This window comes from Paraflavitalea sp. CAU 1676, assembly GCF_029223285.1.
Lineage (GTDB): Bacteria > Bacteroidota > Bacteroidia > Chitinophagales > Chitinophagaceae > Paraflavitalea.
In genome coordinates this window covers 115,343-230,685 of sequence record NZ_JARHUJ010000005.1, presented here as the reverse complement: position 1 = coordinate 230,685, position 115,343 = coordinate 115,343, and the positions used below count along the sequence as shown (strand labels likewise).

87 protein-coding genes, 1 other RNA gene and 1 pseudogene (2 of these 89 running past the window's edge) are annotated in these 115,343 nt (G+C 50.4%); 42 read left to right on the top strand and 47 right to left on the bottom strand.

The genetic code is table 11. The annotated features are described in order from the left end of the window. The 3 genes from P2H89_RS17395 to P2H89_RS17385 all read left to right on the top strand — a co-directional run. On the top strand, positions 1–572 hold the 3' portion of the coding sequence (locus P2H89_RS17395) for a threonine synthase (protein ID WP_275829147.1). 604 nt of this gene lie to the left of the window's left edge; 572 of the gene's 1,176 nt are visible here — the last part of the coding sequence; the start codon falls outside the window, past its left edge; the stop codon is at positions 570–572. Between the two features lie 155 nt (positions 573–727). After that, positions 728–1,321 (top strand): methyltransferase domain-containing protein, encoded by a 594-nt coding sequence (locus tag P2H89_RS17390; RefSeq protein ID WP_275829145.1) that lies wholly within the window; start codon positions 728–730, stop codon positions 1,319–1,321. A gap of 198 nt (positions 1,322–1,519) precedes the next feature. After that, on the top strand, positions 1,520–3,019 hold the full coding sequence (locus P2H89_RS17385) for a hypothetical protein (RefSeq protein WP_275829143.1): 1,500 nt from the start codon (positions 1,520–1,522) through the stop codon (positions 3,017–3,019). A gap of 247 nt (positions 3,020–3,266) precedes the next feature. On the opposite strand, the pseudogene P2H89_RS17380 reads toward P2H89_RS17385, so the two are convergent. The 7 genes and pseudogenes from P2H89_RS17380 to P2H89_RS17350 form a co-directional block, all read right to left on the bottom strand. Next, positions 3,267–3,356 (bottom strand): annotated as a pseudogene (locus P2H89_RS17380) (acyl carrier protein); the annotation flags it as partial. A 23-nt stretch (positions 3,357–3,379) separates the two neighbouring features. Further along, positions 3,380–5,131, bottom strand: a complete 1,752-nt coding sequence (locus P2H89_RS17375; protein ID WP_275829142.1) for a sodium:solute symporter — start codon at positions 5,129–5,131, stop codon at positions 3,380–3,382. Then, positions 5,128–5,265, bottom strand: coding sequence for a hypothetical protein (locus P2H89_RS17370; RefSeq protein WP_275829140.1), 138 nt, complete (start codon positions 5,263–5,265; stop codon positions 5,128–5,130). Before P2H89_RS17370 ends, P2H89_RS17375 begins: the two co-directional genes overlap by 4 nt. Before the next feature lie 3 nt (positions 5,266–5,268). Beyond that, on the bottom strand, positions 5,269–5,430 hold the full coding sequence (locus tag P2H89_RS17365) for a hypothetical protein (protein WP_275829138.1): 162 nt from the start codon (positions 5,428–5,430) through the stop codon (positions 5,269–5,271). Then, positions 5,431–7,953 carry a PIG-L family deacetylase gene (locus P2H89_RS17360; RefSeq protein ID WP_275829136.1) on the bottom strand — a complete coding sequence of 841 codons (2,523 nt, stop codon included), beginning with the start codon at positions 7,951–7,953 and terminating at the stop codon, positions 5,431–5,433. 84 nt (positions 7,954–8,037) lie between these two features. Then, positions 8,038–10,563 (bottom strand): M14 metallopeptidase family protein, encoded by a 2,526-nt coding sequence (locus tag P2H89_RS17355; RefSeq protein WP_275829134.1) that lies wholly within the window; start codon positions 10,561–10,563, stop codon positions 8,038–8,040. Positions 10,564–10,670: 107 nt separating this feature from the next. After that, on the bottom strand, positions 10,671–13,754 hold the full coding sequence (locus tag P2H89_RS17350) for a TonB-dependent receptor (RefSeq protein ID WP_275829132.1): 3,084 nt from the start codon (positions 13,752–13,754) through the stop codon (positions 10,671–10,673). Positions 13,755–13,874: 120 nt separating this feature from the next. Between P2H89_RS17350 and ggt the strand changes: the two genes are divergently transcribed. The 3 genes from ggt (at position 13,875) to P2H89_RS17335 (ending at position 21,362) form a co-directional block, all read left to right on the top strand. Then, positions 13,875–15,590 (top strand): gamma-glutamyltransferase, encoded by a 1,716-nt coding sequence (gene ggt, locus P2H89_RS17345; protein ID WP_275829130.1) that lies wholly within the window; start codon positions 13,875–13,877, stop codon positions 15,588–15,590. 104 nt (positions 15,591–15,694) lie between these two features. Continuing rightward, a complete protein-coding gene (locus P2H89_RS17340) occupies positions 15,695–16,258 on the top strand; it encodes a DUF1572 family protein (RefSeq protein WP_275829128.1) in 564 nt (187 codons plus the stop codon). A 247-nt stretch (positions 16,259–16,505) separates the two neighbouring features. Beyond that, the gene (locus tag P2H89_RS17335) at positions 16,506–21,362 is read left to right on the top strand and encodes a translocation/assembly module TamB domain-containing protein (RefSeq protein ID WP_275829126.1); all 4,857 of its coding nucleotides are present in this window, start codon (positions 16,506–16,508) and stop codon (positions 21,360–21,362) included. A gap of 143 nt (positions 21,363–21,505) precedes the next feature. Here P2H89_RS17335 and P2H89_RS17330 read toward each other — a convergent pair whose 3' ends face one another. Continuing rightward, complete coding sequence (locus P2H89_RS17330; RefSeq protein WP_275829124.1) at positions 21,506–22,708, bottom strand: bifunctional 3,4-dihydroxy-2-butanone-4-phosphate synthase/GTP cyclohydrolase II; 1,203 nt, start codon at positions 22,706–22,708, stop codon at positions 21,506–21,508. A 621-nt stretch (positions 22,709–23,329) separates the two neighbouring features. On the opposite strand from P2H89_RS17330, the gene P2H89_RS17325 reads away from it, so the two are divergent. Then, on the top strand, positions 23,330–26,644 hold the full coding sequence (locus P2H89_RS17325) for a carboxypeptidase regulatory-like domain-containing protein (protein ID WP_275829122.1): 3,315 nt from the start codon (positions 23,330–23,332) through the stop codon (positions 26,642–26,644). Between the two features lie 79 nt (positions 26,645–26,723). Here P2H89_RS17325 and P2H89_RS17320 read toward each other — a convergent pair whose 3' ends face one another. Beyond that, positions 26,724–27,548 (bottom strand): alpha/beta hydrolase-fold protein, encoded by an 825-nt coding sequence (locus P2H89_RS17320; protein WP_275829120.1) that lies wholly within the window; start codon positions 27,546–27,548, stop codon positions 26,724–26,726. 338 nt (positions 27,549–27,886) lie between these two features. On the opposite strand from P2H89_RS17320, the gene P2H89_RS17315 reads away from it, so the two are divergent. The 4 genes from P2H89_RS17315 (at position 27,887) to P2H89_RS17300 (ending at position 33,463) form a co-directional block, all read left to right on the top strand. Then, complete coding sequence (locus P2H89_RS17315; RefSeq protein WP_275829118.1) at positions 27,887–28,840, top strand: hypothetical protein; 954 nt, start codon at positions 27,887–27,889, stop codon at positions 28,838–28,840. A gap of 32 nt (positions 28,841–28,872) precedes the next feature. Continuing rightward, positions 28,873–29,985, top strand: coding sequence for a carboxylate-amine ligase (locus P2H89_RS17310; protein ID WP_275829116.1), 1,113 nt, complete (start codon positions 28,873–28,875; stop codon positions 29,983–29,985). Positions 29,986–30,102: 117 nt separating this feature from the next. Next, complete coding sequence (locus P2H89_RS17305) at positions 30,103–31,752, top strand: amidase (RefSeq protein WP_275829114.1); 1,650 nt, start codon at positions 30,103–30,105, stop codon at positions 31,750–31,752. Positions 31,753–31,834: 82 nt separating this feature from the next. After that, on the top strand, positions 31,835–33,463 hold the full coding sequence (locus P2H89_RS17300; RefSeq protein ID WP_275829112.1) for an amidohydrolase: 1,629 nt from the start codon (positions 31,835–31,837) through the stop codon (positions 33,461–33,463). On the opposite strand, the gene P2H89_RS17295 is transcribed toward P2H89_RS17300, so the two are convergent. After that, positions 33,464–34,735: an ectonucleotide pyrophosphatase/phosphodiesterase gene (locus P2H89_RS17295; protein ID WP_275829110.1), complete on the bottom strand. Its 1,272-nt coding sequence runs from the start codon at positions 34,733–34,735 to the stop codon at positions 33,464–33,466. A 111-nt stretch (positions 34,736–34,846) separates the two neighbouring features. Between P2H89_RS17295 and P2H89_RS17290 the strand changes: the two genes are divergently transcribed. From P2H89_RS17290 to P2H89_RS17270, 5 genes are all read left to right on the top strand, one after another. Further along, positions 34,847–35,509, top strand: a complete 663-nt coding sequence (locus P2H89_RS17290; RefSeq protein WP_275829108.1) for an SGNH/GDSL hydrolase family protein — start codon at positions 34,847–34,849, stop codon at positions 35,507–35,509. 135 nt (positions 35,510–35,644) lie between these two features. Next, positions 35,645–36,517 carry a homoserine O-succinyltransferase gene (locus P2H89_RS17285; RefSeq protein ID WP_275829106.1) on the top strand — a complete coding sequence of 291 codons (873 nt, stop codon included), beginning with the start codon at positions 35,645–35,647 and terminating at the stop codon, positions 36,515–36,517. A gap of 99 nt (positions 36,518–36,616) precedes the next feature. Then, positions 36,617–37,810: a hypothetical protein gene (locus tag P2H89_RS17280; protein WP_275829104.1), complete on the top strand. Its 1,194-nt coding sequence runs from the start codon at positions 36,617–36,619 to the stop codon at positions 37,808–37,810. 40 nt (positions 37,811–37,850) lie between these two features. Continuing rightward, positions 37,851–38,288: an RDD family protein gene (locus P2H89_RS17275; protein ID WP_275829102.1), complete on the top strand. Its 438-nt coding sequence runs from the start codon at positions 37,851–37,853 to the stop codon at positions 38,286–38,288. A gap of 11 nt (positions 38,289–38,299) precedes the next feature. Further along, positions 38,300–38,617 carry a cupin domain-containing protein gene (locus P2H89_RS17270; protein ID WP_275829100.1) on the top strand — a complete coding sequence of 106 codons (318 nt, stop codon included), beginning with the start codon at positions 38,300–38,302 and terminating at the stop codon, positions 38,615–38,617. A 60-nt stretch (positions 38,618–38,677) separates the two neighbouring features. Here the strand turns inward: P2H89_RS17270 and P2H89_RS17265 are convergent, their stop codons facing one another. Both P2H89_RS17265 and P2H89_RS17260 read right to left on the bottom strand, forming a co-directional pair. Beyond that, on the bottom strand, positions 38,678–39,265 hold the full coding sequence (locus P2H89_RS17265; protein ID WP_275829098.1) for a hypothetical protein: 588 nt from the start codon (positions 39,263–39,265) through the stop codon (positions 38,678–38,680). Positions 39,266–39,470: 205 nt separating this feature from the next. Then, a complete protein-coding gene (locus P2H89_RS17260; protein ID WP_275829096.1) occupies positions 39,471–40,466 on the bottom strand; it encodes a glyceraldehyde 3-phosphate dehydrogenase NAD-binding domain-containing protein in 996 nt (331 codons plus the stop codon). A gap of 632 nt (positions 40,467–41,098) precedes the next feature. Here P2H89_RS17260 and P2H89_RS17255 point away from each other — a divergent pair. Continuing rightward, entirely contained in the window at positions 41,099–41,365 is a 267-nt protein-coding gene (locus P2H89_RS17255) for a hypothetical protein (protein WP_275829094.1), read from the top strand. 305 nt (positions 41,366–41,670) lie between these two features. Then, positions 41,671–42,576, top strand: a complete 906-nt coding sequence (locus tag P2H89_RS17250; RefSeq protein ID WP_275829092.1) for a transglutaminase family protein — start codon at positions 41,671–41,673, stop codon at positions 42,574–42,576. Between the two features lie 103 nt (positions 42,577–42,679). On the opposite strand, the gene P2H89_RS17245 is transcribed toward P2H89_RS17250, so the two are convergent. After that, on the bottom strand, positions 42,680–43,384 hold the full coding sequence (locus P2H89_RS17245; RefSeq protein ID WP_275829090.1) for a hypothetical protein: 705 nt from the start codon (positions 43,382–43,384) through the stop codon (positions 42,680–42,682). A gap of 360 nt (positions 43,385–43,744) precedes the next feature. Between P2H89_RS17245 and P2H89_RS17240 the strand changes: the two genes are divergently transcribed. Continuing rightward, positions 43,745–45,205 (top strand): aminopeptidase P family protein, encoded by a 1,461-nt coding sequence (locus P2H89_RS17240; protein WP_275829088.1) that lies wholly within the window; start codon positions 43,745–43,747, stop codon positions 45,203–45,205. 1,092 nt (positions 45,206–46,297) lie between these two features. Beyond that, positions 46,298–47,359, top strand: coding sequence for an oxidoreductase (locus P2H89_RS17235; protein ID WP_275829086.1), 1,062 nt, complete (start codon positions 46,298–46,300; stop codon positions 47,357–47,359). 44 nt (positions 47,360–47,403) lie between these two features. Here the strand turns inward: P2H89_RS17235 and P2H89_RS17230 are convergent, their stop codons facing one another. Further along, the gene (locus P2H89_RS17230; protein ID WP_275829084.1) at positions 47,404–47,733 is read right to left on the bottom strand and encodes a DMT family protein; all 330 of its coding nucleotides are present in this window, start codon (positions 47,731–47,733) and stop codon (positions 47,404–47,406) included. A gap of 72 nt (positions 47,734–47,805) precedes the next feature. Here P2H89_RS17230 and P2H89_RS17225 point away from each other — a divergent pair, with 72 nt between their 5' ends. Then, entirely contained in the window at positions 47,806–48,342 is a 537-nt protein-coding gene (locus P2H89_RS17225; protein WP_275829082.1) for a ferritin, read from the top strand. A 165-nt stretch (positions 48,343–48,507) separates the two neighbouring features. Here P2H89_RS17225 and P2H89_RS17220 read toward each other — a convergent pair whose 3' ends face one another. The 4 genes from P2H89_RS17220 to smc all read right to left on the bottom strand — a co-directional run bounded on the left by P2H89_RS17220 (position 48,508) and on the right by smc (position 56,355). Then, positions 48,508–49,176 (bottom strand): hypothetical protein, encoded by a 669-nt coding sequence (locus P2H89_RS17220; protein WP_275829080.1) that lies wholly within the window; start codon positions 49,174–49,176, stop codon positions 48,508–48,510. An 18-nt stretch (positions 49,177–49,194) separates the two neighbouring features. Further along, positions 49,195–51,405, bottom strand: coding sequence for a hypothetical protein (locus tag P2H89_RS17215; protein ID WP_275829076.1), 2,211 nt, complete (start codon positions 51,403–51,405; stop codon positions 49,195–49,197). 37 nt (positions 51,406–51,442) lie between these two features. Then, on the bottom strand, positions 51,443–52,645 hold the full coding sequence (locus P2H89_RS17210) for a hypothetical protein (protein ID WP_275829074.1): 1,203 nt from the start codon (positions 52,643–52,645) through the stop codon (positions 51,443–51,445). 188 nt (positions 52,646–52,833) lie between these two features. Beyond that, positions 52,834–56,355 carry a chromosome segregation protein SMC gene (gene smc / locus P2H89_RS17205; RefSeq protein WP_275829072.1) on the bottom strand — a complete coding sequence of 1,174 codons (3,522 nt, stop codon included), beginning with the start codon at positions 56,353–56,355 and terminating at the stop codon, positions 52,834–52,836. Between the two features lie 312 nt (positions 56,356–56,667). On the opposite strand from smc, the gene P2H89_RS17200 reads away from it, so the two are divergent. Both P2H89_RS17200 and P2H89_RS17195 read left to right on the top strand, forming a co-directional pair. Next, entirely contained in the window at positions 56,668–57,258 is a 591-nt protein-coding gene (locus P2H89_RS17200) for a hypothetical protein (protein ID WP_275829070.1), read from the top strand. 146 nt (positions 57,259–57,404) lie between these two features. Next, a complete protein-coding gene (locus tag P2H89_RS17195; RefSeq protein WP_275829068.1) occupies positions 57,405–58,028 on the top strand; it encodes an NUDIX hydrolase in 624 nt (207 codons plus the stop codon). A 208-nt stretch (positions 58,029–58,236) separates the two neighbouring features. Here P2H89_RS17195 and P2H89_RS17190 read toward each other — a convergent pair whose 3' ends face one another. Beyond that, a complete protein-coding gene (locus P2H89_RS17190) occupies positions 58,237–59,112 on the bottom strand; it encodes a methylated-DNA--[protein]-cysteine S-methyltransferase (protein ID WP_275829066.1) in 876 nt (291 codons plus the stop codon). A gap of 137 nt (positions 59,113–59,249) precedes the next feature. Here P2H89_RS17190 and P2H89_RS17185 point away from each other — a divergent pair, with 137 nt between their 5' ends. Further along, the gene (locus P2H89_RS17185) at positions 59,250–59,714 is read left to right on the top strand and encodes a hypothetical protein (RefSeq protein ID WP_275829064.1); all 465 of its coding nucleotides are present in this window, start codon (positions 59,250–59,252) and stop codon (positions 59,712–59,714) included. A 32-nt stretch (positions 59,715–59,746) separates the two neighbouring features. Here the strand turns inward: P2H89_RS17185 and P2H89_RS17180 are convergent, their stop codons facing one another. From P2H89_RS17180 to P2H89_RS17160, 5 genes are all read right to left on the bottom strand, one after another. Continuing rightward, a complete protein-coding gene (locus P2H89_RS17180) occupies positions 59,747–60,313 on the bottom strand; it encodes an N-acetylmuramoyl-L-alanine amidase (protein WP_275829061.1) in 567 nt (188 codons plus the stop codon). Positions 60,314–60,374: 61 nt separating this feature from the next. Beyond that, complete coding sequence (locus tag P2H89_RS17175) at positions 60,375–60,953, bottom strand: hypothetical protein (protein ID WP_275829059.1); 579 nt, start codon at positions 60,951–60,953, stop codon at positions 60,375–60,377. An 825-nt stretch (positions 60,954–61,778) separates the two neighbouring features. Beyond that, positions 61,779–62,456 (bottom strand): fructose-6-phosphate aldolase, encoded by a 678-nt coding sequence (gene fsa, locus P2H89_RS17170; protein WP_275829057.1) that lies wholly within the window; start codon positions 62,454–62,456, stop codon positions 61,779–61,781. Between the two features lie 120 nt (positions 62,457–62,576). After that, positions 62,577–62,676: signal recognition particle sRNA small type (gene ffs / locus P2H89_RS17165), an RNA gene on the bottom strand. A 159-nt stretch (positions 62,677–62,835) separates the two neighbouring features. Further along, on the bottom strand, positions 62,836–64,116 hold the full coding sequence (locus P2H89_RS17160) for a DUF5103 domain-containing protein (RefSeq protein ID WP_275829055.1): 1,281 nt from the start codon (positions 64,114–64,116) through the stop codon (positions 62,836–62,838). 145 nt (positions 64,117–64,261) lie between these two features. On the opposite strand from P2H89_RS17160, the gene P2H89_RS17155 reads away from it, so the two are divergent. After that, complete coding sequence (locus P2H89_RS17155) at positions 64,262–65,491, top strand: FtsX-like permease family protein (protein WP_275829053.1); 1,230 nt, start codon at positions 64,262–64,264, stop codon at positions 65,489–65,491. An 8-nt stretch (positions 65,492–65,499) separates the two neighbouring features. On the opposite strand, the gene P2H89_RS17150 is transcribed toward P2H89_RS17155, so the two are convergent. Then, complete coding sequence (locus tag P2H89_RS17150; RefSeq protein ID WP_275829051.1) at positions 65,500–66,234, bottom strand: RNA methyltransferase; 735 nt, start codon at positions 66,232–66,234, stop codon at positions 65,500–65,502. Positions 66,235–66,345: 111 nt separating this feature from the next. Between P2H89_RS17150 and P2H89_RS17145 the strand changes: the two genes are divergently transcribed. Then, positions 66,346–68,691 (top strand): BamA/TamA family outer membrane protein, encoded by a 2,346-nt coding sequence (locus tag P2H89_RS17145; protein WP_275829049.1) that lies wholly within the window; start codon positions 66,346–66,348, stop codon positions 68,689–68,691. Between the two features lie 58 nt (positions 68,692–68,749). On the opposite strand, the gene truB is transcribed toward P2H89_RS17145, so the two are convergent. Genes truB through P2H89_RS17115 form a run of 6 tightly spaced genes read right to left on the bottom strand, consistent with a single transcriptional unit; the run spans position 68,750 to position 74,918 of the window. After that, positions 68,750–69,448 carry a tRNA pseudouridine(55) synthase TruB gene (gene truB / locus P2H89_RS17140; protein WP_275829047.1) on the bottom strand — a complete coding sequence of 233 codons (699 nt, stop codon included), beginning with the start codon at positions 69,446–69,448 and terminating at the stop codon, positions 68,750–68,752. A gap of 45 nt (positions 69,449–69,493) precedes the next feature. Then, positions 69,494–70,840 (bottom strand): DUF58 domain-containing protein, encoded by a 1,347-nt coding sequence (locus tag P2H89_RS17135; RefSeq protein ID WP_275829046.1) that lies wholly within the window; start codon positions 70,838–70,840, stop codon positions 69,494–69,496. A gap of 40 nt (positions 70,841–70,880) precedes the next feature. Then, positions 70,881–71,858: a MoxR family ATPase gene (locus P2H89_RS17130; protein WP_275829044.1), complete on the bottom strand. Its 978-nt coding sequence runs from the start codon at positions 71,856–71,858 to the stop codon at positions 70,881–70,883. Between the two features lie 26 nt (positions 71,859–71,884). Continuing rightward, positions 71,885–73,132: a hypothetical protein gene (locus tag P2H89_RS17125; RefSeq protein ID WP_275829042.1), complete on the bottom strand. Its 1,248-nt coding sequence runs from the start codon at positions 73,130–73,132 to the stop codon at positions 71,885–71,887. Then, complete coding sequence (locus P2H89_RS17120) at positions 73,129–73,950, bottom strand: hypothetical protein (protein ID WP_275829040.1); 822 nt, start codon at positions 73,948–73,950, stop codon at positions 73,129–73,131. The genes P2H89_RS17125 and P2H89_RS17120 overlap by 4 nt, the downstream gene beginning before the upstream one ends. A gap of 8 nt (positions 73,951–73,958) precedes the next feature. Beyond that, the gene (locus P2H89_RS17115) at positions 73,959–74,918 is read right to left on the bottom strand and encodes a stage II sporulation protein M (RefSeq protein WP_275829038.1); all 960 of its coding nucleotides are present in this window, start codon (positions 74,916–74,918) and stop codon (positions 73,959–73,961) included. Between the two features lie 223 nt (positions 74,919–75,141). Here P2H89_RS17115 and P2H89_RS17110 point away from each other — a divergent pair, with 223 nt between their 5' ends. Further along, complete coding sequence (locus tag P2H89_RS17110) at positions 75,142–75,894, top strand: RDD family protein (RefSeq protein ID WP_275829036.1); 753 nt, start codon at positions 75,142–75,144, stop codon at positions 75,892–75,894. A gap of 65 nt (positions 75,895–75,959) precedes the next feature. Here P2H89_RS17110 and P2H89_RS17105 read toward each other — a convergent pair whose 3' ends face one another. The 8 genes from P2H89_RS17105 to P2H89_RS17070 form a co-directional block, all read right to left on the bottom strand. Beyond that, positions 75,960–76,388: a hypothetical protein gene (locus tag P2H89_RS17105; protein ID WP_275829034.1), complete on the bottom strand. Its 429-nt coding sequence runs from the start codon at positions 76,386–76,388 to the stop codon at positions 75,960–75,962. 18 nt (positions 76,389–76,406) lie between these two features. Next, a complete protein-coding gene (locus tag P2H89_RS17100) occupies positions 76,407–76,850 on the bottom strand; it encodes a hypothetical protein (protein WP_275829032.1) in 444 nt (147 codons plus the stop codon). 42 nt (positions 76,851–76,892) lie between these two features. Next, the gene (locus P2H89_RS17095) at positions 76,893–77,351 is read right to left on the bottom strand and encodes a hypothetical protein (RefSeq protein WP_275829030.1); all 459 of its coding nucleotides are present in this window, start codon (positions 77,349–77,351) and stop codon (positions 76,893–76,895) included. Between the two features lie 103 nt (positions 77,352–77,454). Further along, positions 77,455–78,252 carry a class I SAM-dependent methyltransferase gene (locus P2H89_RS17090; protein ID WP_275829028.1) on the bottom strand — a complete coding sequence of 266 codons (798 nt, stop codon included), beginning with the start codon at positions 78,250–78,252 and terminating at the stop codon, positions 77,455–77,457. A gap of 33 nt (positions 78,253–78,285) precedes the next feature. Continuing rightward, entirely contained in the window at positions 78,286–78,777 is a 492-nt protein-coding gene (locus P2H89_RS17085; protein ID WP_275829026.1) for a dihydrofolate reductase, read from the bottom strand. A 10-nt stretch (positions 78,778–78,787) separates the two neighbouring features. Next, entirely contained in the window at positions 78,788–79,600 is an 813-nt protein-coding gene (locus P2H89_RS17080) for a thymidylate synthase (protein WP_275829024.1), read from the bottom strand. A gap of 119 nt (positions 79,601–79,719) precedes the next feature. Further along, on the bottom strand, positions 79,720–80,451 hold the full coding sequence (locus P2H89_RS17075) for a hypothetical protein (protein ID WP_275829022.1): 732 nt from the start codon (positions 80,449–80,451) through the stop codon (positions 79,720–79,722). 158 nt (positions 80,452–80,609) lie between these two features. Then, on the bottom strand, positions 80,610–81,947 hold the full coding sequence (locus tag P2H89_RS17070) for a hypothetical protein (RefSeq protein ID WP_275829020.1): 1,338 nt from the start codon (positions 81,945–81,947) through the stop codon (positions 80,610–80,612). Positions 81,948–82,417: 470 nt separating this feature from the next. Between P2H89_RS17070 and P2H89_RS17065 the strand changes: the two genes are divergently transcribed. The 3 genes from P2H89_RS17065 (at position 82,418) to P2H89_RS17055 (ending at position 84,192) form a co-directional block, all read left to right on the top strand. After that, positions 82,418–82,696, top strand: a complete 279-nt coding sequence (locus P2H89_RS17065; protein ID WP_275829019.1) for a hypothetical protein — start codon at positions 82,418–82,420, stop codon at positions 82,694–82,696. A gap of 100 nt (positions 82,697–82,796) precedes the next feature. Further along, positions 82,797–83,174, top strand: coding sequence for a DUF692 family multinuclear iron-containing protein (locus tag P2H89_RS17060; protein ID WP_275829017.1), 378 nt, complete (start codon positions 82,797–82,799; stop codon positions 83,172–83,174). A gap of 226 nt (positions 83,175–83,400) precedes the next feature. Beyond that, positions 83,401–84,192 (top strand): glycosyltransferase family 2 protein, encoded by a 792-nt coding sequence (locus P2H89_RS17055; RefSeq protein ID WP_275829015.1) that lies wholly within the window; start codon positions 83,401–83,403, stop codon positions 84,190–84,192. A 13-nt stretch (positions 84,193–84,205) separates the two neighbouring features. Here the strand turns inward: P2H89_RS17055 and P2H89_RS17050 are convergent, their stop codons facing one another. The 3 genes from P2H89_RS17050 to P2H89_RS17040 all read right to left on the bottom strand — a co-directional run bounded on the left by P2H89_RS17050 (position 84,206) and on the right by P2H89_RS17040 (position 87,204). Next, positions 84,206–85,594: a hypothetical protein gene (locus P2H89_RS17050; protein WP_275829013.1), complete on the bottom strand. Its 1,389-nt coding sequence runs from the start codon at positions 85,592–85,594 to the stop codon at positions 84,206–84,208. Continuing rightward, positions 85,591–86,073, bottom strand: coding sequence for a hypothetical protein (locus tag P2H89_RS17045; protein ID WP_275829011.1), 483 nt, complete (start codon positions 86,071–86,073; stop codon positions 85,591–85,593). The genes P2H89_RS17050 and P2H89_RS17045 overlap by 4 nt, the downstream gene beginning before the upstream one ends. Positions 86,074–86,214: 141 nt before the next feature. Continuing rightward, positions 86,215–87,204: a helix-turn-helix domain-containing protein gene (locus tag P2H89_RS17040; RefSeq protein WP_275829009.1), complete on the bottom strand. Its 990-nt coding sequence runs from the start codon at positions 87,202–87,204 to the stop codon at positions 86,215–86,217. Between the two features lie 225 nt (positions 87,205–87,429). On the opposite strand from P2H89_RS17040, the gene P2H89_RS17035 reads away from it, so the two are divergent. The 12 genes from P2H89_RS17035 to P2H89_RS16980 all read left to right on the top strand — a co-directional run bounded on the left by P2H89_RS17035 (position 87,430) and on the right by P2H89_RS16980 (position 107,543). Next, positions 87,430–88,596, top strand: coding sequence for a hypothetical protein (locus tag P2H89_RS17035; RefSeq protein WP_275829007.1), 1,167 nt, complete (start codon positions 87,430–87,432; stop codon positions 88,594–88,596). Positions 88,597–88,803: 207 nt separating this feature from the next. Then, positions 88,804–90,804, top strand: a complete 2,001-nt coding sequence (locus tag P2H89_RS17030) for a transglutaminase domain-containing protein (RefSeq protein ID WP_275829005.1) — start codon at positions 88,804–88,806, stop codon at positions 90,802–90,804. Positions 90,805–90,812: 8 nt separating this feature from the next. Next, entirely contained in the window at positions 90,813–93,038 is a 2,226-nt protein-coding gene (locus P2H89_RS17025; RefSeq protein ID WP_275829003.1) for a hypothetical protein, read from the top strand. 11 nt (positions 93,039–93,049) lie between these two features. Next, positions 93,050–93,715, top strand: a complete 666-nt coding sequence (locus tag P2H89_RS17020) for a hypothetical protein (protein WP_275829001.1) — start codon at positions 93,050–93,052, stop codon at positions 93,713–93,715. A gap of 148 nt (positions 93,716–93,863) precedes the next feature. Next, entirely contained in the window at positions 93,864–94,406 is a 543-nt protein-coding gene (locus P2H89_RS17015) for a sigma-70 family RNA polymerase sigma factor (protein ID WP_275828999.1), read from the top strand. A gap of 33 nt (positions 94,407–94,439) precedes the next feature. Then, positions 94,440–95,594 (top strand): FecR domain-containing protein, encoded by a 1,155-nt coding sequence (locus tag P2H89_RS17010; RefSeq protein ID WP_275828997.1) that lies wholly within the window; start codon positions 94,440–94,442, stop codon positions 95,592–95,594. 103 nt (positions 95,595–95,697) lie between these two features. Next, entirely contained in the window at positions 95,698–99,132 is a 3,435-nt protein-coding gene (locus P2H89_RS17005) for a TonB-dependent receptor (protein WP_275828995.1), read from the top strand. 20 nt (positions 99,133–99,152) lie between these two features. Further along, a complete protein-coding gene (locus P2H89_RS17000; RefSeq protein ID WP_275828993.1) occupies positions 99,153–101,033 on the top strand; it encodes a RagB/SusD family nutrient uptake outer membrane protein in 1,881 nt (626 codons plus the stop codon). A gap of 23 nt (positions 101,034–101,056) precedes the next feature. Further along, on the top strand, positions 101,057–102,364 hold the full coding sequence (locus P2H89_RS16995; protein WP_275828992.1) for an SBBP repeat-containing protein: 1,308 nt from the start codon (positions 101,057–101,059) through the stop codon (positions 102,362–102,364). Positions 102,365–102,374: 10 nt separating this feature from the next. Next, positions 102,375–103,925: a right-handed parallel beta-helix repeat-containing protein gene (locus P2H89_RS16990; protein ID WP_275828990.1), complete on the top strand. Its 1,551-nt coding sequence runs from the start codon at positions 102,375–102,377 to the stop codon at positions 103,923–103,925. 40 nt (positions 103,926–103,965) lie between these two features. After that, a complete protein-coding gene (locus tag P2H89_RS16985) occupies positions 103,966–105,405 on the top strand; it encodes a Gfo/Idh/MocA family oxidoreductase (RefSeq protein WP_275828988.1) in 1,440 nt (479 codons plus the stop codon). Between the two features lie 8 nt (positions 105,406–105,413). After that, positions 105,414–107,543, top strand: a complete 2,130-nt coding sequence (locus P2H89_RS16980) for an alpha-N-acetylglucosaminidase (RefSeq protein ID WP_275828985.1) — start codon at positions 105,414–105,416, stop codon at positions 107,541–107,543. A gap of 208 nt (positions 107,544–107,751) precedes the next feature. On the opposite strand, the gene P2H89_RS16975 is transcribed toward P2H89_RS16980, so the two are convergent. The 5 genes in view from P2H89_RS16975 to P2H89_RS16955 are tightly spaced (at most 46 nt apart) and all read right to left on the bottom strand, a layout consistent with a single transcriptional unit that may run on beyond the window. Continuing rightward, the gene (locus P2H89_RS16975; protein WP_275828984.1) at positions 107,752–108,624 is read right to left on the bottom strand and encodes a hypothetical protein; all 873 of its coding nucleotides are present in this window, start codon (positions 108,622–108,624) and stop codon (positions 107,752–107,754) included. A 46-nt stretch (positions 108,625–108,670) separates the two neighbouring features. After that, positions 108,671–110,350: a RagB/SusD family nutrient uptake outer membrane protein gene (locus tag P2H89_RS16970; RefSeq protein ID WP_275828982.1), complete on the bottom strand. Its 1,680-nt coding sequence runs from the start codon at positions 110,348–110,350 to the stop codon at positions 108,671–108,673. 24 nt (positions 110,351–110,374) lie between these two features. Beyond that, positions 110,375–113,224 (bottom strand): SusC/RagA family TonB-linked outer membrane protein, encoded by a 2,850-nt coding sequence (locus tag P2H89_RS16965; RefSeq protein WP_275828980.1) that lies wholly within the window; start codon positions 113,222–113,224, stop codon positions 110,375–110,377. A gap of 33 nt (positions 113,225–113,257) precedes the next feature. Beyond that, a complete protein-coding gene (locus P2H89_RS16960) occupies positions 113,258–115,183 on the bottom strand; it encodes a RagB/SusD family nutrient uptake outer membrane protein (protein ID WP_275828978.1) in 1,926 nt (641 codons plus the stop codon). Between the two features lie 25 nt (positions 115,184–115,208). Further along, positions 115,209–115,343 carry the 3' end of a TonB-dependent receptor gene (locus P2H89_RS16955; protein ID WP_275828976.1) on the bottom strand. The gene runs 3,186 nt beyond the window's last position, so only the last 135 of its 3,321 coding nucleotides appear in the window; its start codon lies off the right edge, out of view; the stop codon is at positions 115,209–115,211.

Genomic DNA, 115,343 nt, shown 5'->3' with positions numbered 1-115,343 from the left:
GCTTCGACATATCTACCCTCAAAGAACCCTGGCGGCTGGAAGGCAAAAAGACCATGGGATATGAGATCGCAGAACAAATGAACTGGACCTTGCCCAATGTGATCCTCTACCCAACAGGCGGAGGCACAGGCCTGATAGGCATGTGGAAGGCCTTTGAGGAGATGGAACGCATGGGGTGGATCGGATCGCATCGTCCACGGATGATCGCCGTACAGGCAGCCACCTGCCAACCTATCGTACATACCTGGCAGGGGGTACAGCCCAATTGCCGCAAGTATGTGGGCCGCCCTTCCATCGCGAACGGACTGGCAGTACCCAATCCATTTGCAGAGAACATGATCCTGCGCGTACTACGCGAATCGAAAGGCACAGCCATCGCTATACAAGATAACGATATGATCGCCGCGGTAAAGGAAGTAGCGCGCATGGAAGGCCTGGTAATGGCGCCGGAAGGTGGCGCTATCTGGGAGGCATTGCTGGAGTTGATCGCACAGGGTACCATACACCGTGAAGAAAAAATATTGCTGTTGAATACAGGATCGGGCTACAAATACCTCGAAAATATTTGCTGAAGCCGGTGTGCAGCCACCATCACCGGCAGAACGGATGTTTGCCATAAGGCTGCATCAGCAGCGCACCGTTCATGGACGATGTTTGATTATGGATGTTTTATGTTAAAGGTAGGCCTCCGTGGGAACGGGGGCCTTTTTTATGCTACATTTAAGTCATGAACGACGAGCTTACCAAACATGAATACTGGGATGAGCTTTATAATACGAAGCAAACTGCCTGGGATATCGGCTATCCTTCCACACCGTTGAAAGAGTACATCGATCAGTTGACGGATAAAAGCATTTCCATCCTCATTCCGGGCTGCGGGCACGGCTATGAAGCCGAGTACCTGCTGCAACAGGGATTTACGAAGGTAACTGTGGCCGACCTCTCTCCGGTGCTCACGGCACGGCTGGCAGACAAGCTCAGCGATTACAATGGCCAACAACTCACCATCATCACCGGCGACTTCTTCGCACTCACGGGTCAATACGATCTCATACTGGAGCAAACCTTCTTTTGCGCCCTGCCTCCCGAACTGCGGCCCAACTATGTACAACAAATGCACAAGCTGTTGAAACCCGGCGGTAAACTGGCGGGTGTATTGTTTGACCGATCCTTCGAAGGAGGCCCTCCTTTCGGCGGTAGCCGGGCAGCATATGAGCCCTTGTTTAGCCCGACGTTTAACTTGCGGGTGCTGGCGCCCTGTTACAATTCTATCAAACCCCGGTCGGGCGTAGAATTGTTTATCATCGCACAAAAAGATTGAGTAACACCACTTCCTTTCAGTTCACTTCTCATTAAAGGACAGCAAAGATCAGCAAGGATTGACTGCGCGTACTTCCCGGGCGCCAGCCCTATCGGCATCCCTGCACCCCCACGTACCAATATAACCGCTTTGCAAGCATACACGTTGGCATAAATGGTTAAAATTTACTTTCTTTGCTGCCTAAATACCAATACGCCTATGCGCAAGTTCGCTTTATCATTCATTATTACCGCCTCTTTTTGGCTTCAACCAGACCACCTGTTCGCACAATCTGTCAACGTCAGGGAATCTACTGTCCTCGCAGACTACCTGTATGAAATTTTTAAGCCGGTGAATGGAACAACCGTATCCATCTTCTACGATAGGGCATTTGAATATTACATGGAACAACCCTTTGTAACCGGCTACGACAATAACATGAAGGAAGTCTACTCCCACCCTATCGAAGAACTGAAAAAAAGAAAATACCTCGGAGCTATCGAGTTCAACAATAAAATCCAGGTATTTTGTGCCAACAAGAAGGAAATTTACGCTTATCCCTTTAACCCGGCTACCGGAAAGGGTGAGGCACAACCAGCACCTGTTTTTACTGCCTCCAAAAAGCCAGAAAAATTCTACAAGGGCTTTTCTCCGGACAGCAGCTCCTCTTTCGTTGCAACAAGGCTTAAAGCCAACCAACAAGTGTTCGAGGGTGTAATAATGGACAACAAATTTAATACACGTACAAAATTCTCTATCCAACTCGACAGACGAGTTCCTTTTGTTAAAAATACCACATTCGTATTGTCGCAGAATGGCTCACTTTACATGATTAATAAGATCAGTGTCAGCCCACAAAAAGATCTTTACAAACCCTTTCTATATATAGTATCCGAGGTAAAAGCGGATGGAAACGTAACAACAACCTATATCGACGATCTCCCCGAAGGCAGAATATCTAATATTGTTTGGGCCAGTGATAGCAATGGACTGAGTTTTACCGGCTTGTTGTCCAAAACAGTCAATGAAGCCTTTCAATATGTGATTTCCGGGAAGTTTAACGGCTCGACCCAAAAAATTACGGGCATTAAAGAGTCACCTTTGGGAACTGCTCCTTTTTGGTCAACTGCAACCGGGGAATTTCTGCTGGAAATGAAACAGCGCGGGATATCAGCCAATGTTGATTTGATAACCCATTTCACCTTATCCGATGGCAGCTTATTGCTCATCTTGCAAACAACAGAAGATAATGGAATGTTTTTTGCCAGCGGCAATTACCATCCTCTTACTAACACAGGGAGTATTTACATCACCAAAATCAGTCCCAATAATGAGTTAACCTGGATGCAGGCTATTCCCAGTAAACAACATGAACAATCGTACCCACTCTATAGCGGAGCGCTTCCTGTTCTGAAAGACGGAAAGGATCTGTATATATTCTACCACGACTATATTCAGCATACGAGCGATAAACCCGAAACCACTTTTAAGGATCTTGGCCTGCTCTCATCATGGCCCTCAACCCAATTAGCCGTATTTCAGATCAATGAAAACGGGGGTATCAAAAGGGCCAGGATCAACAATTATACACCAGACGACCTCCGGTTTGCTCCGCGCAAGTCATATGTAATCTTCAACGGCACGGGGATATTTACATTATATCATCATCGCAACGTTGGCCGGTCCAAAGTAAAGTTGGCCCAGTTTTCAATTAATTAACCCCTCCACATGCATCGCCAAATTGTGGAACTACCACGATTTGGCGATTGCTTTTTAGTCTCTTCGCCCATGAACCTCAATCCAACCCAAGATCATTGGTGATACTTTTTTCGGGAGATACATCTTCGGGGTCAAGGCCGGCAAAATCGACAATGATCGTATTGATGGTCGCTTCCACCTCCGCTCTCAACATCAGTGCCTTAGCGGGGTCACGTTGCAGGTGCTGCCAGACTGCCTCATGAAAGTCACCCACCGTGATTATGTTTTCAGCTTCCTGATCGGGAATAGAGATCCCGAAGTGCTTTTCAACGGTCATCAGCAATTCTACAGTATCGAGGCCCATGGTAGAAGAATTTGTTGTTATTTCGCCGGCACTTCAGCCGGCGCTGCAGAAGCGGCCACTGTAGCCCGCTTACAAAATGGCTGGATCATTAAGCTCAGCAGGATCACTGCCACCGCACCGATCACATTCAGCCACAGGAAGGAAACGATCTTCATAAAATAAACCGTCAGCACCACTACCTCAGCGAGGGCCGCTGCAAAGAATACCGCATGGCCACCCACCCGTTTGACCCAGAAGGCCACCAGGAAGATGCCGAGGATTGGACCATAGAACAAGGAACCAAGGATGTTTACGGCCTCGATCAAACTATTACCCAGGTTATAAGCAAACTGCGCCATGATGATGCACACGATACCCCATATTACGGTATACCGCTTCGACCATTTGTACTCGATCAACGGAGTCATCGGTTGCGGCGAAAGCCGCTTGTGAAAATCCATCATGGTACAGGAAGCCAGTGAGTTCAAAGCTGGTGCAATACTACCCCAGGCAGCCAGGAAGATGATCGCAATGATCAGGCCCACCAGTCCATTTGGCAGCGTATCACCCACAAAACGCAGGAATATGTAATTGGTATCATTGCCTTCACTGCCGGGATTGGCCAGTTTGATGATCGACTTCACCGAATCGCGCTGGTGCCGGGCTGCCTTCTCATGCAGGTCCAGCTCCTGCCGGTATTTGTCGATGCCCGCCTGATCTTCAGCCTTCAACGCAGCTGCCAGGCCGGTGATCGCGGTTGCTTTCTGCTCCTGCAATACATGGTACTGCTGCTCTGCCTCATTGTAGAGCTTGGCATACTTGCCAGACTTCGCATTCCGCTCTTCTGCGAGGTTGAAATAAGCCGGTGTCTTATGAAATTGATAAAAGGAGAATATAAATATCCCGATCAGGAGAATACCAAACTGCAACGGAACCTTCACTACGCCATTCAGCAACAAACCCAATTTGCTTTCGCCTTCACTGCGGGCAGTGAGGTAACGGCCAACCTGACTTTGATCGGTTCCAAAATAACTCAACGTAAGGAAGAAGCCGCCGATCAATCCGCTCCAGATATTAAAGCGGTCTTTCCAGTCGAAGCCCTGATCAGTAAACCCGGTCGTTATCACATTCATCTTGCCCGACTTTCCACCAATGTGCAACGCCTCAGCCACACCGATACCATCGGGCAACAAATGGATGGCCCACCAGGCGGCCGCAAACATAGCGGCATAAATGATCACAAACTGCAATTGCTGCGTATAAGCAACCGCCCTCGCTCCCCCACTGGTCGTATAGATCAGTAATAAACCACCCATAAATATATTGGTGATCGTAATATCCCAACCCAGCATGCTGTGCAGCACCAGGGCCGGCGCTATGATACTGATGCCGGTACTCAGACTGCGCGACAACATGAACAACAGCGAAGTGATCATGCGGGTCTTTATATCAAAACGCTGCTCGAGGTACTCATAAGCAGTATATACTTTCAGCCGGCGGAAGATGGGTACAAAAGCCACACACACCACGATCATCGCCAGCGGTAATCCAAAATAATACTGCACAAAACGCATCCCGTCGGTATAGGCTTGTCCCGGCGCCGTGAGGAAGGTAACTGCGCTAGCCTGCGTACCCATGATGCTCAGCATCACCACCCACCAGGGCATCTGCCGGTTGCTCAGGAAGTACCCCTCCACGTTCTTGGACGAACGGCTTTTGTATATCCCATACAGGATGATACACAACAGCGTTGCTACCAGTACGAACCAGTCTAACGGGGAAAAGTTCATGCGTAATGTTTGGTAAACAAATAAAACAATATGACCTGCAGCGCGAGCAATACGATCACGAACCAGTACCACTGGCGCCATTGCCTGAATACAGGCACTTTATCATCGTTGTTGGCAGACATATTGTTGGGCAATCGTTAATTTTTTCTTTTTGACAGGATCATCAGCACCATCAGCCCGGCAACGGCGCCAATAGCAAATCCCACGGTAGCTTTTTTGATCAGGCGGCCAATGATGAGACCAACCAGTATGGCAACGATCAAAGCTATTTGTCCTTTACCTCTCGAAGGTGCGCTCATTTAGAATCCTTTCTTTTTATTCAACGCAATGATATTGGCGAGCAGGCGATAGGCCCCGGGCACGCCGGCAGGCAATTCCCGGAAAAACACCAGGCCGGTATACACGAACTTGCCCTTGCCATAATCGGCCACGATCAAACTATTGTTCAAAGGCTGCTCATTTGGGTCGGCCATCGACAATATAGGCTTATAGGCCGAATCCAGTCCATCGGGGAAATAAATGCCCCGTTCCTGTATCCAGCCGTCAAAATCCTTTTCTGTGATCTTATTAGGGAAATTCAACACCGGATGATCGGGCAGCAGAAAACTCACTTTTGCCTTTTCATCGGTGATGCGGTTGCGGGAGATCGTAAATGGATAAGGTCCCATGCGGCTCTTCACCGTGCTGATGAGGTTATTCGTATTGTACTGAACGATCAGGTTGCCACCATTCTTCACATACTCCATCAGCACATCGTATTTGGTGAACATGAAGTCATGCACATTGTAGGCACGAATGCCGGTGATCACAGCATCCAACTGCTTCAACATAGTAGCGTTGATGTCTTTCTCCTTCAGCAACACCACCTCATACCCCATCTGTTCCAGGGCCGCCGGCACTTTATCACCCGCGCCTTCGATATAACCGATCCGCTTGCCGGCTGTCTTAAGATCGATGTTCAACACTTTCACCGCATCCTGGTAGAAGTAATGAATGGGCGGAATATGATCATAATTGATCGCTGTCATATTCAACCACACAGGCTGCTCTTCCTTGCCGTTGTGCATCTCCACGAACGCCTGCACATTGTCCTGCTCCAGCCCCTTGAGCATACCATTGTTGATACTGAAATAATATGGTTTACTAAGGCCTTTCACAACGTTGAAGCTGGTATCGGTGATGGTAGAATTATCATACTTCAACCGCTTGCTTACCTTGGCAATATAATTGTTGAAATTCTTGTTGGCTGTAACCCGCATCATGATATCCTGTGATGCCTTTTCGTTTCTGCGGAAAATGACGATACCGGGATCGGTGGTCACCGTAGCAGCAGGCACCACCAGCAGCGGCCGATACAACTCACCCTTCACCGGATCGGTGAATTTGTATTGAACCGGTTTTACGATCGTGAAGCTGGCACCTTCTACTGTAAGTTCAAAACTAGCCTGGTAAGAAGGAACACTTTCCGGACGGCCGATCAGTGCCTGATCGTTCACTGTAAAAGAACCTTCTGTCATTTTGTGCTGCAGCCAATAGGGTTGCGTAACCAGCTTATTGGCAAACACGTAAATAGGCTTTGAAAATATCAGGTTGGTATTCGCTGCCAGATCTTTGTTGAAGGTGGAATCGAAGGCTTCTACCGTCACCTTCACCAGCCGTGCATTGACACCCGAACGGTTATTGGCCACTACATTTACCCGCAAGGTATCACCCTGCACCACAAACTCCGAAGTAGCGGCCACCTCGAGGAATAAACCGCTGCAGCGCTCGATGAGTTGTTGCACTTCGGCCAGTTTCTGCGTGCGCCAGTAACTTTCGGGCAAGGCAGCAATGCTTTTGTGCAGCTCTACCAGGGCAGGCACCGAACGTGCAGGTTGCGCCAATGAATAATTATTGATCAGGGCATCGATCTTCGACTCGATCGTTCCATTGCCTGCTACTTTCGACCAGCTCACATTGATATCATCCATGATATCCGCTTTCGCGGCATCTCCTTCTACCGGTGTAAAGAATTCAAACGCCACTCCCCTGCTCGCCGGCACACCGAAGCCCTGGCTCTTGTGCTGACTACGGCTCTCGGCAGCGATCTCCCCATACCCTTTCCCCAACACACTGTTATAACCACCTACATCGATCTTCAACTGATCGTTCGAAGTGGTATTGTTGCCGCCGAAATTGAAGGTATTCCACATGATGCGCTTCGCCTGCCATGGTTTTACGCCCTGGGTAAATTGCTCGGCAAAGGCTTTGGGATCGGCAGCCGCCCGGAACGCTTCATGCGCCAGTACGGCCGAGCCCGAATGGTGTCCATGACCAGCCCGCGCATCTTCGGGAAAACGGGTAATGATGACATCGGGTTGAAACTTACGGATCACCCATACCACGTCGCCCAGTATTTTATCCTTCCCCCAGGTAGCCAAAGCCTCATCGGTGCTCTTGCTGAAGCCGAAATCGAAAGCACGGCTGAAGAACTGTTCGGCCCCATCGATGCGGCGCGCCGCCAGCAGTTCCTGCGTACGGATCAAGCCGAGGTCGATGCCCTGCTCATCACCGATCAGGTTCTGCCCGCCATCACCTCTCGTGAGTGACAGGTAACCGGTCCGGTACAAACGGTCTTTGGAAAGATAGGCTAGCAAACGGGTATTCTCATCGTCGGGGTGAGCGGCGATATACAACACCGAACCCAGCACCTTGAGCTTCTTTAACTGGAGATAAATATCTGCGGAAGAATAGGTAGCAGGTGTTTGAGCTGTGAGCGACAGCACCTGGAGAGAAAGCAGTAAAGAGAACAATGTGCGTTTAGCGTAAAAAATACCCATCATAAGAGATTAGTGCGACAAAATAAGTAAAAGAGGGGCAGCTTACTGCCCCACTGGTCCAATTTTAACGATTTGACTTGGAAAAGCTTATTGCCCTACGAGGAACACCGCATTGCAAAACAAGAGTTTGCCACTTTCCCAGAAGTTCCTGAACAGCGGATTATCGGCCAGGAACACGATACTGCCCCTGCCATTATCCTGTACCCCGAATAAGACGCCATCTTTCAGCTTTTCTTTCAGCTTCGAACCCACAAAACCTGCTACCTGGTTGTCTTTCTTGAGTACGCCCACATTCCAGCTGCCATCTTTGAAGAATTCATAGATATTATCATCCTGCTTCAGGGTATAATAAAAATTATCGTAGCCGAATGCCAGCGGATGCGAATTATCCATCTCTACTTTAAAAATAGAACCAGGGTTGAACCCGGGTAGAAAATCACGTTCCCGGTTCTCATAGCGTCTCAGCATGGTGTAATCATCCTTTTTATCATCTTTCTTATCGTCCTTCTTCTCTTCTTTTTGTTTGATGCCCCATTCCGCACGGGCCAGCTGCGCCACGGCACCTTCCAGTGCAATCAGTTTACCCCCGTTATTGACCCATTCCTTCAGGTTCTCGTTCTGCGTTTTGTCGCCGAGGAATTTATAGAACCCATCCGGTAAGATCAGCACGTCGGTATTCTTTAAAACCTGTCCATTCAGTTCGCCCGACCATACCACACTGATGGGATAACCAAGATCCTTCTCGAAGAAATGCCATATTTCACCCATACCCAGTGAGGATACACCTTCTCCTGCCATCAGTGTCACTTTGGGCGCATGCAGCATATGTACTTTGTTTGAACCGAGATCGAATCCTTTATCAACAAAGCCCGATTCAACAGCATGCACACTCACTTTCGCATTGCCCGCAGCGGTGGACACCAGTTGGTGCAGCTTATCACCCAGGCCCGCATTGCTGGTGCGTACGATCAGCAAGGTGCCTTTCTCGAACGACTGACCGCCGGCGGTAAATGGCTGTTCGGAAAAACGCACTTTCACATTCTTCTGCATCAACTCTGCCAGGAAGCGTGCACTGCTCACACCATTCCAGCGTACTGCATAAGCCAGTTTGGCCGACGCGGGCGATGCCACGGTAATGGCAGGTGCTTCTTTGGTCGTATTGGAGATATAAGAACCCATGCCGTAGGTCGTGAGGCCATATACGTAAGGCATCGACCAGGCAGTAATGTCGTAAGTAGCGGAATCGGATAGCTTGGAAGATCTTTCAAACAACACATCGACCAGATTGGCATTGGGTTGATTGGCGTTGATCACGATATCGCCCGAAACCGTTTTGAAACTTTCCGATTTGCCGGTGAAGTAATTCAACCCGCTGAAGCCCGCTGCATTTACATAATTCCATTCAATCTGGTTGCGGTCGAGCATCTTTTGCAGGCGGTTGATGCGATCGCTGCCATCGCTCTTCACCACATAGGCCTTAAAATCGCCGGGCGGATTGCTGCGTGCTTTATCATAGTACTTCTTAAATTCCTGCACCAGCTTACCCGCATTTTGCGAGCTTACTTCAATGGTAGCCATGCCGGTGGTGAAATGATGATATAAACGATCCCACAACGTCAGCGTATCACCGTCGTTGTTGATCACGGCGGCGCCGCCGCGGCTGTGGCCACCCTGCTCATAGGTCATGCCGATGGCGCCGCGGTAAATTGGATAAGTATCGCCATAGCTAGGATAGAAAAGGTCGAAGCGTTCTTTGGTAAAGAACAGCCAGCCATTATCATCAAAGTATTTGGCATTGTTCTTACCGATCAACACCTGGAATTCACGTTGCCAGGGCGTGATCACTTCATGGAAGGGTTCGGCCGCCGGCGCAAAATAATAAGGGTCGTTATAACCCTGCTCGTGGTAATCGACATGGATCTGCGGCAACCATTGGTTGTATTTGGCGATGCGCTGCTGGCTCTCTACCTGTGTTTGCCAGGCCCAGTCGCGGTTGAGATCGAAGTAATAGTGATTGGAACGTCCGCCGGGCCAGGGCTCGCTGTGCTCGCGGGTAAAGGGCTGCGCATTGGCAGTAACACCCACCACACTGTTGAACCAGTTCACATAGCGGTCGCGGCCATCGGGGTTGATACAGGGATCGATGAGTATCACGGTATTCTTCAACCATTCCTTTGTTTTGGCATTGGAAGGGTTCACCAGTTCGTAGATGGTGAGCATGGCAGCTTCGGAAGAAGAGGTTTCATTGCCATGCACGTTATAACTTAACCATACAATGGCAGGTCCACGCTCGTCGGCAGCAGCCTTGTCATTCGTGGTGCCGGCCAGGCGCAGGTTATTGAGGCGAATTTGCTCCAGCCTGTTAAGGTTTTCGGGAAGCGCCACTGCAGCTAGCAGCAACGGGCGCCCTTCATTGGTGCGGCCATATTCTTCCAGCTTCACCATCGAAGAAGCGGTTGCAGCTATCTCTTTAAAATAATTCACCACATTGTAGTGCGGAGTATAACGGGAACCGAGTTTGTACCCCAGGAATTGTTCGGGCGATTTTATCTGTGCAGATCCAGGCAGTGTAACAGAGACGAGGAGCCATAATAAGGCCAGGGCTTTCTTCATGATATGTCGGTATAAACCATGAAAATAAGGAAGAAAACACAAAAAAGGCATCCCCATGTGCAGGATGCCGTTGAGATTTCTCATGTGACTGTATACTGAGAATGGAATTACTTTTTGGTTGATGCCCCTTTGAACGCTTTACCCAGCTCCAGCAACTCTACATTCAATCGGGCAAAAAGAAAGCGACCGTTAAAACCGAACTGGTTGGCCGTAAACAGGAAGCGTCCCCTGTTCGACGCATCGCGTGATGCATTGTACCCGCCGGTCGTTTTGTTGGCCCCCGTAGTTACGGGTGTAGCGTAATAGGCGGAAGGTTCGTTGCGCGGATCGATAAAGATCCTGTCGGGGTAAACATCAAACAGGTTGTTGGCCCCCACGGCAATCGAAAGTCCCTTCACCACTTTGAAGGTTACCACCAGATCGGTCGTCCATTTGGCGTCGAAGGTCTGGTCGGTCCCCAATCCAACATCATTGAAATAAGCCCCCGTAACCGGGTTCTTAGAGGCAGGATCAACGTTGTGAATATACTCAACTTTTCCAAACCTCACCGCACGCAGCAAAAAATTCCAGCGCGAAACTTCATAACCAAAAGTGATGTTGATCTTACTGCGTGGTTGCGCCACCTCGATGCGTGACTGCTGCTGCCGATCGAACAAACCTGTACTTAAGTCATTGGCTGGGTTGGCGTTGGGATTTCCCCAGCTCGGATTTACTTTTGGATCATCGATCACAGAATTCGTGTTTAAACCACCCACAACCTTATTCTCATTAAAATTTGCAGCAAGCGATGCGGTGGCATTTCCCTTTCCAATTTTGAAGCGTTCGGTAACGACTATATCGATGCCTTTCGTTTCAGTATTGATGGCATTGGTCCAGAACTGGAGGGCGTTGACCGAGGCCGGTACATTGTTCGCTTTCATGATCGAATCGACGATCGAGTTGGTTCTTGAAAATTGGGTCGACAGCACAATGCGGTCATCGATCTTGATGAAATAAGCATCGACCGTAAAAGTGAGGTGGTTGCCTACCTTCCCTACTACACCTGCGCTGAAACTGGTGGAGGTCTCCGGTTTCAGTTCCTGTATGCCGAAGGCATTGCGCACTACGGGATTGTAGTTGTTGGCGGTGAGTGCCTGCGAAGGCAATCCGCCTACGAACTGCGTAGATGTGTTCTGGAAATAGCGCTGGTGCAGTGAAGGCGCGCGGAAGCCGGTACTTACCGATGCCCGCAGGGCGAAGTTGCGATTGATATCATAGCGCGCCGTGATCTTACCGCTCAGGTTATCGTAATTGGCCTGAAACTCTTTATAGGTCTCGTAGCGGCCCGCAATACCAATGAGGAAATTAGCTGTTTGGTATTCAGCATCGGCATACAAAGCATAAATATTGCGGTGGGCCGTGGTGGAATCGGAAGGACGGAAACCGGGGAATACCTGTGCGCCGGGTACGGCCGGGCCGCCCGGTGGTGTATAGGTAAACGTGGTACCCGGATAAGGAGGAATGGGTTCGGGTTGAAAACGACGCCCACTCACAGAAGTATCCTGCCAGGAATTGAATTCGCCGGGACGGATCAGGTAGCGCTCATAACGGTATTCACCGCCTGCGGCAAAATTGATCGATTTGCCTACATCCAGCGCAAACTGCCGGCTGAGATCCACATTCACCGTATTCTGCAGGAAAGACAGTTTACCGGCATAGAACTGCGTCTGCACGTTATTGGATGCAGGCAGCGAAGCGTTGCCGGTGTTTTCTATATCGTATTCGATGGTGTTTTGTCCAAGCGTATTGCTGATGTCGAGCGTCCACTCACCCAGCTCGGATTTCAACCCCGCGATGACTGAATAATCGTTGATGGTAGTATGTATCTGCGGCAGAAACCCGTCCAGGTAATACCGCTGGCCATTGCCGATCACAGGTTGCTGGCTCCAGCTATTGGGGTTGCGGCTGAAACCACTGGCAGCGCCGGTGCGGTGGGATGCGCCCGCCGTGAGGTAAGCATTCATGGCAGCGCCCAGCGGAAGGCCGCCATTGAGAAAACCGCTGAGGTTGTTGGCCGAACTGTTGCCCGCAACAATATTGCGGCGGTCATATTTTCGACCATCAGCAAATGTTTTATCCTGGTCGATGAGCCAACGATAATAATCGTTGGCCGTAACACCCGGCGGTATCGCAGCTGCTGGCGGCAGTGAACCGGCATTTCCATAATAGATGAGGGGAATATTATCGAGCCCGCTGCGGTTACTGCCATCCCGCTTCAGCCATTGGCCGCTCAGGTTTAGGTAGGCTCCATTCTTCCAGCCCATGCCGGCGCTGATGTCTACCTGCCGGTTGAGGCCATCGTTGATGTTTACATCGCCATTGTAGGGCATAGAAGTAACGTTCTCTCCTACCATACCCGAGAGCGATATACCCCGGAAGCTTTTTTTCAGTACGATATTGATGACGCCGGCAATGGCATCCGATCCATATTGAGCCGCTGCGCCATCGCGCAATACTTCGATGCGTTCGATGGCGGCAACAGGGATGGTATTGAGATCGGTGCCCACCGAACCGCGCCCTACCGTTCCATTGATGTTGACCAACGCCGTGGTGTGGCGGCGCTTGCCATTCACCAACACCAGGGTTTGATCGGGCCCGAGACCACGTAAACCCGCCGGATCGATATGATCGGTACCATCGGAAATGGTTTGGCGTGCACTCTGAAAGGATGGGGCAGCATACGTGAGCAGCTGGGTAACATCGACCTGCGCAAACTGCTTGATCTCGCGGGTATTGATCACATCTACCGGTACAGGCGTAGAGAGTTTACTACGCGCCGCCCGCGCACGGGAACCTACCACGACCACACTGGCACTGAGGTCGATCACTTCTTTCAGGTCGATGTCTTTGTCGATGGTGCGTCCGGCTTCTGCCACCACTGCCGCTTCCTGCGAGCCGCGGCCTATATAACTGGCCACAAGGGTGTAGCTGCCGGGAGAAACACGCAAGCTATACCGGCCTGCAGCATCGGTAACAGTGCCTTGCTGCTTACCCTGCACTACGACGGAGGCGCCTACGAGGGGCTGACCATTCTCGTCTTTGACAGTACCGCGAATAATACTGGTGGGTTCTTGGGAGAAGGAACAAAGGAAGGTAAACAGGAAGAATGAAAAAAGGGTTACCCTCCGCAGTGGATAATTGAATTTTCTCATAAGCTTGATCCGGTTTGTTGGTTAAGAGTGGCCCCACGGCCCGCCCTGATGTTGTTACCTAAGTTAAAATTTTTTATTGAGATAGCTTTGGTATTTTTACCCCCAACCCAACAGCTTTTCATGATCAAAATCAACACTTATATATTACTGGTAGCAGCACTGGCGGCATCCTGTTCAGGTAACCGAAAGGTTATAAGCAGCAAGCATGTCAATCCGTATCAATACACGATCAATAAAAAAGTGACCGGCACCCATGCAGCCGTCGTATCGGCGCATCCGCTGGCCAGCGAAGCGGGCCTCGCCATCATGAAGATGGGCGGCAATGCGATCGACGCCGCTATCACTACCCAGCTGGCGCTGGCCGTCGTATACCCTGCAGCCGGCAATATCGGCGGCGGCGGGTTCCTCGTAGCACACCTCTCCGGCGGCAAGAACCTTACCCTCGACTACCGCGAAAAAGCACCCGGCAAAGCGACCCGGGATATGTATCTTGATAAAGATGGCAATGCCATCACCAGCCTCAGTGTGAATGGGCACCTCGCAGCCGGCGTACCCGGCACGGTGGCCGGCTTGTTCGCCGCCGCGCCACATGGCAAACTGCCCTTCAAAAAACTCATACAGCCTGCCATCGACCTGGCGGAGTTTGGTTATGTGATCACGGCCGATGAAGCGGCCGACCTCAACCGCAGCCGCGAAGCTTTCGTCAAATACAATACCGTAACACCCGCCTTTGTAAAAGCAACACCCTGGAAAGCCGGCGACACCCTCGTGCAGAAAGACCTGGCCAATACCCTCAAGCGCATACGCGACAAAGGAAAGGCGGGTTTTTATGAAGGAGAAACAGCCAGGCTTATCGTAGAAGAAATGCAGCGCGGAAAGGGCATCATCAGTTACGAAGACCTGAAGAATTATGCAGCGAGCGACCGGCAGCCTTCGGTATTCGACTACAAAGGCTACACCATCGTTACCATGCCCCTGCCCAGCAGCGGCGGCGTACTGTTGCCGCAAATGATGAAGATGATCGAAGACAAGCCCATCAAAAGTTACGGATTCCAAACCTTGCAATCGGTGCAACTGATGACGGAAGTAGAACGCCGTGCCTATGCCGACCGCGCAAAATTCCTGGGCGATGTAGATTTCTTCAAAGTACCGGTGAAGACGCTTACCAGCGATGCGTATGCCAAAGAAAGGATGAGGGACTACGACCCTGCCAAAGCCGGCACCAGCGCAGCCGTACAGGCAGGCATTGTTCCCGAAAGCGAAGAAACAACGCATCTCAGCGTTTATGACCACGAAGGCAATGCCGTATCGGTCACTACTACCCTCAATGGTGGTTATGGCAGCAAGACGGTCGTAGGCGGCGCCGGTTTCTTCCTTAACAATGAGATGGACGACTTCAGCGTAAAGCCCGGCGTACCCAATATGTACGGAGCAGTAGGCGGCGACGCCAATGCCATTGTACCGGGCAAGCGCATGTTGAGTTCCATGACGCCTACAGTAGTATTGAAAGATGGTAAACCTTATATCGTGGCCGGCACACCGGGTGGCACCACCATCACCACCTCGGTATTCCAGACACTGGTCAACATACTCGAGTTTGGCATGAATGCCGATGACGCGGTAAACAAGCCCAAATTCCACCACCAGTGGCTGCCCGACGAGATCATGGTAGAGAAGGATTTCCCGCAAGACGTACGTGAGCAATTGCAAAAGATGGGATATAAAGTAACGGTGCGTAATGCGATCGGTCGCACGGAAGTGATCCGCATATTGCCCAACGGCAGCTTCGAAGCCGTGGGTGACAAGCGGGGCGATGATCACGCTGCCGGCTATTAAAACGTTGTGGCGGGTGCGGCGGAGCAGGTTTACCATTTTTTTGGAGAATGCTCCCCCGCCGCACCCGCCGCTTCTTCCTACATTTGTGGACAAACATTGTAGCCATGCAAGCATCTGTAGGGACCACCTTTTTATCGAGCGCCATCAAGCGCCTCCGCTACTATAAATCGCTCGGCGAACGCACCTTCGAACAACTCGAAGAAAAAGACTTTCTCTTTCAACCCAATCCCGCTTCCAACAGCATCGCCGTGATTATCCAACACCTGCATGGCAATATGCTCAGCCGGTGGACAAACTTCCTCACCGAAGACGGCGAAAAACCATGGCGCCAGCGGGATGAAGAATTTGGTGTGATCTCCCACACGAAAATTCAATTGCTTGACAAATGGGAAGAAGGATGGGCCTGCTTCCTGGGCGCGCTCGAGTCCCTCACCGAAGCCGACCTGCTCAAGACCATCACCATTCGCCAGGAACCGCTCATCGTCATCGACGCCATCAACCGGCAGCTCTCCCACTATCCTTATCATGTGGGCCAGATCGTCTATATCGGCCGTATGATCAAAGACCAGCAATGGAAAAGCCTCTCCATTGAGCCCGGCAAATCGGCCGACTACAATGCCGGCGAAGGCATCAAGGACCCGGCGAATGTGAACTGGGGTAAGCAGTAAAGCGGGAGAAAGCTTATCAGCCTGACGACCCCGAACCGAAAGCATTCCCAAAGGGGGAAAACAGGTAAACACCGTACGCCGCCGGGCCCACTGTGGGTTGGGTGTGGATTGTTAACCCGGTCCGAAAGCCGATATTTACCAATTCATTTCAATTCGTTGGTACTGAATTTGCTCAGCAATGGGGAATACCTAATTTTACAACCCGAATACATACTTCCTGAGAAAGTTTTGGAAAATATCCCGGACCGTGTTGCTGGTGCTGATCGCCCTGATCTTGCTGGCATGGATGGCCATCCAAACTACTCCCGTACAGAACTGGTTGGTACACCAGGTCACCAAACGCCTCTCGAAAGACCTCAATACGACCGTTGAGATCAAGCATGTCGACTTCGCCCTGTTTAATAAAATGATGCTGGAAGGCACGCTGGTCAAAGACCGCCAGCAGGACACCCTCCTGTACGCCGGCGCCGTGAAAGTGAATATCACCGACTGGTTCTTCTTCAAAGACCGCATCGAGCTTAAATACATCGGCCTGCAGGATGCCGTGATCCACCTGCAAAGGCAGGATTCCATTTGGAACTACCGTTTCCTGGCCGATTATTTCGGTGGCGGCCCCAAAGACACCCTTACCAAAAAGAGCAGCATCGACCTCGATCTTAAAAAAGTAGAGCTCGACAACGTAGCCCTCCTGCAACGCGATGGCTGGCGGGGGGAAGACATGCACCTGCAATTTGGCAGCTTCCGCCTCGATGCCGATAAACTCGACGTGCAGCAGCGACAGGTGCGCGTCAATACCATCGATATCGACCAGCCGGTATTTACGATCTACAACTATGCCGGCAACAGGCCCGATTCGCTGCGGCCAAAAGACATCGACACCGTTTACACCAACGATCCCAATAACCTGCGCTGGAACCCCGGCAACTGGAACATCACCATCAACGAAGTGAAGCTGCACAAAGGCATCTTCCGCAGTGACCGCGAATCCGACGAGGCGCCAGTCGCCTGGTTCGATGAGAACCGCATCAAGTTCAGCGATATCAATGCCACTTTCCGCAACGTGGCCTTTAAGCAGGATTCCATCACGGCCATCATGCAGCTCTCAACCAAGGAGCGCGGAGGCCTCATTGTGAAGAGACTGAACGCCAACTTCAGGTTTCACCCCGAAGCCATGGAGTTCCACCAGCTCGACCTGCTCACCAACCGCAGCCACTTACACAACTTCTTCGCCATGCGGTACGATACCTTCGACGACATGGCCGATTTCGTATCGAAGGTGCGCATGGAAGCCAATTTCAACGAAGCAGACCTCGATAGTGATGACATCGCCTTTTTTGCACCCGATATGCAGAACTGGAAAAAGAAGATCCGCATCAGCGGCAGGATCAAAGGCCCCGTTGAAAACCTCAACGCCCGCAAGCTCGTCATCGAAGCCGGCAAGAACTCTTACCTCAACGGCGATATCAGCATCAAGGGCCTGCCCGATATCAATAACACCTTCATCGACTTCGTGGCACACGATTTCCGCACCACGTACGCCGATGCCGTGATCATCGTGCCCCAGCTGAAACAGGTACAGCAACCACGCGTCGACAAACTCGAGTACCTCCACTTCAAAGGTAACTTTACCGGTTTCGTCAACGACTTCGTAACCTATGGTACGATCCGTACCAACCTCGGCACCATCATCAGTGACCTCAACATGAAGTTTCCCGAGAAAGGGTCTCCCTCCTATTCCGGTAAACTACGTACAGATAGTTTCAACCTCGGTCAGTTTGTAGATGTAGCACAGATAGGCAAGATCAGTTTTGCCGGCGGGGTATACGGTATTGGTATGAAGGCCAACAGCCTCAACGCCAAGATCGATGGCTCCATCAAATCGCTCGAGGTAAAAGGGTATACCTACCAGAATATCGACGTAAAGGGCACTGTGGCCAAGCGCCTGTTCAATGGAGAATTGACATCCAACGACCCCAACCTGCAATTGCAGCTCAACGGTCTGGTCGACCTTAGTAAAGACATTCCGGAGTTCAACTTCGATGCCAATATCACCAAAGCCGATCTCAAGAACATCAAGCTCGTGACAGACAGCGTGGAACTTACCGGTAAGTTCCGCTTTAATTTCAGCGGCAACAACATCGATAACTTCCTCGGTACAGCACGCGTGTATGAAGCTTCGATCTTCAAGAAGGGAAAACGTATCTCTTTCGACTCGCTCAATGTCGAGTCGAAGACCATGGGTACCAACAAGGTGATCACCGTACTCAGCAATGAATTCGACGCAGCACTGGTGGGTCAGTTTTCCATCCTCGACCTGCCCTCATCATTCCGCACCTTCCTCAACAAATACTATCCGAGTTATATCAAAGAAGCGCGCGCCATTCAGTCCGACGAGAATTTCAGCTTCGTCATTACTACCAAAAAGGTAGACGAGTACATCGACTTCTTCGACAAGAACCTCAGCGGCTTCAACTACAGTACGGTAACCGGCCGTATCAATACCAAAGAGAACATGCTCGACCTGAACGTGGAAGTACCTCAGTTCAGCTACCGCAATATAGCCTTCTACAATGTTGCCCTGAAAGGCATCGGCGACCTCGACAGTCTCTCGCTCGAGAACTCCATTGCCGATGTATACATCAACGACAGCCTGCACTTTCCAGGCTCTACCATCAGTATCCGGTCGGCCAATGATGTATCGGACATCACCCTGAAAACCAGTGCCAGTCAGACCCTCAACTCAGCCAACCTGGCGGCGCGGGTACAAACCATGCCCAATGGTGTGCGCATTGTATTCAATGAATCGAAGTTCGATGTGAATGGCAAGAACTGGGTGATCGATAAAGATGGCGAACTGGTATTGAGCAAGGAGCTCGTAACAGCCGACGGGGTGAAGATCCACAACGCCGACCAGGAAATACTGGTTACTACGCAACCATCCGACATTGGCAATACCAACGATATCAAGGTAGCGATGACCCGCGTCAACATCGGCGACTTTGCTCCCTATATCACCTCCACCACCCGCCTCGAAGGATTGCTGAATGCCAATATCGATATCATGGATCCGTTTGGCAAGATACAGGTGGATATGAACGGCGAGGCCGAGCAGTTCAGGCTCGACAACGACTCGCTGGGGCGGGTGCAGCTCAATGCCAATTACAACCAACGCAGCAAAGTGATCAATTTCTCGGCCCTGTCGAACAACAAGGATTATGTATTCGACGTCGCCGGGATGTACAACCTCAGCGATAGCACCAATGGCCTCGTGCCGCTCGACCTTACGGGCAATTTCAAAGACACGAAGATCCATGTGCTGGAAAAATACCTGTCGGGCGTATTCAAAGACCTCGATGGCCTGGCTACCGGCAACCTGCGCATCACCGGGCCTACCAACGATCTCAAGTACCTGGGTCGCGTGCAGCTGCGCGATGGCCAGCTGCGCGTAAACTATACCAACGTACTGTACAAAATACCGTCCGCCACTTTCGAGTTCAAGGAAGACCATATCAATTTTGGCAGCTTCGCCATCAAGGACGAATACGGCAATACCGGAAGCTTGAGCAGGGGCATATTGAAGCACCGCGGCTTTGACGACCTCTACTTTGATTTTGCCTTAACCAGCAACAAACTGCTCGTACTGGCAACAAACGGTACCGGTAAAGACCCCTTCTTCGGTACGGTATTCGCCAAAGTGAACTTGACCCTGAAAGACAGGCTGGAAGACATGCAGATGGATATCAAGGGCGAACCGGCTGATAGCTCCAAGCTGTACATCCGGTCCGACAACTCCTCGCATGCCGGTGAAACGGACTATATCACGTGGAAGGTATATGGCCGTGAGATGCAGCAGCCCAAGAGCTTCCAGGAAAGTAACCTGCACGTGAACCTCGATGTGGCTGCCAACAACTACATAAAAATGTACGTGATCCTCGACGAACTCACGGGCGATATCATCGAAGCTACGGGCCGTGGCAACCTGAAGATGAAAGCCAGCACCGACGGCGACTTCACCCTCAACGGCCGTTACGATATCGACCGCGGATATTACAATTTCAACTTCCAGTCGTTGTTGCGTAAGCCGTTTACACTTCGTCCCAATTCGGGCAACTATATTCAATGGCAGGGCGATCCCTACGGAGCCACCATCAAGATCGATGCAGAATACCGGGCAGAGCAAGTACGCTTCAGTGATCTCGGACTCGATGCCTTCTCGCTTACTTCCGGTACAGATGCGAGTGCAGGCATTAACAACAACGTGCGCAAATACCGTGGTGAAGTGGTGGTAGTGGCCACCCTGAAGAATAAGCTGATGCAGCCCGATATCAGTTTCCAGATCGAGCTGCCGCAGAACAGTACCCTGAAGAACGATGCCGATGCACTCGCCATCCTGCAGCGTATCCAGAACGACCCCAACGAGCTGAACAAACAGGTGGCCTTCCTCATCGTATTCAACAGTTTTGGACCGTTGTCTACCTCCAGCAATCAGGGATCATTGGCTAACCTGGCCATTGAAGGGGTAGTGATCAACAGTATATCAGGTATCCTGTCGAATACACTCAGCAAACAGTTCTCCAATATCTTCCAGAAGATATTCAACGACAAGAGCATTAAAGTGAACTTCAACGCACAGATGTACAGTGGGTCGAACTTCATCGACAATGTGAACAACAACAAGTTCAATATAGACCGTACCAACCTCAACTTCAACATTGGTAAGAGCTTCCTCAATGAACGGCTCACCTTCACGTTTGGTAGTGCGCTTGATTTTGGATTGAGTTCTCAACAGGTGCAGGCTACCCAGAACCTGCAATTCCTGCCCGATATAACGGCCGAATGGAAAGTGCGGGCCGATGGTAAAGTGGTACTCACCTTCTTCTACCGCGACTCGTATAACTATTCTACTGGTGTGGGTGCAAGGCAAAACCGTTCGGGCGCCAGTATCAGCTACCGCCACGACTTCGACCGCCTGGGCGACCTCTTCCGCAGTGAAAAGAAGAGAAGGGAGAAGGCATTGGAAAGACTGCAGGAAAAGAAGGCCACCAGTACGCCACCGGCCACGCCCGCTACCGACAGCACCAAGGGCGACTCCGTCAAAAATTAGACTGGTAATTCACCATCTTCTCAACCTGACATTGTTGGACACCTGATTCGTTGATCCGGCCTGGCCGGACGCATCCCTGCATTCAACAAAAAGCCCCTTCCGAAGAAGGGGCTGACAATTTATTAACTCACCTTGCGGTGTAATTATCCTTTCAATATTTCGTGACCCAGTTTATCACGCTTGGTAGTGAGGTACTTTTCATTGTGTGGATTGGGACAGATCTCGATAGGTACTGCCTCAACGATCTCTAATCCATAACCCAGCAGGCCAGCACGTTTCTTCGGGTTATTGCTCATGAGGCGCAATTTGGTCACGTCGAGCGCGCGCAGGATCTGTGCACCGATACCATAATCACGTTTATCCATCGGGAAACCGAGGTGCAGGTTGGCTTCTACCGTATCGTATCCGTTTTCCTGGAGTTTATACGCTTTGAGTTTATTAACGAGTCCAATGCCCCTGCCCTCCTGGTTCATGTACAGGATCACGCCCTTACCTTCTTTCTCCACCATTTCCATGGCATTGTGCAGCTGATCGCCGCAGTCGCAACGCATAGAACCGAGGATATCGCCGGTAAAACAGGATGAGTGCACCCTTACCAGTAAGGGTTCGTCATGTCTCCATTCGCCTTTGATCAGTGCGAGGTGTTCGACGCCGCTCATCTTTTCGCGGAAAGCCACCAGTTTAAAATGGCCGTATTGAGTAGGCATGTCCACCCGCACCACTTCTTCGATGAGGCTGTCCTGTTTAAGGCGGTATTCAATAAGATCCTTGATGGAAATAAGTTTCAGGTCGAACTTTTTGGCGATCTCCTGCAGTTCGGGCAGGCGTGCCATAGAGCCGTCTTCGTTCATGATCTCTACCAGTACACCGGCAGGTTCAAAACCGGCCAGCTGTGCCAGGTCTACGGTCGCTTCCGTGTGGCCCGCGCGGCGCAAAACGCCTCCCTTCTTGGCACGGAGGGGAAATATATGTCCCGGGCGACCGAGGTCATCCGGTTTTGTATCGGGATTGATCAACGCCTGGATGGTCTTGGCGCGGTCGTGAGCAGAAATGCCGGTCGTGCAGCCATGCCCCAGCAGGTCGATCGATACGGTGAAAGCCGTTTCATGCAGCGCGGTATTGTTGTTGACCATGAGGCCAAGCTGCAATTCTTCGCAGCGGGCTTCCGGAATGGGGGCACAGATCAGGCCACGGCCATGCTTACTCATGAAATTGATGACCTCAGGGGTCACATTCCGGGCAGCCGTAACAAAATCTCCTTCGTTTTCACGGTCCTCATCATCTACAACAATGACCATTTTCCCGTTTCTGATATCCTCTATCGCACTTTCAATAGAATCGAGCATGGGGCAAAAATTTGACGCAAAGTTACTAATTAAGGTACAAGATACAAGCCTTCCCTTTCGCATTCAGCGAAGCTAAATTATTGATTCCTAAGAGCTACTCAACTCATCACAGAACCTTTCTGACGGATCGCCTGTAAGTTGACCGCCGGATACGGCACACGGACACCTGCAAAGGCTGCCCGCGGTAGCTGAAAACGGCAGTCAGATAATATAACGTCGCACGGGTGAAAAAGGTTGCTGTTGCTGAATGCTTATAGCAGATTATACAATTGTGATGATGCAGCTTTTTGAGGTTTGCATTTGCCCATAATAGGGCTACGGAAAATCTAGCTCGTGCAAAAAACTGTGGTGTTTGGGTATCGAAATTGGCTGCTCAGCGCTGTGAATAACCTGTGTATCCAATTTTAACTTTTCCTTTGATTTTCTGTTACATTTGCCGCATCGAAAGACGGACAGAACCTGGATCCCTGAAAACTCTCCACCGATTTCTTGTTCATGATACCCAGAAACACTGGCTGAAACTCAGCTATAGGAGGGAATTAATTATTTGATAATGGCCCCTGCCCCCTCAGCGAAACAGATCATTGTTTCTTTGCGCCCGGAAAATATAAACACGCATATATGAGAAGATCCACTAAGATCATTGTCTGTCTTATGCTGGCAATAGTCAGCTGTATGAACGTGGTGGCGCAGGTCACCACCAGTAGTATGACCGGCATCATCAAAACCGACAAAGGAGAACCCCTTGTTGGTGCAACTGTTACCCTTAAACATGAACCTACAGGATCCGTATTCACGGTGATCACCAGAACCGGTGGTCAGTTCGATGTGGCCAATATTCCTCCCGGTGGCCCTTATTCCGTTAAAGTTTCGTATGTTGGCATGAGCGATTTCACCCGCAGCGATATCAATATACCGCTGGGTGAAAAATTCGATCTGCAAGCCACATTGGGCGGAGCAGGTGTTGAGCTGCAGTCAGTAACCATCAGCGCTGGTCGCAGAAGCACTACCATTAAAACGGGCGCTTCTACGAACATCAGCAACAGGCAGATCCAAAACCTGCCCAACGTATCGCGCAACCTCACCAACCTTACCCGCCTTACCCCTCAGGCCAACGGCAACAGTTTTGCCGGTATGAATAACCGTTACAACAACATTACCATCGATGGTTCCTTGTTCAACAACAACTTCGGTCGTAGTGGTGATGGCATGGTGCCCGGCGGAGCATCGTCGGCCATCTCTGTTGATGCCCTCGATCAGGTACAGGTGAACATCGCTCCCTACGACGTACGGCAAAGCGGCTTCGTGGGTGGTGGTATCAACGCGGTTACCCGCCGTGGTACCAACAACTGGTACGGTACGGCTTATGGTTTTTACAGAGACCAAAGCTTCAATGGCAAAAAAGTAAAAGGAACTGAGTTCGCCAATCCTGACAGATCTTCCAAAGTCTATGGCGCCAGCATCGGCGGACCGATCATCAAGGATAAGCTGTTCTTCTTCGTGAATTACGAGCAGGAGAAAAGAACACAACCGGGTCAAACCTTTGAAGCCAAAACAAGCGCTGATGACAAAAACCCGAATGCCACCGCTGTATTGGCCAGCGACCTGGATAAATTGAGGCAGCACCTGATCACTACGTATAAATTCGACCCAGGTGTTTATCAGGGATACGATTTCGCTACCGAGAACAAAAAGTTACTCGGCCGTATCGATTGGAACATCACCTCCAAACATCGTTTAACACTGCGTTATACCCAGTCTACAACCGACGACGATGACCAGATCAACGCTTCCAGCACGGCCTCACCGGTACCACGTGTGAACAATAGCCGCAGAGGTGGAAGCACTGGCGGTATGGCCTATATCTCTTCCAATTTCAAGAACAATGTGGAAGTTAAATCGGGCGTATTGGAACTGAACTCCAATTTCAGCTCTAAGTTCACCAACCAATTGATTGCATCTTATACCGATAACCAATTGAAGCGCGACCCTGCCAGCAATGTATCCTTCGTAGATATCATGAGCGGCAGCAACGTATATATCTCTTTTGGTAACGAACTCTTTTCTTACCTGAACAGCATCAGCGATAAAGCATTGAATGTTGCAGATAACCTGACTGTTAACCTCGGCAAACACACGGTAACTGGCGGCATTAGCTTCGAGGCGTTGTCATTCGCCAACTCCTTCACCGGTGGTGCAGGGCCCAGCTATTATCGTTATGCTTCCTTGCAGGATTTCATCGACAATAAAGCGCCTACCCATTTCTCTGTGGCCTACGACCCCAACAACCGTTTGGGCATCAAAGTACCCGAAGCCAAATTCAACCAACTCGGCATTTATGCACAGGATGTGTGGACACCCTCGAACAAGTTCAAGCTGACTTATGGCCTGCGTGTAGACCTGCCTTTCTACCCTTACGATCCGCCCAAGAACCCAGCGCTGGAAGCAGTTGCCTTTAAGGACGAAAACGGCAACACGGAGCATTTCGACGTGAGCAAATGGCCCGACCAAAAGCCACTCTTCTCTCCCCGCGTTGGATTTACCTATGACGTGCAAGGCGACAAATCGATCATCGTTCGTGGTGGTACCGGTCTCTTCACCGGTCGTATCCCCTTCATCTGGTTGGTTAACCAGGTAGGTGACAATGGTGTGATCCGTGCACAATACAACCTCAACAGTACCGACAATGCGGTAGACATCGCCAAGATCAAGTACAACACTGATAGAACTACCTATATTCCTCCTCAAAACCAGATACCACCTGTAGGAACAGCCATCCCTTCGGGCCGTCCTTCGTACAGCGCTGTAGCGAACGACTTCAAGATGCCACAGGTATGGAGAAGTAACCTGGCGGTGGACAAACGTTTCGCCGGCAACTACGTATTCACCCTCGAAGCGATCTATACCAAACAGGTAAATAATGCCTATTTCCGCAATGCTAACCAGGGCGCTCAAAATGGCACACTGGCTGGCGCAGATAAGCGGCCCTATTACAATACCCGCCTGAACGACAACATCGCTCAGATGATCGTATTGGATAACACCAGCAAAGGCTATAGCTTCTCCCTGACCGGTCAGATCCAAAAGACCTTCTCCAACAACTGGGAAGCTGGTTTAGCTTATACCTGGACGCTGGCGGAAGAAGTGGCGATCGGCAGCGGCGACCAAAGCGCGAGCGGTTTCAATACCAACAACATCATCTTCAACCCCAACAAACCCGATCAGGGGCCATCCAACTATGCGATCCCGCATCGCATCGTAGCGCATGCTTCTAAACGTTTCAACTACTGGGGCGGAAAGGCGGCAACCACCATCGGCCTCTATTACAGTGCGCAACCACAGGAACGGTATACATACCGGTATGGCGGCGATGTGAACGGCGATGGACAAACCAACGATGCCATCTATATTCCTAAAGATGCCTCTGAGATCCAGTTCGTAGAAGGTTTCAAAGTAGGCAGTGGTGCCAGTCAGAAAATATACACGGCACAACAACAAAGCGATGCCTTCTTCGCTTTTGTTGAAAGCGACAAGTATCTGCGCAAGCATAAAGGCCAATACATTGAGAAATATGGTGCATTGCTGCCTTGGGTACATGGTCTGGACCTGCGCGTATTGCAAGACTATAACTTCCGCGCTGGCGGCAGAAAGCATACCATCCAGTTCAGCATCGACCTGCTCAATGCGCTCAACCTGCTCAACAATGATTGGGGCTATCGTTACCAATATACTTTTGGTACATTCCAGGATATGGGTATCCTCGGCACACCGACTTCTGGCAGCAGTTCCAACAACACGGGCAATGAAGCATTCAACAAGAACACGCCCAAGTTCACGTTCAACCCTGCTAACCCCAAACAAGGTTATCAGCCAGCCTATACCACAGCGAGCACCTGGGGTATTCAACTGGGTCTGCGGTATATCTTCAATCAATAAGGCATACACCGTATAAAAAGAGCGGCCGTCTTCGTATGAAGACGGCCGCTCTTTTTATGTAGTAATTTATTTCGTTGGATTATTCTTCGCCCGGACCTCTAAATCCCCACTTCAGGAAGGTAGGCAATGCCTTGGCCCAGGTAGGCACATCGTGTTTGCCCTTCTGCAATTGAAAGTATTGCATGTCTCTGCCGTCCCGGTATCCCTTCTGCAGCAGTTCGCGCATCAGGTCGATGGTATCGTCGATAGAATCGATCACGCCATTCCTGTTGCGGTCTTCCGTTTCATCGAGGGTACCGCATTGAAAGAAGAAACGCTGACCGGGATGATACTCTCCCGCACGCACCTGCTGGTGCATCATGCGGTGTTTATCGCCGTTGTAATCTTTCGCGTCTTTGTCTTTCGAACGCCACCACAGCGAACCGGAGAACACACCCACTTTCGAAAACACTTCCGGGTGATTCCAGGTAATATCCATGGCACTCAGTCCGCCCAGTGAAAAACCGGCGTAGGCTCTTTCCTTGAATTCGCTGATCCTGAAATGACCATAAATAAAAGGGAGCAATTCTTCCAGTATAAATCGTTGGTATTCGGCGCCTTTGGTGCCACGGCCCTTAAAATCGGGACCGATGGCCATGCCGTATTCATTCAAACGGTCTTCACCGCAATGAATACCAGCTACGAGCAGCGGGGTTATTTGCCGGGTTTCGGACAGGTAGCCGAGCATCTTATCAAATCCCATCGCTTCAAGGTCCTGTCCGTCATTGACCAGCAGCAGACTTAACGCTGCGGGTTGTGCGGTTTGGTGGGGTTGATAAAAGTTCACAGTTACGGTACGTCCCAGGTGTTCGGATGGCAAGGCAATGGTCTCTACCATGATGCCGGTACTAATCTCAGTGTGCATACGGCGGCAAAAGTAGGGATTTTAGGCATCCGAAAGCCTGCACTACGGTTGGGCCGTGTTTTCGGGCGACCAACACGTAAAATTACGCGACCCGCCCGCTAAAGACGGTTGCCTCCTCACCTACACAACCCTCTTGCGCAATCGACACCATTACCCCGGCGCCTACCTTAATTTGGTATTTCCCCTGCATTCAGATAAATTTGGTTTACACACTTCACACACTGCATAGATCATTAAAAACGAGCGCATATGAAAGGACGGGCACAGCATTTCGATGAGCGTACTTTACGCCAGACGGCATTCCATATCGCTTATTCAATCATATAAAATCATTACAGATGAAAAAGATCGGCATTCTCTTCGGGAAGGAAAGGTCATTCCCCATGGCCTTTGTAGAAAGGATCAACAGCAAGGGAATCAATGGAGTGACGGCCGAGCCGGTGCGCATCGACAAAGTGGTGCAGGGCGCTGCCGATGAATATGCCGTGATCCTGGACCGCATTTCGCAGGACGTACCCTTTTACCGCGCCTTCCTCAAAAATGCGGCGATCTGCGGCGCGGCAGTTATCAACAACCCCTTCTGGTGGAGTGCCGACGAAAAGTTCTTCAACAATTGTCTGGCCGTCAAGATCGGTGTGCCGGTTCCCAAAACGGTGATCCTGCCCTCATATCAGTTGCCACCCGATACTTCTGATCAATCCTTCAGCAACCTCTCCTACCCGCTCGACTGGGAAGGCATCTTTAAATACGTAGGCTTTCCGGCCTATATGAAACCTTTTGCAGGGGGTGGCTGGAAGAATGTTTACAAACTGCACGATATGGATGATTTCTACCACAAGCACACAGAAACCGGCCAACTGGTAATGCTGCTGCAGGAAGAGATTATCTTTGAAGAATATTACCGGTGTTATTGCATCGGCGGTAAGCATGTACGCATCATGCCATACGAGCCGCGCAATCCGCATCACCTGCGCTACACCAGCGATTTTCATCCCACACCCGAAAGGCTGAAGCAAATGGAAGAGATCGTACTGCGCATCAACCAGTACCTCGGTTATGACTTCAATACCGTTGAACTGGCCGTGCGCGACGGCATCCCGTACGCCATCGACTTTTGCAATCCTGCACCCGATGCAGACCTGCCCAGTGTGGGCGAAGACAATTTCAACTGGGTAGTGGAAACAGCCGCCAACTACGCCATCGAGCGTGCCCTGGCCCACAAACCCGATCGTGACAACCTCACCTGGGGTGAATACATCAAACACAGTGCAGCCAAAAAACCCCTGGCTTAATACCAGGGTCAACCAATTATTCAATCTGATCAATGGGAAATACGAACTACAAGCAATTTACGCTGGGCATCGAGGAGGAATACATGGTACTGGATCCCAATACCCGTGAACTGAAGAGCCACGAACAGCGCATCGTGACGGAAGGCCAAAAGGTCATCAAAGACAAAGTGAAGGCCGAAATGCACCAGGCCGTAGTAGAAGTGGGCACCGATATTTGCCAGAATGTGGACGATGCCTATCACGATGTAGGCACCCTGCGCAAGACCATGGCAGGCATCGCCGGCGAACTAGGTTATGGCATGGGCGCTTCCGGCACCCACCCCTTCAGTCATTGGGAAAGTCAGCTCATTACCGATCATGCCCGTTATAACGAGATCGTGAACGAATTGCAGGAAGCTGCCCGCAGCAACCTCATCTTTGGTTTGCATGTGCATGTAGGCATGGAAAGCCGCGAAATGGCCAACCATATCGCTAACAGCACGCGTTACTTCCTGCCGCATATCTATGCTCTCAGTACCAACTCACCCTTCTGGGAAGGCCGGCAAACCGGGTATAAGTCGTTCCGCACAAAAGTATTCGACAAGTTTCCCCGTACCGGTATACCGGAAACCTTCGATTCGATCGAGTCGTACGACAACTTCATCAAATTACTGGTGAAGACCAACTGCATCGATAATGCGAAGAAGATCTGGTGGGACCTTCGCGTACACCCCTTCTTCAACACCGTCGAATTCAGGATCTGCGATGTACCGATGACCGTATCGGAAACCATCGCCATCGCGGCGCTGTTCCAGGGCGTGTGTGCCAAGATCTACAAGCTGCGTAACCAGAACCTCAACTTCATTCAATACTCCCGCGCGCTGATCAACGAGAACAAGTGGCGTGCAAGCCGCTATGGCATCGACGGCCGCCTCATCGATTTTGGCAAGGAAGAAGAAGTGAATGCCCGTGTACTGATCTATGAATTGCTCGACTTCATTGACGATGTAGTGGATCCGCTGGGCAGCCGCCACGCGGTGAATTATGTGGCCCGCATGATGGAAGAAGGCACCGGGGCCGACAGGCAACTAAAGGTGTTTGAACAAACCCAAAGCCTCACCGCCGTAGTCGATTACATACAGGCCCAGTTCCTCCACGGAATTTAATGCACATCAAAAAGATCCTATAGAGCAGCGCCCGCAAGGCGCTGTTTTTTATTGGGCATGGTAATTTTCCAATATCTTTAAGCACCCATCCTCCCCCCTTCACAAAAATTTACCGGCATGATGAAGTACTGTTCATTGGTTCTATCGTTATTGGCATTGGGTACCGCACAGGCACAGCTCAAAGCAGATACGGCGGCTATCGGGCAGGCAGCCCGCCTGACCGACCTGGAGTTTACCGCAGCCGAAAAAGATTCCATGGTCGAAGGGCTCAATGACAACCTTACCCATTACCAGCGAATGCACCAGTTGACGATACCCAACGACCTGGCCTACCCTTTCGCCTTTCATCCCGCACCGCAGGGATTCAACATACCGGTAAAGCAGGCAAGTGTTCGCTGGAATATCCCATCGAATGTTGCATTGCCCGCCAACTTGAACGAACTCGCCTTTTATTCTATCCCCCAGCTGGCCTCCCTCATCAAAAACAAAAAGATCAGCTCGGTAGCGCTCACCACCTTTTTCCTGGATCGGCTGCGCCAATGGGGCGACACCCTCGAGTGCGTGATCACACTTACTCCCGAGCTGGCCTTACAACAGGCCCGGGAAGCAGACGAGGCCATCCGCAAGGGACAATACAAAGGTCCGCTGCATGGCATACCTTATGGATTGAAAGACCTGTTTGCCGTAAAAGGATATAAAACCACCTGGGGATCGGTACCCTACAAAGACCAGGTGATCGATGAAGATGCTTTCGTATACACGCAACTAAAGAAAGCAGGTGCCGTATTGTGCGCCAAACTTTCGCTGGGCGAACTGGCTTATGCCGACCTGTGGTTTGGCGGTCGCACGCGCAACCCCTGGAACCTGCAGCAGGGATCGAGCGGTTCCTCGGCAGGTTCTGCATCGGCCACGGTAGCAGGGCTGCTGCCTTTTGCCATAGGCACGGAAACCTGGGGCTCCATCGTATCGCCCTCGCACACCTGCGGCGCCACCGGCCTGCGCCCCACTTTCGGTTCGGTTAGCCGTACTGGCGCCATGGTATTGAGCTGGAGCCTCGACAAAGCCGGCCCCATTTGCCGTAGCGCCGAAGATGCGGCGATTGTATTCTATTACCTCAAAGGCACCGATGGCAAGGATGCCAGCGCCGTCGACCGCGCCTTCAATTATACCGGTAAAGTGAACCTTACGCAATTGCGTATCGCGTATGCGGGCAATTACTTCAAAAACCTTTCTCCATCGGCCCCGCAATGGGGTGTATTGGAAACGCTGCGCAATGCAGGGGCACTGATCCGCGAGGTCAACTTTCCCGACTCGACCATTTACCCTTTCAATATCATGGATGTGGTGATCAGTTCCGAATCGGCCGCCGCTTTCGATGAACTTACCCGCAGTCACCAGGACGACCTCATTCGCCGGCAGGACAAGAATTTTTGGCCCAACAGTTTCCGGGTTTCTCGTTTTGTGCCGGCCGTTGAATACATCAATGCCAACCGGCACCGGTACCGGTTGATAGAGGCCCTGAATGCATTCACCAAACAATACGATGTGATCATATTGCCCACCTATGGCGGTAATCAACTGGCCATGACCAACCTCACGGGTCATCCCGTGGTGGTATTCCCGGTAGGCTTCGGCAAGAACGGGTTACCTACCAGCATTACCCTGCTGGGCAACCTGTACGATGAAGCGACCATCCTGGCCGTGGCCAAAGCTTTCCAGGAAGCGACTTCCTTTCATACCAAACATCCAGAAAAATTTATCCGGTAATCATAGATTTGATGCTTGCCGGTCAAGACAGCCAAAACGGCCGCACATCATTCATCAAACGCACAACCGATCAATCAGTAACATGAGAAAGACCTACTGCCTCCTATTGCTTGCTGCACTGGGCGCCTGCCAACCTAAAAAACAGGCCGACCTCATCGTGTACAATGCCACGGTGTATACTGTCGACTCCACCTTCAGTACTGCCGAAGCGTTGGCGGTGAAAGACGGTAAGATCATCGCCACCGGCACCTCAGCCGACCTGATGGCCCAATACGAAGCCAAAGAAAAAAGAGACGCCCAGGGTAAGTTCATTTACCCCGGCCTGATCGATGCCCACGCCCATTTCTTACAATATGGCATGGGATTGCAAACGGCCAACCTGGTAGGCACCACCAGCTGGGAAGAGATCATCCAAAAACTACAGGCATTTGCCACTGCCAACCCCGAAGGCTGGATCATTGGCCGTGGGTGGGACCAGAACGACTGGGCCGTGAAAGAATTTCCGAGCAATGAACAACTCAATACCTTATTCGCCGGCCGTCCAGTATTGTTGAGTCGCATTGACGGCCACGCCGCCATCGTGAACCAGGCAGCTATCGACCTGGCAGGCATCAAAGCAGGTCAAACCCTCACCGGCGGCACTGTAGAAGTAAAGAACGGGAAACTGACGGGCCTCCTGGTCGATAATGCCATCGACCTGGTATCGTCTAAAATACCATCGCCCACCCCCGAAAAAGTAAGTAAAGGTTTGCTGGCCGCTCAGCAAAACTGTTTTGCCGCCGGCCTCACTACGGTGGATGATTGCGGCCTCGATCATGAAGCCGTAACCTTCATCGACAGCATGCAACGCAGCGGCGGATTGAAGATGCGCATCTATGCCATGCTAAGCGATGCACGCAAGAACTACGAATACATATTTGCCAAAGGAAAGATCAAGACCGACCGGCTCAACGTACGCGCCTTTAAAGTATATGCCGATGGCGCACTGGGTTCACGTGGCGCCTGCCTGCTGGAACCATATACCGACAAACCTCATTGGAGCGGCTTCTTGCTGAGCGAGCCTGCCCACTTCGACTCTGTCGCCAACCTGCTCTATGCAAAGGATTACCAGATGTGCACCCACGCCATCGGCGATTCGGGCAACCGCGCCATCCTCAACATCTATGGCAAATACCTGCAAGGAAAGAACGATCGCCGCTGGCGCATCGAACATGCGCAGGTGGTAAACAAAAACGACTTCCAGCTCTTTGGCCAATACAGTGTGATCCCTTCTGTACAGCCCACACATGCAACCAGCGATATGTACTGGGCGGGCGACCGCCTCGGTGCTGAACGGGTGAAGGGCGCGTATGCCTTCAATGACCTGCTGCAACAGAACGGTTGGATACCGCTGGGTACCGATTTTCCGGTGGAAGATATTTCGCCAATGAAAACATTCTATGCTGCCGTAGTGCGTAAAGATGCCAAAGGGTGGCCCGATAAAGGTTATCAAATGGAGAATGCACTTACCCGCGAAAATGCCCTGCGTGGCATGACCATCTGGGCTGCACGCAGCAACTTCGAAGAACAGGAAAAGGGAAGTATCGAAGCCGGTAAGTTTGCCGACTTCATCATTACTGATAAGGACCTGCTGAAAGCGGCGCCGGCAGATATCCTGCACATACAGGTGCTGGCTACGTTTGTACAGGGCGAGAAGGTGTTTGAAAAATAACTATCTCAATAATCGTTGCAGAACCGGTGGCTTGCTGTCCACCGGTTCTTTTATTTGGAGGCCGAGGAGGCGGACAATCAACGAATACACGTGGATGTTTTCGAATGACCCGATCACCTTACCCTTCTTGAACGCCGGCCCCCAGGCCATGAAACTTGCCTTCAGATCTTTTACCACCCGGGGATCGAAGCCATGCCGGCCGGGATTGATCTTTTTATTGGTCCACGAAAATATCTGCGGATAACGTGCTACCAGGTAAACATCGCCGATGCGATCATAACGATCATCTTTTTTTCGATAATGCCAGGCAGCGGGCGACTGATCGCGCAGGTATACATCGTATCCTTTGGCCGACGCCTTGAGTTGCTTATACAAAGCCATCACATCGGCCTTCTCCCTGGCATAATAGTTCACGAGCACATCACCGGCAATGGTAACCCATTGCGTGGTATCGGCCTTGGGCGGCAGCATGGTATTGACCGTATCCACCGATGCCATCCCATGGTCGCTCACAAAAACATAGTTCACGGGCAGGCCCAGCGAATCGACCATGGCGATGAGTTGCCCGACAGCGTTATCGACGACCCCGATGGCCTTGATCGTTTCTGCATGATCGGGCCCATAACTGTGGCCGGCATGATCCACCTCGGGCATATAGAACGTGATAAAATGAGGACGCTGTTCATCAGGAAGCTGTAACCATTTTTTGACGGTCTGCAACCGATCGCCGAGCGGGATCATCTCGTTGTAATTGTAGTAATAGGTAGGCTGTGTGCCATCGATGGCCACTTCACTGCCTACCCAATAAAAGCAGGCCGACAACAATTGTTGCTGCTCGGCCAGCACCCAGAGCGGTTTACCGCCATAGTAATAAGGGTTTTCGGCAATGGCAGGCTTCGACCGGGCATAGATCTCTTTGCGCCGGCGATCGTAGAAATTATTGTTGACGAGGCCATGGTGGGCAGGATAGAGTCCGGTGACAAGCGTATAATGATTGGGAAAGGTGAGCGACGGGAAGGAAGGGATCATCGATTCGGCCCGCACACCGCGGCTGCTTAAACGCAACAGGTTGGCAGCCTGGTACTGATCGGCATAATTGTACCTGAACCCATCGGCCGAGATGAGGATCACATAGGGTTTGGCCTGTTGAGCGGCCGCGTTACGACGCCCCGGGGTAATGTGCTGCGTAGTATCTTTCTCCTGTGCCAGGCACCATGTCCCCGAAATCAGCAATAACAGCAGGCAAAACCAAGCGATACGCCATGACATCATTTCGATATATTTAATCCGTTAGGATACAAAATAAGGTAAGGAAAGGCAAATTGCCCGGCTTCTTTTTAACATCAAAAACCATTAGTTTTGGCCACCCAACAGCACAAGCATATGAAAAAAGTATTTGTAATCTCTGCGCTCATTACCTTTTTAATGGCCTTCACACTTCCTCAGCAAAAGCAAAAGATCGTATTCTTCGGTGATTCTATCACGCAGGCTGGCGTAAAGCCCGGCGGCTATATCACCGTACTGGGCGATCTGCTGAAGCAAAAGAACATACAGGACGAACTGATTGGCGCCGGCATTGGCGGCAACAAGGTGTATGACCTTTACCTGCGTATGGAAGACGACGTATTGGCTAAGAACCCTACTACCGTGGTGATCTGGGTAGGCGTAAACGACGTATGGCATAAAAAGACATCGGGCACTGGTACAGATGCCAATAAATTTGAAGGTTTCTACAATGCCCTCATCAAGAAATTGCAGGCAAAGAACATCAAGGTGCTGATCTGTACACCGGCTGCGATCGGCGAAAAGACCGATTACACCAACGAACTCGATGGCGACCTGAACAAGTATGCCGCCATGATCCGCGAGATCGCGAAAAAGAACAATGTAGCCCTCATCGACCTGCGCAAGGCTTTCCTGGACTATAACCTCGCCAACAATCCCGAGAATAAGGACAGGAATATCCTCACCACCGATGGCGTGCACCTCAACGACAAAGGCAACCAGCTGGTGGCCGAGCAAATGTTGAAAGCACTGTACAAGTAGTTTTTAACCGGGTATTAATAACCCTTTTCAACGAACACGATACCTTCTTCGAATAGAGCGGCACCCACCCGGTGCGGCTTTTTTTGAACCACACAGACCCGCCTTTTGTTATCATATCGTGTGCAGACAGCCAAAATGGCAAAAATTCTTATGTTTGCAGGCATGTATATGAGCGATCCTAAACACATACACATAGCAATCCTCGACCTCTATGAAGGCGTGGCCAACCAGGGCATGCGTTGTATCCGGGAACTCCTGACCCAGTATGCCGAAATCAATCAACTCCGTATTGAATGGGACGAATTTGATGTGCGTTCCAAACAGGAACTACCCGATCTCTCCTACGATCTATACATTTCCAGCGGTGGCCCCGGTTCGCCCCTCGATAGCGAGGGCAGCGAGTGGGAAAACAAGTACTTTAACTGGCTTCGGTCGGTGGAAGACTACAACACCGGCGACCGCCATCTCATCAAAAAGAATGTACTGTTCATTTGTCACTCCTTTCAACTGGCCTGCCGCTATTTCAAAGTGGCCCAGGTAACCCAGCGAAGATCTACCGCCTTTGGCGTATTCCCGGTGCATATGCTGGAGACCGGCCATGAGGAACCCGTATTCGACGGCTTGCAGGATCCATTCTACGCGGTAGACAGCCGCGATTACCAGGTGGTACAGCCCGATACCCAGCGGATCCGCTCGATGGGCGGCGCCGTACTCGCCATCGAAAAGGAAAGACCTCATATACCCCTCGAAAGGGCCATCATGGCCATCCGTTTCAATGAAAACATGATCGGCACCCAGTTCCATCCCGAAGCCGACGCATCGGGTATGAGCCTCTACCTGCAACGCGACGACCGCCGGCAGGTGGTGATCGATAACCATGGATTCGAGAAATGGCAATCGATGATCGAGCAGCTCAACGATCCCGATAAGATCCGGTATACCTATTCGCACATTATTCCCAATTTCCTGAAGCACTCCATCAACAACCTCGTGGAAGTAGAAGCGTAGAGTTGTTACGATGCCTGTTTTGTTGGTCACCCATTGCACACAGCCATCCCGCTGATGGCTTCCCGTTTCTTCGTATCTTCCGGGCAAAACAAGTCTGCCATGGTACCCAGCCTGCGCAAAGCGTACAATGAGTCGTTCACGAAAGAGCAATACCAACAATTTCTTAATGACCTCAACAGCAAATATCCCGGCGCCATTGAATTCAGGCTGGCCGAAACACCGGTTTTCGTAAGCAAATCCTTTGCGCAAAAGATGTTCGATGCCTGCGAAAGCATCATCGACGTGATCACCGATCCCCATTTCAAGGAACTAACAGAAAGAGCCATTCCCCAGGGCGAGCGGGTGCCCAACGAGAACGGCCACGCCCATATGATCGCATTTGATTTTGGCGTGTGTGAAGATGACAAAGGCGAACTGGTGCCACAGCTCATCGAAATGCAGGGCTTTCCTACCCTCTTTGGTTTCCAGGTGTATTATCCCGACCTGCTGCGCAAGTATTTCCCCGTGCCCGGCAATTATTCTCAATACCTCAACGGATTGAACCATGACACCTACCTGCAGCAACTGAAGGAAGTGATCATGGGCGATACACCCGCAGAAAATGTGATCCTGCTCGAGATCAAACCGCATGAGCAAAAGACGCGTATCGACTTCTATTGCACCCGCGAATACCTCGGCATTGAACCTGTTTGTATTACCGAACTGATACAGGAAGGAAAAAAGCTCTACTACCTGAAGGATGGGGTAAAAACGGCTGTAAAGCGCATCTACAACCGCGCGATCTTCGACGACCTGAAGGCACAGAAGAGCAAGCTCGCCAACTATGTCGATATTACGCAGGACCTCGACGTGGAATGGGTGCCCCACCCCAACTGGTTTTACCGCATCAGCAAGTTCACCATACCCTTTATCCAGCATCCCTATGTACCCGAAACCTGGTTCCTCAATGAACTGAAGCAAGTGCCGGCCGACCTGGAGAACTATGTATTGAAACCGCTGTTCTCCTTCGCCGGACAAGGCGTAGTGATCGATGTAACCCAGGACCATATCATTAACATTCCCGATCCTGAGAACTGGATACTGCAGCGGAAAGTAAACTATGCGCCGGTGATCCCTACACCGGATGTGCCTGCCAAAACGGAGATCCGCCTGATGTACCTGTGGAAGGATGGTTGGGACCGACCCCGCCCGGCGATCAACCTCGCACGACTCAGCAAAGGAAAAATGATCGGCGTGGATTACAACAAGAACAAGGAATGGGTAGGCGGCAGCGTTTGTTACTTTGAACAATAAGATCAACATCTTATATTGCCCCCCTAATACAACCTACACCATGGAACCCGTTACATCATTGCCTGGTGACCAGGCATTACAACCTGAGGTACAGGAATACCCCAGTCTCATGAAGCGCTACCAGTCGCTTTTTATTGATTTTTTGTTTGCCCTGTTCTGCATGTTTGGCGTAGTAGCTTTATTGGATAAGTTTGGAGATATCCCAGGATGGGTCAGGTTTGCTGCTTTCATTTTTCTTTGGGCTGTTTACGAACCTTTGTGTACGGCCCTTGGTTGTACCCTTGGCAACTACCTGATGGGTATCCGCGTTCGCCAGTTCAACAATACCTCTAAAAGGATCAATATCTTCCAGGCCTACCTCCGTTGGCTCATCAAGCTGGTGTTGGGATGGCTTTCATTCCTGGCGATCCACTCTAATCCCCAGAAAAGGGCATTTCACGACCTGGTTGCCGGTTCAGTGATGATCACAGCGAAATAAAACCTTTAGATATGCAACACCTCAACGACATTAAAGGCAAGGAGATCGTGCCGGGCTATTTTGGCCGGTTCGTGCATGGAGACAAGATCACCATGTCATTCGTAGATATCAAGAAAGGCCATCCGTTGCCAGAGCACAAACACCCGAATGAGCAGGTGACCTTTATCCTTGAAGGCGAACTGGAGATGATCATAGGTGGCGAAAAGATGGTGTTGACACCCGGCATGGTGCATGTAATCCCGGGCAATACGCCCCACAGCGCCATTGCGCTAACAGATTGTCGCGTGCTGGATGCCTTTTCACCGGTGCGGGAAGACTACCGTATTTAAAAGCAAATGCCGCCCAACCACAGGCGGCATTTTGCATGACTATGAAACCACACTACTATCTTAACGGCCTGTCATCCAATCAGGCCGCACTTCATTATCTTTCTTTTTGCTTACCATGTTCACATTCACGACCCACTCGTCCAGTTGGTAAAGCAGTTCGAGCTCTACATGAAACTCCCGGAAACGTTCATCGGCTGTCTGGATACGAAAGGCACTTGTTACAAAGTCCATTCCTTCCGATACGTCTTCAAACTCTCCATTGAGGAAATAGACGCTGCCATCCACCATACGCAGCCTGCACTGATTCAATTGTTGATACAGTTTTTTGTAGGCCGACTTTGCCTTACTGAAATTGTCGCTGCGGAACAAGAGCGCCTGCCAGCTGGCCGTAGTATCTATTTCAGAATGGTAAAGGCCCACGACACAATGCTCCGATCCCGGGATCTTCACGGTAGAGCTATACTGGTGCCAGTCGCCGGTAGCCTCTACCAGCTCACCCGTAATATGTTTGTAATTGTAAGGGAAATCGCCCATGATGGTTTCTACCGCCTTGATAAAACCAGCATTCGATGGCTCTGATTTGAATTGCGCATGGGCAGACAGGGACAGGGCCATAACGGCCAACAGCAGGTTGGTTAACTTCTTCATTGGGTTAGATTTAGGATTTATTGTGTTGATTTCTCCACAGGATATTAACGCATACACTTAACGGTATTATGAAAAAAAATTGTGGCAGCGTTTACATTTAATTCTTTTTTATTGAAGAGAGCCGACCGCTACCTGCTTTAAAACACATCGCCCTGTTGCGGAATTATCCAACAACAGGGCGATGTTATACTATTCAATATGCGGATTATCCCAATACGCGTTTCCAGTACTGGAGCCAGTCGAGCATGCGGCTGGTGTAACCAAATTCATTATCGAACCAGGTAATGAGTTTAACGTGGTTGCCGACGACGGAAGTAAGGGTACCATCCAGGATGCACGAATGGGTATTGCCTTTAATGTCGAGCGACACCAGTTGCTCTTCGGTATAATCGATGATGCCTTTGTATTCGGTAGCGGCGGCCGTGCGGAATAGCTGGTTGATCTGGTCGGCCGCGGCAGGCTGTTTCAATTGAAGGGTAAAGTCGGCCAGTGCCCCATTGGCTACCGGCACGCGGGTGGAAACGGTAGCGATCTTACCCTGTAACAAGGGGAATAAGGTTTCGAGGGAGTGGGCCAAATCGATCTCTACGGGGATGATCGATTCGGCAGCAGCCCTGCCGCGGCGGAACTGCTTGTGCGGCGCATCGACGATACCCTGGCGGGAAGTATAAGAATGCAGCACGTTGATATGGGCCGATTCGATCCCGATGGAGTTCATGAGGTAAAGGATATGGGTGGAGCAGTTGGTCATGCAGCCACCGGGCGATATGATATCGGTTTCGGGGGTCAGCAGGTGCTGGTTGAAGCCGTAGATCATCAACGGTATCTCCGGCGCACCGGTGGTTGACAACAATACCTTCTTCGCCCCAACCGATAAGTGGGTGGAGGCGCCTGCCCGGCTGGTGAATTTGCCGGAACACTCAAGCACTACATCCACACCCAGGTCTTTCCAGGGCAGCTTAGCGGGATCGGACTGCTGCAGCACGGCGATCGACTGTCCGTTTACCAGGAGGCGTTCGTCATTCTCTAATGTTATTTCATGCTGATAGGTGCCATACACCGAATCGTATTTGAGCAGGTAGGCGAGGTTGCCTGGTTCCATGATGTCGTTGATGGCTATCAGCTCCAGATCCTTCCTGCCTGCCAGCCGCCTGAAGAGAAGCCGGCCGATACGTCCCATTCCATTGATCGCAATACGCATGTGTTCTTTGTTTAAAAATGGCTGCAAATATCGGTAAGAAGAAGATACCCAGGTTCACCGGAGGTGGTGAGTGGTAGTCCGGTTGCCACATAGGCGGTAGGCCAGTAAAAGAAAAGGCTCCAACGCGTCTTCGCCGGATGAAACGACGCATGGCAGATCAAATCAGCACCTCTGGAGGCAAGGAGTGAAGGTCTTTTAGGGGTACTTGCGGGCCGGTGTGGGGGCTCGCTGCATAGCCAGTAGGCGGTGGCCCGGCAGGAGTTCCAAAGTAGCCGCGGGGTGCTCAGCGGCCCCCACCCACCCCTGCGCCGGGTAGGGATATACCCGAATCTGACAATTATCAAATTCCTGATAATCTGTAAGTAACTAGAAATCAATGGTGGAATTGGCCAATTATTAAGGCTCTGTAAAAATTTTAATACCGGGCAAGCAGGCGAACCCGCGAATACCATTATTGTCCTAAATTTGGCCTTACCAACCTGTTTATAATTCTACCAGACCAACCCCCGCTACATCCATTAAATTCTGTCAGGACCGAATTGCCTTTGAAAAGTGACCTGAACAAAGTATTTACTTACTATACCATTTAAGTTCGTTTTAAACTATTAACTAAAACGGTGGAGGAAGATTGTATGTATTCGTATGCATTGTTAGAGACTGGTTATTATTACCTGATCCAGGAAAAGGAAGATAGCCCGGTATCATTGATCAAAGTAACTGTAGAAACAGATTATTGCCAGTATGTCACGAACTATGCGGAAGTGCCAGTACTGGAATGGAAGAAGAAGGCCGACCCCATTTTCGATATACTCGAATTGCTGAGTGATGACAAAGTGAAGGAGTGGGAATCCGTGTATAATGACAATCAGGACGCCTATTACGAAGAAGATGATGACTAATGCAATAAATCAGCTCCCGGCCCCGACAGGATGCCGGGAGCGGTTTTTAAAGCCCATACCTTAACCGTAGCAGCTCCCGCCAATACCTCCTCTCCGCTCTATTCTTTGCAGTCACCTGCATCCACCGGTTATTTTCACCCGGTCAACTATATTATGTTCCGGTTAACATAAAATTTTATAAATTAGTTGGTGCCGGTTGCCCTTTAACCCCTTCCACCAAAACGACCTGCTTAGCCAATTACCCAACCGGCCGCGTTCAGTAAATTGGTACAATTTTTCTGTAGATCTAACAGGATACTACTGGTATGAATTTCAACGACGAAAAGTATATTAAGATTCGCAAGGTATTGCTGGTGATCGTCAGCATACTGACCGTATTGCCCCTGGCTCCCCTCATCAACCGTTACATTCCACCGTTGATGGTGGGCGACTGGAACCTCGACCTCACCCTCTCGGTGGCATTGGCAGCGCTTGCAACCTGGCTCGTGTTGAGGTTATTCCGCTTTTTACTGATACCCGCCGTGGCACTCTGCGTGCTGGTATTGCTCTATAACCAGCTTACCAATGGCTATGGCTTCAGCCATATGGTAACGGATTACCGCTCGATGGTAGAGAACAACTGGGGCCGCAATGGTCAAAAGGAAACCGACCTCATTCTTACGCCCGGCATCTTCGACGGACCACTTACCAAGACCATCAAGGTGCTGCAATCGAAAGTAGACTCGCGCGATTCGGTGGTGAGGAATTTTTCCGTGAAGCATTCGCTCGACTATTTTGACGAATACCATACCAAGTATGGTCCTATCGTGCGCCAGCTGTCATTGTTCAAATACATCAACTCCAACTTCAAGTACGTATCCGACTCGGAGCGTGACGAATATTTTGCCACTGCCCGCGAAACCATCCTGAATGGGCTGGGCGGCGATTGCGATGACCATACCCTGCTGATGGTGTCGACCCTCAAATCGATCGGGGCGCATTGCCGTATGGTATTATCCGAAGGGCACCTGTACCCGGAATTGTATGCGGGCGATGAGAAAGCGTTCGACCGTTTACAGCAGGCCATTATTTACCTTTTCGGTGACCGGTCAATCGATAATATCTACTATCATGAGCAGAACGGCCAGTACTGGATCAACCTCGATTATACGGCCAAGCATCCCGGCGGCCCTTACCTGAGTGAAAAAGCCTACGCAATCATCGATCTCTGATGCCGTTTGCAGAGTACATCATGAGCTTCCTGGTTCAAACAAGGAAAACCCTGGCGTCAGTTACCTGCCATTGGTGAGTTGGGGAACAAGCTGCTGTTGGTCGCTATCTGGTGGCGCTATCCTGCGATTCGGCCCAGAAAGACCTTCTGATCGCATTGGTGGTGGGCAATCTCCTGAGCCCATTGAAAAGGAGTCCCGAGCTGCCAATGGTGATGGAAATGATAGTGGAGATATAGTAGATCAGGAATTTATCGACATTATCGGCGACCCCGACCATGTAGTAATCGAAAATGTATACGACGATGTAGGTGCCGTACTGAAACAGCAGCGCGCCATGTATCAGCAACAAGGCTTTCTCGCGGGTGGCATGTTCCATTTGCTGCAGGTACAGCGAGATCTGCCAGATGATGATCGTCATCACGAAAAGCAAGCCGATCCCCATGGAGTATTTCAGCGAATCATAATCGAATCCACCCTGTATAAGGCAGGCTGCTTCAAACACCAGCAACCCAGCCAGGCCGACCCGGATGAAGCGCTTCAGTTTGGCAGAGAACGCCGACAGGTATATGATGCCTACCATCATGGGAATATCGAGCGAATTGTACACGACGATCATGACTTCCACAAACTGCTTATTGAGCCCTTTCACCAACAGCATACTGTTCACGAATCCGTTGACGATCCAGTAAATGGCGAAGTAATTGAAAGGGGAAGCCTGCCAAAGTTTTTTAAGCAACACGATCACCGCGGGTACAAAAGACAGGATGACCGTTAAGATGGATACGACCAGGTAAATTTGACTTTTCACTAAGCTGGCATTACCCTCTAAAATCGCAAAAAATTAAGGAAATATTGCATAGAAAGGCTTTTTCAGTATTACTACCCTGCAAGGTCCTGCACAAAATACGATAGGCCTTTGCGCCTTTAAAAATAGGGGTCCGTAAATTCCCATTTGCTTGTGGTTTTAACTACCCAAACACCCCGAAACAGGCCAATAAAAGCACTACCGGATCACTCCTCCAAACGTCCAACCAGCATTGCGTTCCGCCCCCTGCGCGCCGCTTCCCTGCCACTCACCTAATTCCCTTGCCACTCGCCGCTTTCGACCCGGTACTCCTTTCCACAATAGCCTATATTTAAGCCATCAATGAAGCCAAAAAAACTAACTATGCGTTTACGCAATTTCGTTATGGGATGTACGCTGCTGGCAAGCTATACTGCTGTTGCCCAGCCATCTCCCAAAGAAGATCTGCCAGGTGATTACCTGACCCCTGCTTTTCATGCCGGACGCCGGGATTCTTTGCGCCAGCTGATGCCGGCCAACTCCGTCACCGTGGTATGGGCCTACCCTACCCGCAATTTCTCGAATGATGTGGATTATGTGTATCACCAGAATCCGGATCTGTATTATTTCTCGGGTTACAAAGAGCCCCATTCCATGTTGCTGGTGTTTAAGGAACCACAAACGGCCGCCGACGGCAGCACGTTTAAAGAGCTCCTGTTTGTACAGAAACGCAATGCGCAGGCCGAGCAGTGGACGGGCAAGCGTATGGGCGTAGAAGGGGCTAAGGAAAAGCTGGGTTTAACGCATGTGTTCAATGGAGAGGATTTCAAAAATTACCAGCTCGACTTTACGAAATTCGACAAGATCATCCTCGACCGTTTGCCGGCCGATGTAAACGATTCACGCTACGATAATGCCGACCTTTTCGACCTGCTGAAGCAGTTGAAGGAGAAAGCGCAGATACCCGACAATTATGTGCAGGAAAAACGTTTCGGTACAGCCCAGTTCCGCCAATATACCGGCCAGCTGCGGGAGATCAAAACCGAAGAAGAGGTGAACCTGCTGCGCAAGGCAGTGGAAATATCCTGCCATGGCCAGGCCGAAGTAATGAAGGCAGTACGCCCCGATATGTCGGAGCGTGAAGTACAGGGCCTGCATGAGTATGTACACAAGAAATACGGCGCCGAATATGTGGGTTACCCCTCTATCGTGGGCGCCGGCAACAATGGCTGCGTATTGCATTACCAGGAAAACGAAAAACTGCATGTCGAGAACAAGATGGTGCTGATGGATGTGGGTGCAGAATACCATGGTTATACGGCCGATGTTACGCGCACCGTGCCAGCCAATGGTAAATTCACCGCCGAGCAGAAAGCCATTTATGAGATCGTTTATGAAGCACAGGAAGCGGCATTCAAGCTGTGCAAGGAAGGTAGCACCTGGGGTGAGCTCGATAAGGTGTCACGGAATGTGGTTGCAGAAGGCCTCATCAAGCTGGGCATCATTACCAAGAAAGAAGAAGCCAACAAATACTACCCGCATGGATTGGGCCACCATATCGGTTTGGACGTGCATGACCGTTCTGCTTCGGCTACGCTGAAGAAAGGTATGGTGATCACGATAGAACCGGGCATTTATATTCCGGAGAACAGTAACTGCGATAAGAAATGGTGGGGCATTGCAGTGCGTATCGAAGATGACCTGCTGATCAAGGAGAAGGATTTCGAACTGTTGTCGTGGGCGGCTCCCCGCAAGGCGAGCGACGTGGAGAAAGTAGTGGCAGAGAAGAGTCCGCTCGACCAGTTCACGTTGCCCAAGCTGCAATCGGGTAAAAAGGGATTCTAAACCAGGAACCGGGATGAAACAAAACCCGATCCTGCATAATCAACCCCGCTGAAATAACTGGCCGGCCCTATGGGCCGGCTTTTTTTTGGGGGTGCGATTGCTGACAGGGGCGACCTGCCTGGAGCGTTAAAGGCGATGTGAAGTTGGGGCAGGGCTTTAGGCTGATCGTTGTGAGCGCTGAGGACCGCAGCTTGAAGCGTTGAGGGTGGTGTAGGCGGGGCTTGGGAAGGAAGGCGCTGTGAAGCATTGATTGGGCCTCGCCAGGCGCAGCTTTAAACGCCAGCCCCACTGATCAGAGGCTTCAATTGGGGACCGCAAATCGACGGCCCGGGCCGCTAAAATGTTGTGCCGGGGGCCACGCTCCTACGGTAAAAACTACTTAAAACCGTTTTTAGCCTGCGCTTTTCGCCGATCCGGAAAACCGTATTATTACTAATAAATTCTGCGTCTTTCTACCCAAAAATGGTAGTTTTTCGCAAAAACACTATACGAGGAAAAGTAATACCTCGAATACTATTATGAATATTTACGATGCAATGGGGAATAACTGAAGGCAAAAAAAGGGGCAGATTTGCTCTATGGCAAGCAGGTTGTTAAAAGTATCTTTGAATTAGTTGATCTGATATCCACATCGAAAAATCCACCGCCAATATCCAGGCATCCAATATCAGCTTGAAAAGATCATTCAAAGTCCACAGAAACAATTTGGTTTGATTGTGTGAGAAAGAGAGCAAACGGTTTTTGAAACATCCTGAAAGACTACATATCAACATCCAATTCCTGTAAAGACCGACCAGGATCCAGTAGTCCGGAAAGCCCAGTCGATATCCTAAAAACCTATTCCGCCAAAACACTCAGAACCAGAAACGTCCAATGTCTATGAAGAAGACAAGTTTACCTTCGATCGACTGACAAGTTTAAGACATTCAAAAGCCATCTCTCCCAACGGAGGATGGCTTTTTGATTTGCAGGCTTGTTTCACAAACAGACAAAGGACACCCGTCCCAGGGAGGAGTAACGGTTCATAACCATGTATTAGCGCAAAGTATCTTTATTGACTTTTACGTTCGATTTCGCCTTAACTTAACGGCTATGATGACCAAACTTTCCTGGATAACTCCCCTACTCGCCTTCAGCAGCCTGGCTGGTACAGAAAACCTCAACAGTACGCCGACAGCTTATGCGAAAACCCTGCAGGGCCAGCCTGCACTGACCGATACGCCCAAAGTACAACTGCTCACAAGTGGCACAGAAACCAGTTTGCGTGGCCTCAGTGTGGTCAACGACAAGGTGGTATGGGTGAGTGGCAGTAAGGGGAAGGTGGGCCGGTCGGTGGATGGCGGCGTTACCTGGCAGTGGACGACCGTACCGGGTTTTGAGAAGCGTGACTTCCGCGACATTGAAGCCTTCGACGAGAAAACGGCTGTCATTATCGCCATTGCCGAACCCGCCAATATATTGCGAACGGAAGATGGCGGCGCCACCTGGACCACCGTCTTTACCGATACCACCAAGGGCATGTTCCTCGATGCCATGGATTTTGCCGACAATAAGAAGGGCATTGTAGTAGGCGACCCGATAGATGGAAAGGTTTACCTCGCCACCACCAGCGATGGGGGCAAGTCCTGGGCGAAACTCAAGGCCGTAACCATCCCGGCCAAAGAAGGAGAAGGATTCTTCGCAGCCAGCGGTACCAATATCGTGTATGAAAAGAACGGCTTGTTTTCGGCCGTCTCGGGCGGCAAGGTGTCGCGCTTCGTAGATCCGCGTAATACATTTGTGCTCGACATAACCCAGGGAAGGGAAATGACGGGCCCCAATTCCATCGCCACCCACGGGCAGCATGCCGCCATTGTGGCCGGCGATTACGAAAACAACAAGGACACCACCAAAAACTGTTTGATCTCGTTCGATGGAATGAAGACCTGGCAGGCGCCGGTAAAAGGTCCCAAAGGCTACCGCAGCTGCGTGATCTATCTTGACGAGCGCAGTTTGGTTACCTGCGGCACAGCCGGCATCGATATTTCAACAGACGGTGGTAAATACTGGCACTTCATATCGCCCGAAGCCTACCACGTTTGCCAAAAAGCAAAGAAGGGAAAAGCCGTTTTCTTCGCCGGGGGTAACGGACGCATCGCGAAACTGGTGCACTGACCCGTTTGGTGACGACCTGTGGAGGCTGGCGCGCCAATGAGTCCTCACTTCTTGAACATGAAATAGACCGCTCCCATCAGGAAACCAAAGCTCACCAGGTATTTCCAGTGGAAGGGCTCTTTGAGGTACACGACGGCAAACACGGCAAAGACGATCAGCGTGATCACTTCCTGCGTCATTTTCAATTGAAAGCCACTGAAGCCGCTGGCATAACCATACCGGTTGGCCGGTACCATCAGGCAATATTCGAAAAAGGCGATGCCCCAGCTAACCAGAACAGCCTTCCACAAGGGAATATTGTCTTGTTTCAGGTGGCCATACCAGGCTATCGTCATGAAGATGTTCGACAACACCAATAACACGATCGTACGCATAATGAGTTATTTTTACAGAAGTACTGAGCGCCGAAATTAGAATTTCGTAAATTGACTACAAAACTCTAACACATGATATCCAGCAAAATTGACGCAGCCCTCAACAGGCAGATCGATCTGGAAGGATTTTCTTCAATGTATTACCTGGCGATGGGCTCCTGGGCAGAAGTAAAAGGATATACGGGCGTTGCTAAATTCCTCTATCACCACTCGGATGAGGAGCGCTTGCATATGCTGAAGCTTTTTCACTATATCAACGACCGTGGCGGTCATGCCATTGTACCTCCTTTTGCAGCACCGCAAAAAGACTTCAAAAATATCCAGGAGATCTTCGAGATCGTTCTTTCACACGAAGTGAAGGTCTCTAACGAGATCAATGCCCTCGTAGAACTTTGCATGCAGGAAAAAGATTACACTACCCACAACTTCCTGCAGTGGTATGTAACCGAGCAGATCGAAGAAGAGAGCCTGGCGCGCCAGTGCCTCGATAAACTGAAACTGATCGGGGAAGACAAGGGTGGTATGTACTTGTTCGACCGCGACCTGGGTGTATTGAACCCCCACGGCGGCAGCGGTGGCGGCGGCGGCAGAGGCGGTCATGGTCATTAATGTTCACCGGCAACAAGCTTTGGTCAAAATACCGAAAAGAGTGTGTCTCACATCAGGAGACACACTCTTTTTATTTCGTTACCTCCGCAATCCAGGTGATCGTTTTAGGCATTCACCGACCATCGTTGGGTTTTGATACGCTACTGTTTTGTAACAGCAGGGAGACTATTTTAGCTGCATTGTTTTCCTGGCGATCTCATTGTCTTTTACTTCCACCGAATCGAATACGCGCAGTGCTTTTCCCTTAATGCTGTCCTTACCTACAAAATAGTATTTGCCTTTATTGATGTTGTACAAAGCGATGATGCCGGTAGTTTTCGTAGAAGTATCGTAAACGGCATATTTTACGGAATCGACATCTGCGGCCACCTTGCTCCTATAAATCCTGACCGGTAAATTGGGCAGCAGACCACCCAGCGTATCGGTAAATTGTACATACATCCCATTCAGGTAGGAAGGGCTTACTTCGAGCGTTGTACGAACTACTTTATCGCCACTAAATTCGCCCCCCTCTATCTTTTTGGCGCCGACATATTCGGTTCCATCCTTGAGGTATCGGGTGAAAATGATGTATGCCTTGTCTTCGCACACGAAATTGAAGGAGAAGTACCCCGACTTATCCGTTTTAGTGGCAATCACATACGTGCTTGTATCGTTGCCGGTATTGAGATAAATCGTTTGATCGGCCATCGGCGTTTTCACGTCTTCCGATTCGGCACCTTTCAGGAAAGCATAACCCGTAAGAGAAGCTTCTCCACCGAAGGAATCGTATTTATTGCAGGCCGCCAGGGAAATACATGCTACCAGGATTATATAGACTGTTATTGATTTCATATGTGTGAATTTGAATGGTTAAAAGCCCAGGAATTTACTCAGTTCGGCGAATAAGGTAAGGTCGGTGGATACCCCCATGTAAAAGGCGCCCCTGTATTGTTTATTCTCCTTGAACACCTGTCCATTCTTATAAGACTTGAAGTTGTATTTATTGAACATACCACCGAAGTTGACGCAGAAGCCCGGCCACAGATCGAGCCCTACGCCGGTATAAATATTATCCAACGGCTTTTTGATATCAAACGCCAGGGTAAGGCTGGTTCTGGACCAGATCAATGGTTCACCGTCGCGCCCTCTTGCTGTGATGAATTTCGGACTACGGATATCCGTTTTGCGGAGATAGACCTTCAGGCCCACCACAAATTTCACGGCTGCTTCCTCGTTAATGGAGAATTTACCGGTGGAGTCCTGTGACACAGAGGCTAGTCTTTGGGGCACCCAGGCTATACCGGCCATGGGGAATAGCCTATAGAGCTTGTTAATGCGATAGCTGAAGGTATCGGTAGGCACTTTGTCCAGCTTTACGGAATCGCCACCCTGTGCGTTCAACACAACCGTATTGAGATAGTAAGTGGCTTTACGCGGCCCTTTTTCCTTTTTCACCGGGTTGGTTACTTCGGAATGGTAAGCCATGGATTTTTCGGTACGTTCTTCTATATCGAGAGGAGGGTTAGATTGTTGCAGCAGATAGTCAAGATACCTGGTATTGTCCTGCAACTCTTCGAGACTGGCTACCAGCCTACGAAGTCCCTTGTCGGCTTCTGCAGCCTTTTGCTTGAGCGTAACCATGCCCGGGCCGCCGGTTTTAAGGATCGCTGATCCAAGAGTTGCTATCACAGGCAGCAATTGATCGGTCAACAAGGACGCATCATTCGTTATAGCTGCAAAACTTAAATTAAGCGACGCTCTTTCATTCGGTGTAAGGTTGTGCGCCAGGATCACCACCTTATCCGTTTCCAGAAACTCATCGGTCTCCAACGTATTCATCAGTTGGTAGTTGGCAGCAGCGTTATGGTGACGCATCCAATAATAAATATTCGACTTATCCTCTACATACAAAATACCATTGTACAAGTCGGTAGAAACGGTACTGAAACTTGTTGCAGCTTTACTGTTTAAAGAGCTGTTCTCCGCGAATTTCTTTACGGCTTTCTGCACTTCATTGATCTTCTTTTTATCGGCGTCGATGACGTTCAGTACGGAATCTATCTGTGCAGGCTTTAGTTTATCGAGATTGCTCTTTAAGAAAGTTTCTCTTACCTGAAGCCTGGTTCTAATCCCTTCCAACATGCTTGTGTCGGGCGCTGCGCCGATCGATTCCGAGAAACCCAATGGATTAAGGGCAGGAAGCTGATTACGCTGGTACCACAACCACTTAAGCATCCAGTTTTTCTTATCGTGCAGGGCAACGGTAGTGATCAATTTCTTATTGAGTGCATCGACCTGACCTTGAAATTTCCCGGTTTGTTGAAGTATCTCGTTAAACAAGGGGGTGTACTTCTTTATCAGTGCATTTTCATCGCCACTTACAGATTCTTCTGTGAATCTGGCAATGTCCGGACGTACTTTACCGGCAAACGCACCAACCTCTGCAGCAGTTTTTTCGATCGCTGCAACAACCTGCTGAACGGGACCAAGGTCAATAGCTCCTCCATAACTGTCTTTGGTGCTTTGCAGCCAACCCATCACCAGCTTTTTAAATGGATCTTTTTTGGTCACCGAGAAATTGATCTGAGCATCCGGTCCGAAAGGCTTAACCGCCATTGGCGCGGTATTGGCATTTGGAGCAACTACTTCAGCGCCAGCAACGGCTGTGTTGCCAAGAGTAAAGCCAATGTAGTTCTTATCTGCTTCTTTAAACCTTGGCATATAGACCACATCATTGCCTACCGGGGCGTCAACCAGTGTTTTCAATTCAGCAATCACCAAATCGATATCGCTTCCTTTAATATCATACACCACCTCCAACAGTTTCATTTTTTGTTTATCATCCTTCAGGGTAGTGAGCGTGCTGATGGCTTGTCTTAACCTGTCTTTGTAATTTTTAAGATAGTTCTCGAATGATTCTTTTGAATCACTCATCCGGAAAATCACTTTATCCTCTTTGCCAAACCGCTCAGGTAAAGAAGAAGTAATCTTTCCGGTCCGATCAAATTGAATGTCGGAAGTCTGCTGCGCAACCCCAACAGAGCTATATAATAGCACAGCAAAAAATAATAGTGGTTTCATATCGGTTAAATTGATGCTTAATGAAGACTTATGTTAACTATGACTGAAAGAAAAGGTCTATCTGGTCTAATTGTCCCTGAACACGCCGCAGGCGGGCTTTTTCTCCATGCTCGCTGAAGCCTTCGAGCCGCCAGGGCGGTGTGATCATTTGGTTATTCCTTTGCACGACAATATTCTTCATCGTAATCAACGGTTCCGGAGGGTAATGCTGGCGGGTTTCTATAAGCGAGGCTTCGAGGGTAACGCAACAGTTTTTCAGCGGCGGGATAGGATCTGTTTGGATTCTGGTACCCGGTCTGTCTTCAAAAAAGCAGCTATACACAAATTGATTACCTGAAACATCATTCAATGCTATAATTGCTTTCAACGCAGTGCCGGGAGCTACTTCCTGCAAATCGGTACTTTGCTCCAATCCAAATGCTCCTTTAGCCACACAACTCCCGATAGACCAAAACCTGCCACCACCCATTTGTGAACGCCCCCACTGGAGGATCGGTTGTAACAGACGCTGTTCTGCGATTGATTGCAAGCCTATAAACAGGATGATGGTTTGCCCGATGTTTTTATCGGGCGGCTGCGGTACCGTCAAATGGCAGCTACAGAAGTTAATAGGTTGTATCCCATTATTATCAAAGTGAGCTACTGCCTGCCAGTCGGGATGCGTAATGCTCGTTGCTACCGCTTCGGCAGGAAATACGTCTACTTCAGTAACAACAGGCTGCACCTGTACAACTTCAGCTACTGTCTCAACAGGTTCCGCATGGGCTGCTTCGGTAACAACTTCAACTTTGTCGGCTGAGGGAAGTATGGATTTGGAGCGCCGCCCAGCCTTTTTGGTCACTTTCCTTTTGGCGCTCTTCCTGTCCGCTGGCTGCTTTGTTGTAGGGCGCTTCTTTTTCTTCGCCAGTTTCTTTTTTGCGGCGGTGGCTGTACCAGTTGGGTTGGCGCGCCTGGCTGCACTCTTTGCTGCCTTCTTTCTTGTCGCTTTCTGCTTTGTAGCAACTTTCTGCTGCGCTGCTGCTCTCTTCGCAGCTTTGTTTTTGTCGGCCGCTTTCTTCGTGGCTTTCTTCTTACCAGGCGTTCTCTGCTTAGCGGCCACTTTCTTCAAGGCTTTCTCTTTAGTGGCACTGGCATTTTTCTTCACCGCGGCCTTACGGCGTATACCCGCCGGATTTCCTGTTGCTCTCTTTTTGCCAGCAGTTGCAGCCCTTACTCTTTTCTTTGTTGTTGTTTCTTCCATGATCGGTAGGATTGGTTCACTGAATGTCCGGCATTCAGCTTCCATAAAAATAGTTCGGGCTGCCAAGCAGTGGAAAGGTGTTTAGACGGTATTTGCGCGGGTTAATACCCTGCTGCAGTATGCGCAATAAAAAATCCCGCCTGAAAGCGGGACTTTTATTTTTCCTATTGACCTGATGAAAATTCTTACTAGTTGAGACTTCTGAAGTCGACCGGCACCAGTTTGCTTACACCGGGTTCCTGCATGGTTACCCCGTAAATAACATCCACCGTACTCATCGTTTGCTTGTTGTGCGTTACGATGATGAACTGGCTTTCTTCGGAGAACTTGCGGATCATGTTGGTGAACTTACCTACGTTGGCGTCGTCGAGCGGCGCATCCACCTCATCGAGGATACAGAACGGAGCCGGCTTGATCAGGTAGATCGCAAACAGCAGGGCCGTTGCCGTGAGTGTCTTCTCACCACCACTCAACTGAGTGATCGATGAAGGACGTTTTCCTTTGGGCTTGGCGATGATATCGATGCTGGTCTCTGCCAGGTTTTCCGGGTTCTCCAGGATCATATCCGCGGTATCGTCTTCTGTGAACAGCGCTTTAAATACGCGCTGGAAGTTTTCGCGCACCCGGTTGAAGGTATCGAGGAACTGCTGGTTGGCCGTGGCCTCCACTTCCTGGATGGTTTGCAGCAGGCTATCCTTCGCGGTTACCAGGTCATTCTTCTGCTCGAGGATGAACTCGTAACGCTTCTTCATTTCCTGGAAGGCTTCGATCGCGGTGGGGTTCACCTCTCCGAGGTTTTCCAGGCGCTTCTTCATCCGGTCGCATTTCTCCTGCAACTCTTCGGCAGGGGTATCGCCTATTCTTGGCTGATCGATGATATCGTCGAGGTTGATGCGGAACTCCACACTCAACCTTTCCTTCATACCGGCCAGTTGCAGCTTCAGTTCATTGAGCTTATCCTTGATCTCGGTGAGCAGGTGCTCGAGCATTTCGCGTTCTTTATTCTTGGAGCGCAGCTGGCTTTCCTTTTCACCCAATGTATTACGCAGGTTGTAATATGCCTGGTCGGTTTCGTTGAGGACCTTCTCTGCTTCTTCTTTCTTGCGCATCAGGTCAACCAGTCCGTTCTCGGCGCCAGACAATGCTTCTTCGCTTTCGAGCAGGTTTTCGGCTGTCTGCTTCAATTGAGAAGCGTTGGTCTCGATCTGCGTGCGGAGGCCGGTGAGCTGGTTGCGTTTGAAATCCAGTTCGGTAGTCAGTGCATTGATCTTACTTTGCTGGCGGGTTACCTGCAGGTTGAATTCGTTGTACGAAGCCAACGCACTGTGGTATTGACTTTCGGCCGATTTATAATCACCTTCAGCTGCCTGCAGTTTCTCGCGCACTTCATTCAGTTGCGCTACCAGGGTTTGCCATTCTTCACGGGTACCGGAGATAGAGGAGTTCACATTCTCCAGGTTGATCTGCAACTCTTCCAGCCTGTTCTGCGACGTACTCTTCATACCGTGCAGGTTCTCGATCTTGTTTTGCAAAGAGAACACCAGGTTGGTGAGGTGGTTGATGTCGTTCTGCGCCTGCTTGATCGCTGTATCTTTCAGCTGCTCATTGAAGCTCAGTACTTCATTCTGCTTTTCCTGGATACCTTCTTTCAATCCCTTCACGGTTGCTTCGAGGCCATGGATCTGTTCGGCCAGCTTCTCGAGGTTCTTGGCACGTCCGATCTTCTTTCCTTCGAACATACCCACGCTGCCGCCGGTGAGGGAGTATTTTCCTTTTACGTATTTACCATGTTTTTCGAGTACGATGGCGCCATTGCTGTTGGAGAGGGCGTCTTCGTTCTCCGCGATGAATACCGAGCCCAGCAGGTGCTCTGCCAGCTGACGGTATTGAGCATCCACTTCGATCACCTGCATGGCAGGGATGGTGCCTTCGGGTTGATGTGCAGCCGTGTCGGTGCTGCCATTGAGCTTGTCGAGCAGGAAGAAGTTGGCCTTCCCTTTCTTATTGGCATCGAGCAAATGCACAGCCTGCAGACCTTCCTGCAGATCATTTACCACGTAGTAGTTGAGGTAGGGTTCCAGCACGTTCTCTACGGCGGCGCGGAACTCTTCCTTTACATATATAATATCCGATAAGATCGGTGCAGTGTGATTCCAGTTGGGGTTCTTGTGCAGGAACTTTACGCTCTCGGGATAACCTTCCATCGAGTCGATGAGGCTCTTCAGCAGGTCGTGCTCGTTCTTACGGGCATCGAGCTTACGGCTTTCTTCGGCCAATTCCTGGCGAAGTTTTTCCATCTGCCCCTGCGTTTGGAGGATCTGCTCTTTAGTACGCTCCTGGTGATCCTGCAGTTGTTGCAGATCGCGTTGGCGGCTTTCGAGCTCCTCTTCCTTGGTTACACGCTCTTCTTCCAGTTGTTTCAATTGGCTGTTGCGTGCTTCCTGTTCTTCTTCGAGGCGGGTGATGCCCTGCTCCAGGTTGCGGATGGAGTTGTCGGCAATAGCGACCTTCTTTTCCGCTTCGAACTGGTTGCGCTGCATGCTCAGGTTTTCGCTGCGGAGGCTATCTACCGTCACCCGCTTTTCGTCGAACACCTTGCGTTTTTCTTCGCTGGCGTCTTTCAGGTCGGCCAGTTGGTTCTGGAGACTTTCCAGTTTACCTTCTTCCTCCCCTACCTGGAGGGTGGTGAATTCGATGCTTTCTTCGAGTCCTTTCAGCTGACCTTCGCTCTTGTTCAGGAACTCCTGCAGGTTGTTTTCTTTTTCTTTCAGGAAGTTGAGCCTTTGGGAAGCGAGGTTCTTATCGTTCTCTTTGGTGCGTAATTTCTGTACGAGGTCGTTGAACTCGTGCTGCATGCTTTGCAGGCCACGTTCTTTTTCGATGAAGCCAACCTTCTCCTGCTCGATCACCGCTTCTTCATTGGCGATCTCGGCTTCGAGGCGGATCTTCTTATCGGTTTCTGTCTCAGCCTGGGTATTGAGGTCGCGCCAGGTGAGGTTGAAGCCTTCGAGCGATGCTTTGGCGAGCTCGATGCTCAGTTCGCGGTATTCCTTCTTGATCTCGTAATACTTCTCCGCTTTCTTCGCCTGGTTTTCGAGGCTCTTGAGCTGGTTGTTGATCTCAAACAAAAGGTCTTCGATACGGGCGAGATCCTGCTCGGTAGCATCGAGTTTTTGCTTGGCTTCTTTTTTACGGGTCTTATATATAGTAATACCAGCGGCCTGCTCCAGCATGCGGCGACGGCTGTTCTCTTTGTCTTTGATGATCTCATCCACCATACCGAGCTCGATGATCGCGTAGCTATCGGTACTTACCCCGGTATCCATGAACAGGTTCTGGATATCTTTCAAACGGCACTGTACGTCGTTGAGGCGGTATTCGCTCTCCCCACTCTTGTAGAATTTCCGGGTAACGGTGACGGTGTTGAACTCGGTCGGCAGCAGGTTGCGGGTATTTTCGAAGGTGAGGCTCACCTCCGCCAGGCCGCTGGCCGAACGGGTCTTTGATCCATTGAACACCAGGCTTTCCAGGTTCTCACTACGCAGGTGACTGATCTTTTGCTCGCCAATAACCCAACGGATACTGTCGATGATATTACTTTTACCGCAGCCATTGGGCCCGATAACACCAGTAATACCCTCATCGAAGTTGAGGATGGTTTTGTCGGCAAAACTTTTGAAACCTTTTATTTCTAAACTCTTTAATCGCACAGTGTCTTATTTTTTTAAGGACAGCAAATATAGAAGAATAGGGGTACAAATTACATAGGCCAATAGTTACCCACAGGATTACCCACAGTGTTTTATACACAAACACTGCACCATGTGGATATCCTCGCAGGTATGTGGATAAAATGGCAGTGTTTCGTGAATAAGTCAGGCCTGGTTTTCACACTAAAATCGGTCATATTTCACTGGTTCTGATGGCTTTGCCTCATTGGGGAAGAGGGTTTTATCGATATCCACGCCAATGAGCTCCTTACGGGCAGGGCATTTCAGCGGGTATGGTCGTATATTTAAGACATGCTGATCAAACAGGTACATCTCGAAGCGATCAAAGCGGGCGATGTTACACTTGCCTTCAGGCGTTGGACCAAGCCATCGGCCAAAAAAGGCAGTATTATCAAGACCTCGGTTGGATTGGTGGAGTTGACCGATATAAAGGAAGTAAGCCCGGGCAGCATAACCGAAGCCCAGTCAAAAGCTGCCGGCTACCCCAATAAAGCATCCTTGCTCGATGAATTGAACAGCCGGCCGGCCGGCACCCTTTACAGGATCACCGTGCAATACCATGCACCGGATCCGCGGATTGCCTTACGCGCGCAGGAACAAATTTCGAAAGAAGAATTCGTTACCCTCAAAGCCGCGCTCGAACGGCTCGACAAATACTCCAAAACTGGTCCCTGGACAAGCACCGTGCTGCTGGCCATACGCGACAACCCCGGCCTGCGGGCCGCCGACCTGGCGCATACAACCGGAAAGGAAAAGGAATGGCTCAAGCCCAATATCCGGAAACTGAAAGAACAGGGACTTACCATCAGTCTCGATCCAGGCTACGAGCTTTCGCCGCGCGGAGCAGCGTTTTTAAAGCTGCTGCTACGCGAAAAAGAGTAGCCTCCCCTGCGAACCTCTTTTAGTCTACGCACAAAGAAGAGTAGCCCCCCAGGAATTGTTTTGCCGCAACTACTGCTGCGAAAAATGAATGTAAACTGGTTCATTTACCTTCGGGCTAAATTTACCATCGACCTAAAATCAATCTTGTGACCGACCCTGTCCTCAATCTCGCCAAGCGCATCAAGTCTATTGCCGACACCGGCCTCCTGTACAATACGAACGATTACGATCGTGAGCGATATACTGAGTTGCTGGAGATCAGCCATGAGCTCACCAGCCACCTCATTGGGCAACCCATCGAGGTGATCAAAGACTTTTATGCACCCAATAAGGATTATCCAACGCCCAAAGTAGATGTGCGTGGACTGCTGCTGAATGAAAAAGGGGAGATACTGCTGGCCCGTGAAATGGCCGATGGCAAGTGGACGCTGCCCGGTGGATGGGCTGATATTGGCTTTTCGCCGGCAGAGGTGATCGAAAAAGAGTTCCGGGAAGAAACAGGCTTGCAGGTGAAAGCCACCCGGCTACTGGCGGTGTTCGATAAACGCTGTCACCCCCACCCTGCCCAGGCTTTTTACGTGTACAAGTTTGCGTTGCTGGTAGAGTTAAACGGCCCGCTGAACTTTCAGAAGGGTTTCGATATTCTCGACACGGGTTTCTTTCCCATCGATCAGTTGCCCGAGTTATCGAAGGACCGCATCCTGCAATCCCAGATCGAACTGCTGTATAAAAAAGCAGCGGACCCAGGGTCCGCCGCGTACTTCGATTAAGTACTGTTTGTCATGGCTAAGCCGGCTGTAAGCCGGGACTGGAGGTTACTCCTCTAAGGATTCATGTCTATGAAAGCTGTAAGCCGAACCTTGAGGTCACTCCCCCAGGGATTCATGGGTATGCAAGCTGTAAGCCGAACCTTGAGATCACTCCTCCAGGAAGGTAACCGGTTTTGTTGATTGCTAATGGGCGAGCTGCATGGACGGCTTAGATCGCTGTCTTCGACATTTCCCATCCCAACATGGCCTTCTTGCGTTCGGTACCCCAATGGTATTCACCAATGATGAGGTTTTTCCGGATAATACGATGGCAGGGAATCAGGTAGGCGATGGGGTTGGCGCCCACCGCAGATCCTACAGCCTGCAGTGCATTGGGCTGTTCGATGTGTTTCGCCAGCGACTGGTAGGTGCTTACAGCACCATAAGGCACTTCCAGCAGTGCATTCCACACCTTCACCTGGAAGTTGGTACCCTTCACCAATACACTCAGCTTTTCCTGTTCACCCGGTTTGCGGTGGAAGATGGCGCTTGCCATCAACTCGGTGTTGCGGCTGTTCTCCCGCACCTGCGCTCTTTCCCAGGCAGCTTCCAACTCTTCGATGGCGGCACTGCGGTTACCCTCCTGTAAAAAAGAGAGGTGACAGATGCCCCTGCCGGTAACCCCGATGATGCATTCTCCGAAAGGTGTGTTGTGGAACCCATATTCTATGAGGATGCCGCTCCCCTTCTCTTTGTATTCCTGCGGTGTCACTGCTTCGAGGTTCACAAACAGGTCGTACACGCGCGACTGACTGGATAGTCCGGCCGCATCGGCTGCATCGAGCAGGTTATCGAACCCGGTAATACGGTGTTTGAGGTAATCGGTGGTGAGGAACTGCAGAAAGCGCTTGGGACTGATGCCTGCCCATTCGGTAAACATTCGCTGAAAATGGAAGGCACTCATATTTACCTGGGCGGCCACTTCTTCCAGGCCCGGCTGCATCCGGAAATTCTCATAGAGATAATCGATAGCCCGGGCTATCTGCTGATATTGATAAGCATTCGCAGCCACAGGTTCATAATTTAATATTTTCTCTGATAGCATAAGGAATTGTTATTAATGTATGCAATTTCCGCGCAATTACACCCCTGCTCAACCCGTTTCTTGCTATATTTAACAGGATGGCCTTACAACTGTTTGCTGGTAATGGCGATCTTTATCCACGAAACAATCCATTATACTTGAAGCTAAATCATTACATATTCTTCGCCTTGTTTTTGATAGCCGGTTTGGCAACGAAGGCACAGTCGCAGGCGAAAGCCGACCATCCCCGGTCTGGACAAGCCCAGGTAGATAGCATCTATTTTCACCTGTATACCGATAGCCTGAAAAAAGGGGTGCACAACTACATCAATGTAGACGGTAAACTGACAGACGGGCGATGGTTGCCCCTCACCTTCAAAGACATTACCTTCTCTGCTTCGGCGGGAAAGTGGGATGGCAACAGCCTCATCATCGATAGCTCGTTCAAGGATGAAAAAGTACAGGTGAAAGCGGTGCTGAAGAGCAACCCCCAGATCTGGAAGGAAGTGACCATTTTCATGAAGACCTGGGATAACCCCGAATTGCTGAAGACAAAAGAAGAAGTGATGCAGGGAAGCTCCTCCCCCGCACGAAAGAATAAAAGGAACCGGAGAGGATTTTGATCCCCCCGGCTTCAGATGGCAGCCCGCGCCGGTTATTTGGTCTTTTTGGGCGTATGCGCCTTGATCTGCGCTTCGGTAGGCTGAAAGAACTCAAACCCATGTTTCGCGGCGAGCTTTTTAGCGTCAATCTTTAAGGGATCTGCCCGATTCCAGGGCTGCACCACTGCGTGTACGGTCAGGAACTTCAGCGAGGGTACTGTTGTTTTAAGGTGCGCGAGCAGCTCGTCAAGTGCTTTCAACTGACGTGCCGGATAAGCTTCGGGATTCGTTTTGCGCTGAATATTTGCCATCGACACACCGATGGATGATTTGTTGATGCCCAGTCCGCCCGGTGCGGGAATGGTGGAGCCAACATGAAAGGCATGTTTTTCATTGGGCACGCAATGAAAGATGATTGCCTCGGTATCCTGCGCATTGACGCTTTTGGAAGTGTCCTTCCCATCCCGGGCGATGATATAATGGTAACTGAGGCCCACCCCTCTCAAATGATCGATGCTGCTTTTGGCGGTTGAGCCGGCGGTGGCATGCAGCACGAGTAGTTCGGGTGCATTTTCCCGGTCGCGAAAAGCAAGAAATGATCCCAGTTGTTGGATGTTCATATGGCTTTGGTTTTACAGATTGAATAATCGGGCGTAGTGGCCGGCCAGTTGCCGCAAGGTTTTAACACCTCCTGGCAACGCGCTTGCATTCTTCACCAGTTAGCGTATTGCGATAGACATCATAACACAAGCCAGGGAAACGGGAGGGGATAGGGTATATATTCGACTTGCGACAATAGGTAATACCATCCCAGATATCGTCGAGGTAATGCCGGTCGCGCGTATCCACTACTCTGTCGCCGGCCAACAGGGGAAATGCCGGAAAGCGCGGCACTTCCAGTTTACCTGGTATGGGATAATCGCCCGAAATGGGGTGTGGTACGGGATGCCCGTTTCCATTAGTCGCCAACTGGCTCAAAACTTCTTCTACCGAAATGGCAGCGCCTTGTTTGAAGTTGATCTTCAGGACCGAGTGGTACTCACCGCAACAGAAATGAGTGTGTTCGGTCCGTTCGATGGATTCGATCAATTCTTTGGGCACCTTGATGCTGGTGTGGCAACTGCAGGCATTCTTTTCCCATACGGATACCGATACCTGCTTGTCGTTGTTTTCCAGGGACTCTACTACGGCTAAAAATCCTTTTGCTTGTTTTGCTTCATCACGCAGAAAATCTTCCAGTGAAATTTTACTGTTTGACATGGTCCTACTTTTTTGAATCAGGAAATAAGGTTTTATAGATCCAAAGTTGACCATTCGCCCGGCGTTTATTGCCAGGCAAAGCACCCAGTTTGGCCGGGTCTTTTGACGGGGAGATGTTGGATAGAATGGGCCGCGCGGACGGGCGGGTGTGGGGGCGATAGCATACCGCCCAAACGGGCGAGCGGCCGGTTTGGGTTGAACGAGTATGGAGCTGATGGTCACAGAGCAGGCGGTGGCTGAGAGATCGCGCAGGGGGACGGCTTGGGGGCAGACGGGCATCAAACTGATGGGCACCCGGCAAGGGTCGCGGGGAAGTGGCCGCCCAGGCGGGTGACTTGAGACCAAAGGGTGACGACATGGGGTGGCTGAGTAGATCGCCGCCAAGGCGGGTGGTTTGCGGCCGAAGGTAGACTGGATCGAAGCTGGCGGAAGGGCAACCTAATCAGCTGGTTATGTGGTAAACCGGTCGTTCAGGCCTGATCGAACCCATGGTAAGCTCATACTAACTTTTGACCTATTAGCGGGGTAATATACATATATACAATTCTTAAAATAGAAGTATACCAGAGATATACCAGATTTATTAGATGTGGTATATATGTGGAATATCTCTGCTTTATCTCTATTATATCTCCGATAAATATCTTTTTTTACCCACGATTCACCCACCCTTGTCTCAGGGTCTGGCTTGGTGAAAGGTACCCGGTGAGCAAGAGCTGGTTAGAAATCGTCAGGGGGAATGAAAATCAGCGAATTAGATCTATACCAAATGAAAAACGCCCCCAGTCGGGGGCGTTTCACTATAATTCAATGACTTGCAGGAGCTTATTTAGCGCCAGCCAGTGCGGGAGCTGTCATTTTCTTGGCATCCTCCAGGAACTTCGCCAGGCCGATATCGGTAAGCGGGTGTTTCAGGAGTCCGAGGATGGGCTCGAGCGGGCTGGTTACCACGTCAGCACCAGCTTCAGCACATTTTACAATGTGGAGCGGGCTGCGGATAGAAGCCGCGAGGATCTCGGTCTTGTACCCTTGCAGGTTGTAGATATGAGAGATCTGCTCGATCAGCTGAACACCATCCCAGTTGCTGTCATCTATGCGGCCGATAAAGGGCGACAGGTAAGTAGCGCCTGCTTTTGCAGCGAGGATCGCCTGACCAGCAGAGAATACCAGCGTACAGTTGGTCTTGATACCGTTGTCGGTAAAATACTTGATCGCTTTGATACCATCCTTGATCATGGGCACTTTCACGATGATATTGGGGTGGATAGCGGCCAGCTTCTTGCCTTCTTCAACGATATCCTTGAACTCGGTAGAGATTACTTCTGCGCTGATATCGCCATCTACCATTTCGCAGATGGTGAGGTAATGCTTCAAAATGGCATCTTCACCTTTGATGCCTTCTTTGGCCATCAGGGAAGGATTGGTAGTAACGCCATCCAAAATACCTAATTCATGAGCTTCTTTGATCTGAGCCAGGTTGGCCGTATCAATAAAAAATTTCATACTCTTAAAGTTTTGAGAGATTTATGTGGATATGCGAATGGCCTTTGAACGGGAGACGATCTTTCAGGAGAAGAAGATGTGTGCAGGTTGCCATTGGCCATGCTCTTATAAAAAGAAAAAAAAAGGCAGATTACTTACATCGCACCGCTACAACCGCCTACCCTTGCTGCCTTCCGGCCCTGGGGGGGTTCAGCAGGAGCTGGTCGTGTAAGACCTGCCGGTTGCAAATATACATCAAAACAATTAATTACAGTCAACGATGCGCAATTATTGAAGATAATTTCGGGTAATTCTTATGCTTTTAATTGTACAATCTATTGCATTGATGCATTTTCTGTACCGCATACGGATATTACAGGCGCCGCTGATATTTGCTCAATTACCAGCCTGGCCTGTCTGTGCGCGAATTGAGCGTCGTTACTCCAACCAGTTCATCGGCCCTGCCGCCCAATGATCTATAGTATACTAAAATGGTATAGAGATTTTCCGACTCCCAATAATTTCCTTCGGTGAATTCAAAAGAGGCTTTTCTTTTCGGATCTTTTTTATCGATGGTGGCGTAGCAGTAATCATAATAACCTGTTTTCAGGAACAGCGATCTTTCATAAGCGCCCTTTTCTGTATTGAACACCATTTTGGCCGAATCGTTGAGGTTGTAATCGGTTAGTTGCCCTACTATAAATACGTCCTTATCGGGAAACGGTACATTGTTGCCTGGCACGAAGGTGAAGGTGACGTTTGCATAGTCGGCCTGCCACCAGGGATTCACACTCTCCGTTGTTTCGATGGTGAACATGCCATTATTATCCTTGAAGAAATTGAACCGTTGCGAACTGCGGTTGGCATCGGGTTTTACAAACACATCGGTGGAAGTGTTATTGTATTTTGCACGTTCTATGCGGTCGCTCTGGAACCGAAGGCTCCGCAGATCGAGCCAGCGCCATTCCTTGCCGGCCGCAAACACGGCGTCATTCTCCGTATTATACTCCAGCACATTGCGCGCGAAGAACGAAGGGCGGATATTCGTGACGGCATTATCCCAGCGGTAGTTCTGCATGATCACCACATTGATCTGCTGAAACTGGTTCACCACATTGAGTTTGGCATTGAGTGCTACCTTGAACTGTATCTTTTGGTGTGTACGAAATATCTGTCCGTTGAAGGGCTGCTGCACCTGCGCGGTAATCGTTGAACTCTCATCCACCACCATCATTCTTTTGGTGATGATGAGCTTTGAGGTATCGCCATTGAGAAATACTTTCAATATATAATTACCCGATCTCGATGGTATGCTGTTGCGATCGGGCAAGGTGGCCGTGTAGTGGGTGTACCTGGTAAAAGCGATGGATGACACGCGGTAGTTGGTGATGCGCTGTTGCGAGAAGCCGGTTACATAATCGAACTGGCTGAGGATAGCGGGTGTCCAGTCGGCATTGCACAACTGATACGTATAGGAATAGCTTTTTATATTGGCATCGAGGTCGTCGAAATGCAGTTCGAGGGCGCCTGTTGCGCCGAGGGGGATGATCGGCGGCGTGAGCTGATTGCCCGTACGGTACAACAGGGCAGTCTTGATCTTCGGCGAATAGACAGCATCGGGTATCTGCGCAAAAGAATGGCCAACCGCCAGGAGGAATATAGACAGGAAGAGGTATTTCATCCGTTAATGATTTATTATCCGCGGTAAGTAATCAAATCCCTTACCAGCTTTTATGCGCTGAAGGTATTGAAATCCTCAGAAAGACAGCTTTTTGAGATGGTATGGTTGCTTTCTGCTATTTTTACCCCCGAAAAATTGTTCCCGATTGAATATCGCCGCCTTCATTGCCCGCCGCATCGCCTTTAACCAGCAACGGTCTTTTTCCCGTTTTGTGATCCGCCTGTCGATCGGCGCCACCGTGATCAGCGTGGCCATCATGATCCTGACGCTGGCTTTTGCGAGTGGTTTTCAAAAGACCATCAGCCAGAAGGTATTCAGCTTCTGGGGGCATATCCGCATTCAGAGCTTCGATGCGCCGCCGGTAGCGATCGCGGAAGAATATCCGGTCGAAAAGAACGACTCCGTGCTGCAGCTTCGCCAGTACGACCCCCGCATCAAATCGGTACAGGCTTTCGCCACCAAGAACGCCATCCTCAAAACCACCCAAACCATCGAAGCCGTTTTGCTGAAGGGGGTTGAACAAGGCTATGATTTCAGCAACCTGCAGAATTTCCTCGTAGAGGGCCGCTGGGTTCAGTTTACGGATAGCGGATATAGTAATGAGATCAACCTGTCGTCCTATACGGCCGGGCAACTCAACCTCAAGGTCAACGACCAGGTGCTCATCTATTTCATCCCGAAAGGAGGCACTCCCCGCCCCCGCAAATTGACGGTGGCCGGTATCTTCAAAACAGGTATCGAAGACTACGACCGGCATATTGCCATCGGCGATCTTAAGCTGATCCAAAGAATGAATGACTGGGACAGCACGCTGGTAGGCGGTTACGAGATCTTCCTGCACGACTACGAACTGATGGACCCGGTGAGCGACAATATCGTATCGCAGCTGCCGCTGGGCATGAAGAGCACTACTATCAAGAACATTTACCCGAATATCTTCGACTGGCTGGCCCTGCAAAATAAGACGATCGCCATTGTACTTATTATCATGGTCGTTATTGCCACCCTCAACCTCATTACCTGCCTGCTCATCCTGGTGCTGGAGCGTACGCGCATGATCGGTGTACTCAAAGCATTGGGCGCGCGCAACAATATGGTTCAAAAGATCTTCCTGTACCACGGTGCGGTGATCACTTTCATTGGTCTGCTGCTGGGCAATGTGATCGGGTTAGGCGTTTGCTGGCTGCAGCAACGGTATGGGTTCATTCCCCTGCCCGAAGATGCCTACTGGATGTCGAAAGCGGTGGCCGATGTAGTGTGGTGGCAGATCCTGGTGGTAGACATCGCTACTTTCCTCATTTGCTTCCTGGTGCTCCTGATCCCCACGGTGATCGTACGCAAAGTGCGGCCGGTGAAGGCGATCCGCTTTAGTTGACACTTCTTTTACCGCGCAATATGCGAGAGTATGATGCCGGTAGCTACGGCTGCATTGAGCGATTCTGCATGCCCTATGCGCGGTATGGTGATGCGGTGGCGGCAACGCGCTATAAGTTCTTCCCGAATGCCTTTCGACTCGTTACCGATCAGCAAAAAGCCTTCTTTTACAGGTTGCATCTCATACAATCCGGTTCCATGCAGGGTGGCGGCATAAGAAGGAATGTCTTTATGCTGTTCCATGAACGTATCGAGATCCTCATACAATACCTGTACCCGGCTGATGCTGCCCATGGTAGACTGGACCACTTTGGGACTGAACACATCGGCACATTCCCGGCTACCAATAACGGTTTGGATGCCAAACCAATCGGCACAACGCACGATGGTACCCAGGTTGCCGGGGTCCTGGATGGTATCGAGCACGATACTGAGGCGATGGTGGTAACTGGTGATTTTAGAAAAAACCGGCTTACGGAATACGCCGATCACCTGGTTGGGCGTTTGCAGCTGAGAGAGGCGTTCCAGTTCGTGGGCACTCACCTCAATTGCACTGGCAGCAAGGGTTTGAGGTTGTTGCTGTATCCATTCGGACAAGGCATATAACTGCTGCAACTGAATATTGGGGGTGCTTAAGAGTTCGTTAATAATCTTGGGACCTTCGGCAATAAACACACCCTCTTCATCTCTTGATTTTTTCTGGCTTAAACTTTGAATATATTTGACCTGCGATTTAACCAACATTGCACCTCGTTTAAAAGTTATATGACGTCCGGCCGGCAAGTTACTTTTTTTACTATTTACAAGTGGTCTTTCTATGGTCTGCTCTGTTTGTTACTGGCTACGTCCTGTTCCGTGAACAAGGCTAACCGGGTAAAAGACTATCATTCAGCCAAGCCATTTCCCTATTATACTACGGTCGTGCTGACCGGTAAAACGCCCGATTACGACCGCTCGGACCTGGTGACCCAATTGAACGACCAGGTAGACGACAGCCTTAAAACCCGGCTTGTTACCACCTGGTTCATTTTCCGGACACTGAAGAAACCACCGGTCTTCGATTCGCTGAATATCGGCCGTTCCAGGCGCTTCCTGACGGCCAAGCTGCATTCGCTGGGTTATTTCAACCCCGTTATCACCGACACCTTTTCCATCGATACCGTGCACAACAAGAAACGCGGCGACCAGCAACGGGTAACCACCAAATTCTTCGTGAACCCCGGTAAGGTGATGCGCCTCGATTCCATCGGCTTTGCACTGGAAACGCCCGCTTTACAGGCCATGGCGCAGCGTACCGCCAAGGAATCGCTCCTGAAAAAGGGGGCTGCCTATTCGGACCAGAACGTCAACTCCGAGCTTGACCGCCTGCTGGGTATGTTTCGCGACAGCGGCTACTACCGGTTTTCCAAAGAGCACCTGTATGCCGAGCGCGACACGGTCGTGGCGGCCCTGATCGACCCCACACTCGATCCCTTCGAGCAATTACAATTGCTCGATTCATTGAAAAAGAAAAGGGAAAACCCCACGATCAACGTCACCATCCGGCAACGCCCGGTCAAGGACAGCGCCCAAATCGACAAATACTATTTCGGCGACCTGAAAGTATATACCGACCTGTCGCTGCTGACCGATACATTGGAAGCCGCGGAGTTCGACAGTACGACCATTCAGGGCTATGAGTTCTTCTATAGCAGCGACCGGTTCAAGCTGCCGTTCATCGCCAGCAATATCCGCCTGAGGCCCGGCTCGCTCTATTCGCAGCGCCGTTATTACCGGGTGATCAACACATTCAATCAACTGGGCGCCTGGCAGAATGTAGATTTCAGCCTGCAGGAGCGCCGCGACTCCGTTCCCCTGCTGGACGGGGTGCTGAGGCTTTACCCGGCCATGAAGCACAGCCTCAATGTGGATTTTGAAACGAGTCGTAACGTAAGTGACTTCCTTACGCAGGGCAGCTATTTTGGTTTGGGTCTCAATTTCCGTCTGCTGAACAGGAATGCCTACCGGGAGGCGATACAAACGAGCACCAATGCACGTTTTGGTATCGAGATCGGTAGTTCGCAACTGGTGCAAACCTTGCAGGCGAGCCTGTCGCACAATATCTATTTCCCGAAGGTCATTCTTCCCAAATTCCTGCTCGACTGGTTTCCCCGCAAAACCGATGGCAACGAACGTACCATTGCCCGTCGTACGGCGCTCAACCTCGCTGCAGGTTATACCGACCGGCGCGACTTCTTCCGCGCACCTTCCGTGAACACCGCCTGGAGTTATGAGTGGACCCGTCGCCGCACCCGCGCTTCGGACCCTGACAATGTAGCCAATCGCTGGACGAAGAGCTATACGCTTACGCCATTTAATTTCGAATATACCAACCTGCATAAAACGGATAGCTTGATCAAGCTGGAGCAGCAGATCCCCGCCTATCGGTTTGCCTTCAACGACGGTATGATCATCAGTACGATCTTCAGTATTACGGCCGGCCGCCAATCCGACCAGGACAAACGGTTTACGCTGATGCGTGCGCGTATCGAAGAAAGCGGCGCCTTGTTCGGCTTTATCAAAAACCTGGAACTGGGCGACCTGCGCCGCTTCGTGAAGATCGATGGGGAGATTAAACATTATATCAATCGCCGTCGCTCTTCCTGGGCTTTCCGCGCGTTCGGAGGCTTTTCGCTCATCTATGGTAAAACGGATACGGCAGATGGCAAGATCGTGAAGGAATACAACCTGCCCTTCTTCAAAGCCTTTTTCGCCGGCGGCCCCTACAGCATGCGCGCCTGGCAGGTAAGAAGGCTTGGACCCGGCTCTTCCACAATTTATGATGAATACGACAGCACCAAGGTAGATCGCTTTGGGAATATGCAGCTGGAGTTCAATGCCGAATACCGCTTCAACCTCACCACCATCGCCGGTATCAAGGTGAACAGTGCCCTGTTTGTAGACATCGGTAATATCTGGAGTAAGGAGTTCAGGAACGGTGAGCCGGTTCCGGAGGCTTCTTTTAAACTAGGCCGCTTGTATAAGGATCTGGCCGTGGGTGCGGGTACCAGTTTGCGCCTCGACTTCGAGTTCTTCATGATCCGCCTGGATTGGGCCTATAAGATCAAGAATCCTCACTACGCCAGCATGCGTGATGGCTGGTTCCAGCACATCGACCTCACTTCCGGGCAATTGCAGCTCGGCATCGGATATCCATTCTAATGTAGCTTGTGCAGGCTGCACAAGCTGTGATCCTTTTACTAATTGTTGGATTGAACTATCAAGGCTGCGCCGCCAATGCTTCTTTGATCATGGCCTGGGCTTCTTCTACCGTCATGGACTGATCGAGTGTAAAAGCACCTATGCGTGTGCGGCAGAGTTTGCTGAGGTGGCCTCCGCATCCCAGTGCGGCGCCTACGTCGTTGGCGAGGCTACGGATATAGGTGCCGGTGGAGCAAACCACCCGGAAATCAACTTTGGGCATGTCGATGGAGGTGATCTCAAATTCTTTGATGGTGATCTTACGGGCTTCCAGTTCCACGTGCTCGCCCCTGCGGGCCAGTTCGTATACACGCTTACCATCTTTTTTGATGGCGGAGTGGATGGGTGGCACCTGCATGATCTCGCCGGTGAACTGCCGGGTAACGGCTTCTATTTGTTCGGGTGTGATGGATGCGTATTCTTTAAAATTCTCCGGTTCGCTTTCGAGGTCGTAGGTGGGCGTGGTAGACCCGAGCGTAATGGTGCCGGTGTACTCCTTTTCCTGCGCCATGTATTCGTTGATGCGCTTGGTGAACTTGCCGGTGCACAGGATGAGCATGCCGGTTGCCAGCGGATCGAGGGTGCCGGCATGGCCTACTTTCTTGATCTTCATTTGCGCCCGCAGCTTACGCACTACGTCGAAAGAGGTCCACTCCAATGGTTTATTGATGAGCAATACCTGTCCGTCACTGAATTTATTGTTGATTCCCTGCTCCATGCGGCGAAGATAATGGAAAAGCGGCGAGCGGTGAAGCTCCCCTCCTTAGATCGCCTGGCGGGCTTTGAGCTCAAGGTATTTGTTGACGGTGTTGACTGTAAGATTCTCCGGGGCCGTCAAAATGCAGGTGATGCCATGCTGCTGCAGTTCCTTCACGATGAGTTTCTTCTCGTGGATGAACTTTTCGGCGATGGTCTTTACATATACACCTTCCACATCCATCGCTTTGGCATCGGTAAGCTGCCGCAGTTCGGTGTTCTCAAAGAAAACGACGAGCACGAGGTGCGTACGGGCGATGCTCCTGATGTAGGGCAATTGCCGCTGCAGACCATCCATCGACTCGAAGTTGGTGAACAGTACGATGAGGCTTCGCTGCGTAATGCGGCCGCGAACGAGGGCGTATAGTTTCTCGAAGTCGGTTTCGAGAAATTTCGTTTGTTGGTTGTAGAGTGTTTCCAGCACGGCGCCCATCTGGGCCGCCTTGCGGTCGGCCGGCAGAAAGTGGCCTATTTGTTCTGAAAACGTAATGAGCCCGGCCTTATCCTGTTTGATGAGCGCTACGCGCGACAGGATGAGGGTGGCATTGATCGCATAGTCGAGCAAGGTCATTCCTTCAAATGGCATTTTCATCACCCTGCCTTTATCGATGATGCAATAAACCTGCTGGCTGCGTTCGTCCATAAAGTTGTTGACCATCAGCTGACCACCTTTGCGGGCTGTTGCCTTCCAGTTGATGCTGCGGATATCATCGCCGGTCACGTATTCTTTGATCTGTTCAAACTCCAGGCTATGACCGATCTTCCGGATCTTTCTGCTGCCTGCTTCGGCGAGGTTGTTGGACCAGGCCATGATCTCGTATTGCCGCAGGGTGAAGAAGGAGGGATATACCTTGATCATCTGCTCATGCGGGGTACATACCCTGCGCACCACGAGTCCCAGGGGGCTCTTCACGTACACATTGACATCGTGGAATACATATTCTCCCCGTTCTACCGGGCGGAGGTGATAGACCAGGTTTTCGGCGGCCAGGCCACCCAGACTTGTGCGCAGCAAAAAATCCCTCCGTTGAAACTGTACAGGGATCTCATCGATGATCTTCAACCATACTTTAAAGCCATAGTGGCTTTGCAACTCCAGGGTCACTTTGTTATCATCGCCATTGCTGAAACGCTCGGCCAGCACCCGTTTGGTGGTGATGCCCGTTTTATGGAAGAAGAGGATAAAAAAGTCGATCAACACCAGCACTACAAGAAACAGGAAAAGCAGTTGACCTATCCTGAACAAAAAGGACCAGCTGAAAGCTACCAGGAATACAGCGATCACCGCTACCAGCGACCAGTAGAAGCGGCGGCCAAAGTACAATGGCTTAAGATATCGGTTAAAGAATTTCAAGGTGATGTGCCTGATTTATGGTGTTTATGCCGCCCGTTACTTACCTGGGCAATTCGATACTTTGAATAACCTGATCGATGACATCGTCGGTAGAGGCGCCTTCCATTTCTTTTTCGGGCGTCAATACGATACGATGACGCAGTACATGAGGCACGATGTATACAATATCTTCGGGTGTTACAAAATCGCGCCCGCGCATGGATGCCAGGGCTTTGGCGCCATTGAGGATACCGATGGATGCCCGGGGTGATGCACCCAGGTAGATCGACTTATGGTTGCGCGTATTGGCTACTATATTGGTGATAAAGTTGATCAGCTTTTCCTCTACCCGAATGGTACGAACCTGTTTGCGCAGTTTATCGATCTGCTCGGCCGAGATCACCGCATTTACCTCGCCCAGCATGCTGGTGAGTGTGGTTTGGTGGTGATTGGACAGGATGCGGAACTCCTGTTCGAGTGTAGGATAGGTTACCGTGATCTTGAACAGGAAGCGATCGAGCTGTGCTTCGGGCAGGTGGTAGGTTCCCTCCTGCTCGATGGGGTTTTGGGTGGCTACGACCATGAACGGCGCTTCGAGCCCGTAGGTGATGCCATCTACCGTTACCTGCCTTTCTTCCATGACTTCGAAGAGGGCGGCCTGCGTTTTGGCCGGGGCACGGTTGATCTCATCAATGAGTACGATATTGCTGAAGATGGGCCCCTGCCTGAATTGGAAAGAGTGCTCTTTCGGGTTGAATATAGAAGTACCGATCACATCGCTGGGCATAAGATCGGGGGTAAACTGGATACGGGAAAAGCCTACCGATATGCTCTTACTGAGCAGTTTGGCGGTGAGCGTTTTGGCTACACCGGGTACGCCTTCGATGATCACGTGTCCATCGGCCAGTACAGCGGTCAGCAACAGCTCCACCATTTGCTCCTGCCCTACTACCACTTTGGCGATCTCTGCCTTTAAGGTTTCTACCGACTGCTGCAGGGTGCTGAGGTCGGTACGGAGTTCAAAAAAAGTTTCTTCCATGTATCAGGCAATTGAGGTTTGAATAGTTATGCTTTTTGATAAAAGGTTTCGAGTTTATGGTTCAGTTCCAGCAGCACCTGGTCGGTTACCTGCGGTGAATCGGCTGCATATTGCAGAAGATACACCAGCCCTTGTACAGCCGCTGCATCATAGCCGCTTTTGTAGGTAAGGCGCTGAACGAATTCGTCGTCCATGACATAGCTACGGATATTATAGCGGCCGCGCACGTAACTCAGGAAATGCGTGGTCATTTTGTGCACCAGGTCCTTGTTGTCTTTGCGCTGGAAATACATGCGGCCGATCGTTTTCACAAAATCGAGCGATGAATTGCGCAGGGGCGCTATCGGTGGTATGATGCGTTGCTTGCGTTTCGATTCGAACAGGTAGATCAACAACAACAGCAACAGGAAGAGTCCGCAACCCCAGGCCAGTGCAGGCTGTTGCATCATCCAGTTCCAGGCCTTGAAGCCCGATTTGGCGCCGCCCCCACCCTCTTTACCGTCGCCGTACGAGCTGTAGCGGAAATAGTCGTCCCAATACAGGTGCTCGACATTTTTAGGCATCCAGGACAGTACCTGGTCGTAGTAGGCCTTATTGTTTTTGTGCAACAAGAAGAAATTGGAGAAGCCGATCGGCGCCAGGTGAATATAAAAAGCGCCCCCGCTTTCGTAGGCGATCTTCACGAAATTGGCTTTCCCGTTGGCATCCTTACCCAGTACGGTGGTGATGGACGAGTCGACAAAGCTGAAGTAATTATCATAGGCCTTGCCCGGGTACGAGTAGGCTGTTTCCTGCCAGGATACCGGGTCGTAGACCTTTAGGGTCAGCGAATCGTGCCCGTTCATGAAACCTCCGTAGAGGGAAGCTTTTAGTTGCAGGCTATCGAGCAGGTGTTCATCGATAAAAGAAGAAGAGATGAATACTTTGCTGCCCTGGTTCACGAGACTCATCAGACCTTCTATCTCTTTGCTATCGGGCAATACCTGGTTGGAGATGATGAGGTAAGCCTTCGTGCTGCCACTCTCTTCGTAAGAAGACAGCAGGTCGGTGAACTTACTTTTCTGATAGGGATCGGGTGATGATTTATTGTTCTTGACGGAAGCATCCGGGAATATGCGCCGGAGGTTTTCGTGGGCATACCAGGTTCCGTAAGGTATTTTATCGTTGCGCCAGAGGGTGACACGTTCATCCAGTCGCTTTTTAGACGTACAACCTATCGCCGTTACCAACAGCAACAGGCATCCAACCACCATATGTATATATGAGCGACTCACAAACGGGCGTTTTTGTAAAACTGTTGAAAATTCTGGTGCACTTTATTGAACTGATCTTCGGTAAGCACAAACTCCCCATACCATACATACTCATACAGGTAGGTAAGAAAGCCGAACTCCTTGCCTACGCCGTAAGGCGTTACCTGACTGATGTATTCGTGGTTGGTAGCCTGGGCATTGTACCGGATCCAGCCTTTTTCGTTGAGGCCACGCAATGATTTGAGGAACATGAAACGAACGGCGGCCCGGTAGTTCCTTTCGTTGATGGCGGTTTGTATGCGATCGTCCAGGTTACCGTCTTCGATCTCGGAGGGATGTTCGCCCGAATTGACCGTTCGTTTCGTGGACGATTTCGTCATAAAGAGGTTGTTCACGACAACGATGCGGTATATTAATAATACCAATAAAACGCCCAGTATGATGTAGGTGATGGTGCGAACGGTTTCGCCGGCAAAGAAATCATAGAACTTGTCCATGAAACTCTTCTTGCGGCGCTCGCTTACCGCCTCTTTTTCCTTCGCCCAGTAGGCAGAATCGTTGGCATAGAGGAAGTCCTTGTCCAGTTTGAGCCGGTTAACGGCGCTGTCGGGCACTACCCGCAATTCGGGGGAAACAGGAGGGGCTACCACTTCTTCGGTGTCATCATTCTCCTCATCGCCCGTATAAGTAATGGTGGTGTCTGTAACAGGTGCTACGATCACCGAATCGGTCACCCTATCGTCCTGGGCTCCTGCCAACACCGGCAGACAGCAAACAGCGAGGCACAGCAACCACCTGCCCAAAGGTTTGATCAACATATTTTGAAAGGCTACGATCATTCGATGTTCTACTGCGGTTTTGTTTGAAGGGTCTTTTTCTCCAGCCGTATGGGGTAAAGTACAAAATACCACAGGATGAAGTTGAACGAGAGGGCGAGTATGGCAATGCTCAACCATTGCGGCATGGACGAATACCGGGTTACGTATCCTTCGAGAAAGGCGGCCACGATGAATATGGGCACCAGACCGATCATCAGCTTCAAGCCGTCTTTGGCTCCCTTTTTCAGGGAGTCGATGCGTTTCCTCGTTTTCGGGAACAGGATACTGTTGCCCAAAATGAAGCCCGCCCCACCTGCAATGATGATGGCCGATATTTCGAGGGTGCCATGTATCCAGATCACCAACACCGATGACCATCCCAGTCCCTTGGCAAAGAACATGTACTGGAAGGCACCGAGCATGATGCCATTTTGAAAAAGGAACCAGGCGGTACCGAGCGAGAGAAAGATGCCGGCCACAAATACCAGGAGGGATACCTGTATATTGTTGAGCGCGATGCGCATGAACATGGCGATCCTGTTCTCGTCTTTATAAACACCAAAGGGGTCGCCTTTGGCGATATTGTCTTCCGTCATTTCCACATAGCCATCGCCCAACACGCCCCGTACGAAAGTTTCATCGTGGGCGGCAGAAAAGGCGGCCATGATGGCCAGGGAGGTAAAGATCAGAAAAGCGTATAACAGTTCACGGTGGTGACGGCGAACGGTAAGCGGCAATTCGGTTTTCCAGAACCGTGCAAAACGGGAACTCTCTTCCCTTTTGTTGCGGTAAATGCCGAGGTAGATCTTGGAGGCAAGGCCATTGAGGTAGGTGGTTACCTTACTGTGCGGATAAAAGGTTTTAGCATAGCCGAGATCGTTGACCAGCTCGGTGAACTGCTGCGCCATTTCATCGGGATTGGAAGCCGACTCGTATTGGTACTGCTTCCACTTCTCTATGTTTTTCTTCAGAAATAAACCTTCTCTCACCGGGGATGTTTTATATTTTCAAACCTACACGAAAAAGTTCATTGAACAAAGACTGATAACCAATGTCATGGACCTTTTTCGGGATCGGGCTGCCACCATGTTAAAATTCTATGATCCGTTGGCGGGGAGCTGTGGAGGAAGAAACCTCATTTCCCGCATAATTAATTAATTTTAAGAGCGTTTACTGGATTGCTAAACGAATTTAGGCTACTATTGTTGTAATATGCTGCAGGTTAAGTTAGATACGGGTTTTAACATCGAGGTAGAATTCCCCATTTCGCCTTTCCACAAGCGTTTATTTGCCTGGCTGATCGATATGTTCATTTGCTGGCTTTACCTCCAGCTGATGGCGGCCATCATCGACGAATCCATGTTTGGGGTAACCTGGCAGCAGATCGCGATCCTGATCCCGGCACTGCTTTACTTTCCGTTATGCGAGATCACCATGAATGGGCAAACACTCGGGAAAATGGCCCTACGCATCAAGGTGATCACCGACGAGGGCAGCCAACCCAGTATCGGGCAGTACCTGATACGGTGGTTGTTCAGGATGATCGACTTTCCCTGGTGGCTGCTGGGCGCCGTGCTGAATGAAGTATTGCCCTGGTGGACGCTGCCGCTGATCTTCCTGGGACTGGCTGCCGTGATCTTCACCCCCAAATCACAACGTATCGGCGACCTGCTGGCCGGCACGATCCTCATCGACCTCAAGAACCGCACTTCCTGGGAAGACACCGTGTTTACGGAAGTGGAATCGACCTATAAACCCCGCTATCCCCAGGTGATGCAATTGAGCGACCGGGACATCAATACCCTCAAGAGCATTATCGAGAGTGTACGCCGCAAAAACGACTATGCGCTGGCGATGAAGATCGGCGACCGGATCAAATCGAAGCTCAAGATGGACAGCGACCAGGACTCTATCGAGTTCCTGCATACGCTGTTGAAAGATTACAATTACTACTCTACCAACTAATAGAAAAGCCTGCAGCGATCGCTGCAGGCTTTTCTAATCTTTTCTGTTCAGGGACGATCCAATTATCATCTGGAGCCTACTGCTGCACCTAATCCGGCAAAAAGTATTAAAATAAACACAAGTGCCATGATTATGATGATCAAAATACCGATCAACTTGAAATAGAGCCGAAGGCTATTGATGCCCTCGTTAAACTGAACCTGATTCATATTACTGAGACTCGCCAGCGTGTGAGTGGCAAAACGGTACAAGAAATAGTTAATGACCACGAAAATCAGGAGAAAAAGTCCGTTGATAAAAACACCTGCCCACTTGGCTCCCGCGCCCAATTGACTTGGTGCCAGGATCGACGACATTAATGAAATACCTGCGCTGATAAATCCGATTATCGCGACGATGCGTGCCCAGGTTGCTGCTGTTTGCAATAGGTTTCTTGAAGCCCCTTCAATACTTAGGTTAAATAATCCACTTTCCTGATTGGTATGATTATCCATATTGTCTTATTGATATGATTAAAAGATGTTTCCAACTAATCCCAATAAATTAACTACCAGGCCAAGCAACCCCAAAATACCATTGATCAGAAAATAGTTTTTGAGATTCTTGATTCCTTCATCGAACATGGCCTGATCCTGTATTTGAATGCTCCTCTTTACCAGGGTGGCAAAACGATATAAAAGAATCATTACAAAGGTGGCAATGCCCAGCACAACAATGACGACGGCGATTAGAATGCCACCCATATTGTCCAAGTCGGCACCGCCCATAATTGTGCTAAATGCCCTACGTATTGCAAAACCTGCGATAGTAACCCATAAGAGCATGAGCCCAATGCCCACAAAGCAGATAATTGCCAAAAACTTCGCCCAGCGTGTGGCTTCATTGAATTTGTTGCCAGAATCGTAGTCGACCTGGAGGTCTAAAAGCGGTTCATTGGAGAATTGTTGTTCCATCATGATTGGTTTGTTTGGATAATTGAGACTAAATATAATTGATTTTCAAACTTGTGGTACCTGTTCCCATACAGTTTTAATGTGGTCCCACATGTAGAACCCTACCGCCAGCAGGTTCAGGAGCATAACAGCCATTGCCAATTTGGTATTACGCAACAGCCATTTAAACGACTCATTGAACAGGTCTGACTGGCGCAGTTCAATAGCCCGGTAGCATCGGCGGGTGAAGATCATATAGACCGTAAACTCTGTCATGTTCAGCAGTATCCCCAGTGCCCCCACCCAGGGCATTACGCGAAGCAGCATATAGCGCCTCCAGTCCTGGCCAACTTCGAACTCCCTGTATTCAACAAAACGTACTACTTCAAGGTACAAATAGCCAGCGGAGCCAATTGCTGCGAGCAGAAACACCCACCGCACCAGGTTGAATGTTTTCAACATGTAACCAATGCCTTTTTGCGAGAGCGTGATCTCAAATACGTCTGTCTGGGTTGGGGTATTCATGCACGAAATGTAAGCAAAAGAGCCGGACCATACAACCGGACAAGGCCCGCCTGGCGGCTTACCGCATACCTGTGCCCGGTTTTACCCTGTATGAAAGGCCCTTTCAATAGCGCACCACGAAGTGCTGCTTTACTTTAAAGTCCTTGCGGAAGAAGACCAGTCCGATGAAAAAAAGGTCAATGGTGAGCGTTACGGCGGGGTTCTCTTTGATCTGCTCCCAGGCCTGTTCCATGCCTTCGCTCCAATGTATATCGTCAACTATAACGATGCTGTACGCTGTAAGATAGGGTTGTAATTGCTGAAAATAATGCAGGGTAGGTTCCAGCCGGTGGTTGCCATCGAGGAATGCCAGGCCAACCGTGCGCAATTCCCGTAACATGCCGGGCAGGGTTTCATCAAAATTGCCGGGCACCAATTGCACGCCCGCCAGGCCGAGTTGTTTAAAATTAGCGGTGGCCTGCGCTGCCACGGCGCTACTCCCCTCCCCCGTTACCAATTTTGCAGCCGGATTACCAAGGGCCATATAGGCCGATGAGACACCCAATGAAGTACCCAGCTCGAGCATGGTAGCTGGCTGATAATACCGTACGATGCGGTGCAGCAGTTGTCCGAGCTTTTTCGACTTGGCGGCATTTTTGGCAATGCTGGCCACGCTTCGCTGGCGGGTATTGCTGATGGCCGATCCGGCGCCAAAGTCTTCTACGGTGAGCAGGGTATTGTCGCGCAACAGGCGACTGCGCAATCCTTCTACCTGCCCGTACGCCTCATAGGTTTTCCCGTCGTTCAGTACGTTGATGATGAAGTCAAACACAAAAGGCGAATGAACGCCATGCCCTTTTCCGTTGGAGGCCGTGGTATAATAGTGAAAATATTTCTTCGCTAACTGCCAGCGTGAATACATGAAAATGATAATTGATGATAGGGATGGCGGCCGCTAACGTTTTGACCACACCTGGAAGCTATAGGGGTAGGCATGTTTGTCATCTGCCGGAAAATCGAGGTTAGACAATAGCCCCCACTGCTGTTCATCGAATGCCGGGAAGTATGTATCACCTTCGAGCGAGGTATGCACGCGGGTAAGATAAATACGTTGCGCTATCGGCAGTGCCTGTGCATAGATCTCTCCCCCGCCGATCACATTGGCTTCTTTGGCATCAGTACCGGCGGCAGCTTCGATGGCTTTCTCCAGGCTGCTCACGACGATCGCGCCCTCGGCCTTCCAATCGGGCTGCCGGGTGATGACGATGTTCGTGCGGCCGGCGAGTGGCTTGCCCAGCGATTCGAATGTTTTGCGCCCCATGATCACGGGCATGCCCCAGGTAGTGTTCTTGAAGAACTTCATATCGTTGGGCAGGCGCCAGAGCAACTGATTGTTCTTACCGATCACGTTGTTTTCTGCGGCCGCGACTACTAAAGCTATTTGCATATTGTTTTGCTTACACCGCCACCGGGGCCTTGATGGCTGGGTGCGACTGGTAATTTTCCAATGTAAAATCTTCGAAGGTAAAGGCGAACAGATCCTTTACGGCGGGATTGAGTTTCATCACCGGCAATGCATGCGGCGTGCGGGTTAATTGCAATTTGGCCTGCTCCACGTGATTGCTGTACAGGTGTACATCACCGAAGGTGTGCACAAAATCGCCGGGTTCGAGGTCGCAAACCTGCGCCATCATCATCGTTAGCAAGGCATAGGAAGCGATGTTGAAAGGGACCCCCAGGAATACATCGGCCGAACGCTGGTAGAGCTGGCAGGAAAGTTTGCCTTTTCCGCCGTTTTCGCCGGGTGTTACATAGAACTGAAACAGTGCGTGGCAGGGCATCAGCGCCATATCGGGCAGCTGGGCCACATTCCAGGCACTCACGATGATACGGCGGCTATCGGGATTGTTCCTGATCTGTTTCAGCGCATCGGCAATCTGGTCAACGACCTTTCCATCGGCCCCTTCCCAGCTACGCCATTGCTTGCCGTACACTGGTCCCAGGTTGCCGTTCCCGTCGGCCCATTCATTCCAGATACTTACGCCGTGGTCTTTGAGGTATTGTATGTTCGTATCGCCCTGTAAGAACCAGAGCAATTCATAGATGATACTTTTGAGGTGGAGTTTTTTGGTGGTGACCAGTGGAAAGCCTTCCTGCAGATCGAAGCGCATCTGGTAACCAAAACAGCTGGTGGTGCCGGTTCCGGTACGGTCGGTTTTAGTAACCCCTTTATCGAATATATGCTGTAACAGATCGAGGTATTGTTGCATGGGGTGCAAGGTACGAAAAACGGAGCGGAGCCATCAAAGACGCCGGCCTGCGGGGGATAACATGTGAACTGTTTACTGGCCGCTCAACTTGTTGTGAGCAAGTATTTTACGGATTTTGCCTATTCCGCATTGAGCTTCTTCCACATTTCATCAATGGGGTCGCCTTTGGAGCTGAGGCCGGAGTGATCCCATTGGTGGTCTTTCACTTTTCCGTTGAAGGTGAGGGAAGCGCCTACGCGGCTGTTGTCGCGGCTGAAGAATTCGATATTTTCCGTGTATTTGCCGTTTTTGAAGGTATAGTTGCCACCACCGGTACCGAAGAACTCTTTGGTATCCACATTGATCGCTACCCACTGAAACCTCGTGGCAGAAAGTATCTTGAGGGTGCGGCGCGGAGCGAGCGGCATCGCGACGGGTTGAGCCCCTGTTTTGCGCCCGGCAATCCGCCATACGCCGGCGAGTTCGCCGATGCCTTTATCGAGTTGTTTGAATGTTTTTTCTCCGTTGTCGACCGTGGCTACGAGCTGCTCATTTTTGTCGGTCCAGGGTATGCTGACCGTTTGGCCCACTTGTTCCTTTTGTTGTGTATTGAATTGTACCGTCACTTCGATCTTATCGTCCTTTACGGTATACGGTCCGCCCCAGGTATACTGAAATTGTTTACCGGCCTTGTCGAAGACCGCATGCACAAAATAACCATCTACAAAGGTGAGCGTTTCCTGCCGGCTGTTTTCCTGCCAGGCCCAGGCGCCGGTAAGCGACAAGGTAGAAACGGGTGGCTGAAAGGCGGTGACCACAATGAGGAGTAGTAGCGTAAGAATGAAATTGTTGGCTGGGGCATACTTTCTCATACGGGGCAATTTCTCGTAAGTTAACGAAACTATAACGATTTGCCACGCAGCGCCGTGCACGGCTAATTGTTAAAGTTATGCCAACGACCTGGTGCCCGTACATGAATCAGCCCTGCACTGGCAGCAGGGTGCCGGTGCAGGGCTGATGAACGAAATAGTTATAAGGAAGTCTGCAGCTGATGATTTGCTGCATGTACAGGTTCATGCTCTTCGTGGTCGTGCTCCGTATTGATGACCGTATCTTCTATGAGGTGCGGATCGATGGAACGGGTGAGCTCGCCATAGATGCGCATCAATAACTGGCTGCTCGTTTCGAGCCTGGATTCCAGTGCATTTGCCTTTTGTTGCTCCTGGGCCAGGTTATCGCGCAGGGTAAACATGGCAGCCTGCTGTCCATCGATCTCGGCCTGCAGGGATACCTGGCTTTCCTGCAAGGTGCGTACACTGTTTTCCAATTCACTGATCTGGGTAGCACTGGCCTGGATCGTTTCCTGTTTTTGCTGCCCTTCGGTGCGGCTTTGTTCGAGGGCCGATTGCCACTCGCCGGATTGTTGCCGCTGTGCCTCCAGCTCCCGGTTCAATTGCTGGATTTGCCCCTCGAAGGTTTTGGCGGCCACCTGAAGGTCTTTTAGTTGAACGGCCGATTCGGCGGACTGGTGCTCCAGCAGGTGGTAGTTCTTAATACGTTGTTCCAGTTGCTGTTGCAGGTACTCTATCTGTTTGCGTTTCTCTTCCAGCATATCGGGCAGGTATTCCTGTTCGGCCAGCTTATCCTTCAGGGCTTTGCGCTCGGCATCGGCTTGTTGTAACAGGTGTTGCAGGGCCTGCAGGCGTTCGTCCGGATGCTGGTCGTTGCCGGCCGTATTGGCGGCCACCAGCAGGCGCTGGAGGCGGTCATTTTCCTCCTGGAATTGTTGCAGCTCCTGCTGCAGCAGCAGGATGGTTTCGGCATGATTGCCTGCGGCCATATCGCCGGCAGCTACATTGTTCTCGACCGCCGTTTCCTGCAGCTTGTGTATCTTTTCCTGGTAGCTTTTGATGTCTTTTTGTAGTTGGGCTACAAGGGTTCTATCTTCCTCTTTATCTGTTTGATAGGCTTTATTGCGCAGGTCTGCATAGCGGCCTTCCAGTTCGCGGAAATCCTGTTCCAGGATCGCATAGTTCTCCCGGTAACGTCTCACCTCCTGCTCGTATTTTTTCAACAGGGGTGTGTTATCAGGATTGGCACTGGCCAGCCAATCGGGCATGGCATCGGGTTGTTCATTAACCGTAGAATGTATCATCACGGCAGCAGCAGGATTTTGCAGGAGGTTTTCGGACCATGCCTGGTCATCCTGGAAGGCAAGCTCCAGGCTTCCTTGCTTTTTCTTGCGGCGATAATGAAAGAAGATCGTGAGACCTACGGCGATTACGGTAGCAGGCACAGCTATCCACAGAACGATCTGAATAAACTGTCTGAACTCGTACAGGGATACAAGCAACATTGACGGCATCATGAAAAATTTTAGGTATAATTTTTCTCATTCAACAACTTAGGCACATTATGAAAGAATAGGACTGCGGAATATTTCCAGCGGTGAGGGGGTATCGGGGAGGTAGATTAGGTGTTGCAAGAATAATACCAAAAAAGTCAATATGTTATGGATCCGGTAGCCCGCTGCTGTGCCGGACAAGTCATCTTTTTTTTATTCACACCTTGTCTTAATGCTAATATATTTAGTATTTTTGACCGATCAAAACCTCCCCTTGTTGCTGCCAAAGCTTCTTGTTCAACGGATCAACTGAATAGGCATCTAATGCATAATACGCTTACTGGTACTTATTTCCATCGTTACTAACGGTAATCACTACAATGGATCACAAAAAAGTGATCGATTCGTGCCGAAAACAAACGCATATTGTAACTATTAAACAACAATCTGTACTATATGCTAATTAATTTATCACTTGTTTTTTTCTTTGAGGTATGACTAAGGATGAACGATACCTGGGCGTAAAGCAGTTGATTGAATCAGGACACATCACTGAATTCAAGCAGATATTTACTTATCTCCCTAAGACGGTATTGGCGGGAGATCTCGGCACCAACAACAACCGCATGACCCGACTGATCAACAATGTACATGAGTTCACCCTGGAAGAGCTCGACAGGATCAGCCAGCTGATCGATGTTTCGTATGACGCCATGAATGTACTGGTGAACAACCAATACAAGAAGAGCAAACAGTTCAGGAAGAAACAGTAACGGGGTAGTCAACGCGCCCGGGCTACTGTGTTTTACCTTCGTTGATGTATTTACGATTGTGCCGCCCATCCGGCTTTGCGGGCTTCTCAACGGGACAGGCGTGCCACTTATTCTTGATCAATTACTGGAGCCTGTTAATGGCTTCATCATCCTTGACCTGCACAACCTCTGGTGCCAGATACACAATTTTGAGATCCCTTATGAGGAGATCGTTGCCCTGTACCCGTTGCACTGTGTGCGGGATATCCAAATTTCGGGCGGTAGTTGGGAACAGTCGGACGTGACACCCGACCGTATCATCTGGCGCGATACACACGACGATGCGGTGCCGCAGGAAGTTTTCCGGTTGCTGGCCTTAACGATGGGGCGTTGCGCAGGAACTACAAACATTTTTACCAGCTCATCCCCTGCAGCCCGGCGCACCGGTGGAAGACGAAATATTGTACCGGCAGCAAAGGGAACATTCATCCATCCTTGAAAACTCCAACGCCAGGAAGAAGCCCTCCGCCTTTTGTCGGCCTCGTCCCTGACGCATTCGGATTGGCATACAGAGACCTGGGATCCGGCCATGCTAGAGACAGCGATGCGGATCGCCCGGAAATGGAAAGATGGTTTTGTGGATTAGACAGTTGTAGGGTAAAACGACCAGCCATTGGAGGTACTGCGTAGAAAGAAGTTCAAGTCTATTGAGTGAAGCACAGGTTGTGAACCAATTATTAATTAATATTGCGGCTCAATCCCTGGCATCCATGATCAATGGTCAAAAAGTCGTCGTCGTTTTACCTGCTTACAATGCTGCACTCACCCTTGAGAAGACCTATAAAGAGATCGACCGCAACATCGTCGATGAGGTGATCCTGGTAGACGATGCCAGCCCGGATGATACTGTAAAAGTGGCTCAACAGATCGGGATCAATCATATCATCCGGCACGAAAAGAACAAAGGTTATGGGGGTAACCAGAAATCCTGTTACAGAAAAGCGCTGGAGATTGGCGGCGATATCATCGTAATGCTTCACCCCGACTACCAATACACGCCCGCCCTTATTGGGCCGATGGCGACGCTTATTGCCAACGATGTTTATCCTGTTGTTCTTGGTTCGCGCATTCTTGGTAAGGGTGCCCTGAAAGGGGGTATGCCCTTGTACAAGTATATTTTCAACCGCTTTCTCACCGCTGCTCAGAACCTGTTGATGTGGCAAAAACTGTCGGAATACCATACAGGTTACCGCGCTTACCACAAAAAAGTGCTACTGGCCATTCCATTTGAACAGAACTCAGACGATTTCATCTTCGACAATGAGCTACTGGCCCAGATCTTTTACAAGGGATTTGAAATTGCAGAGATCACCTGCCCTACTAAATATTTCGACGAGGCTTCGTCGATCAATTTCAGCCGCAGCGTTAAATACGGATCCGGCGTTTTGCGGGTGAGCTTCCAATACTTTCTTCAAAAAGCAGGCATTGGCCGCGCCAGGATCTTCAAAGGCTTATAGGCTTAGGAATGGGCTAGGCAGACGCTCTATTTTCCCACTGTCTGATCTTTTGCGACAACTGTATCATCCATCCCGTGCTACCCATATACAATAGCATCAGCGGAAATATCTTGAACAGCCCACGCTTGGTGCTGTTCGATACATCGAGTAGTGGCAACAGATACCCCAATACCGGCATACCGAGATAAATGATAATCACTGCCAGCAACCAGTTGCGCGACTCGTGGTTGAGCCTTACGTTGTAAAACAGGTCAATTAACAACACCAGGAAGAAGAAAAAGAAGCTATAGGCATAGAGGTCTATTCCAAACTTACTAAAGATCAGCTCTCCGTTTACGGCTTTGATCCTTTGCCATAAGGGCATCAGGTTGAGGAGGTCACTGTTCAGCAATCCGCCCACATCGTATTTGGCCGGCAGGTAATAGTTGTTGTAAATGGTTATAGAAACTAGGTAAAACAATAATGCAGGCGTTCCCCAACGGAAAGCTACGCCTATCCAATCTTTCCATCCGTGGCGGTTTTTGACCAGGTACACCAGTAATGGGGCCGCCATGAACAACACAAGAATAAGTGTTTCCGAACGGATATACGTTGCGAAGCCCATTAGCAAGCCCGCAAAGGATAGGTAATTGACCCGCCCCTGTTTGAAATACTCTATCAGAAAATAGACGCCCAGGAAAAAGTAAACGGCATTGCTGTAATCAAATAATGCCATGAAGGTGTAGGCATACATTTCGGGAACGGCCAAACCAACCAACGTCAGCAGGCCCGCCAGTAAGGGATGCACACGTTGACACAATGCCTGGTACAGGAACACGAGGAAAGCGATGAATACGGTACTCAACCATACTTGCGCAAAGGGAAAGCCGGCATATTTATAAATGATCTGCAGGCTGGTTACAAAGGGAGGCTTGTATTGGTTATTGGTCGTTTCGAGGTTGACGGTAAAGACCGAATTGATCATCGTCTTTTCCTGCACTGCGTACGTAGCAATCACTTCTGCACCGGAAGTCAGGTCGCGCGGTGAAGGCGGATAGTAATAACAGCGCCAAACACTCGCCACGACGATGATCACGAATACGATCAAATAAGGCAGCTCATATATCCCGATACGCAGATCAACTTCACCCCTCAGGCGCTTTATTTCTTCAAGGGTTCGCCGGTAACGGATGTTCAATAATAAACATGCTGCACCCAATGCCACGAATACATTAAGCCCGGTAATCGGAATAAAAGCCAGCTGCAAAAGGAAAGGAATGCAGGAATAGATCATCACTCCGCAAAGTATGGCGAGTGAGGCGTGCATGGCCGGCTTTAACCGGATATTGAAAAAGCCCATGAGGCCCATGCCCATCAACGCCTGCAGGAGGGTAAATAACAGTATCACCAGTAAGCCCATCATAAGTTTACCCCCCATTTTTTGAATACCAGGATAGAGTCGCGTATTTGCTCCTTGCTGACAACGCTATCCACCACGATCTTTCCATTGCGAACGGACACCATCCATCCGGCGTTTGCCGCGTGCGGGCTATTGGGCCAAATGGTTTTGAGCCCTGTGTAATAATAAAAAACGGCGGGTTCGGGTACATGGTAGGTAATGCCTCTTTTGGCAAAATAGGTGGTAGCCGGCATCAATACCAGTACCTGGCTGGCGATGCCTCTATTTTCCAACTCGGCAGCTATTTGGCGGGAATAAGTATAACTGGTGCCTAACCGTTTTTTCCTGCGTGTTTCGAGTGACGGCTGTTTGCTTTGCTGTGGTATTTCATTCAGGTAACCCAGCACTTTGCCGGCCCACTGGTAGTTGGGGGGCAAGGCAAAAAAAGCCGCTATCAGCAACAGGCTGATCAAGGTGAGCAAAAAGCGTCTGTTCTTCATCATCAGGACGCAAAAGAACAGCTAATCACTAAGAAAAACAAGGGGAAACCAACTGGCTATCGGAAGACGGTGACTGCCGGAATGATAACAACTAATGGCAGACAACCGATTGGCATACGCACGCCCGGACGGCCAGCACGCCGCTTACCGCAGCTGATTTACTTTATCCCGGAGGGTATTAAAAAAGCGGTTCCTTTCTTTTTCTCCCGACCTGCTCACCAGCGAGGAGCGGCCCAGCAGTGTATTGAAGGTATCAAATGCTTTGGTCGCAAAACGTTCATCCTGCGTGATCAAATAACTGAATACACTGTACGTGACCATCGACAGCCTTTTGTTATCCAGGTTGAGCAGGATGGTATTGTTGCCCAGGATCAGTTCGTTGACATAGAACTGAATGCTGCCTTTGTGCCCGACCTCTGTTGCGGCGGGCATGAACTTCGCTCCTTTTACGGCCTGGGCCTGCAAATGGTCGAGCATCTGCACGAAGGAGTCTACCACGGCCAGCAGGTCTTTCTGCGACCGGAAGATACCCGCCTCCCTATAATAAGCTATCTGGTTGATGGTACTGTGGATACTCTCAAGATTCCACAGCTCCACGGTGTTCATTACACTATGTTCTTCGAGTATTTGCTGGCCGATCGCGAAGCATTCGTGAAACCCATGCTCTTCGAGCGAAAAGGTGGTGGTGGACAATCCCGGTTCGTTGTTGATCGTCTTCATCCAGAAAAAGGTCTTGAAGGCTGCGATACCGGGAAACAGGTAGAAATACCAGAAAGGGGCATCCTTACAGAGGTAAAAGATCTCCCGTTGTTTAAAGGAATTGAAATATTTGAACTGCTCCAGCATGCCCCGCATATGGGTAGCAAACGGTATGGATGGGTTCAATATGCCAGGCGCCTGGAAGAGCACCGATTCATTGTTGAGCGACAGCAACTGATCGAGCGAGAGGCGGTAGTGCTCGCAAATGACCTTCAACTCGGTGAGCGTAACCGGCTTTTCTCCACGAATACGGCGATACACGCTATCGCTGCTCAGATCCAACAGCTGACATAGTTCATCTACCAGGGAAAGGTGGGGCGGCAGGGTTTCTTTGAGGTGCCGGAATAGCTGTTGCTGCAGTTGTGTCGTTTCCATCGCGCAAGGAAATTACTGAAAATCCGTAAACGACGGGTTTTGTTTACGGGTTTTCGCTTGTGACTGGGTGAATGCCTGCCGTTTTACGGCTTTTTGCCAGTGGCAGACCTGGATAACCCGGCTGGTGGCAGGGATTGCAACAAACGCTGTATGGTCAGTTCATATCCGTTGGGACGGCTGTTTCCGGGCCGGTATGTTTGTATCCTACACCCTAATCACTGTAACATGAACCGCCTATTCGTTTTCACGTTGATATTGTTGACTGCTTTCGCCCCTTCCGGTTATGCCCGGCAAGACAGTGTTCAAAACCTCTATTTTGTCAAAGACGGAGACGACGCGCGTTTTGGAGAACATGACTATCAGCCGGGCAAAGGCGCCTTCTACCTCTACCGCCATTGCATTTATGACCTGGTGCTGATGAATAAGAAAGCGATCTCGATCATGGTAACGGATATCCGCCAGGACTCGATCTATTATATCCTGGCTTTTAGGAGGCAGGCAAAACCTTATGACGGGCCTGCGCCAGACACTTTTAGCCTGCATCCCTCCCAGCTAAAACGGTTAAAACTGATCGGCGACCGCATGATGGGCCTGTACGAAAACCGTTCGTTCAGCAACTACCGTTATGTATTTGTAAAGAGCGATGAACCCAAAGCGTTTACCATCACCTATACCACCTCCTATTCCGCCGACAGCAGTTATTCGGAGGATTTTGCCATGGTGCCCTACCTCACGGCCCAGGGCATCAACTGGCTGTATGAACAAAGAGGCAAGACCTATTATTATGAGGGCATTGCACCTACGATTGAAAAGGACAGCCTGGGGAAGGATTCCCTGGAAGCGTTGAAGCCGGGTAAAGAAAGGAACTGGGCCTGGTATACCCCTTCCGGAGCCGGCAAGATCAATGGCCTCAGCCTTGGCCTGCAAACGACCATCGACGAAAAGCCGATCACGATCAACGGCCTCAACCTAAACGCCGACGCCCTCTCGGCTTTCGTTGCCATGTTCGGGCTTTTCCACATCCTCACCAACCTTGAACCCATCAACATGCCGGATACCGTCGACAAGAAGAACATGAACAAATTCCTAAACGGTGTAAGTATCAGCGCAGGCGGATTAATGGGCGAGATGCGGGTAAGAGGCTTCAGCATCAACGGGGGTATGAGCGGCGTAACAGAGATGAGCGGCTTGCACATTACCGGCACGCAGAACAGGACCGATGAATTTAAAGGCGTCGTCATTACAGGCATTACCAACCGGGCCGTGAAAGGCAGGGGCCTCCAGATCGGCCTGGTCAATTCCTGTAAACACCTCCGCGGCGTACAGCTGGGTTTGTGGAACATAAATGGTAAGCGAAGCCTCCCTTTATTTAACTGGCAGTTCAGGGGCTGAAAGCATCCAATAACCGGGTGCGCTGCCCGGGAAATTGACTGCCATCAATGCAACACAAATTACCTTAATAAGTCTCGCCGTTCCTGCATTTTAGGCCCCTTCGGGGGCCTTGGTGCTACAATAAAAGGTTATAGGAGCACGTTTGATTTTTTAATCAGTACAAGCGCCTGATTTTAACTAAATTGTGTGGCCCAAACCCTTTCTTGCATGAAGCAAACTCTCCCAATGGCCGGAAGTTCTGATCGTACTCCGGCTCACTTTGCACGCACATGGCGTGCCATCGGTTATAGCGTATTGACCTTCATTTCCGTTTGTTGCTATGAAGTGGCTGCTGCACAGGCGGTTCATCCCGAAGACCTCAACGAGGCCGAAAGCCTGGCGAGGGTGCACAAGGACGAACAAGCCTTTTGCCGTTCTTCGTATCACTTCTTCACTTTTGGCAAGGGCACCAATGCCCTCAACGATAAGGTGGTGGTGGTGCAGGAAGAAGCGGAAATGGAATTCCTCGGACTTAAGAAGTATGGTGGCCTCACCTATGCGGAGTTCTACAACAAGTTTATCCGCCTCAAGCAATTCAAAAAATCGGTGAAGGTCGGCAGCAAGTGGGTATTGTCCGACAGGTCGGGCATCGACCGCTCGGTGACCGACGAGAATATCTTCTTTGATGATAGCCGGGTACAGTATTTCCCCATCCGCTTCAACAACCAGGGCAATGTGGCCAGGGTAACGGTGAAGAAAGAATATACAGACGCCAAATACCTTACCCGCATCTTCTTTCACTCCTTCTATCCTATCAAGGAACAGGTGATCGAGTTCAAGGTACCCGAATGGCTGTCGATCGATTTCAAGACCTTCAATTTCGAGGGCGCCAAAATCGAGAAGAAGCAGACACAAAAGGGTGGTTATACCAACTATGTTTTCATCATGAAGGACCTGCCGGCCCGGACTTCCGAGTTCAAACAGATCGGCAAGGCCTATACCGACCCGCATATTGTGATCCAGGTGAAGTCGTTCGAAGCCAAGGGTGAAGTATTGCAGGGTTTCGATAAAGTGAATGACGTGTACAACTGGAACAACCGCCTGTACAAGATGGCCAACAACGACCCCGAAAAATTGAAAGCTACGCTGACGAAGATCACGGCAGGCGCCACCAACGACCAGGATAAGATCAAAGCCATTTACTACTATGTGCAGGACAAGGTCCGGTACATCGCTTACGAAGATGGCTATTCAGGTTATATCCCCACATCGGCCCAGGAAGTACTGGCCAACAAATACGGCGATTGTAAAGGAATGGCCAACCTGCTCACCGAGTTCCTCAAACTGGCGGGCTACGATGCGCATTTTACCTGGATCGGTACAAGGCAACTCCCCTATCCCCAATCGACTCCGGCGCTTTGCGTCAACAACCACGCCATTACGACCCTTTATTTCAAGGGCAAGGAATACTTCCTCGATGCCACGGAAAAGTATGTACCATTTGGTGAGAACGCTTACCGCATTCAGGGTAAAGAGGCCATGATCGCCAATGGCGATAAGTTTGACATCAAGAAAGTACCCCTCACCACCGGCGATGAGCACAAGGTTTTCACGAAAGCCAGCTTCAACCTGAACAACGAGCAATTGAAAGGTAATATCCAGGTCACCTTAACCGGTAATGAGCGCAAGGATTTTCACCAGGAGTACCAGGAACTGCCCAACACCAGCCGGGAGAAGTTCCTCAACGGATTCCTGGAGTTCAACAACGATAACGTCGAGGCATCTGATGTAAAAACCAGTGACCTCAACAACCGTGATATCCCCATTACCATTTCAGGCAATATCGACCTGTCGAACTATGTACAAAGCATAGCGGGCAACAAGTATATCAACCTCGACTTTTTCCCGAAGACGCTGGAAAGGTATATGCCCGATGAGAAACGCAAAAGCGGCTACGACTTCGATTATGTGCTGAGCTACGAAGACGAGTTTTCGCTGACGATCCCGGCCGGCAACAAATTCGCCGATGTACCCGAGAAGCTGGAGCTAAAGCAGGAAGGTTATGAGTTCAGGGGTGAATATACCATTACCGGTAACAAGATCACCCTGAAGAAGTACCTCGTGATCAAAAACAGTATGATCGACAAAAAGGACTTCACCAACTGGAAAAATTTCCTCGAGTCGATCAAATCCTTCAGCAGCTATTTCTTCAGCATCACCACTAAATAAACGCATTCATGAAAACATTCAAATCCCGCACCGGTTTTGCTGCATTGGCGGTGATCCTGTGCCTTCTTTATACCCCTGTACTCCAGGCCCAGAACTATATCGACGAAGATTTCCTCGAAATACTCGACAACAATGCCCGCTTTATGCTCAAGGAGCAGGCTCCTGCTTTTGCCGCAACGAACACGCCCGCCAAGTGGGACAAGGAGTCGGCGGTGGTGATCGGTTTCTCGCGCAATGTATTGTTTGACCGCAAAAGCAGCGGCGGCTTCTTTACCCGTCGCGAGCGCAGTTTGTATTTCTTCGAGAAGACCAGGCTTCGCATCAAGCTCAACGACAACAACTCCGTAAAAGCCTTGTCGGAGATCTATTTCCGCTATGGCTCTAAAGAAGATGGTTTTATCGCCCGCATCATCAAACCGGGCGACACGGCCACCAACATCGACCTGAAGAGTGCCGTAGCCCTGGAACCGGGTACTGACATTCCCGAATACTTCCAAAGTTTCTTCGACCAGGTAGCGGGCTCGGGTTACAACTATTACAAAGTACCGGTACCGAACCTGGAACCGGGCGACATTCTCGAATATGTTACCACTACCAAAAGTAAGCTGGACGTTACCTCTTCGGGGTATGTGGAGTTTAGCCCCATCTATGAAGTGTGCAGCAAAGGATATCCCGTTATGTTTAACGAGATCGCGATCGAAACGGATGACAAATCCTTCTTTAAGTCCCTTTCGTTGAATGGTGCACCTACTTTTAAGAAAGAGCCGACTTCGGAACAGGGTTTCTTCCGGTATGTATTTACCGACCGCGACCGTGATACGGAGAAGGATGTCAACTTCGTAAGTCCTTTTATTCAATATCCGCTGGTCAAGTTCCAGGTGATCTATTCGAACAATGACGAGGCCAAGGGTGCCTTTATTGGCCAGAAGGGCGAGTTGAAGAGCAGTTTTGCCAAGGAAGAGCTGGCTAAGAAAGCCTGGGAAGATTATGAGCAGGTAGGCCGCGCTTCTTATATGGGCACTATGGCAACCATCCAGAATTTCATCGACGCCTGCTATAGCGAGCTCGTGAAGCTGGGTGCCAAGAGCTGGGATGAAAAGACGTATGTCAACAATGCGTATTACCTCGTGCGTAATAAGATCCTGTTTCAGCGGGAGTACCTGAGCGATAAGAAATTTGCCTATGTATTTGGTTCCCTGCTGTATCAGCGCGACATCAAATCGGACCTGATCATTACGATCGGCAACAATATCGGTAAGCTGAAGGAAGTATTGTTCGAAAGTGAGATCCGGTATGTGATCAAAGTAGGCGACAAATTGTATTTTAACCTCACAGACTTTTCCAATCCCGGCGACCAGTTGGAGACCCTGCTGTCGAACGAAGCCTATATCATTAGTCAGCCGGCTAAAAAAACCGGTGTGCAGGAGATCAAGCCTTTTGTATTGCCGGGTACTACGGCTGCCGAGAACAGTGCTTCTTATGCCATTTCCGTTGAAATGGCACCCGATATGAAGACCTTGTCAATTGCCCGCACTTCTCACTTCAAGGGCATTCAGAAAGGGAAGGCCAGCCCGGCTGCCTTGAAGTTCACCACTTACATGCTCAATGATTATGTGAATTATGGCGGCGCGGACCCTACAGAAAAAATGCGTTCGCGCGAGGTGGAGGAATATACCAAGTCGGCCAAATCCCTGACCGATGAGTTCAAGAAGCAGAAGCCGGATTTTGTAAAAGAGTCGCTGCAATCGGAATTCCATCAACGGATCAAGGATGCAAAGTTCACCCTGATATCTGATGGCAGAACCCAGAAAAAGAGCACGCTTTCGTTCAAGGAAGAATTTGAGCTGAATGACTATGTAAGGCGCGCCGGCAAAAAATACCTCGTCAACCTCAGCGGTTTGATGGGCTCTCAATTGCAGATCAAGAAAGAAGAAAGGACCAGGAAATATGATATAGATGTTCGATTCCCCAAGACCTATGCCTGGTACATTACGTTCAAGATACCTGCCGGTTATAAGGCAGAAGGGCTTGCGGAGCTGAACAAATCGATCGACAACGAGACCGGCTTGTTTACGCTGGCGGCCAAGGAGGAAAACGGGTTGATCGTACTCGACATCAAAAAGACTTACAAGCAAAAGGAGGTACCGGCTGCGAAGTGGAACGATATGCTGGCTTTTATCGATGCGGCTTATAACACCACTTTCAAGTACATTTTATTAACCCCTAAGCAATAAGGTTCACACACATGAAAAAGATCAGCACGGCAATTCTCTTGCTGCTTTTTGTTGCGGGCGCTACGGCCCAATACAAAAAGGCCAGCTTCTTTGAATCAACGGGCCGCACCTACGGCATCAACGGTAAGCTACATGCGATGGGCGACGGCAAAGGCAGTCCCATTGGAATAAACCTCTCCTTCGGCCGCGACCGTGACGGCAAGCGAGTATTTACTTTCTGGGAATTCGCCTATGTGCCAGGTTATAAATTTACGTTCGATTCAAAGGCTTATAACGGCAACCCTGTCACCATCACCGGCAAAACCAACCCGCAAATCAGTTACTCTTACAACTGGGGCCTGCATTTATTAAAGAATGAAGAGGAACCTAAAAAGATACAGCCTTATCTTACCTGGGGACTTCACCTACTGTTGTCTGGCGGCATGAAAGAGTATGATGGCGGCAATTACGACAGCGACAAGATCCCCGCCGACGGGGGCTTCACCTGCGGGCTGGGCGGCGGAGCCGGTGTTCTTTATAACATCACGCCCGGATTCGGGATAAAACTGGAAGGAGGGTACACCTACCTGACCAACCTTTCCCTCAGAAATAAACATGACGCTAAGGAATATTATAATTTGTACAGTACGCATCCGTATGTTACAGCCGGCGTGCGTTTCCGGATCTGGTCGAAATAGACAAGTTGAATAGATAGAGACTTTATAAAAAAAAGGTGGCATCCGACTGGTTGCCACCTTTTTTTATGGCGACTGTAGAATTTAGGCAAACGTTTGTGCACGCGGCGAATGTGAAATGCGCTTATATTTATTGGACAAAGCTCTCTGCATGCAGCATCAACCGGATAAAGCGCTACTCGCCAGGTTAAGGGATGAAGATCCCCTGGCCTATGATGCGCTCTACCTCAAATACTATCGCCTGCTTTGCGTGAGCGCCTTTTACTTTCTCCGCAATGAGCAGGAAGCAAAGGACCTGGTGCAGAATCTCTTCCTCGACATCTGGGACAAGAAGCTCTACCTCCAGTTCCATGAGGATATAAAAGGTTACCTTTTCCGCGCCGTGAAGAACCGATGCCTCAACCATATAGAAAAGCAACAGACCCGGCACAGGCATTGTAAACAGTATACGGATATGCAGGAGGAATACAGCCTGCCAGCAGCAGAGCAAAAGGCCGACAGTTATGAAGAGCTCCACCAGTTGCTGGAGGAAATGCCCAAACAAAAAAAGAATGCCCTACAGATTGTTTACCTCCATGGAAAACCATACAGCGAAGCGGCACACTCCATGGGCATCAGCATCAACTCTCTCAAAACACACTTAAAAACCGGCCTGCGCATCCTTCGGGGCGAAATAAAAACGAGACCAGATTAACCCATTTCCGATTATTTGCTGTAGCATTATTACATGAAGCAGAGTCACGAGCAGGTATTGCAATGGTTCCTGGAGAAACAGGCGGGGAGTCTTTCCCCGGAGGAGAACGCTGAGCTGGAAGAAATGCTGGCCAAGGACCCTGCATTCCAGGAGGCCTGGAATGCTATAGTTGCCGATGCAACAGCTGCTGGCACTCAACACTTTGCCGACACGCTCAACCCCGATGAAGGCCTGCAGGACCTGAAAGAACGCATGCTGCAGCGGACCAGGCAGGAGAATCGTCCCCAACGCTTCCGCCTGTACAGGGCTATTGCTGCCGCGGCCGTCCTTATCCTCATTGCCGGTGCAACCTGGTTCACTTTCTTCCGCAATGCCAACGTAAGTAAGGAGCAGGCCGCCAATCTCGCACAGCAGCAACAGCAACAACCTGTGCAGCTGGCGCTTGCCAACGGGCAGTCGATCAACCTCGACCAGGCCGCCGCCCAATCCACCATCCAACTAACCAATGCCACCCTGCAAACAGCAGCCGGCTCGCTTCAATACAATTCAGAGGACACCACTACCAACACCCTCAGCGTTCCGGCAGGAAAGACCTATAAACTGGAACTTTCGGACGGCACCGTGGTTTGGCTGAATGCCGTCTCCCGTATTCGTTTCCCATTCCGCTTCCATTCCGGCACCAGGGAGGTATTTGTGGAAGGTGAAGCCTACTTCAAGGTGGCCAAACAGCCCTCCCACCCTTTCATCGTGCATACGCCCCTCACCGATGTGCGCGTGCTGGGCACTGTTTTCAATGTGAACAGCTATGCCCCCCAACAAGTGCGCACGGCACTGGTGGAAGGCAGTGTGATCACCACCAGTAAAAATGGGAAAGAACAATTGCTTCGTCCGGGACAGGAAGCCGCTTTTGATGCAGGAAAGGACTTCCAATTGTCAGACTTCGATGCCGACGAGGTAACCGGATGGATCAACGGCCTCTACTATTTCCACAATATGCCTGCCGATGAACTGGCACGCATCGCCAGTCGTATCTATGGCATCAACTTTATCCTCGACAGGAACAAATTTTCCGGCAAGTCCATTACCGGTGTAGTGGACAGGAACAAACTCGCCGATTTCCTCAGCGACCTGGAAACCATCGCACACATTTCCTACCATTTCTCCGGAAATGACCTTTACCTGAAATAATAGAAAATAATTATTGCCCTTCGTTCACCCGTTTTCCCAAACGGGCTGTGTTATATGTCAAACACCGATAGCAATAACCAAAACTCATCACAAACTCTGCTACATGCGAAGACCCGTAACTTCCGGTTGGCTCACCCAACTCAATTCACTCAAAACCTGCATGACCGTCTTCCTGGCCATCGCCTGTTGTTTGAATGCCGCGGCACAAACCGCCCTTCAGAAGCAGGTCACCATCGAAGGCAACAATATCGCCTTGCTGCAGGTTTTCAAGTCCATCAAAAAACAAACAGGCATCACCTTCTTCTACAGTAACCAGCTGTTGAACGATGCTGAAAAAGTAACCCTCAGCTTCCGGCAGGCCAAACTCGAAGAAGTGCTTGACTTCCTTTTCAAGGGCAGGAACATCCAGTACACCCTGCGCGAGAACAGGCTGCTGCTGAGTGAAAAAGCGGCTGAAAGCAAAAAGGTCCAGGAACCTTCTAAAACAGAAGACCTGGCTGCTATCTATCAGAGCGTAGTAAAAGGACAGGTAATGGGCGAAGATGGTAAAACCATACCCGGCGTAACCGTGCAGGTGAAGAACAAAGACCAGTTTGCCACTACCGATGAGCTCGGCACTTTTTTTATCAAAAGCTCACCCGGCGATACCCTCGCGTTCTCCATGGTGGGCATGATCACGCTGGAACAACGGGTTAACAACAGGATCGTCAAGGTAACCCTGGTGCAGAAGACCGACAAGCTGAACGATGTGGTGGTGGTAGGTTATGGGAAACAGAAGAAAGTGACCGTAACAGGCGCTGTAGCTTCCGTCAATATGGAAGACATGCGCACGCCTGTACCCAGCCTCACGAATGCACTGGCGGGCAAAGTAGCTGGCATCGTGTCGGTGCAAAGCAGCGGCGAGCCCGGCTATGACAACAGCACCTTCACCATCCGTGGTATAGGTACTTTTACCGGTACCGCATCGCCCCTGATCATCGTAGACGGTGTGCAACGGGAAGACGTGAACAGTACCTACGGTGGGGCTTTCAATAACATCGATCCGGAAGACATCAGCAGTATATCCCTCCTCAAAGACGCTTCTTCCACCGCCATTTACGGCGCCAAGGGCGCTAACGGCGTATTGCTCATCACCACCAAAAGAGGTGCAGCAGGCAAGGCGCGTATATACTTCAAGGCGGAGACCGGCGCCACCAGTTTCACGCAAACACCCGAAATGCTCGATGGTGTCAATTACATGAAGCTGCTCAACGAAGCACGCACCAATATGGGCAATTCGCCGCTGTATTCAGAAGAGCAGATCCAGAAAACAGCCAGCGGCCTCGATGCGTACATGTATCCCAATGTGAACTGGATGGATGCGGTATACAAAAAGAATTCGTCGCTCACCAATGCGAACCTCAATATCAGCGGTGGCGGGGAGACCGTTCGATACTACCTCTCCGCGTCTTTCTACAACCAGGAAGGACAGTACAACGTAAAGAAGTTGAACGACTACAATCCGAACCTGAATTTCAAACGATACGATTTCAGAACCAATGTGGATGTAAACATCACACGGACCACCCTGTTGCAGATGAACCTCGCTGCCATGCTGGTGAACAGCAGGTATCCGGGTATTTCTGCCTCAAAGCTTTGGTACCTGACTTATGCAACCACTCCGGTGGCCTTTCCGGTGCAGTACCCCGACGGTAAATGGGCTGGTCCCGGCAACAATGGAGGCAGCAATCCCTTCAATGAAGTACAGAACAATGGTTACAGTACAGAATTCCGCCCCTCGGTACAATCTGTCTTCACCGTAACACAAAAACTCGACTCCTGGGTGAAAGGCCTCGATGTATCAGGCCGCTTTTCTTTCGACAGCTACGGTGTTTTCAACAACCGGCGCAGCGGCGTCAACGATCTTTTCCTCGCTACCGGCCGCGATAGCGAAGGCAAACTGCATTACACACAAACCCGTACCGGTCAACAATTCCTGGGCTATAGCCAGAGCTCGAGCGGTGAGCGCGTCATGTACCTCGAAGCCACCCTCAATTACAACAGGAACTTCGGCGCTCACCAGTTCGGGGGCCTTCTGCTCTACAATATGCGCAACCGCCTGGTAAGCACGGCAGGCGATGTGATAGGCTCCATTCCTTACCGCAACCAGGCGCTCGCAGGAAGATTCACCTATGCTTATGACAGCAAATACCTCCTCGAAATGAATGCCGGCTACACCGGCTCCGAGAATTTCGAGCGGGGACAGAAATTCGGCATCTTTCCCTCCGTCTCGGCAGGATGGGTGATCTCCCGCGAGAATTTTCTGGATAAGCTTTCCCCTTCCATCAGCTTCCTCAAACTAAGGGCCTCCTACGGCCTGGTGGGCAACGACAATATCGGTGCAGGCAACAGGTTCCCCTACCACACGCAAATAGGTGGTGGATATGCAGCAGGCTTCGGTCCAAACGGGTCTTTACGCTACGGCAGCACCGAGAACCAGATCGGTGTGGAAAAGCTCACCTGGGAAAAATCTTACAAAGCAAACCTCGGACTTGAAGTAGGCCTCTTCAATACCGTGAACATAATACTGGATGCGTTCAAAGAAAGGAGAAGCGATATCCTCATCAAAAGGGCTTCCATCTCCAGCATCGCAGGATACAGCAACGCTGCCATCTTCGCCAATATCGGAGAAATGGATAACAAAGGATTTGAAGGCAGCATCGAATACAATCAAAAATTCGGAGCCGTGCAATTGCGCCTTTATGGCAATGCCACGTACACCATCAACAAGATCGTCTTCCAGGATGAGCCTTTGCGCAAGTACAGCTACCAGCGTGGCACCGGCCACCGTTTCGGAGAATTCACCGGGTATGTAGCCGAAGGCCTTTTCAACAACCAGGATGAGATCGATGCAAATGCAGAACAGAAATTCAGTCAGGTAGCTCCCGGCGACATCCGGTACAGGAACGTCAATGCCAAGGACGATGACATCATCGATGCCTACGATTACCAATACCTCGGAAAATCCTGGTTCCCTTCCTGGCTTTATGGTGCAGGCTTCTCTGTCAATTACAAGAAATTCGATCTGTCGCTCTTCTTCCAGGGCGTCGCCGATGCGGGCATCATGGCCAATGGCAGCTATATCGACGGCAGCGGATGGGGCGCCAGCGGCGTAGGTGTTATTCCCTTCTCCGGCATTGGCACCTATCCCAACAATACCATGTCGAAGGCGCTCGACAGGTGGACCGCCGATAATCCCAATCAGGATGCCTACTATCCACGCCTTACCCTCGGTAGTGTGAACGATAACAATTACCTCAACAGCACAAGATGGCTTAAGGATGGTTCCTATGTGCGTTTGAAGCAGGCCAGCATTGGTTACAGCTTCCTTACTCCGGCTTTGAAGAAAAGTGGCTTTGCAGGTCTTTACCTGTATGTATCCGGACAGAACCTGCTCACCTTCAGCAAATTCAAATTATGGGACCCCGAACTTGGCTCCAATGGCGCCAAATATCCTATCACCAGGATGGTTACTATAGGCATCAGAGCTCAATTCTAGCAACCCTCAATCTATCAATTATGCGCAATCTCTTCAACAATAAAATGGCATCCTGCTTTCTCCTTGCCTTGCTCGTCCTGGCAGGATGCAACAAGTATCTCGATAAAAAACCGGACAATCTCCTCACCTCCGATATGCTCTGGCAAACCCGCGCCAATGCAGAAGCCTATCTCTACCAGGTGTATGGTTATGTACGCAATGCGGGTGACGATCAAACCATGTTAGGCTTCAGCGATGAAACATCCTGTAGCATACAGGGCGTGGCCGTCAGGAATATGGTGATCGGTAACTGGAACGCCCAAAGCAATTACTGGATCACCTGGAGCCATTACTACTCCGGCATCAGGCAAAGCATCGTTTTCGAGAACAATATTGACAAAGTACCCTCCGACCTGCTCAGCGCCGAGCTTAAAGCCCAATACAAAGCCGAAGCGATATTCCTCAGAGGCTGGTTCTACTGGAAACTATTGCAGCAATACGGTCCATTCGTAAAGATCACGCAATTGCTCAGCACCAACGAAGATTATAACAAATACCCAAGGGCTCCGCTGGACACTTGTGTTGACTATATCAACCAACTGCTGGACAGGGCTGCTCAAACACTTCCTACATCATGGGCCTCTTCGTCGGACTATGGAAGGCCAACCAGGGGCGCCTGCCTGGGCGTGAAATCACAACTGGCGTTGCTGGTAGCTAGTCCGCTCTGGAACGGGAATCCCGGCATGACCAATCTCCGGAACCGCGATGGTATCCAGCTTGCACCGGCGCAATATGATGCAAACAAATGGAAGAAGGCAGCGGCAGCTGCCAAAGCCCTGATCGATCTGAATGAATACAAGCTCTTCACCAATAAAGATGAAGGCGATGCGGACTTCGATCCTTATCTCTCCGTACGTAACCTTTTCCTCACGTCCTGGAACAGTGAGATCGTTTTCTGCACCAACAAGTACGACCAATATAACGATGCCTGGCAGTATGGCATCGAAAAGCGCTGTGCGCCCGCACCCGGCGGTTTCAACATGCAGAACGCCACACAGAATGTAGTAGACGCATTCTATATGCGCAATGGCCGCACCATCGATGATCCGCAAAGCACCTACTCCGAAACGGGATTTGCCATAGCCGATGATCCTGCACGATATGGAGAGAAACGCGATGCCAGGAACCGGGGCTATATCATCGGCAACTCCAATATGTACGTGAACCGGGAGCCCCGTTTCTATGCTTATATCCTGTACAATGGCAAACCACTGCTGCCTGCTCCTACGACAGACGATAAGAACTTCTATTCGTCTGCCGCTAACGTGGACGGCAGGGGCCGTGCGGAATTCTATTATACCGGAAAATCAGGTGTGGGCACTACCAACGTGGTGGACATGACAGGTTATTGCGTTCAAAAATTCGTGAACCCGGCTTCCAATATCAGGCAGGATCAGGTACCCTTCAGGCCCTTCATCCATATCCGCTATGCGGAGATCCTGCTCAACTACGCAGAGGCATTGAACGAATATGATCCCACCAACCCGGATATCCTTAAATACCTCAATCAGGTAAGAGACCGCGCCGGCATTCCACACCTCGAAGATGTGTATCCATCTGTAGCCGGCAACCAGGCAACGCTGCGCAAGTTCATCCTCCGCGAAAGACAGGTAGAGCTTTGCTTTGAAGGCGACCGCTATCAAACCCTCCTGCGCAGGCTGCTGATGGGCGCGCCCGAGAACAGGACCATTTACAGGATGAACACCATCACTACCGACAATGGTCAGGGCTTCGCGTTCGTTGATTTCTACAAACGCATCGTGCTGCAGAACCGGTACTGGGATAACAAGATGTATCTCTTCCCCATTGCGCAGGACGATATCGACAAGAACAATGCTTTGGTACAAAACCCCGGCTGGTAATCCATCAACCATAACCAACTATTATGCTCCGTCAAATAACAACATATTGCATCAGCGCCTGCTTACTCCTGTTGCTGGCCTCTTCCTGTAAGAAGGATAGCAGCTTCAAACACCAGGCCGGCTCTCCTGTAACCATCGAACAATTCACGCCCGGTTCCGGCAGTGGCACTACGCAGATCCTCATCACCGGCACCAATTTTACGGCCGATCCCGATGAGATCAGCGTCACCATCAATGGCAACAAACTACCTGTAGTGGGGGTGAACGGCAACCAGATCATGGTGGTGGTGCCCAAGAAATGCGGATCGGGAAAACTGAAGATCAGGATCGGTACGGACAGTACCGAGAGCACTGCTTCCTTCACCTATCACTATACCCGTACCGTTTCAACCCTTGCTGGAAACGGCAAAGCAGGATTTGCGAACGGAAAAGGAACAGAGGCACAATTCAATTTCAACGGACAATTCTGGTACCGCAGCAACGGCATCGCTGTTGATGACGACCTCAATGTGTATGTGGCCGACCCCGGCAATGCCTGTATCCGGAAAATAGACAGCGCTGGCAATGTAACCACCTATGCAGGATTCCCGGGTAATCCGGGAAACGCCGAAGGAACAGGTACTGCTGCCCGTTTCTATATGCCTTATTCCCTGGCGCTCGATAAAGACCGCAACGTATATGTAGCCGATGTGCTCAACTGGAATATCCGGAAGATCACCACGGATGGTTACGCCAGCTGGTACTCGGGCATGCCCGCCGAACCCTGGGGCATTGCGGTGGATAAGAACACCGGCTATGTATATGTGTCCTGTATCAATGCGGGGAGCATCTATCAGTCGAAAGCCGCCTGGTCTTTTGACCCCATTGTTACCGGCCTCAATTATCCTGGAGGCATTGCTGTAGACAACAACAGCAATCTCTATGTAACAGGCCATGGCGACCATACCATTCGCAAACTGGATGCCGGCACCTGGAAGAATACCGTAATCGCCGGTCAGCCCGGCAGCTCGGGATACGTTGATGGACCCGGGCCCAATGCCCGCTTCATTTATCCCTGGTCGGTGGCAACAGACAAGTTCAACAATGTTTATGTAGCCACGAATGGTACCACGGGAGGAGATCCCAGCATTCCCGATCAGAGCATCCGCTTTATTGAAGCAGGCACCTGGGTTGTCAGCACTTTTGCCGGGAGCGGCACGGCAGGCTATATCGACGCCATCGGCACTTCTGCCGCTTTCAGCGCGCCCAATGGTGTTTGCGTGGATAAGTATGGCACTGTATACGTGCTGGACAAGAACAATAACAGTATTCGCAAGATCGTATCCGAATAAAGTGACCTATATGGAAACAACCGTATTGAGGAAGGTAGTCCTCTATTTCAATCCCTTTGCACTATTGCTCACCGGCCTATTTGCCTGCTCCAAGCTGAAGATCGCCACTGAGACAACCGACAGGCAGGAAAGGTTGCTGTACGTGGCTGTTGATGGCAATGATGCCAATAGCGGCACCATCAATGCGCCCTTCGGGACCATCAACTATGCGCTGAGCAAAGCTTCGGCAGGTGATACCGTTTTCGTACGTGCAGGCAAGTATACAAACAGGGTAATTTTCGGCAAATCCGGATTGCTCGGCAAACATATTACCCTCAAAGCCTATCCGGGCGAGCGACCGCTCATTGACGGCAGCCAGACTACCGCCACCGGACTCATGGCCATGGTGAGTTTCCCCGATGTGAAGTTCCTCACTATAGAAGGGTTTGATATCGCGCATTTCCAGACCCAAAATCCCGGCGTAGATCCCATGGGCATTTCCATCACCGGCAATTCCCGCGATATCGACATCAGGAACTGTAATATTTTCGATATCAAGAATTTCCACCTCACCAATAGGAGCGCGCATGCCATATTCGTACTCGGTAACGGATCGGAAGTGATGCGCGATATCAATATCACCGGCTGCACCGTTCATGACACACAGACCGGTACCAGCGAGAACGTGACCTTTGCCGGGAATGTTGATGGATTTACTTTCACGCACAACAAGATCTATGATACTGAAAATATCGGTGTGATCGTGGCCGGTGGCGATAACCTACACCCTACCGGGGATATCAGGACCAACTATGCACGCAATGGCGTCGTAAGTGATAACGAGGTGTACCAGGTGAGCATGACCAAGTCAACCAATTACTGGGGCCTCAACAATTACGGCGCCATCGGCATCTATGTTTGCGGAGGAGCAGGCACCATCATCGAAAGGAATACCGTGTACAACTGCGACAGGGGCATCGGCCTGGTGAGCGAAAGCAATCAGCTCGCCACAAAGACCTGCATCGTACGCAACAATTTCGTGTACAACTGTAACCGTACCGGCATCTACCTGGGCGATTACCTCAACTACACGACCGGCGGCACCCAGGATTGTTATGTGGTGAACAATACCCTGTTCCAGAATAACAAATTCCCGGGCCATTTCGGGGAGATCGAAGGCGAGATCAGGCTCACGGAGCGGTGCACCAACAATGTAATTCGCAACAATATCATTTATGCCCGGCCCACCGATGTATTCATTCACAAATACACCGCCACCGGCTCGGGCAATATCATCGACAACAATCTTTACTTCACGAACGGCGCCCCCAAATGGATCTGGGACGGAACAGCCTATTCCGATTACAACGCGTGGAAAACAGCCAGCGCACAGGATGCTCATTCCAGTAGTGGTGTTGACCCCATGCTGGTGAGCATCAGCCAGCCAGACCTCCGCATCCAACCCGGCTCTCCAGCCAGGAACAGCGGGTCGCTGACATCCGAGGCGGTGAACGGCAAAACAGATATCGACAACAAACCCAGAACAGACAACGGAAAGATCAGCAAAGGCGCACAACAATAGAAGCATCGTTCACAAACACGCTCTTAAATTATTCACTTCAATGGATCAGAATCGTCGTGGCTTTTTGAAAAGCACAGGCCTCAGCGCCGGCAGTTTGTTGCTGGCAGGGCTAACAGGATACGCATCCGAAGAGCATCTCCGCAGCGATGTCAAGGATGGAATAGCATTGGGAAAAAAGAGAAAGCAGGTTTTCAATATGAGCAATTATGCCGCCCCTGCCCTACCTGTTGTACGGATAGGTATCATCGGCATGGGCAATCGCGGAGGCTGGGCCTGCACCCGCATGAGGAATATCAGGAACGCAGAGATCAAAGCCATTTGCGATGTACGCGAACCGGCCGTAAAATACCATCAACAAAAGCTGAAGGAATCCGGATGGCCCGCCGCTGCTGAATACTACGGCGCGGTAGACGCCTACAAGAAACTTTGTGAAAGAGATGATATCGACCTCGTGTACATCACGACACCCTGGGAATGGCATGTACCCATGGCCGTATATGCGATGGAACATGGCAAGCACGCCGCCGTGGAAGTACCGGCAGCCCGCAACCTGGAAGAGGCCTGGCAATTGGTGGAAACCTCCGAACGGACCAGGAAGCATTGTATGCAGCTGGAGAACTGCTGTTATGATTTCTTCGAAACCATGACCATTGCCATGGCGCAGCAAGGCGTTTTCGGAGAGCTGGTACATGGTGAAGGCGCCTATATCCATAACCTGCTCGAATACATGTTCGCAAAGCCCGCTTCGGGCGATGCTCCTGTGTGGAGATGGAAAGAGAACCAGCACAGCGGTAACCTCTATCCTACTCATGGACTGGGCCCGGTGGCACAGGCAATGGGCATCAATCGTGGCGATCAGTTCAGCTACCTCAACTCCATGAGCTCAAATGATTTCACGATGGAAGCCTTGGCCAATAAACTGGCTTCCGGTACTGACCCCTATTATAAACAGTTCGGTGGGAAACATTATCGCGGCAACATGAATACGTCCATGATCAAAACGCACAAAGGAAGAACCATCATGGTGCAGCACGATGTATCTACTCCCCGCCCCTATAGCCGTATACACCTGCTGAGTGGCACAAAGGGCATGGCGCAGAAATGGCCCGAGCCCGGCAGGATCGCTTTCGGACACGAATTTGCCAATGAACAATCACTCAAACAGTACGAAGAACAATATAGCCCCGAGCTGGTGAAGCATGTTGCTGCTGCGGCCAGGAAGGTTGGCGGCCATGGTGGCATGGACTTCATCATGGACTGGCGCATGATCGACTGCCTGCGCAACGGACTTCCATTGGATATGGATGTGTACGATGCCGCAGCCTGGAGCGCCGTAACGCCGCTCAGTATCTGGTCGGTGGCCCATCGTTCCAACAGCATCGATTTCCCTGATTTTACCGGAGGCTCCTGGAAGCAGAACAAGCCCATCGACCTCAGCCTGAGAGGAGGTGGTAATACCGGTATTCAATTATCCTCCTAATGAACTTTATGAAAAAATACAATCTATTCTTTTTCCTGCTATTGCCTGCTATGTTGATGGCCGGTGAGTTTGACGGCGTGCAGCTGCTTGCCCAAAGAAGAGTGCCCTGGCTGGCAGCTTCCCTGCAATTCAAAAAATTAACACAGCCCAAAGAAGGATTTATACTTAGCACGGCCGGCCATAAAGTGGTGATCCAGGCCACCGGCCCCAATGCCGCTGCCATGGCATTGAACTGGTACCTCAAATATTACTGCCACCGGTCCATGAGCCATATGGGCGACAATCTTGCACCCGTATCGCCACTGCCTGCAATAAGCGCGCCCGTGAAAATAGATCAGCCCTTGCAATACCGCTATGCGCTGAACTACTGTACCTACAACTACACCATGAGCTTCTATACCTGGGAAGATTGGGAAAGGGAGCTTGACTGGATGGCGCTCAACGGCGTCAACCTCATGCTGGTGGCCAATGGTTCGGAAGCCGTATGGCAGCAGGTATTGAAAAGACTGGGCTATACCGACACTGCCATCAACAACTACATCACCGGCCCTGCCTACAATGCCTGGTGGCTGATGGGCAATATTCAGGGCTGGGGTGGTCCGATGCCACCGTCACAGATCGAAAGCCGGAAGAAGCTGGTGCAAAAGATGTTAACCCGCATGCGCAAACTGGGCATCGAGCCGGTGATGCCTGCCTTCTATGGCATGGTGCCCTCCGATCTTAAGAATATAACAACTGCCAGGATCATCAAACAAGGTACCTGGGGCGCCTTCACCAGGCCGGATATCCTCGACCCAACAGACGACACGGCGTTTAACCGGATCGGTGGTATCTTCTATGAAGAAACAAAGAAGCTGTATGGCGCCGATCTCCGGTTCTTCTCGGGTGATCCCTTCCACGAAGGAGGTCATACCGGCGGTGTAGATCTCGGCAAAGCCGGCGCCGGGATCCAACAACTGATGATGAAGCATTTTCAAGGCTCCATCTGGGTATTGCAGGGCTGGCAGGACAATCCCAAAACGGAGATGCTCACAGCGCTCGACAAGTCGCATATCCTGGTACAGGAACTATTTGGCGAAGCCACCAATAACTGGGAACTGAGAAAAGGTTATGAAGGCAGCCCTTTCATTTGGTGTATCGTCAACAACTTCGGTGAGCGGCCAGGCATCTTTGGTAAGCTGCAACGCTATGCCGACGAAACCAATAGAGCCCGCAACAGTGAGTTTGCACCCTATATGCAAGGCGTAGGCATTATGCCCGAGGGTATCAACAACAATCCTATCGCCTTTGAATTTACCCTGGAGCTGGGTTGGAATAAAGAAAAGGTTGACCTGGAAAAATGGACTGAGCGTTACGTGCGTTCGCGCTATGGCAAAGCCCATAAAGACATTAGCGCCGCCTGGAATGTATTCCTGCGCACCGTTTATCAAAGCATCTCCAGCAGGCAGGAAGGCCCTCCCGAGAATATCCTTTGCGCCCGTCCCTCCTTGCAGATCAAGTCTGTTTCCAGTTGGGGTTCAGTAAAGAAGACCTATGATATCGCCCTGTTCGAAAAGGCGGTGAAGCTGTTCGCAAAAGCAGCGCCCGACATGAAGAACAGTCGTACTTACCGCATCGACCTCATCAATTTTGCCAGGCAGGTGATCGCCAATGAAGCGGATACGGTGCATGCGAGAATGGTGACTGCTTTCCATGCAAAAGACGAACAGGCTTTCCAACAGCAGACAAAACGTTTCCTCCACCTCATAGACGTGACCGATACCCTGCTCAATACAGATCCCTTCTTCAGACTCAGCACTTACCAGCGGCAATCACTGCGTGCAGGCAATACAAAACAGGAAAAAGAGAACAACCTGCTCAACCTGATGATGCTGACGACATACTGGGGCGAGAACAATCCGGCCGAGGACTACCTGCACGAATACGCTTACAAAGAATGGAGTGGTTTGATGAGCAGTTTCTATCGTACCAGATGGGTGATGTACTTCGATCAGTTGAGTAAACAAATGAAGGGGGCAGGAACTGAAAAAATAGATTTCTTTCACTGGGAAAGGGATTGGGTGAAACAGCATCTCACGGTGCCGGCAGACCCCGCCCCGGCGAACCTGGAAAAGCTTTGCAGCAGGTTACTTCCATAAATAATTGGAGGGCTGGCAGCCATGCTCTCCGGAACGTCGTTGTGCGAATCTCTGTATTGGATGTTCTTTAAGCTTGTTAACCGATGCAGCAGCCACACAACAAAGCCGCCCCATTCCTGGGGCGGCTTTTGCATTTTATATGCTCTTGTTCTTTCGTTTCTTCAGGCACGAATCAGAGCCGATAGGTTTTTCAAATTATATTGAACCGTTATTCCTGGATACGGCGGAAATCAACATTCTTTATACTGATGCCTTCCGTGCTGAAATGTCCATTGGCTGAGTTACAACCAGCTTTGATCACCGCATAGATGGTACCGCTGGCGCCAAACGTCATATCTACGGTTCTGGAACCATTGAAAGGTGTCCAGGTGCCCCAGTTGATCAATCCCAACTTCTTGTTATCGGTATAGTCTTTTCCATCTGCGGGGACTGCCTGTCCAAAATACAACTCCAGCCAGGCATCCTGTGGCGCTCCGTAAGATACGTTCATGGTAAAACGATACGTCTTATTGGCCACCACCTGTACTGCCTGGTACATACCGCCATTCACCTGAGCCGTAACTGGCTTGGTAGCGGTAGTAGCGGTATAGGCGTTGTTGGCCAGGGTCCAGACGATCTTGTTGCCGGTAGCATCGTATTTGCCCCAGAATTGTTCATCGCCGGCATTCATATTGGCGCCTTTGATCAGGTTATCATAAGCAGGATCGTTCTTCGTGGTAGTTACGTTAACTGAAGGGGCGCTGTACAGTTTGCCCCTTTTATCGAGTGCCTGCATTTTAATGGCGTACGTGCCAGCCAAGGGATAAAATACAGTATCGGAGGTTTTGCCCATCAGTGCTCCACTCCCCTTTCCTACATCCCATCTCGTACCTACAAATTCGCCCTTGGTAGTATTGGTGATGACAAATTTGGTGTCATTACCCGGTACAGGCGTTACGGAAAATGTTGCCACCAGACTGTCGACCGGAGCATACTCCTCATAGTCGGTGTTGGAATCCTTTTGGCAACCAACCATGGCCATGGCGCCCAACGCAAGGGGGCAAATGGCCTTTAATATGTTGATCTTTTTAGACGACTTCATGATCATAATATTTGCAGTGTTTATGATATTCATTACAGACAGCTGATTACCAGCCGGTGTTTTGGGTCCAACCGGTTTTGGCAATCTCACTTTGCGGAATGGGATACCAGGTCATTTTAGTTTGATCGTATACACGGTCCTCCAGTTTGGTGGGCGTGTAAACAAAGTTGGATCCGTTAAGTGCGATGGAGATGCTCTTCACGGGATTTGCGAATACACTTCCCTGTTTCCACCTGCGGATATCCCACCAGCGGTGTCCTTCAAAGCCCAGTTCTACCCGGCGCTCGTGCACAATGGCATCGGCAGTCACAGTAGCCAGGTTGGGCATGGTAGCGCGTGTTCTTACCCTGTTGATGGCCTGCAGGGCCGTCATGCCGTAGTTCAGCGGATCGCCGGTAGGGCCATAGGCGTTGTACATCGCTTCTGCATAGTTCAGGAGGATTTCCGCGTAACGGATATACAACCACTGATGTTGTGTGGTGGTATTGTTGAGCAGGTCGACCGTCGGGTTCACATACTTCGACAAATAGTAACCAGTTTTAGTGGCGTTCAGCTTGGGCAAGCCGCTATTACCACCAAAGTAGGTTTGGATAGTGGTCGACTTGAATGAGGTACCATTGGCGATAACGGTAGCTGCTAAACGGGGATCGCGGTTGGCATAAGGATTCGTAGCATGGGCATTGTTGCTCCAGTCGAAAGGAACGGAGGTTGCGCCTGTCTTCACTTCAAATTCGTCTACAAAGTTCTGGCTCGGCGTTATGCTGTTGCCAGTGCTGTTCTCGAATACGATGGGGAAATTGTTCCTTTCGAGACCATTCTGTACGTTATACCGCCTGAAAAAGATCGACTCCGTAGAGCTAAAATTGGTAGCTCCAAACAGATTACCGTAGGTACCATCGAGAACGAATACGTTCATCGCGATCACCTCACGGGCTGCCGCCGCGGCATCGGCCCATGTATAAGACGAACCGGCTTCTTTGTACAGGGGGCTGGCCGCATACAGGAGCGCCCTTGCCTTCAACGACTTGATCGCCGCATAGGTTGCCCTGCCCGACTCGTACCAGCTGGTTACCGAGCTGGTGCGCACACTGTCGGGGATGATCACTGCTGCTTTATCGCAGAGGGAGGCGATATACTTGAAGCATTCGTCGACGCTATTGCGCTGTAAACCCTGCCAGGAAGCGGGCTTATTAAAATCGACAGCCTTGTCGATGATGGGTACGCCGCCATAACGTTTTACCAACTCAAAGTAAAAGAGTGCTTTCAGGAAATAGCATTCGCCTTCCATCAGCTTGAGGTTGGTCACTGTTTTCTTGTAGTTCACAGAATCGTTGTTCACGATACTATTAGCCTGCGAAGAAAGATCTACCTCGCCTTTGTGCTCCAGGAACAGGTTGGCCTGGTAGATGCCATTGAAGTTGTGAGTCCACGTACCATCGGGATTGTCGAACTGGTTCCACACACCATAATTGAAGGTATGGGAACGGTTATTAACGCTGGTATGGTAAGCATCGTCGGTTGCTGCTTCCATATCCATCCAGCCAAAGCCATCCGGCATATAACTGTAGGCGTTCCATACAACGCCCTGTATGTAATCGAATCTTTTGTACATCAGGTCTATCGTCATATCGGAAGGGATATTCTTCACATTCAGGAAGTCCTTCTTACACGAAGCCAGGCCGCATGTCGTAATAATGAGAACGATGATATAATGAGTCTTTTTCATCCTGTAAGATTTCAAATGTTCGTACTAAAATTTCACTTTAACACCGGCTGTCACTGTCTTCATCAATGGGTAGCCCATGGAAAGTCTTTCCGGCTCGAGCCCATCGATCTCTGTGCTCAACAGGTTATTACCACTTACATATACCCTGAGTATTTCGAACTTCCGCAGGAATCCTTTTGCGGGAATTGTATAACCCAGTTCGATGCTGCGCAACTTGAAGAAACTACCATCACGCAACCAGAATTCAGCCTGCTGGTTGTTGTTGCTGTTGGACAGGGTCGACAACCGGGGTGAGGTAGCGGTATTGGCAGTTTCGGGCGTCCAGGGATTGTTGGAGAAAGCTGTAATGTTGCTGTTGTTGGCCAGGGGATGCGTATAGTCGAATGCATCATCCAGCAGGCTAACCGTTCTGTTCATTACTCCCTGTACGAAGGCATCGATATCGAAGCCGGCATATTTGAAACCTACATTGAAACCCAGGGTTATTTCGGGCAGTTTCGCAAATTTCAGGGGTGTTTTATCGTAGTCGTTGATAACACCGTCGCTATTCACGTCTACATACTTCAAGTCGCCGGGGCGCACCGGGCCGTAGGTCGACTTTGCAACGCCCTTCACCAGATTACCGCTGGCATCGAAATCGGAAGTCTGATAGAACCCGGCGCTTTGCAAACCCCTGAACTGGCCGATCCGGTAACCTTTAGCGTACAGGTATTCGAAAGGCTGTGCATCTTCGGCCCTTTTCGTGATCTCGTTGCGGGCGAAGGAAAATGAAGCACCTCCATAATATTCAAAATCGCTCTTGGTTTTGTCGCGGTATTGCAGCGCTATTTCAACGCCTTTGTTTACTACTTCACCACTATTGGTGTTCCTGAGGTCGAGACCTGCATAGGCGGGGATATTCACCGGAGCTTCCAACACACCAGTGCGTTTTTCAGTAAACACATCGATGGTAGCATTCAACTTATGCAGCAGGGTAAGTTCAATTCCAAAGTTTGCCGACTTCTTCTCTTCCCAGGTAAAGTTGGAGTTGGGGTAAGCACCTTCACTGCGGCCAGCGAGTGTAGCATTGTTGGTGCCAAGGATGATACCATTGCCGCCAATACCCCATCTTTCGAACAGGAATCGGTAGTCTTCGTTGGTACTGCCTGTGATACCCACTGAACCTCTTACCTTAAGGAAGCTGATCACTTTGTTATTGGCCAGGAACGACTCTTTGCTGGCTATCCAGCCGAGGCCCAATGCGGGGAACACGCCATAACGTTTGCCTTCTTCAAAATCGCCCGAACCGGCATACGAGAATGAAAGGTCGGCAACGTATTTCTGATCATAATCATATGTAAAGGCACCACGCAATCCCTGCTCAACAACAGCATAGGTTTGTCCGTCATGATCGTAAGAAGAACGGTTTACCTGCAACATGCCGGTAACGGTATGTTTGCCGAAGGTATTCTCATAGTTAAATCCAAGCTGTATATTATTCCTGTTCCAGTGCGCGTTGCCGCCGTCACTGATAGACTGGCTTACGGCGCCGAGTACTTTGTACACGACATTGCCGCTGGCGTCGATCACCGGGTTATCGAAAGCGTCTTTGGTTACTTCATAAGAAGGTACGGCAAAACGCTTGTCATACACACCAGTGTACAGGTTACTATATGATATACCGCCATTGAGCGATAAGCCTTTAGTAATGACATCCAGTCGTTGGGTAAAACTCAGGTTGGTTCCCAGACTTCTGGTGTGCGAATTATAGATACCATTCTGCCTTAACAACTGTACCGGGTTGAAATTGTACACCCCGTTATTGCCCCAGGTACCATTCAGGTTCTTGACGGGGAAAGCAGCAGCTGGTATACGCAGCAGGTTGCTGAACACGGAAGAAGCTGTAAAACCCGATGGCGTATAGCGGTCTTCGGTAATACCGGAAATGGTTGCTTTTATAGACAGGTTCTTGCTGGCCTGCACATTCACGTTCGCCCGCAGGTTAAGCCGCTTGTAACGGGCATTGGTGCCATTATCCTCGCTGACGGCGTCGGCATTTTTATAGGCGCCGGTGAAATCGGTATAACCACCCAATACAAAGAAGCGGGCTTTGCTGTTACCGCCGCGGAAGGATAAACTGTAATCCTGGGTGGCCGAGCTATTGTTCAACATCTTATCATACCAGTTCACGTTGGGGTGAAAAGGATCGTCTTTGGCCTTGTACAGTTCGGGGTTAGAGTATTTAATGGGTAACCCATCATTCCTCAATGCATTATTATAGGCTGTCACGTATCCGTACGCGTCCATTACTTTGGGCATGGCAATGGGGCGCAGGTTGCCGTAACGGGCATTCACTTCTATCTTCGTTTTGCCATACGTAGTACCTTCTTTAGTACGCACGCTCAATACGCCGGCACCGCCGTCAAATCCATAGATAGCAAGCGCAGCGGCATCCTTCAACAGCGAAATGGTTTCTATCTCGAAAGGCGAAAGGGCCTGCAGGGCGTTAAGATCTACCTGGAATCCATCGAGGTAAATGGCGATCGCATTACCGGCCACGTTCCAGCTGCTTTGTCCACGCAGGTATAAGGTGGGGTTATCGTACCCGGGCTCACCGGATCCTGTAGTAACGGTTAACCCTGGAATTCTTCCCTGTAAGGTATTCAGTAAGTTGCCCGCATTGGTGCGTGCCAACTCTTCGCCGGTGATGGTGAAAATGGCGCCGGTGGTTCTCCAGCTTTGTTCGCTCCGCAGTCCCTGGTCAACCAACCCTGCTGTTGGCTTCACGGGTATAGCAATAGTATCTGGTTGGCTGGCATTGGTTGATTGTGCCTGGGTTGCCGTGAACCCGCACAATAAGACCATGCAAGCAAGACTTATATTTTTATATTTCATTGTTTTCAGGTTAATCTTTCAAATAAGCAGTTGTTACCATCCCGGGTTTTGACCATCCCAGTCTTTTCCACCCAGGTACTTCATACTCGTTTCCGAATAAGGGAATGGTACATAGTAATACCTGGCAGGGAATGTTCTTGTACCATACGAAACGAGGTTCCAGTTCAGGAATGGATTGGTTGGTTTTGGTGTAACGCCATTTGTAGAAGCGGTTACGGCAAATCCATTGAATGCCTTGTTCAATACAACATGGGCAGTTAACCAGCGATGCAGGTCGTTGTAGCGGTGGTCTTCAAAAGCCAGCTCTACAGTGCGCTCATTTTGAATAGCGGTTCTGAAGGCAGCCTGATCGGGCAGTATGGTGGCATCTTTATCGGGCATGCCCGCACGACGCCTGATGTCGTTTAAGTATTTGAAAGATTCGGCCGTTGGACTTTCATATTCATTCAACGCTTCTGCATAGCTCAAATAGAATTCTGCGAGGCGGAATACGGGCCAGGCAAAGTGAGCGTCGTTGTTGTTATCGACGCGGGCAATGAACTTGGCGCATTCTACGGCACTACCCATGTTATCGCCGGCATTGGTATCATCTGCCAGCCTGCCTTTTACATAAGCATTGTCGGAAGAAGCCTTGTAGTAGGCGAGGAAGGTTTTACCGCCATTGAACCATTGACCACCCCAGGCGAGTGATTGATACGCGCGGGGGTCGAGGTTGAGGCCTTCGAAGTAAGCTTTGAAATCGGTACCGGTGGGCGTAGCTGTCCACTTGGTGCCATCTCTTTTTTCATACTGCTGCAGGAACTCAACGGGTACATTGTTCTTGGCGCCCCATTCCTGCATACGCACTTTGGAGGAGTTGTAACGGCCCCAGTCGGCCCAGCCGTTGCGGTTGGGATCGTTCTGGTTGTAGGTATTCACCAGGATCATTTCGGGGTTGCCATAAGTACCGGCAGTTCCGAATACGTTGTTGAATACGGCTTCGTAATCGCCCAAACCGGCATAGTTATCGGTTTTTGTCGTTGTAGTGGCCTTGCCGGTGTTGTACAAGGAAACACCTGATGCAGGTGCTGCATCGATCACCGCTTTGGCGGCATCGGCAGCCCTCTTCCAACGCTCTTTGCTGTAAGAAGCGTAAGCTAGTAACGTATCCCTGCCATCACCAAAGCGAGCGCCGTTGATGGCCGCTTTCATGTGTTCGGGTGTATTGTAGAGGGGGCTGGCAGCATACAATAAGATCCTTGCCTTCAGCGCCAGCGCGGCCAGGCTGGTTACTTTTCCATAATCGTTGGAAGCCCTGGTGGGCGGTAATGCAGCGGCAGCGGCATCACACCATTTTACCAGCGTATCTACCAGTGATTGAATGGATGCCCGGGGAATGTCGATCTTTCCTTCGCCATCCAATACCTCCGATACAATGGGAACGCCGCCATATAAGCGGAAGGCGCTGTAATGGGCCATCGTACGGCAAAACAAAGCCTGTGCTTTCACATCGGATTTCCACTCTGCAGGCGCGTCCGTCACCTTATCGATGTTCTTCAATACGAGGTTGGCCTTGCGAACCGCTTTGTACCAGCCTACAAAGGCTGAAGCTGCGGTGTTGCCGCGCGTTGTAATGGGCCCTCGGTCGATACTGGATGTGGGTCCCATACCACCGGCTACATAATATTGATAGTTGAGGTTACCGGCCACCCAGTTGGCGCCGGGCAGCAAGAGGTGTACCTGGTCGGTCAGTACATCTTCGCGGCTATCGGCCGAGTTGTTCATGACAAACCCGGTTGGGATACTCCAGTTGTACATATCCGCTACGGCGTATTGAGCCTGCCGCAGGGTGTGGAAAATGGTGTCGACGGTAATGTCACCACCTTTTGGTTTTTCGAGGAAGTCTTTTTTACAACTTGACATCATGCCTGCCGTCATCAGACCGGCAATCAGCAGATGAGGTATATAAAGTCTTTTCATTGTTTTACTTTTTTCTGTTCAGCAATTAAAATCCAACATTGATACCGGCATTGTAAGTACGGGTGAGCGGATAACCCATAAAGCCCATATTCTCGGGGTCGCCCCAGATCTTGTTCTGATTCCAGGTATAGAGGTTGAATCCGTTGGCATATACACGAAC

Coding starts and splice junctions, on each gene's coding strand:
- P2H89_RS17070 (WP_275829020.1), bottom strand. CDS start 81,947: ATGATGCCGTCAATGTTGCTTGTATCCCTGTACGAGTTCAGACAGTTT.
- P2H89_RS17030 (WP_275829005.1), top strand. CDS start 88,804: ATGAAGCAAACTCTCCCAATGGCCGGAAGTTCTGATCGTACTCCGGCT.
- P2H89_RS16975 (WP_275828984.1), bottom strand. CDS start 108,624: ATGAAGTCGTCTAAAAAGATCAACATATTAAAGGCCATTTGCCCCCTT.
- P2H89_RS17180 (WP_275829061.1), bottom strand. CDS start 60,313: ATGAACATCCAACAACTGGGATCATTTCTTGCTTTTCGCGACCGGGAA.
- P2H89_RS17045 (WP_275829011.1), bottom strand. CDS start 86,073: ATGATGAAGAACAGACGCTTTTTGCTCACCTTGATCAGCCTGTTGCTG.
- P2H89_RS17250 (WP_275829092.1), top strand. CDS start 41,671: ATGAATTTCAACGACGAAAAGTATATTAAGATTCGCAAGGTATTGCTG.
- P2H89_RS17040 (WP_275829009.1), bottom strand. CDS start 87,204: ATGGAAACGACACAACTGCAGCAACAGCTATTCCGGCACCTCAAAGAA.
- P2H89_RS17310 (WP_275829116.1), top strand. CDS start 28,873: ATGGGAAATACGAACTACAAGCAATTTACGCTGGGCATCGAGGAGGAA.
- P2H89_RS17120 (WP_275829040.1), bottom strand. CDS start 73,950: ATGATCGTAGCCTTTCAAAATATGTTGATCAAACCTTTGGGCAGGTGG.
- P2H89_RS17235 (WP_275829086.1), top strand. CDS start 46,298: ATGATGACCAAACTTTCCTGGATAACTCCCCTACTCGCCTTCAGCAGC.
- P2H89_RS17240 (WP_275829088.1), top strand. CDS start 43,745: ATGCGTTTACGCAATTTCGTTATGGGATGTACGCTGCTGGCAAGCTAT.
- P2H89_RS17225 (WP_275829082.1), top strand. CDS start 47,806: ATGATATCCAGCAAAATTGACGCAGCCCTCAACAGGCAGATCGATCTG.
- P2H89_RS17010 (WP_275828997.1), top strand. CDS start 94,440: ATGAAGCAGAGTCACGAGCAGGTATTGCAATGGTTCCTGGAGAAACAG.
- P2H89_RS17350 (WP_275829132.1), bottom strand. CDS start 13,754: ATGAGAAAATTCAATTATCCACTGCGGAGGGTAACCCTTTTTTCATTC.
- P2H89_RS17230 (WP_275829084.1), bottom strand. CDS start 47,733: ATGCGTACGATCGTGTTATTGGTGTTGTCGAACATCTTCATGACGATA.
- P2H89_RS17050 (WP_275829013.1), bottom strand. CDS start 85,594: ATGATGGGCTTACTGGTGATACTGTTATTTACCCTCCTGCAGGCGTTG.
- P2H89_RS17210 (WP_275829074.1), bottom strand. CDS start 52,645: ATGGAAGAAACAACAACAAAGAAAAGAGTAAGGGCTGCAACTGCTGGC.
- P2H89_RS16990 (WP_275828990.1), top strand. CDS start 102,375: ATGGAAACAACCGTATTGAGGAAGGTAGTCCTCTATTTCAATCCCTTT.
- P2H89_RS17000 (WP_275828993.1), top strand. CDS start 99,153: ATGCGCAATCTCTTCAACAATAAAATGGCATCCTGCTTTCTCCTTGCC.
- P2H89_RS17325 (WP_275829122.1), top strand. CDS start 23,330: ATGAGAAGATCCACTAAGATCATTGTCTGTCTTATGCTGGCAATAGTC.
- P2H89_RS17260 (WP_275829096.1), bottom strand. CDS start 40,466: ATGCGTATTGCGATCAATGGAATGGGACGTATCGGCCGGCTTCTCTTC.
- P2H89_RS17340 (WP_275829128.1), top strand. CDS start 15,695: ATGCAAGCATCTGTAGGGACCACCTTTTTATCGAGCGCCATCAAGCGC.
- P2H89_RS17280 (WP_275829104.1), top strand. CDS start 36,617: ATGGTACCCAGCCTGCGCAAAGCGTACAATGAGTCGTTCACGAAAGAG.
- P2H89_RS17215 (WP_275829076.1), bottom strand. CDS start 51,405: ATGAAACCACTATTATTTTTTGCTGTGCTATTATATAGCTCTGTTGGG.
- P2H89_RS17300 (WP_275829112.1), top strand. CDS start 31,835: ATGAGAAAGACCTACTGCCTCCTATTGCTTGCTGCACTGGGCGCCTGC.
- P2H89_RS17005 (WP_275828995.1), top strand. CDS start 95,698: ATGCGAAGACCCGTAACTTCCGGTTGGCTCACCCAACTCAATTCACTC.
- P2H89_RS17095 (WP_275829030.1), bottom strand. CDS start 77,351: ATGAATACCCCAACCCAGACAGACGTATTTGAGATCACGCTCTCGCAA.
- P2H89_RS16965 (WP_275828980.1), bottom strand. CDS start 113,224: ATGAAATATAAAAATATAAGTCTTGCTTGCATGGTCTTATTGTGCGGG.
- P2H89_RS17265 (WP_275829098.1), bottom strand. CDS start 39,265: ATGAAGAAGTTAACCAACCTGCTGTTGGCCGTTATGGCCCTGTCCCTG.
- P2H89_RS17085 (WP_275829026.1), bottom strand. CDS start 78,777: ATGCAAATAGCTTTAGTAGTCGCGGCCGCAGAAAACAACGTGATCGGT.
- P2H89_RS16995 (WP_275828992.1), top strand. CDS start 101,057: ATGCTCCGTCAAATAACAACATATTGCATCAGCGCCTGCTTACTCCTG.
- P2H89_RS16960 (WP_275828978.1), bottom strand. CDS start 115,183: ATGAAAAGACTTTATATACCTCATCTGCTGATTGCCGGTCTGATGACG.
- P2H89_RS17285 (WP_275829106.1), top strand. CDS start 35,645: ATGGCAAAAATTCTTATGTTTGCAGGCATGTATATGAGCGATCCTAAA.
- P2H89_RS17315 (WP_275829118.1), top strand. CDS start 27,887: ATGAAAAAGATCGGCATTCTCTTCGGGAAGGAAAGGTCATTCCCCATG.
- fsa (WP_275829057.1), bottom strand. CDS start 62,456: ATGAAATTTTTTATTGATACGGCCAACCTGGCTCAGATCAAAGAAGCT.
- P2H89_RS17390 (WP_275829145.1), top strand. CDS start 728: ATGAACGACGAGCTTACCAAACATGAATACTGGGATGAGCTTTATAAT.
- P2H89_RS17355 (WP_275829134.1), bottom strand. CDS start 10,563: ATGAAGAAAGCCCTGGCCTTATTATGGCTCCTCGTCTCTGTTACACTG.
- P2H89_RS17025 (WP_275829003.1), top strand. CDS start 90,813: ATGAAAACATTCAAATCCCGCACCGGTTTTGCTGCATTGGCGGTGATC.
- truB (WP_275829047.1), bottom strand. CDS start 69,448: ATGGAGCAGGGAATCAACAATAAATTCAGTGACGGACAGGTATTGCTC.
- P2H89_RS17330 (WP_275829124.1), bottom strand. CDS start 22,708: ATGCTCGATTCTATTGAAAGTGCGATAGAGGATATCAGAAACGGGAAA.
- P2H89_RS17320 (WP_275829120.1), bottom strand. CDS start 27,548: ATGCACACTGAGATTAGTACCGGCATCATGGTAGAGACCATTGCCTTG.
- P2H89_RS17270 (WP_275829100.1), top strand. CDS start 38,300: ATGCAACACCTCAACGACATTAAAGGCAAGGAGATCGTGCCGGGCTAT.
- P2H89_RS17385 (WP_275829143.1), top strand. CDS start 1,520: ATGCGCAAGTTCGCTTTATCATTCATTATTACCGCCTCTTTTTGGCTT.
- P2H89_RS17065 (WP_275829019.1), top strand. CDS start 82,418: ATGACTAAGGATGAACGATACCTGGGCGTAAAGCAGTTGATTGAATCA.
- P2H89_RS16970 (WP_275828982.1), bottom strand. CDS start 110,350: ATGAAAAAGACTCATTATATCATCGTTCTCATTATTACGACATGCGGC.
- P2H89_RS17375 (WP_275829142.1), bottom strand. CDS start 5,131: ATGAACTTTTCCCCGTTAGACTGGTTCGTACTGGTAGCAACGCTGTTG.
- P2H89_RS17105 (WP_275829034.1), bottom strand. CDS start 76,388: ATGGATAATCATACCAATCAGGAAAGTGGATTATTTAACCTAAGTATT.
- P2H89_RS17200 (WP_275829070.1), top strand. CDS start 56,668: ATGCTGATCAAACAGGTACATCTCGAAGCGATCAAAGCGGGCGATGTT.
- P2H89_RS17175 (WP_275829059.1), bottom strand. CDS start 60,953: ATGTCAAACAGTAAAATTTCACTGGAAGATTTTCTGCGTGATGAAGCA.
- P2H89_RS17305 (WP_275829114.1), top strand. CDS start 30,103: ATGATGAAGTACTGTTCATTGGTTCTATCGTTATTGGCATTGGGTACC.
- P2H89_RS17075 (WP_275829022.1), bottom strand. CDS start 80,451: ATGAGAAAGTATGCCCCAGCCAACAATTTCATTCTTACGCTACTACTC.
- P2H89_RS17100 (WP_275829032.1), bottom strand. CDS start 76,850: ATGATGGAACAACAATTCTCCAATGAACCGCTTTTAGACCTCCAGGTC.
- P2H89_RS16985 (WP_275828988.1), top strand. CDS start 103,966: ATGGATCAGAATCGTCGTGGCTTTTTGAAAAGCACAGGCCTCAGCGCC.
- P2H89_RS17275 (WP_275829102.1), top strand. CDS start 37,851: ATGGAACCCGTTACATCATTGCCTGGTGACCAGGCATTACAACCTGAG.
- P2H89_RS17080 (WP_275829024.1), bottom strand. CDS start 79,600: ATGCAACAATACCTCGATCTGTTACAGCATATATTCGATAAAGGGGTT.
- P2H89_RS17015 (WP_275828999.1), top strand. CDS start 93,864: ATGCAGCATCAACCGGATAAAGCGCTACTCGCCAGGTTAAGGGATGAA.
- P2H89_RS17295 (WP_275829110.1), bottom strand. CDS start 34,735: ATGATGTCATGGCGTATCGCTTGGTTTTGCCTGCTGTTATTGCTGATT.
- P2H89_RS17290 (WP_275829108.1), top strand. CDS start 34,847: ATGAAAAAAGTATTTGTAATCTCTGCGCTCATTACCTTTTTAATGGCC.
- P2H89_RS17220 (WP_275829080.1), bottom strand. CDS start 49,176: ATGAAATCAATAACAGTCTATATAATCCTGGTAGCATGTATTTCCCTG.
- P2H89_RS17160 (WP_275829055.1), bottom strand. CDS start 64,116: ATGAAATACCTCTTCCTGTCTATATTCCTCCTGGCGGTTGGCCATTCT.
- P2H89_RS17020 (WP_275829001.1), top strand. CDS start 93,050: ATGAAAAAGATCAGCACGGCAATTCTCTTGCTGCTTTTTGTTGCGGGC.
- P2H89_RS17130 (WP_275829044.1), bottom strand. CDS start 71,858: ATGGAAGAAACTTTTTTTGAACTCCGTACCGACCTCAGCACCCTGCAG.
- P2H89_RS17360 (WP_275829136.1), bottom strand. CDS start 7,953: ATGATGGGTATTTTTTACGCTAAACGCACATTGTTCTCTTTACTGCTT.
- P2H89_RS17090 (WP_275829028.1), bottom strand. CDS start 78,252: ATGTATTCACGCTGGCAGTTAGCGAAGAAATATTTTCACTATTATACC.
- P2H89_RS17365 (WP_275829138.1), bottom strand. CDS start 5,430: ATGAGCGCACCTTCGAGAGGTAAAGGACAAATAGCTTTGATCGTTGCC.
- P2H89_RS17110 (WP_275829036.1), top strand. CDS start 75,142: ATGCTGCAGGTTAAGTTAGATACGGGTTTTAACATCGAGGTAGAATTC.
- P2H89_RS17255 (WP_275829094.1), top strand. CDS start 41,099: ATGTATTCGTATGCATTGTTAGAGACTGGTTATTATTACCTGATCCAG.
- P2H89_RS16980 (WP_275828985.1), top strand. CDS start 105,414: ATGAAAAAATACAATCTATTCTTTTTCCTGCTATTGCCTGCTATGTTG.
- ggt (WP_275829130.1), top strand. CDS start 13,875: ATGATCAAAATCAACACTTATATATTACTGGTAGCAGCACTGGCGGCA.
- P2H89_RS17035 (WP_275829007.1), top strand. CDS start 87,430: ATGAACCGCCTATTCGTTTTCACGTTGATATTGTTGACTGCTTTCGCC.
- P2H89_RS17150 (WP_275829051.1), bottom strand. CDS start 66,234: ATGTTGGTTAAATCGCAGGTCAAATATATTCAAAGTTTAAGCCAGAAA.
- P2H89_RS17190 (WP_275829066.1), bottom strand. CDS start 59,112: ATGCTATCAGAGAAAATATTAAATTATGAACCTGTGGCTGCGAATGCT.